This window comes from Pseudoalteromonas sp. DL2-H2.2 (assembly GCF_021532535.1).
Classification (GTDB): Bacteria; Pseudomonadota; Gammaproteobacteria; order Enterobacterales; family Alteromonadaceae; genus Pseudoalteromonas; species Pseudoalteromonas rubra_A.
This window is the reverse complement of the sequence record NZ_JAKGBD010000009.1, coordinates 115344-207670: the sequence shown is the minus strand read 5'-3', so window position 1 is coordinate 207670 and position 92327 is coordinate 115344. Positions and strand designations below refer to the sequence as shown.

Here is a 92327-nt window from a genome sequence, read left to right as displayed (position 1 = left end):
TCAAAGGTTTCGCAGACCAATTCAACAGGCTCAAACTCACTTAACTGGTCTACTATCGAGTATTGTTCATCTCGTCTGACATCAAGAGAGCTGTAGCCTTTTTTAGTATGGACTTTTCACGTTCCAAACGATTAATTCGCGCTTCAAGCTCCTGAATTTTCTGCAGCTCAGGCGTTAAAGCTTTGGACTGAGGTGTTTCACCACCACGTTCTTGCTTCAGCTGCTGGATCCAGCGCCTCAAAGCTGTTTCGCCAACATCCAGAGACCGACATGCTTCGGGCACTGAGTAACCTTCATCCAGCACCAATGCAGCGGCTTCCAATTTAAATTCTTGTGTAAAAGTACGACGTTTTCTGGTCATAGACACCTCTCATTGAGTGGTAATAATACCACCTAAAATAGTGTCCGGTTTTATTGAATCACAACACAGCAGTCTCAAGAAGTATAGCTAATATTTCCGCCTCGCATTTATTTCTAACAACAGCATCCATCGAGTGACTTTCGTCACCGAAATAGTAATGTACTTCCAACTTATCCGCTTGGTTCATAGTGTTTAACTACTCCTCATCCTTATTACCTTAACGCTTTAGTATTTGTCCGTATAATCGCTTGCTGAATTGAGCCACTACCTGCAGACCTTAGCTGACTGACGCGGTTTATAATACGGGGATTTGCTTTTGATGAGTGGTTTTTGTGTTGAATCATTCGTGACTCAAGCCGATAGAACCAGACTCATTCCCTGCCTGAACAAAGTATTTTTGGTTATTATTAGACCTATTTTTTACCCATTTGGCAAGATTCTGTTTATGCAATAACCAGCTCAGAGGTGACCTGGGTGAAAACGAATACTGCAAGTCTTGCATTTTGACGGAATCAGCTGTGCTGTATTTATGTGGTTCCCGGCTCGCAAGCGTCCGGGATGACGGCAGAGACTGTTAGTCTTGCTTTTAAACAAATCCAACTGTGCCGTATTACGTAGCTCCCGGCTCGCAAGCGTCCGGGATGACAACAGACGCCGCAGGCCTGATCAAAGTGCATCTATTTCTGAGCCAGGAGCCCGCCAAAGAACGCCCTCTCAAACAGGGTTAACCAAATTTGCTCCGCGCAGGTTTGGATTAACTGAGCCGTAATGCTCAAGCATGTAGTCAATAAATAAACGCAATCTGTGCGGCATATTATCGCGGTCGTGGTAGAGCATGGTTAACTGCCTTGGCTGACCTGTCCAGTCTTTGGCCAATTGGATCATCTGGCCCTGAGCTATCTGGTACTGTGCGATAAAGCGAGGAATAAAGCCAATACCCAGCCCGTCGGTGACGGCTTGTGAAACCAGATTCAGGTCGTCGGCTTCCAGGCGGACCATTGCGCCGGGTGTGTAACTAAATTGCTCGCCGCTCTGTTGATTGTGCAATTTCCAGGTTCGCACTGGGTTACTGAGGACAACAGGTAAATCAAGTAACTGTTCGGGATGCACTATATCACCCCTGAGCGGCATGCCCGGACTGGCACAAATGATGGATTCTATGGACCCCAGTGGCCGGGCTATCCAATCCTGGGGGAAATGCTCACTGGCCCGAAATGCAATGTCGATGTGCTCGCCCTCAATATCGATATTTCTGTTCGACAGCGATAACTCTATTTTAATTCCGGGATACGCGTGTAAGAAGGCGCTAAAGATATGGGCAAGCTGGTGCTGAGCGAGGTTGTTTGGGGCAGAGATGCGAATAGAGCCATGCGCTTCATGCCGCTGGGCCGATAAGGCATCGCTGATGTCTTGGAGCTCACTCAGCAAAGGTCCGCAGCGCTGGGCGTATTGTGCCCCGCTGCCTGTCAGTGTTACGCGGTGAGCATCGCGGTTGAGCAGCCTCAGTCCGAGGGTGTTTTCCAGCTGTTTGATCCGTCTGCTCAGAGTTGAAACAGGCATGTTCAGGCTCTGCGCCGCCTGACTAAAGCTGCCGTGCTGTGTCACAACCCAGAACAGCCGCATATCGTCCAGTGAATAGTTAGTTTTCATTAATGGAATTTAAAGTCTCAAAAAACGGCATTCTTTACCTTAAATGGAAAATATAAACTAGTGACTCAATAAGTCAATGAGAAGTAAGGACATATGAATACACCCATTCGGACCACAGTGATGATGCTGATCTGCGTATTTTGTTGGGGCAGTGTTTTCCCCGTTGCCAAGGACGTACTGCTGCACATGTCCGGGCTTTCGCTGTCAATTTGGCGCTTTGCTATCGCGCTGATCAGCCTGTTTATTTTTATTCGTCTGACCCGAATGCGCATGGTGTCTCTGTCTTTAAGCAGGTATCTCATACTAGGCATCATAGGTGTGATGGGCGTAGGCGGTCTGAATCTGGCGCTGTTTTCGGGGCTATCGCACACCTCAGCAACAAATGGCGCCTTGATCATGGCGCTCAGCCCTATTGTCACAACCGTTATGGCTGCGCTGCTAAGCAGAACATTGATAGCCAGGGTTCAGCTTTTGCAACTGGCAATCGCTTTTGGCGGTGTATTACTGGTTGTGGTCAACGGCGATCTGATGAGCCTTTTAAACTTGCAGCTTAACCAGGGCGACCTCACCATTATGCTCGGCATGCTTGCCTGGTCAGGTTATACCGTATGCGGTTCAAAGGTATCGGGCTGGCTGCCGCCGCTGGAGTTTTCTTTGCTGACCATGGCAGCCGGTCTGATTGGGCTGTCTGTCGCAAGTGTGTTTCAGGCAGAAGTGCACCCTGTACAGGAGCTGATCGCACTCCCCTGGCAGCTATTAATAAGCATGTTGTACATTGGTGTGTTTGGTACCGTTGTTGGTTATTTGTGTTGGAACAATGGGGTAAAAATACTGGGCTCCGCCAATGCCTCCTTGTACTTTAATTTGGTCCCGGTGTTCGCGGCACTGGTTTCTTTACTGATGGGACAAAGCGTAACCGTTATTCAACTGGCAGGTATGTTGATTGTACTCACGGGCCTGACACTACCTTTGTTGATAAAGCGAATAAAAAGAAACCGGACAGCCACTTTGCCTTCTAATGGTTGAGTGTGTAGAGAATACGCAAGTGTTCATTCACTTGCGTTTTCATTAAGAGTTATTTTATGTCTGTCTCATATCCGTTAGCGGCGTAGTAGCGCATTTAACTACCGGTTTGTTGGACAATTCTCAAAATTTTATTTTCACCATCATCTCTAATGTAGCTAATTTCCATACATCGCCCGTGTGTGATGAAGTTATTGGTGTGGTCATCTCCTGTGAAATACCTGCTTGGGGTGAAATTGCTAAACTCAAATTCAACATTTTTAATCGAAAATTTTTCCGTTCGATAGTTTGTTGGTGAAGTCTCTGAACTGTAATTCTCTATACACCCTGTGACCACCTCATATCGCGTCTCATCAAGGACTGCGCGTAAACTTGCTACTTTGAAGTAAGAAAACACGCTATTAAGCACTACCGCACAAGTTACAAGACTGAAGCCGCAAAGAACATTGCCAGTACTTGTTTTAAGCAGCCCTGCAACGTGTTTTGTGAATTCCGGAAATCTAAATAGCAGATATAAAATCAATGCTGCTGGAAACACAGGTATCAGCTGATCTACAGCAAAACCTACCTTAGTTTCAAAATATACATTTGAGTTCAATTTGGTCCTGTCCCTCGATTAACGGGTAAAAATTCGTGTGTCATAAATATGCAGAGCAAATGGCCCGCAAGCCTTACCCTTGTTGAATTGTTGGTTGTACCATAATTTACGAAGATGGCTCAGTAGGATAGCTATGTGTAACATCCCTACGGTTGCATTGTTCACAAACAGCCAAAATAACCAGTTTATAATTAATGAAATACCCCAGGACATTTAGTATTTTTGGCAAGCCCTTAACTAAAAAGCGTGCAAATATAAAATACAATGTAACTACAAACACTAAAGACTGTAAGACTGCAGGGTTTGCCCCCGCTCCTTCCAACATTGAGCCTGACACGCCAACGAACAATGCTGTTATTCCGTAAACTACCGCGAACAACATTGCAGCGAATGGGATGCAAAGAAATAACAGCCCGAAGCAATCCAACAGGCTAATTTTAAATTCTATTTTCCGTTTAGGTTTGTGTCCACAAACACTCGATTTCATTGAGTTGCCCTATTTTAGTACTCAAACGCACAATACGTATAATCGCTTGTTGAACTGAGCCGCAGTCCGCTATTCATATCGGTTGGTGTAGTTTAGACGGTGGAAATTATGTTCAGATGAGTGGCTTTGAACCACATGTGACTTAAACCATTACAACGTATTTCATTCCCCGCCCGAACAACGTATGTATAAGTGTAATTAGACCCACTTTTTTCCCTAATGGCAAATACATTAAAGTAATTCCCAGGTTGCGTTTAGTTAAGGGCGATGGGGCTGTTGGTCTTACGTTTAAACTGCATCAAGCATGCTGTATTTACGCAGTTCCTCGCACGCAAGCGTTAGGGGTGACGGTTGCTTGTGAGTATTGCCGCTACTTTGCACTACTGCGCTGTGTTTGAGTAACTTCTGGCCAGGCCTGTCTTCCCATTTCCAAAAATCGCAATTTCAATTCCACAAATCGCCACGCTAACCTCAGACTTAAAAACCACAAAAAATCATAAAATACAACAACTTAAAAAATGGCACGTGACTTGTAATGACTATCCCCAAATGCCTACAGAGGAAATGGTATGGACATACAGGTCGAACAGAAAAAGAGCATAAAAGTTAACTGGTTGTGGCTGGGTGGTATTGCTGTGCTTGTCATTGTGACTGGCTGGCTGCTTGCTCAGCCAGCGGCGCAGGCGTCTTTGGCAACGGGTGATACCTGGATCGGTGAGGTCAGACAGGGGGATTTAACGATTTCGGTGGCCGGGTTTGGTCAGCTCAAATCGCGTACGCCGCGTCTGATCAGTGCAGCGAGCGAGGCCACGGTTGAGGAGATAGTGCTGCGCCCGGGTGCTGAGGTCACACCCAGGAGTGTGATTATGCGCCTTCAGGATGCCAATCTGGCGCAGGCACTTAAAGATGCAAAACGGGCGCTACAACAGGCGAAAGATCAGTATTTACAGGCGGATATTAATCAGCAGCGGGAAATGCTGTCGCATCAGGCAAGCCTGGAGATCTTAAAGTCTGAGCTGGAAAGCGCTGAGTTGGAGGTCTCTGCCCAGGCGGGTTTAGTTGAAGATGGCGCGGTGTCTAAGCTGGATTTTCAGCGCACGGTTTTGGAACATCGTCAACTTAAGCGGCGTATTGAGATTGAGCAACGCAGAATTGCTCAGCTGCAAACACTGCATCAGGCCAATTTGCAGCTGGCAAGCTCGGATATCGACGCTGCCGAAGAGGCCTATGGGCTTATTCAGCACAGGGTCGAGCGCCTGACGGTACGCGCGGGGATCACCGGCGTAGTACAGCAATTACATGTAGAGCTGGGGCAAAGTGTACCGCTGGGTGCCCAATTGGCGCTGGTTGGCAGCACAAAAGACTTATATGCACAGCTGCAAATTCCGCAGGCGTATGCCGAGCAAATTAAGCTTGAGCAGTCGGTACAAGTGAATACCCGAACCGACCTGATAGCCGGCACCATTTCGCGCATTAACCCTATGGTGCAAAACGGCAATATTGAGGTGGAAGTGGCCCTGCCCGCTGCGCTGCCCGACAGCGCCCGGCCCGAGCTTAATATCGAAGGCACCATACACATTAATACACTCAAAGAGGCGCTTTATATCGACAAGCCCGTTGGCGCCAAAGCCTTCAGCACCACCACTTTATATCGCATAGAACCCAATACCCAACAAGCACAGGCCATTGAGGTACACTATGGCGCCCAGACCGCACAGCATATTCAGTTGCTCAGTGGCGCACAGCCAAAGCAGCGCTTTATTCTGTCGGATATGGCATCCTATCAGGGTGAGCCGGTCGTGTACCTGAGTAAATAAGGAAACAACAATGAACAACAAATGCGTTATTGAACTCAACGATATCACCAAACACTTCCTGCTCAGCGGTATGGAAACACAGGCTTTACGAGGCGTAAACCTAAACATTAACGAGGGCGAATATGTGTCTATCTCCGGCCCTTCCGGTTGTGGTAAGTCGACCTTGCTCAATATTTTGGGCCTGCTGGATACCCCCACCAGCGGCCGCTATCAGATAGCCGGTAACGATGTCAGCCAGCTCAGTGTTAATCAACGAGCAACGCTCAGGAACAAGCATATTGGCTTTGTCTTTCAGTCGTTTAACCTTATTGACGAGCTAAGCGTGTTCGACAACCTGGCGCTGCCAGTAAAATACAGTGAACAGCCTTTAGCTGGTGCGCAACTCAAAGAGCGGGTAATGCACTGCCTGGAGCTGGTGCAGATGACCCACCGGGTTGACCACCAGCCCAATCAGTTATCGGGTGGCCAGCAGCAGCGTATCGCCATTGCCCGGGCGCTGGTTAACCGCCCGGATATTCTGCTCATCGACGAGCCCACCGGTAACCTGGATTCCAAAAACGGGGATGCCGTCATGCAGATGCTGCACGACCTGAATGCGCAAGGCACCACTATGTGTATGGTGACGCACGACCCCAGATATGCCGATATGGCCGGGCGCAAACTCTTTCTGCTCGACGGTGTGATGGTCGACGAGGTGAACCTGGAGATGGCGGGATGATGAAAGAAGAACTCAAACTGGCCGCAGCCAACCTGAAAAAACTGCCCGGCTTCAGCATAACCGTGGTCCTCACACTGGCACTGACACTGGCGGCGCTGTGTGTGGTGATCAACATCAACCACCGGCTGCTGACCAAGCCCTTGCCCTACCCCAATGCCGATACCCTGTGGGTGACCGATCAAAGCGAAACCATAAATGGCGAAACCCAATATGGTTTTCAGATGCTACCCACTCAGCTGCTGATCTATCAGGATCAACAGTTTATAGAGCAAATGGCCATGCTGCACCATACCACGCCCCGACTAATGGATGTAGATAACCGCCCCACCGTGGATGTACTGCGCGTATCACCGGAGTTTTTCTCGTTACTGGGTGTGCCCATGCATCTGGGGCGAGCACTGAACGCCAACGAAGGTGTCAGCGATGAGCAAAAGGTGCTGGTGCTGAGCTATCAGGCCTGGCAAGACAACTTTAACGCCGACCCTAAGGTGGTAGGCTCTTTTACGCAGCTTAACCGTGTGGCCTATCAAATCATTGGCGTCACGGCCGCCGAGTTTGAAGTGCCGGAAATTTTTCGCAGCTTTGCCATTAGTGGATTCAGCAGTTTTCCCGAAGCGCTCAGCACCACCAATAACTGGAACAGAATCAGTAGCCAGTTTAATGGCATTGCCCGTCTCAAGCCGGGTGTGAACCCAGAGCAGGCCAATCACGCGCTGGGCGAGCAGATCAATGCGTTGTATCAGTCTCAGGAAAACGTGGCACCCGATACCGCGATCGGCGCACGCTTCACACCACTGCGCAGCAGGATCATCGCTGAAAGCGATAGTCTGGCCCTGAGCTTACTGTTTTCGGCTGCGGTACTGGTGCTCATTGCCCTGACCAATGTCACCAACCTGTTTTTATCGCGCGGCGCGCAAAAGCAACGCACTATGGCCATTCAGGCGGCGCTGGGTGCCAAGCCCCGGCACATCTTTGTCAGTATGTTTTGTGAATGCGCGTTACTGATTGGCGCAGCGACGGTATTAGGCTTACTTGCCGCGCAGTGGCTGAATGTGTTACTGGCTGAAGATCTCAGCTACCTGTTTACCCGCATGCAGGCCCTGTCGCTCGATGCCCCCACCATTGTGATTGCACTTGTGCTGGCTTTGCTGATCACTTTGCTGATTGCGGCCATCACCAGCAGCCAGGTTAACTATCAGGCCCTCACCGACGCCCTGCATGCGAGCGGCAAAGGTACAGGCGCGCAAATCTCTGCCAGAACCCGTCATATCCTGGTGGCACTGCAAGTGATGTTTGCCAGTTTACTGCTGTTTCTGGCCGCCAATAAACTGTTGCCCGCCTATCAGGAAATGACCCACCCAACCGGCTTTGATACTGAACATCTTTACTACGTGCGTGTCGATGGCAGCGCCACTGACATTGCGCCGTTTGAACTGGCCCGGCAGGTTAAAAATACCCTAAGCGCACAAGCAGGCATCAACTCAGTGGCCGCCAGTGCAACATCTCCCCTGGTGATGGGCTGGAAGAATTACCTGTACGACGAAAACATCGCTCTGCTTGGGATCATCAGTCTGGCATTTATAGATGAAGATGCCTTCACCACCTTAGCCTTGCCGCTCAGACAAGGACGCAGCTTTAGCCCCATTGCAGCATCCGGTGAAGACAACAACGAAATAGTGCTTTCCGAATCACTGGCAAAGCGCTTGTATGGCGAAACAAGCCCCCTAGGGCAGACGCTATACATTGACCAGCAAACGCCCAGAAAAGTGGTGGGTGTGGTCGGCGATGTGTACGTGCCCACCGGCCCGCTCGGCTATGAACTGGAGCGTTACTATGTGCCGCTAAATGAAGGCAGCAGCGCGTTTATTATTAAAGCCAGCGGGCCCCTGGCTCAGGCTCAGCTCAGTGAGGTACTTAAGGATATTCACCCCACCTTAAACTTCTCGGCTTTCAGGAAAGTGGATGATATGCTCAGTCAGCGACTCAGACAAACCTGGCTCCAGGCCATGCTCACCGTGGCTTTGTTAACCCTGACACTCAGTCTGGCCGGTGCGGGCATTTATGGGGTACTCAGCTACAGTGTGCAGATGCGCCGCTACGAACTGGGTATTCATTTGTCTTTGGGTGCACATACTCATAAACTGACCGCCATGATTGTAAAGCAAAGCTTTGTGCCTATTTTGACCGGGCTGGCGGTGAGCCTGCTGTTTGCCACGCTGGGCTATCTGTTGTGGTCACGCGTTGGCGAAGGACCAGTCGAGGTGAACTGGCTGGCCGTGCTGAGCAGTATTCCGGTTATGTTACTGGTTGCCTTTATCGCCAGCTATCTGCCGGTACAAAAGGTGATCCGTCAGGACCCCATTCGGGCCCTGAGAAATGAATAATAAATCAAACAATAATCAATGAGGAAATGCAGGCGCACGTCCGCGCCTGCCCGTTACACCATGCAAGGCACCCTACTTATCGTTGACGACAAGGCCGATATTCGCCTGAGTCTTCACCTGCTGCTAAAAAACAGCGGCTTTAACACGCTTCAGTGCAGCTCGCTCAGTGCAGCAGCGCAAACCCTTGCCCAACAACCCATCGACCTGGTACTGCTCGATATGAATTATGAGCTGGATACTACTTCAGGTCAGGAAGGGCTGAATTTTTTATCTGAGCATGCAGCACGCGGCCCATCGAGCCCGGCATTTATTGCCATGACCGCCTGGTCCAGCGTGACGCTTGCGGTCGAAGCTATGCAACGGGGCGCGGTGGACTTTTTTGCCAAACCCTGGGATAACCACGCGGTGCTGATGATGGTGAAAAAACACCTTGGCCTGCGGCACATGGCAAAGGCCAGGCACAACGCAGCACCTGCAAGCAAACCAACCCCCGATAAAGCACTGTTGTGGTTGAGCCCGCAAATGCAAACGCTGAAAAAACAGCTAGACAGGGTCGCGCCAACCGGCGCCAATATCTTGCTGCGCGGCGAAAATGGCACGGGTAAATCGCATATTGCACAGTACCTGCACCAGCAAAGCGCACGCGCTGGTGGGCTTGTCAGTGTTAACATGGCAGCCATCCCCGACAGCTTGTTCGAAAGCGAGCTGTTTGGCCATGTCAAAGGGGCATTCACCGATGCCAGACAAGACCGCGAAGGCCGTTTCAGCCAGGCCAGCGGCGGCACCCTGTTTTTAGATGAAATTGCGACCTTAAGTGAGTCGCAACAAGCCAAGCTGTTGCGGGTACTGGAAAGCGGCGAATATGAGCCGGTCGGCTCCGACAAAACACGCCACGCAGAGTGTCGGCTCATCAGCGCCACTAATGCCGATCTCGATACATTACAAACACAAGGGGTATTTCGTCAGGACCTGTATTTCAGGCTCAATACCATAGAGCTGACACTGCCACCACTGAGGCAGCGTAGCGACGAAATTATTCCGCTTGCCAGGCACTTTATCTCGGCGCATGCTAAGCGCTATGAACTACCCGAACCGGTTTTGTCTGCCTGCGCGTGCAGTGCTCTGCAAGCCTATCACTGGCCGGGCAATGTGCGGGAGCTCAGCCATATTATGGAGCGCGCAGTACTCATGTGCGACGAGCCAGAGATTACAGCTGCTCAGCTGCCAATCAAACCTGAAAATACTGCGCCTGATGGCCCTATCTCTGAGCTGGTAACACTGGAGCAGGCGGAGCAAAAACTCATAAAAATGGCACTGTCCCAGTGCCTCGACAACGTGGAGGAAGCCTCGGTTTTACTGGGAATAAGTAAAAGTGCGCTGTACCGGCGCATGGATAAGTTCAACATCAAAACCCGGCAGCCCTGAACCTGATGTCTCTGAACTACGAGCGATTCACAACGCTATTTTTAACGCTTGTCTGGCTGCTGCTGGCCTGTCTCAGCACCGGGTTACTGCTGAGCCTGGGCAGTGGCTGGCTGGGAGTTATTACCCTGTGGGTGCTGGTATTGTGCCCGGCGGCATTGCTGTTACAGAGCATCAAACAGCGCCTGGTGCAGCCCTTTTACCACCTGACCACCACAATCGAAGCCATGCGCCTTGAGGATTATGGCCAGCGTTTTTATAGCGCCGACCAAAGCGGGATCCTGGCACAATTACAAGCCGAAACCAGCCAGCTGTGCACGCACTTGCAGGCGTATAAATCAGCACGGGACCATCAGGCCATTTTATTGTTTCGGCTGATTGAGCAGCTGCCCAGTCCGATTGCCATTTTCGACCAAAGCAATGCGCTGGTGCATGCCAACGACGCTTTCTCCAACTGGACCGGCAAGCCCTGGCAAACGCAAAGGCTCACCAAAGCACATCATTTCAGCTTGGCTCAGTCCAGTGGCCAGTGGCAGTTCAGCCATCCTTCACTTGCGCAACAATGGCAGCTAAGGCAAAGCCGGATCCCCATTAATGACAGCCATGCCCATTTGTTGATCCTCACCGATGTGCAGTCGGTGGTCAGTCAGGCGCAGCGCGACGCCTGGCAAAAAATGATCCGTATTCTGAGCCATGAGATCCACAACTCGCTCTCCCCCATCAAGTCACTGGCACAAACGCTGCAAATGCTGCAACCCAACGCAGATACGCAGGCCGATTTTGATCAAGCGCTTGCTGTCATTGTGCAGCGCAGCGATGGGCTGATGTCGTTCGTTAACCGCTATGCAAGCGTGGCAAGGCAACATCAGTTGCATTTGGAGGAAGTCACCACAGATACCCTGCTGCGCCCAATGCTGGCGCTTTATGGCACGCAGCTCACCTGCTCTGCGACAGCGTCTTTTGCGCTGCATGTGGATGTCAGCCTGATGGAGCAAGTGCTGGTTAATCTGATCACCAATGCGCTGGAGGCCAGTAACGAACCTGCTAGTGTTGAGATTGCTATCAGCAAAACTACCCAGTATGCCTTTATCGACATTTTGGATCAGGGGCCTGGTGTCAGTAATCCAGACAACCTGTTTGTGCCTTTTTACACCACAAAAGAAAATGGCAAAGGCATTGGCCTGGTGCTGTGCAAAAACATTGTGGAACAGCACAACGGCCAGCTGACGCTGGTCAACCGTACTGATCAGCGCGGTGCCAGGGCCAGGATACAGTTGCCGCTCGGTTAGCGCCGAGCGTGCGATGTTACTGCGCTACAAAAGTTGCTGAGCTAAAAAAGTTACTGCGCGACAAAAATCAGTGAATCGGTATCAAAGCCGCGCTCGGCCGCCATACGCACAAACTTGTCGATAATAGCCTGGTCGACTTGCGGAGTTCTTGAAAGCAGCCACAAATAATCGGTGTCCGGGCCTGAGACAAAGGCATACTGGTAGTTGTCGTGGTCCAGTTCAAACACCACATAGGCACCATAAAACGGACCGAAGAAAGACACTTTCAGATAAGCCTCATCGTCCTGATTGACGAAAAATGCTTTGCCCTCGGCTTCGCGCCACTGGTTTTCCTCGGCATTAAAACCACGATTGATAACCTTTACGCCGCCATCATCGCGCATGCTGTACTGGGCCGTGACTTTGCTCAGCCCGCGCTCAAAAGAATGATCCAGCCGGGCAATTTCATACCATTTACCCAGATAGCGATTAAGCTCAAAATTCCCCACGGGCTTTACACCCTGCGGCATGCCCAGACAACTGTTAAGGACCAGCGTCATCATAATAATTAACAGTGTTTTCAATGTGTGCTCCTTCTAAACCAACAGGTTCTGGTACGGCTAAGAAAACGCGCCGGTTCACTATTTGGTTAATTTACCTTAATACAGATATATAGCAGCCATATCACTGCCCGCCAAACGCCGTCATCCCGGCCTGCAAACCGGGAACCATCGGGCGTAGCGTTAATGCCAAAGGGAACGAAAGTGGTGTCGGTAAGCAGATCCCGTGTCGGAGCACGGGATGACCGAGGGAGGCGTTGGAAATAGACTCGCTCTAAACGCCGTCGGCCCGGCCTGCGAGCCGGGAACCACCAAGCGTAGCATTAATGCCAAAGGAGACGAAAGTGTTGTCGGTAAGCAGATCCCGTGTCGGAGCACGGGATGACCGAGGGGACGTTCGGAGCAGAGTAGCTATAAACACCGTCATCCCGACCTGTGAGCCGGGAACCACCAAGCGTAGCATTAATGCCAAAGGAAACGAAAGTGTTGTCGGTAAGCAGATCCCGTGTAGGTGCGCGGGATGACCGAGGGGACGTTCGGAGCAGAGTAGCTATAAACACCGTCATCCCGGCCTGTGAGCCGGGTACCGCCAAGCGCAGCATTCATGTCAAAGGGAACGAAAGAGGTGTCAGTAAGCAGATCCCGTGTTGGTGCACGGGATGACCGAGGGAGGCGTTGGGATAGACTCGCTCTAAACGCCTTCATCCCAAGCCCAATGGAACAATCAGGCTTTTTTAACGAACTTGGCCGTGACCATCATTTCGCCCACACCATCGACCTTACAATCCAGTTCGTGGTCTTTTTTGTCCAGCACACGGCGGACCAGGGCTTTGGTGCCAATTTTGATCACCTGAGAGCTGCCTTTGATTTTCAGATCTTTGATAACCGTCACTTTGTCGCCGTCGGCCAGCAATGCGCCGTTGGCATCTTTTACCTGGATAAGATCATCTTCATTGACTTCATTTGGATTCCACTCATAGGCACACTCAGGACAAACCAGATTACTCTGATCCTGATAAACATATTCAGAGTTACATTTTGGGCAAGGAGGTAAAGACATAATTACTTACTACGTATTGATTCATTTGGTCTGCATAGTAATGGCTCAGCCACGGATGTGCCAGTACTAAGCCTATATTTATTGATTTAGTTCAGGTGAGAATAAACACGTCGCGATTATAGGCTGCTTTTGGCCTGCGCTATCACAGTATCGGATGATTTATATGGAAGACCCGTTTGGCAACATCGTTGAGATTTACAGCCACAGTTATGAGCTGATCTACAGCGCAGGCGCCTATCAGGAATAACATCGCACAGGGCTGGACCTACCGGCCCTGATCACTTGCTGGCTTGCTTGTTAGCCCCCCACAGTCCGACACCCAGGGCTATACCAGCCCCCGCACACGGAGCAATGGAAAAAGCCAGAATATCAAAGGTTACCCCAACCGTAATGCCAATGGCAGTCCCGATACCTGCACCAATTCCAATATACAGGCCCGGATTAGGCCCGGCTTCGACTTGTTTGTCTGTCATGTGTATTTCCTTATGTTCATCATGAATTGGCTTAATTTTATACACACGCGCAAAAAAAGCACAATACAAAATTGTATGCCAAAGCGGCGCAAAAATACGATATGCTTTAACACAGTGACGCTAACCTCAAGTTTGTATGCATATTTTATTAGTTGAAGATGACCCGGATACGGCCGAGTTTATCTGCGCCGGGCTGGCGCAGCACAATGCCCGCGTGCAGCATTGCAATAATGCTGAGCAGGCTATGCTAAGCGCCTCTGCCACTGCCTTTGATGTGATTATTTTTGACCGCTTGTTGCCCAACATGGACGGTCTGGACGCCGTCCGGGTGTTGCGCGCCAGTAAAGTCAGGACACCCATCATCATGCTCACCGCACTGAGTGATACCGCCGATCGGGTCGCCGGGCTTGAAGCCGGTGCCGACGATTATCTGGTCAAACCCTTTGCCTTTGCCGAGCTGTATGCCCGTTTAAAAGCCCTTGCCAGACGTCAGCCGCTCAGATCAGATACACTGGAGCTGGTGTACAGTGAGCTGCGGCTCAACCGCACGTCGCGCCGAGTATACAGAGCCGGAAAAGAAATTGAGCTGATGCCCAAGGAATATCAGATCCTGGAATACATGATGCAGAACCCCGAGCAGCTGATCACCAAAACCATGTTACTGGAACAAGTCTGGGGATTTAGTTTCGACCCTAAAACCAGCCTGGTGCAAACCCATGTCAGCCGCCTGCGCAATAAGCTGGATAAGCCCTTTGCCTTTGACATGATCAAAACCATTCGCGGCAGCGGTTACCTGCTGACGGGCAGCAATGATGATTAGCCGTTATCATCTTAAACACACAGCGCTGCTTGGCGGCGCGCTCTGGGCCACCCTGCTGTTGCTGTTGTGGCTCACAGGTCAGCTGTTGGTGTGGCAGGATAAACAAGCGCAACAGCATGAGTTTGAGGAATTTCTGGGCGAGATTGAGAGCGCGCTGGAAGAACATGGCCTGGAACACGTGTTACAGGAATTTGAGCTGGAGGAAGATGAAGTCTGGCCCGATAGCGAAGCGCAAACCCATTTGTTCGACGAAGGCTGGCTGGTTGCGCTGTTTAAGCAAGAACAGCTACTGTTGGGCGCCAATACTAAGCTGACCGTGACCAGGGCGCCGCAGTGGCAAAGCGTATCACTTGGCGAGGAAGGCAATGTAGAACTGCTGTCGGCTTCGGTGAACTTACCCGACAACCTGCAACTGCATTACTGGCAAAAGCGAGACGAACTGCACGCCCACAGAGCCGAATTTTATAGCCAAATAACACACTGGTTTGCGCTGTTCAGCCTGCCACTGATTTTGGCTGCCATTGCCTGGTTGCAGTACAAGCGCACCCGCACTTTGCAGGCACTCTCTGATCAACTTGCTCAGGTGGCCCACTCGCCGGATTCAAAGCGCACTCAAGTGAACACAGCCAACCCGGACATAGTTGCGCTCAGCCTTGCCATTAACCGCATGCTGGATGAAATCACCCGACTGCATGGCAATCTGAAAACCATGTCGGTGGGGATAGCCCACGACCTGAAAACGCCTTTATCGCGCATTTCAAATCGCCTGCAAAGTATGGTTCAGGACCGCGACAACCCGGCAATCCTCGAAGGCCATATCGACAAAGCCAACAATGAACTGGCACAGGTCATCAATACCTTTAACAACCTGGTGCGTCTCAATGCCATCGAATCGGGTAAGCATATTCAGGGCTTTAAAACCTTTGATTTATCCGCCCTGATCGACGAGCTGGCACAAAGCTATCAGCCGGTCTTTGAAGACAGCGGCCGACGCTTTGAGGTATCGATTGTACCCGCCGTGCATTGTCATGGTGACCGAGACTTGCTGGGTCAGTTGATCTGCAACTTACTGGAAAATGCACTAGAACACAGCCACAGCGATGCCCATGTCTGGCTGCGGCTACAAAGTCATACCGACAGCGCCCTGCTGCAAGTTGGTGATGATGGCCCCGGGATCCCTTTGGGCGACCAGCCAAAAGTCTTTGATAAGTTCTATCGTGCCGATATCAGCCGTGGCCGCCCTGGCAATGGCCTTGGACTCAGCATAGTGCGGGCCATTTGCGACGTACATAAGGCGCAGCTATGCCTGCTTGAACAACAGCCCGGTGCCGTGTTTAATATTGAGATCCCCACACGTCCTGCACGGAGTGATTAGTCATAGCTGGTGTGGGTCATTTATTTATCTCCTAAGCACACTTCTCGATTTCGACATCCCGGCCTGCGAGCCGGGAACCACCATGCGTAGCGTTCATGCCAAAGGGAACGAAAGAGGTGCCGGTAAGCAGATCCCGTGTCGGAGCACGGGATGACCGAAGGGGCGTTGGGAGCAGAGTCGCTCTAAACACCGTCATCCCGGCCTGTGAGCCGGGAACCACCATACGTAGCGTTCATGCCAAAGGGAACGAAAGAGGTGCCGGTAAGCAGATCCCGTGTCGGAGCACGGGATGACCGAAGGGGCGTTCGGAACAGAGTCGCTCTAAACACCGTCATCCCGGCCTGTGAGCCGTGAACCACCAAGCGTAGCGTTCATGCCAAAGGGAACGAAAGAGGTGCCGGTAAGCAGATCCCGTGTCGGAGCACGGGATGACCGAAGGGGCGTTGGGAGCAGAGTCGCTCTAAACACCGTCATCCCGGCCTGCGAGCCGGGAACCACCATGCGTAGCGTTCATGCCAAAGGGAACGAAAGAGATGCCGGTAAGCAGATCCCGTGTCGGAGCACGAGATGGCCCAGGGGGCGTTAGGAGCAGAGTCGCTCTAAACACCGTCATCCCGGTCTGCGAGCCGGGAGCCGGGAACCACCAAGCATACAATTTTGTATTAAAGCCGTATGGCAACTGTATAACCCTTTACAGCTGTTTCACTCTAGACTTAAAGCATCCCTAAGTAAGAGAGTGAAACCATGTTTAGACTAACCCCGCTTAACATACTTCTGCTCAGCGTTTTCCTGGGCCTGACAGGGTGTGGTGGCAGTGACACTAGCCAACCCACCTCGAATAGCCCAACACCGGTATCAACACCTTCGCCGGACACCGGAAGTTCGGGCAATGACAACAACAATGCCGGCACTGGCGATAACACCAATAACGGTGGAGACAATAACAATAACAATAACGCCAACGACAACACACCGGACGACAATACATCTAATACCGATCCGACTTTTACCACCGCCGTCAGTACCTCGCGCTTTTTGCAACAGGCCACCTTTGGGACCCGGCCACAGGACTTGGACACACTGACAGGAAAAAGCGCATCAAGCTGGTTTCAAGCACAACTTAAAGTACCGCCCAGCCTGATCATGCCGGTGGTGAGCGAGTTTACTCCACCGCCCACTGCAGAAGATGATTTTAATGCGCTGTACATCGAATCGACCAGTGTTGCCTTCTGGCGTCATGCCATTGCCGGGGAAGATCAGTTGCGTCAGCGTATGGCGTTTGCCCTCTCTGAGCTATTGGTGGTCTCCAATGCAGGTGGCGAAGAGCTGACCGACATACCAGAGGCCGTCGCCTCGTATCAGGATATCCTGATCCAGCATGCCTTTGGTAACTACCGGGAACTGCTCGAAGCGGTCACATACTCTCCCGCGATGGGCTTTTACCTCACCTACATGGGCAACCTAAAAGGTGATGAAGTTTCCGGCAGAATGCCGGACGAAAACTACGCCCGCGAGTTACTGCAACTGTTCACCATTGGCGTGGTTGCTCTGAACCCGGACGGCACCGAGCAAAAAGATGACAATGGCGCAACAAAAGAGCTTTACACCAATCAGGACATCACCGGACTGGCACGGGTATTTACCGGCCTGGATTTGGACTATGACACCTCAGATGCACAAGAAATCAACGAATTTGCACTGCCCATGGCCGTCTATCCGGAGAATCACAGTGAAAAAAGCAAGACCTTTTTGGGCACCACCATCGCCGCAGGCACAGGCCCTAAGGCGTCGGTAACACAGGCGCTGGATCATATTTTTGCTCACCCGAATGTACCGCCGTTTGTGTCAAAGCAGCTGATCCAGCGACTGGTCACATCTAACCCTTCACCCGCTTACGTCGCCCGTGTTTCCGGGGCGTTCAGCAGCGGTCAGGCCACTTTGCCCGATGGCAGTGCTGTGGGAGACGGCCGCCGTGGCGATTTAACCGCAACCCTGGCCGCCATTTTGTTTGACCCAGAAGCCAGAGCAACTGCCACTGAGCGTGGCGGCAAGATCCGCGAACCCATAGTGCGCTTTACCCAATGGGCACGGGCATTCTCAGTCAAAAATATCACCCCTGAATATCAGGAAATGCTCTGGGATACCCGAGACGCCAGCATGCTGGGCCAACACCCGTACCGCTCACCCAGTGTGTTCAACTTCTTCCGCCCAGGTTATACCGCACCGGGCAGCCTGAGTGCGGCCAGTGGCATGGTGGCGCCCGAGCTGCAGATCACCAACGCCAGCACCATTACCGGCTACGCCAACTTTATGACTTACTACATTACCGGGTTACAGCAGGAAGTGGATGTTGAAGACTTGCAGGCCAGCTATGACGAGGAAAACATTCCGCTCAATGCCGAAAACGCCGTAGAAAGCTTTCTGGCAAGCTACGATGCCGAGCAGGCACTGGCGGGCAATCCGGATGCCTTAATCGAGCGCCTTGATCTGCTGCTCTGCGCCGGACAGCTCAGCGCCACCAGCAAACAGGAGATTAAACAAATCCTGCAAACGGTGGCGCAAAACGACGAAGCCGAGCCACTGAGACTGGTGCACCTGGCCGTTTTACTGGTGATGACCTCACCTGATTATTTAGTCCAGAAATAGGAGCAAAGCCCATGAACAGACGTGATTTTATCAAACTCGGTGGTGCCTCCTTAATGGCGTCCTCTATGTTTCGGTTAGGTCAGGCACTGGCAAACAGTCCGGCTCAAAACAGTGATTACAAAGCCCTGGTATGCGTGTTTTTATACGGCGGCATGGACAACCACGACACCATTATTCCTTTCGATGAGCCCAGTTATACGCAGTGGGCCAATCACCGGCAAAGCTTGCTGGGCAAATATACGACACCGCGCACGCAGGCAAACCTGTTACCCATAGCAACGCCGGGTCGATTTGACTCTCGCCGCTTCGCTCTGCCCCCTGAGTTAGCCGGGTTAGCAGGCCTGTATCAGCAAAATAAAGTGGCTGTGGTGGGCAACGTTGGGCCCTTGTTGCGCCCGGTGACCGCCAGCATGATTGCCCAGGACACCGCCAGATTGCCGGCCCGCTTGTTCTCACACAACGATCAGCAGTCAACCTGGATGTCGGGTGCTGCCGAGGGCGCCCAGTTTGGCTGGGGAGGATTAATGAATGACGCCCTGATGACACAAGGCTTAACGGGCAATACGCCGTTTAATGCCATCACCACCGCCGATGGTGCCCTGTGGCTGACTGGCAAACAAACTGCTCCGTATCATGTCAGTGATGGCCAGGCTGCCACCATAGAGGCACTGGAAGAATTTGATCATCATCCTGAGCTGATTGCCCATTTCAGTAACCAGGCACAGAACTCGCAAAACCAGCTGCAACAGGACCTGACCAATGCCATCAACAACGCCTATGAGGCAAACAGTCAGTTTAATACCGCCCAGGCTAACACCACAGTGACCCTGCCAGAGTTCCCGGCCACGGGTCTAGGCAAACAGCTGCAAACGGTGGGCAAAAGCATTGCTGCGCGCCAGCAACTGGGCGCATCAAGGCAGGTTTATGTGGTCGCCATGGGCGGATTCGACACCCATTCGGGGCAGGCGCAAAACCTGCCTAAGTTGCAGGCCACGCTCGACAGCGCGCTGGTGGCCTTTAATAACGCGATGGAAAGTCTCGGCCTCAGTGAGCAGGTTACCCTGTTTACGGCGTCGGACTTTGGCCGTACACTGGCGATTAACGGCGATGGCACCGATCATGGCTGGGCCGGGCATCATTTTGTGATGGGTGGTGCAGTCAATGGCGGCACCATTTTTGGCGATATTCCAAAGTCGGAGCTCAACCATGAGCTGGACGCCGGTGGCGGACGCCTTATTCCGACCACCTCTGTGGATCAATATGCCGCCAGCCTGGGACAATGGATGGGCCTGGACACAGGCACGCTCAACGGTATCTTCGCCAACCTGGCCCACTTCAACGGCCCACTTTCTTTGTTTAAGTGACATCAAGACTAAACGTTCCTTGTCTATAGTTCGTAGAAGAAGCCTGACGCATTGTTCAGGCTTACGCTCATCATGTAACCTTGATGAGCGAATAATAAACTCAGATAAGGACACTCTATGTTAAAACACGCACTTTGTATTGGCGCCTTATTGGCCGCCGCGCTGCCACTGCAGGCGCAAACCGACGAACGGGGCGCGGCACGAGCCCAGTTAGAACCGAAAGGATTTTTATATGGCATCGGGCTCGGTGTCAGTGAAGAAATTTATCAGGGCTACGACAGACGTGTGATCCCGCTTCCCATCCTCGGCTATCGGGGCGACAAACTTTCCGTTTTGGGGCCTTTCATCAGCTATGAAGTACTGGAAGTCAACGACATTGAGATCCTGCTGCAAGCCGCCCCGCGTTTCCAGGGCTTTGACGAATCAGACAGCGATGTGTTTAAGGGCATGGCTGAGCGTGACTTTTCAATGGATGCGGGTATCGGCATTAAGTACGAGCGAAACAACTGGAAGCTCAATGTCTCTGCGGTCCACGATGTGCTGGATAAGTCGGACGGCTACGAGTTATCGGGCGGTGTTGCCAAGGTATTTAAATCAGGCCCTTTTTTCTATGAGCCCAGCCTCAAGGTAAGCTACCTCGATAGTAATCATGTAGACTATTATTACGGCGTCAGACAAACTGAAGTCACCAATACCCGCGCCTATTACCAGGGTGACAATGCCACCAATGTGGCATTGGGCTTTTCAGTCTCAACGCCCATGTTCTTTGGCGGCTTTACTCAGCTTGCGTTTGATTACACCTGGTTTGACGACAGTATCACCGACAGCCCCCTGGTAGATAGCGATGGCAGTTTTGCCGTGCGTCTGCTGTTCAGTAAGTTCTTTTAAACACAAAAAAGCCGCAGCTCAGACTGAGCGCTGCGGCTTTAACTATAGGTTAAGATTAAATTTGTCGGATCAGATGCTCGCAGGCATACCCATGCAGCTTGCATAGTAAGTAGTTGTGGCCGGCCAGTCAGAGAATACGCCCATCACACCCACATCTTTAGCCAGTACGTCCAGTAGCTTAAAGGTGTCGCCGTCGTTATTGATCATACTATCGCCACGGTGTGCGCCATTAACACTCTGATAGTACCAGCCACCCCCTTCGGTAAGGTGACCTGAGCGCTCCAGTGTCCAGGTGATGATCCCAAGCCCTGCCTCACGGGCAGCCTTGGCATAGGCCGACGGCACCATTTCACCGTTTTCTTCGGTGACCAGCACCCACATAGGAGGTGCAATGATCTTCACGCCATCGGCTGCTAACTCGGCCATGGTCGGTACAAGCAATTCAGGATTATTGACCAGCTGCTGCGCCGTCACGCCCTGCTCATTCTCCACGTTTTGCGCGTCATAGCGGTCATCCAGATACACGGCCTGCGCGCCAAACTCCGGATTTTGGGCAATCCAGTAGTTGATGTCGTCACGATTAAATGACTGCGCCCAGACATGCTTAGGTTCAACACCTGCAGCCTTATATTCGTCGATCATCTTCTGTGCATAGTCCTGCTGTGAGAAGCCATCGAACGGCATAGTCACGGAAGGCGACTTCAGCTCCGGCGTCATTTTTACACCCAGCGCTTTGAATAAATCAATACTTTCGGCATGGGTCATCAGCGTGCCGCGGCTGGCATACAGGTCGGTGCGCCAGTTAGACGTGCCATTCATGTACTCAGCAACGGTGGTCCCATTTGGGTTCGACGCATCCATTTTGCCTTCCAGCGTTTTAAATTCTGCCAGGGTAATGTCGCTGGTACAGCACTTAGCCTGCGCCACAACGCCATTGTCAGGGTCAGCGGGTACAAACGGGATTGAACATTTCTCGGCTAAGTCGGTTTCAAGAATGTTGGTGGTGGTGTGCAAGTCGCACTGAGAATGGCGGCACACCAGCTCTTTGTCCTTAGTGAAAGTCACGTCACATTCCAAAATACCCGCACCCATTTTGGCCGCTGCCAGGTAAGACTCTTTGGTGTGTTCAGGGAACTGCATCGGCGCACCTCGGTGGCCAATCGAGAAGTCAGTTTTGTAAAACGGGCCATTTGCACATTGGGCCAGTTTGTCTTTCAGCTCACCTTCATCCATATCCTGTACCAGAAAATCCGGACGAGTACCCACTTGCATGTTGTTGGCACCACCAGCCGGTACTTCAACAACCACCGGTACTTCTACTGTTTTGATTTCCGTCACTGTGTCGGTGACGACCACCGTTTTTTCGACTTCCACGACCTGAGTTTTGGTATCTGTGGTCACGACCGCTTTTTCTACTTCAACCACTTCGGTGTTGTCATCATCACAGCCAGTCAACAGCAAAGCCGCAATAACAGCCCAGAGATAAGTTATTTTTTTCATTGTTATTCCTAAGTTTACGCCAAAAGAAAACGTTTTTATTGTTAAGGAAAACAACCATAGAGGGGCTCTATTACCGAAGTGGGAACAGTGGATGATAGTTTTATTAATGTCCGCGTTAACCCAAGCTAGGGTTACTGATACTGTGCCGCCGTAATAAACTCGCCAAAGGCTTCGCACCAGACAATCACCGTATTGTAATCTGCCGGATTGATTTGCTCAGGTACTTCAACCACAAAGTTACTAAAGGTTTTAATGTCGCCCACCTCAACCATGCTGGCTTTGAGGCGGTTAAATTCGGCTTCTGTTTCAACAAATTGAGGTGACAGATACAAACGATAGTCGGGCCCCGGGGCCAGCTCACCGAGCAAGGTAATGTGATCTTTGCTAATGGACACCATGCCCTCGCCCCAGTGCAATGCATCGCTGTCTTGCAAAGATTTGCGAAATTGTGCTGAGAAGTCGGCCCCCAGAGAGGCCGCCATAACAGCCCCCTCATTCGGCGCTGGGGGCGCAGTTAAAATAGGCAGCATATAAACGCCGCCCGCAAAGCCGGCAAAGCCAACCAGGCCGTGAGTGATTATGAGAGTGAGCGCGCGTAATGTCATTATGTCTTTTCCTTAATGGCAGATGAGCTAAAGTGTAGTACAACTGAGCGCACTGCCGGATAATACACTCAGTGTTTTGACTGGAAGGCGTAACCGAGGTGAGCTAAGTGGCTTACATCCCTTTTGTTTTTGGCTCTGTGCAAACTGCCAATACAGGTGTTTGCTTAATTAAACTCGGTAATAGGCCAAAAAGAAGGACACGGTTTGCGCTGCGAGCGTGTCTATTTGGTCACTGCTCAGCACCGGCTGTTGATGCAAAATCTGCGGCCAGAACGCTTGCCCCTTCAGCAGGCTGATCAGCTGCGCATGCGCCACCTGAGGGTCGGCCTGACGCAGGCGGCCTTGCAACATGGCCTGTTTGATCCAGCGGATCAACGCCGTTTCCTGCTCGAAAAACTCGCTCATTTCAGCCGTAAAAATATCGGGGTTAAACAGACAATACCCAATCGCAACCCGGATCAGCTCCTGCAAATTTTGGTTACTCAGAAAGTCCAGCTCATTTTTAAGTAACGCTGTCAGCTGTGCGTCCAGTGCAATGTCAGCATCATATTCGATATCACATGTGAGAATGTTCTGCTGCCAGATCTCTTTAATGATATGCGTGACTAACTGCTCTTTGCTCTCAAAGTGATTGTAAACGGTGCGCTTTGAAACCTGGGCTGTTTCGGCAATTTTATCCATGCTGGTATCACTGACACCATATTGCTGAAAGGCGCTCAGGGCACCATCAATAATAGCCTGGCGTTTCAGCATGCTGCGGGTAACTTTAACGGTCATTGTGCGGGTTCATTTTATCTCACTGTCCTTTGGGTATTTTTGCACTAACCAGTTTACTTTTCAATAAAGCGCTGTTTTTGCTCAGGCTAAAACCATTAACAGCTAAGTTAACGTCATTTTGAGTACATTCAACACAAAAGCGCCCGGCACTATCATCAAATGGCAATAATCTTGATACACTATATCACTATTGCAATTTTATGAATTTAGACGCTTTATGACTCCCTCTATGCTAAAACCTGCTGCGGCGTTGTGTGCGCTGCTTTGTGCGGCACCCGCGCTATCTCATTCTCATCAGGAACAGACAACATCAAAGCAAACACTGCGCGTTGCAACCTGGAATATTGAACACCTTTCTGCATCAGACAACACGGGCTGTAAGCCTCGAAGTGCAAAAGACATTCAGGCCCTTAAACAGTATGCACAGTCGCTTAATGCCGATGTGATTGCACTCCAGGAAGTGGCCTCTGCCGCGGCAGTGCAACAGGTATTCAGTGAGCAGGACTGGCATGTTGTGATGTCAGACAGAGCCGACAGCAAGACATATACCTGTCGTAAAAGTGGTAATAAGTCGACACAGCAAAAAATCGCCTTTGTGGTCAAAAAGCCGCTGACCATTGATAAAATAGTGCAGCACAGCGCTTTTTCAGCCGTAAAGCCGGGCCTCAGAAACGGGCTTGAGATCCAGCTGACCCACCGGGGTGAAGCACTGCACCTGTTAAATGTACACCTCAAAAGCGGCTGTTTTGTCGATGACTACCAACGCTCCGACAAGGAAGCCTGTAAACTGCTGTCGAAACAGGCACCTATTTTAGATAACTGGGTAGAAGAAAAAGCCAAAGCGAAGGCCGACTTTATTGTTCTGGGCGACTTTAATCACCGCCTGACGGCCCCATACAACCGCCTCAGTCGGGATCTGTATTTTCCGCAGGGAGCGGCAAATGCACAGCCTAATAATGTAGACAAGGCGCCAGTATTTAACGCCAACCAGATGCTAACCGGTTGCCACCCCTACTACCCGGCGCCTATCGACCATATTCTTGTTGCCAAAACCATGCAAGACCACTATCAGTCGGGCAGTGCTCAGTTCCATTATTTTGCAGATATGGACCCGGACAAGATGTTGGCAGATCACTGCGCCTTGAGCATCGACCTAAAATAACACGTCATTGATGAGCCAGGTCCGCCTGGCTCAATAACCTACTTTTCCAGTTGTTCTATTAAATCAACCACAGACTGAAATACTCGCCTGTTTGCCAGTCCTATGTGTTGATTTACGGCCGAGCCATAGGCACCAAAACGAGCCACAACAAGTTGCTTTGAAGGTATGATCACCACATATTGCCCCCGGTGGCCGCGCAATGACACTGTGTCTTTGGGCAACTTTGGCATCAACCATCCCATATCATTGAGCCATAACTGACCACCATAGTGCTTGGCAACACCGGGAGACATCATTACGTCAACAACCCAATTGCGCGGCACGACTTGCTGGCCCTGCCAACTGCCCTGCTCAATAAACAACTGACCTATCTTAAGCCAGTCATGCACGCTAAGAAACATCCGAGCCCCGCCCCTTAAGTTCCCGGCTTCATCATACTCAGCAATGGCATTATTGATCCCCAGCGGCTTAAATAGCCCATCATGATAAAGATTGAGCAGAGACTGCAAGTCACCACCTGATGCTGTTTTTAGTGCATCACTTAACAGTTGAGTGGTCCCGGTAGAATATTCAAACCGACTCCCCGGCTCATACTCATTAGGCAATTGAGTAACATATTGAACTGAGTCAGGCGTGTGATACCACATAGGAGCCAAATCCTGATAGCCATGAATATCGGCCGTTTCAGACCATTTTATACCTGAACTCATATGCATCAGGTTTGCGATTGTCATAGAATGCGAACCAGCCACAACATCCTGATCTAAAGTCAGTTTACCCTGTTGAACCAAAATACCCGTCAACAGACCCGTCAGCGTCTTAGCCATTGACCAGCTCAGCATCCGAGTATCACCATCATGGTGTTCATCGTAGTGCTCAGCCACCAACTTCCCCTGGTACATGACAGCCACAGCAAACGTATTATCACTGTGTGCGTAATTATTCGTGTTGTGAGCGAAAAAAACATCCAAAGACACATCCTGACGAATAGCTTGTTCTAACGGGGTGCTGGGAGTAAGTACAGGTAAGTTAACATGCTTAATTTGTGCGTGTAGTTGCTCAGGGGTCATGTCAAACAAGAGGGTACAGCCTAAGCCCGGCCGAAAAACAGATGTTCTTTTCATTATGGAGCCATCTACCTGCGCACTTACACTCACCGTCTTTAGCTTTGTATCAACGCCAATCTCAGGCCTGTCAGGTAGTGCCGCCAACGCCTCCGGAATCACATTTTGAGTGACGAATTCAATGGGTTCATTAGAAATGAAATGTCTGGAGCACAGTTGATTGGCGCTGTAACCCAGTAACTCCTGAGGATCAGATTGACATCCTGATAACAATGCAGCAGATATAATGGCCGCAGCACTCATGGAAAGGTGTTTCATAGTTATCCTTACATAGTGTTTTTAATTACTGCTATGACGAATAACTAATCAATAAATAAACGGCTATGACATAGTGAGCACCTGTGGTCTGCGCTGCACATTCAGTGCCCTAAACAACAACCAGGCCCCCACCACAAAATTAGCCAGTGCCAGTGCCCAGACAATGCCCTGGAAACCATTGAGCTGAGCGCCGAGATAGGCACCGGGCAAGGACAGCACAAACAAGCGCACTAAGGTCACATTCAGCGCCAGAGCACTTCGGCCAATCGCGTTGCAGCAACTCACATACAGCATAACGCCTGCCAGTGCCGCATAGGACACAGGTAAAATGCACATCGCCAGCTCAATAGATTGGCTGACAAAAGACTGTTTACAGAACCCCACTCCCAGCATGTCAGCGCCCCAAAAGAGCACCAGCGCAATCACAGATTGCCAGACCAGACAAGCGGCCAGTGCCTGCTTGATCCCCCTGCGTACCCGCAGTGATTTATTCGCCGCCCAGTTTTGACCAACAAAGATAGGCAATGACGTGGTCAGCACCATGGGCAGTAACAAGGCAAGCGGCTCTATTCGCATCACCACGCCAAAGGCTGCAACGGCATCACTGCCTTGCGAGGCCACAATCATCATCAGCAGCGACTGGGCCAGTGGCGTAAGCAGCTGCATAGCCACAACAGGCACAAACAGCCTGAACAAACGGCGAAATGCCTGCCGACTGCGTTGTGATAGTAAGCGCACTTTGAGCGAAATATTTTCTTTAATACGCAATAAATAGAGCGCATATAAGCAGGCACTCACCGCCGCAATAAAGTGTGCAACCCCAAGGCGCTCCAAACCACTCAGTGGTAACGCAGAATGTGCCCAGGGCGTGAACAAACCAGCGCTAATAACAATTTGTAATCCGGCAAAAGTAACCAGCAACTGGGCCGCACCGCGCATATTGCCAAACGCCCGCAGCACCCCAAACACCACCATCACAATAAAGAAGAACACCACGGCGCCCAGGCGATACTGCATATAACGCTCAAGCGTCGGCCAGACTTGCTCCCGCGCAGCAAATTCAGCAAACCCAAGTAAAGTCAACAAAGGCTGTAAACCCAGCCAGATGACAGCCGCAAGCGTGGCGCCGACCAGTACCGTAAAAATCAGGCTAACCGCAGCCAGCTGCTCTACCTCTTTTGCCTGCGTCAATCGGGTTGCCACGACAATACCCAGGCCAATGGCAAAAGCGAACAAGGTCGCCTGAAAAGGCAAGGTAAAGCTCATCGCGGTCAGCTCTTCAACACCCAGACGCGAGGCAAAATAGAGTTCAATCAGATCGGCACTAAACAGCGCGAGGATGGCCCAGAGCATGGGCAGGGTCAGTGTCTTTAATACGGCGCTGGTGGAGCCGGTTAAGATCCAGCGTTTACGCACCGCACGCTTTCTTTGTTTATCACACACCTGAAGCGGTTCGCCCAGGCTCAATGCCGGTGAATTGTCTGATGCCATAATAGGTGGCTTGCTCCCTGAATAATGCAGTGTATTGCCTAAAATTTGGTGCTTCACCAGCTGCTAACCTGATAGTCACTGGCTACCAATAAACCTGACCCGGATCCAGGGCAATAGTTCACACAGTATGAGAGGGGATTCGATTAACGAACAAGATCGGGGGATGAATAACTTATGGGTGTCACAACCGTCTATTCTTGCTGGCAACAAGTCGGACAGAATTAACGAACAGATAGTGCTGAGCGAAACTGGGAACACAGCCCAGTTTCGCTCAATCTGGTTTTTACCGGCCTAAAATTGAGATTGATTCTATCGATTCAAGCCGTTTCAGTAAGTCTTCATCCACCTGAGTGTCGAAAAGATACAATGAGAGTGACTGTCCACTTTCTTCAAAAGCTTCCAGCCCATGAATCGCATTAAGCGTATTACCATTAAAGCTCATATAAACTAACTGTGAATTGTCAGGGATAGTAATTTCTGTCATCGGGACATTGGATGCTCTTAAGCTACTTAAGCTTGAAGGTAAAATTACCTGCGCAATATCAGTCTCAGATATATACAAATTGTCAAGGTGCTTCACTGCTGCCAAATCGAGCGAAGTTAATCTGGTATTATCAAGGTACAACCTATCGGCATCAAGCTGATTGGCAATAAACTCCGTCAGGGGATTGTTCATCAAATTCACGGTTGGAATATTGACCCCCTCTTCAGGCATGATAACGCTCGTTAATTGAGCGTCTGCTAGCCGAATTGTCGACAACTCAGAATTGAGTGATAAGTCGAGACTCGAGAGCATCGAGCGCGTCGCATCCAGTGAGCGTAATTTTTTCATAAACGCTGTATTTAGCTGCGATAGAGGGACATTATCAATTTCCAAACTTGTTATATTAGACTCTCCATTGAGTGTCAGAACACTCAGTGGCGTATCTGACGCTTTCAGCTCAGCCAGTTTTTGTGCAAAAGTGATATCCAGTGATGCAACCTGCGTCCTTCGAATATCCAATTTTTCAAGGTGTGTGAATTGACTTAAATCCAGGTAGTTTAACAGGGAACTAACAGCCGACAAGGACTTCAGGATGTGTGCTTGCGTCACACCAACCACTTCAAGCACCTGAGAATAAGATATGTCCAACATAGTTAACTGCGTATTGTGACTGATATCCAAACTGGTCGCGTTCATTCCCGATGCAAAGAGTGTTTGGAGGCCTGTTGCCTCAGTCACGTCAAGCTCGCTGACTTCAGACCCGGAAACATTTAGGCTTGTGACTGAGTGTGCATTGTGCAACGTAACCGAACCAAAGCTCCCGTAGCTCAGATTAATTGTTCGAAGAGACTGTTGATTAGCTAAATCCATCTCAAACACGCCATCATCCTTTTCACCATTTCGGATGGTCAGCTCTTCTAAGTTTGTCAGTTTTTCAATTGTGCGCAGCCCATCCGAACTCAATACGGTATTTTCTAAATAGAGCCGTTGCAGGTATGGCAGCTTCTCTAAGCCAGTTAAATCTGTTGGTTGTTTTTCTCGTTTGTTGCAAGACAACCCGGAACTATATTCAACATAGTTGCCTGATTGAGCATCAATACAATCGCGCAGGTAGTCATCCGTAATACCTAGCCTTTCAGCGTGCGACACCGGCTCTTGCGCCACGGTTATCCTGAAATCGCAGGACTCGGTGACAGAATCGACTCTGAAAGTTAACCTGTTGCCAGAAATATACTTGGGCTTTTCGATACCACAGCCTTCGAAAGACGACACAAACAAACCACTGTCCCAATCAAGAGAAACAGAGGCCTCCAAATGATCGCCATATTGGATATAAGGTAAAGTGAGGTTACTTGATAAGTTTACACTTTGTGGTGCAATAATAGCCACTTCAACCATGGCTGGCTGGTAGTATAATACAACATGCTCATCTGGGTCGCATTGACCATCCGTTAATCGACACAAGGTAATAGAGTCAACATCATTATCGATTACTTTATAGTGATCTACTAACTCGTTCCACTGATCCGTTAGCTCAATAATACCATTTTGATCTTGGAAGAAATAACTATGCCTCGCACGTCCATCCTCGATCCACAAAGTACCATGTGAATAGTTCCATGGATGATCAAAAGACCACTTTCGAAGTGAGGACCCTGTTTTCTGATAATACTGGCTGTTAGACCGCAAGGGTTGATCAAGCCCGTTAAGTTTGCCGTGGGCATCAATATCTACCTTTACCAGATTACCAACAGATCCCGATTTATTATGCTCGTAAACATACGCACGACCTGAGATCATAGCCAATACGGTGTATGAGCCAACTGTTTGCTGTTGGCATTCATCTCTGCCAGTACTACATAACGCATCATGTCTTCCCAAAACGCGATTGTAAAAAGCAGTCACTGTCAGTTGATGGTTGTCCAACTTGGCTGTAGCGGCGCCGCTAAAGCGACCCGAGCGCAATTCTCCACCCTTATACAATTCAAAACCATAGTCAACATGACCTATGCTGTACCGCCAGCTACCAACCAGGTCATCCATAGTCATGCCTGTAAACGGAACCAGCAAACCAGCCCCGTAACTCAACCAGGTTAGATCGGTATCATCTGATCTACCTCCAAGTTCAACCTGCTCGACAGCAAATGCATAGCCGCCTTCCCTTTGTTCAAATAGCTTCAATGTGGCTGAATCACCAGACTGTTCGCCATACAAACGGATCTCATTGTGCGCGGTCAACTCCCAGGTAAGCTGTGACGGTGTGCCCAAGCCAGTCTCAAATCTTGAGACTATTCCGGTATGGTCATCATTGAGAGTCAGTCGAATTGTTTTTCCTCGCTCAATAGAGGTGATTGCCCATTCACCGATCAAATTATCTCTGTCTATGTCAAGTGACGCCAGATAGCGACTGGGGTGTACCGAGCGCGGGTCCGTCATACTGGCTTGATCACCGTGCCAGTCAGACGCACTCCAGCGAATATCCACATCCTGGCCCTGATGAGTGAGTGTGAACCCACTCACCCACTTTAACTCGCTGTCGGTGAGTTGTACGGGGATTTTCGTCTCATCATCAAAGGTAAAGACAGAGAGCGCGCCAGTCTGTGCCACTGAAAAATTAGCAGTAGCGTCTGTACCATAAAAAACCCCACGGTTATCACCCGTCATTTCATAGTACCAGCCAGTTGGGATAGCCTCCGCGCTTTTATCGACCAGTAAAGTTGACTCTGTCGGCACAAAATCCTCAATAAAGCTGGCGCTGATCTCGCAATCTGCAACCGGGTTATTTACCCGATAATAGGTTTGTCCCAGACTTTCAGTAAGATAACCATTACACCCTTCAATACTTTCCAGGCGTGAACCTTCCTGCACATTCACAGCAACTAAGAACGCTTCACCATAATAATACTCATAGGTACTTGGCGATAACGCCCCCGGGCCTTCAATAGCAAAGCTAATGTTTAATGCTGGCTTGGTGTAGCTAAAGCGGAATGTATTATTGGCATCACAAGACTCTCCCTCGGCAACATGACATAAGACCACTTCAGATTCAGACTCGTCCTGGATCAACAAATAAGAACGCACTTCAGTTTCTAGGTGTTCCAGCTCTATGCGCGTACCATCCAGTCGTGCCTTGTACTCAACCCCATTGATAATCAAGGTGTCGGAACATAAGTGAGCTGGAGACGGCCTAGTCGGACAATGAAGGTCTCGCTCAATATGCGACACACCATTATCGGTTACATGATAAAGACCCAGACCATGATCCAGTGCTCGTCTAAAGTGATCATTCTTGTATAACGACTTATCAAACTGACCCAGTTTCCAGTCCCAGTCAGACAGGCGATAGAAATGTATACGCCTGGTGCTATCCGACCTATTTACTACACTTGTAGCAAATTCCACTGCAATTTTGTCCTCATGCATCGCTAGCAGCTTATAGCGGGTCGTTTTACTGATAGCGCATGCACTAAGGTTGGTATCACATTGCGCGACGTCCGCGCCTGCAAATTCATAGTCATACTGATACAAAGCACCGCTTGCTTTAATACCTTCAATGTCTCTGTGCCAGCGGTACTGGAAATTGTCGTTACTGTCTATTTTAAATTTGCTTTGTGAGCCTTTGTTACCTACCTGGCGCCACATTTTCTGGTAATCAATATCATCAAAACTAATGTCCTGATGTTTGATAAGAGTAGCCTGAATAAATCGCTTATCTTCGCGGTAGCCCTGAACCATCAAGCCCTGATAACCAAACTCAGTCTCTCTGACTGGCACAAAGCCAAAGTTGAATAAATACGCAGTATTAATTCTAACCTCTTCCCAGGGCCAGCTGTAATACCAGGTCCCAACATCAGCCCAGTCTTCTCTGCCTGGATTGAGGTTTGAACTATCTATGTAAACCTTACTCTGATTACCGGCATTCATATCAAAACGATAACGCCTTGGCTCACTGTGGTCATCACTGTATAGCAGCGACCATTGACCAATAAACGCATCGTCTGCTAGCTGAGTGATCTTGTTGCTATCAAACAACTGAGCATTAACTGAAACGGTGCCTTCTGGAGCCTGAGGCAATGCCTGGGTTGGCACAAAATCAATGGTGACAGCCTGAGCGTGCTCCGCACTGTCGAAAATAGTCAGGGTAAACTGGGTCGTCTTAAATCCCGTGCGGGTGCTAAATTGACTGGTATTGACATCAAGTTCATTCTCCAGATTTATTAGGATTTGCTGCCCTTGTTTTTCCCATGTGAAGTTGGACAGAGATCTCCCTGCGAGAGAACCTGTCTGGTCTTCATTAAACTCTATGCTGGCGCCAAAACCGTCAACCACTGAGGTTTCAAGTAAGTAATAAGTGCCTGAAGGCGAAAAACTGGAAACATCAACTAAGGTATCATCCTGTTTAATTGCCTCTTCAATTTGCGCCAGTAACGCGGGCTGCTCTGTGTCCAGAGAGTCCGTCAGCTGAGCGAGCAACTCGGCATTTTGTGCAAGCGCCAGTGTCGAAGCTGCTCCTTCTGGTAGAGCAACCCCGTGGTCAATCACTGCTTTTAATAACGATGCAATCGACAGTTTTTCGCCTGCGGCTATGTGTTTGCGCGCTTCTTTCAGCTCGTTCGCATTATTGAAACCGGCCGAATGCATACGCCGCAGTAAGGCGTACTCAGCTGTAGTCACGTTAGTGACGTTCACATCGAATAGCTCATCACTGTTAAGTGTGCTGTCTTCTCCCGCAGCCTCCTGAAGCTCTGACACGGCGCCCAGCTGCGATACCAGCTCTACACGCCCCTGGGTTGTGGTGTCAGTGGCGCGCAAAGTACCCAGCGCATTTACTTCACTCTCATCGACACTGAAGGTCAGCTGGTAATCGCCCTGTTCATCTGCCTGCGCGGTAAAGCTGCTCTGTGCGACGTCCAGCACGACATCGGCAAATGGGATCGGCGCATCCGTCACCTTACCCTGTATGGTGAGTTCAACCCTGTTGGGTTCAATGGTTACCAGGTGGATATAACTGGATTGCGCTTGCTGATTATCCGTCACGGTCAGGGTAAATGTAACCTCTTGCGCTTGCTGGATATCCGGGCTGATCACTGACAGGCTGGCACGCTCGCTACCATCCAATACCAGCGCCAAACCTGAATTATGCTGCCACTGATAAGCCACGATTTCGCCATCCGAGTCTTTCGCATCGCCAAGCAAAGAGAAAGCCGTGCGTTCACCGGCCTGTGCAGGGCCACTTATGCTCACCTGGGGTACAACATTTGGCAGCGCTTGTATCTCAATGTTATGTGCAACCTGGGTAACCGCGCCTTGATTATCGGTGACTTCAAGGTACACAGTGGCAGTACTGTCGGCCATAATATCGGGGGTGGAAAGGGTAAGCTGCCCCTCAACTGTGGTATCTAATACCAGATCTACAGATGCTGTATGACTCCAGCTATACTGCTCAATTTGGCCATCACTGTCACTGGCCTGTGCTGTGAGCATTAGCTGTTTCCCTTCAAGCAAAGTTGTCTCGCCCTGAATGACAGCCGTTGGCGCAACGTTAGGCAATGCCCGAACCACGACAGAATGCGAAGCCGTCGCCGTTGCCCCCTGATTGTCTTCCACTGTTACACTAAAGTGAGCGGTCTTGTCTGAGATTATATCGGGCGCAGTTACCTGTAAGGTTCGTTCTGTCACATCTGACACCACCAGTTGCAGCTCAGAGCTATATGACCAGGAGTAGCGCGCAATCTGACCATCGCTGTCAGATGCATCCGCTGCCAGCGTGAAGGTAACGCCCTCTGTCACTGCTTCATCCGCAGACACAGAAACCACCGGTGAGACATTCGGTAACGCCCGGATCTGTACCCAATGCGACTCAGATTGCACTCGACCATCAATGTGCTCAACATTGACCGTAAAATTCACACCCAGATTATCCGTCAGATCCGGGCCGCTAACGGTGAGTTCAGGCGTATCAGCTCCACTGAGCAGCAACTCAATCGCGGCATCGTGCGTCCAGGTGATCTGTGAGATTTGACTGGCATCTACAGTAGGTACAACGGTGAGTATAAAATCGGTTTGTTCTGCATATGCGCTTTCTCCGGTTACCTCAATCGAGAATGGCGCTAACACATTTTTGATAGTCACCGGATAAGTGGCTGTTGCCTGCGCGCCCTGGTTGTCAGTGACGCTCAGAGATACTGTTACCTGGGTATCTTCATTGATATCTTTAGTTATTATCTCAAGCGTCGGGCTGTCTTCACCACTTAGCAGCAATTGAGCATCAGACTGATATGACCACGCATAACGACTAATCTGGCCATCGGGATCATCGGCAACGGCAGTTAGAGTCAAGGTTTCATTTTCGTTTACACTTTGCGCTCCGGTGATTGACACAGTCGGTACTGTGTTTTTCGGAGAAACCGTAGACCCGCTATTGCTTGTTTGAGTGTTTGTTTGGGATCCAGTTGATGGCTCACCGCCACCTCCTCCACAAGCACTTAGCCCAAAACCCAGCAGCGCGATCACCAGGGACCTTCTCGCTACACCAATGATATTGTTTACCACTATGCAATGCCTCACTTTCAGCAACAGATATTCGAACAAAAAAGAGGCGATTTTAATTGAATCGCCGTGCAGGTCAAATAAAAACTATGCAATTTTACGCAATATTTTGTTGAGATAACTTACCAGGCTTCAAAATAGTGGTCATTTCTATATTAGATACAAGAAAGTGCGTATAAAATACAGTCGCCTGGTCTGTGCTCGACTCGCGAAGAATGTGTGTAGCATTATTTTCGCGATGCACTTAGGCATACCCGATTACAAACGATCAGTGTTAGCCCCCTCTCCAACGGGTCGTATCGAGTTACCCATGCCAGCTGAACGTCTGACAACGTCGGCAACTGGCTTTTCAATACAAACGAAAGACACAAACGCAATCGCCGTGCTCAATGCAAATGAAACGATAAGTTTAATTTCAACAGCCCAGTTAAATTGATGTATAAAAGTGATCACTGGCATGTGTAACAAGTACAGGGAATAAGAAATCTTGCCGAAGAAATCCCCAACCTTGTTAGCCAGCAGGATATTGTTGTCGGGAACCAGAAAAACCACACAAAAGAACACACTACTCATAACCAGCAGCACCTCGTAGCTGAGCCACATGCGGTTTTTGGCATCTGACGTAATGGGCGACAATTCAGGATACATCATGGGAATTAAACACAATACAAACACAAACCGGTGTTTTTTCAGATACGCGGGGATGGTCAGGGTTTTGTAATGTAACCCAAATATCACGCCAATAAAAAAATATGGCAGGCTGCGCAGCACAGTGAACTGGTTATACGGCACACCGTAAATGTCGCCATAGATACGAGGGAAGTTTGTAAAAAATAGCAGCAACAGACACCCGACAATCAGCAGGTAAATATAACCACGCCGGTTCGCGGCGAGCGCCCACAGCAGCACAAACACAAAATAAAACTGAACTTCGGGTGGAATAGACCAGAGCACGCTGTCGCCGTAAAGGAACAAAAGGTGCCCCATTAAGGCCTGATGATCGGGAATATGATAGAGCAGATCGCTGCCCACCTTTGTCAGCGCAAACGACGCGAAGACCACCAGCACATAGAGCGGCACAACACGAGCAAAGCGCGCCACCAGGTAGTGCTTTACACTGCGTGTAGCAAAGTCCTTATCCAGATAAAGATAAGACATCAAAAAGCCGCTCAGCAGGAAAAACAGCATCACGCCATATGCACCTGCCCCGCCCCCTAGCGCGCCATCCAGCCAATGTGTGATATCACTGAAATGCGTTAAAAAGACGATGAGGGCGGCCAGGCCTCTCAGCGTATTGAGTTTTCTGATCTCCATGATGAGGTCCTGTTATTATTGTTATTGTCCTCAAAGGGCACTTTATACCCAATTGAGACATTGTATTGGATCTACAGGATTAAACAACACAGACACTTTATACACAAATGCGCATCAGTCTATTACACGAGCAAGCCGGGAAAATTTATCAATATTACAGTTGTGAGGTACCCTGCCCCAGCCCTTTGACCTCGCTCACTTTTTATTCACCCCTGGATAGCTCAGAACCAGGAAAATACATAAATAAGGTACAAGCTGAAAGAAAAGTGCAGACAAATTAGTATAAAAGAACTAGAATAGGCGAATTTTTGACAAGGCAGCTGCACTTTAACACCCGTGCAGGCCTAACTCGTGGAGAACTTAATGAAGAAAAAGCTGTTCGCAAGCGCACTGGTTGCTTGTGCATTTTCGGTCAGTGCATCATCTGAGCACGACCTGGATAAAGGCTATGCCGCACTGGTTTTTGATGACTTTTATTCAACATCAGGAAATGCACTGGGTGCTGTGTTCGCAGGCGATGACGTCAGCCTCAATGGTTATTCTATTGGGTATGGCCATCAAAGTGCACTGAATGCCCATTACCTGGTTGCCGGCGGAGATATTCAGTACATCAATGGCAGACAGTATGTCGGTAACATCATTGCCGGTGGTCAGACCTCCCAAATCAGTGAAGCGGTGCGTTTAGGTCTGGAAGCCGGTGCTCAGGTCATTGCCAACGCCCCTGCCCTGCCTGTAGATTTTGCAGATGCTCAGTCTGATATGTTGGCACTTTCAACGAGCCTGGCAGCACTGCCACAAACAGGCGAAACCCTTAAACAATGGGGCGGCCTTTATCTGACAGGTGACAACACCAGCGAGCTGCAGGTATTTAACTTGTCTGGCCAGGACGTGCAGTCGAGCCACACATTCGATGTATCGAGTATTCCAGACAATGCCACCATCGTATTCAATATCTCGGGCAATGGAGATAATTTTGCGCCGCTGAACAACAAAAGCTACGCAACATTAAGTGCGCACAGACAACGCACCATTTTTAATTTCCCGGATGCAACAGCGCTAAACCTGGCAGGCCTGCAAACTGAAGGCGTGATATTAGCACCTAAAGCGGATATCACAGCGCCTCACGGTACGGCAACCATGCCGGTCGTAGCAAACAGCTTCACAGGCTCGATGGAACTACGTGGTGGAACGTTTATTGGTCAGCTTCCTAATGACAACGTTGTCTGCGAAGGCGGATTGTATGCCATCAACTATTACGGCGATGCTGAACAAGGTTATGTGCACCAGATTGACCCTCGCTCAGGTAAATCCGACAAAGTGATCAACCTGAACAACACGGCATCCAATATCGCTGCACATAACGGCAAACTGTATTTTATTGATCAGCAAAGCGCTAAGACTCGTGCGTCACACATTTACAGTTATGATCTGGCAACACAAACGCAAACGCTGGAGTCGGTCACTGATGGCTACAAAGTCATTCGTCTGGCTTATGATGTGTCGGGTGACGTATTGAAAGCCACCAGCCGTACTTATGCTTACGACTACGATGTAGCCACAGGTGAAAAACGCGTGCTGGGCAAAATGAAGGCCGCAAACGAAAACTTCAAAAACGGCGACCTTGCTTACTCGCCAGACGGCAACACGCTATACGTACTCACAGGCACCGCCCTGTATAGCGCCGATGCAAACCTGGAGCTGACACTGATCGGCAAACATGGCATTAACTGGGCGTCTGGTTTGGCTATTTCACCAGAAGGCACCTTGTATGTGTCGGGCCGTGAACCTAATGCCGATGCCGCTATCTTCACCATTGATCCGCAAACGGCACAAGCGACTAAGCTGTTTCACGTTCCGCACCGCGTGAATGACCTGACCTGGGTTAAGAACTTCTGTAACTAACCCTCAGTAACAGGTAGATTAAAAAGAAGCTGCGCAATGCGGCTTCTTTTTTGCCCCATACTCGCCTCAGTCTAAAGTTGCCCTGCACACCCGCTTTGCCTTACACTCAAGCCATTCGTTGTTTAGAACTACAGGGGACAAAGTGTCGTCGTCCAATAAGAAACAAAGCGGCTTTTTCAGCCAAATGATTTTTAACATTATTATTCCGGTGGTGATCCTGACTAAGTTTTCGGGTGAGCAACATCTGGGCCCGGCACTCGGTGTTGTCGTTGCACTGGTTTTTCCGCTCGGGTTTGGCCTGTGGGAGCGTAAAAACACCGGTAAATTCAGTTTTATCTCGGGCCTTGGGATTGTCTCGGTACTGCTCACCGGCGGGATCAGCCTACTCGAACTAGATGCCAAGTACATCGCGATTAAAGAAGCGCTGATCCCGGGCCTTATCGGCATTGGTATTATCGTCAGCCAGTATACTAAGTACCCTTTGCTGAAGACGCTGATGTTCAACGATACTGTGATGGACATTGAAGGGATTGAAAAAGCCTTAGCAGACAAGGGCAACAGCGATAAGTTAGCCAAAGTGCAGCTGGTCGCCTCTAAGATCCTCGCCAGCGCGTTTTTCTTATCTTCGGCTCTGAACTATATTCTGGCAAAAATGATTGTGGTCAGCCCCGCAGGCACAGAAGCCTATAATAACGAACTGGGCCGAATGACCGCACTGAGCTATCCGGTGATCATGGTTCCCACCATGATTGTCTTTTTTATCGCGCTCTACTATCTGCTTAACTCGTTGAAAAAGCTCACCGGGCTGAAACTTGAAGATCTGTTTCACGACCAGGAGTGATTGTACACTTGGCTACACAGAGCATGAATGCTCTGTGTAGCATCTAAATTAATACTCTCATCATCTCATGAAAAACCATAAGATACTGATTTTTATAAGTCTGGCGTAATCCTTATCCATTCGCCCTCATTGTATACGTAGCCATGCGGTGAAATTGCATAGCTATACTCTGTATAGACACCAAGTGCGATCATATGTGCCTTTTGCACCGCCGCAAGATCCGTTATATCTGCAATAATGACAATGTTTCTTGCAGGAACGAACACAATTGGCTCGCCTTTAAGTTTCAATTTGCTGTTCAAATGATCGAACGCAGTTAGCACAGAAGCTTCATAGTTATCGTCAGCCACAAATACATATACGTCACCGGCACCTTCCGTATCCAGTGTTTGAACTTCTGTCTCAAAGCTTGCAAAATAACGACGTAAGTTTTGACCTGCAATTGCCGAGATAGAGCTTTCAAGATCGAGCCGTTTAACATCATCTTGCGATACAAAGCGCATGCTATCTTTTGAGTCAAACGCAAACAGCATGATTAAGTCCTCAGTCAGTTGCTGATAAAAAAAGGGCAGCTCCTCTCCCTCATAACCAGCTTCTTTTAATTGCTTTTTGGTTGCTTCAAGGTAATTAATAGACTTAATCACAGGAAAAATGGTTCGAACTTCTGTATTGGCAAGTGCAGTTACTTGGTTTGTCAGCGCCGCAAAATAACTAGTGTAGACCTGCTCTAGGGTTTTGCTCCCTGAGCGATAAGTATCATAAGCATTCCCCATATAAACAATATGCTCACCTCCCTTATCATCTTTTGCTTTGATTTTTAGATCGCTTTCAAATTCATAGTTTTTATTATTGCCGCTCTTTTGTATATGTTTTATGAAGTTTTCAGTAAACTCGCGCTTATTCAAAATAGAGTCTTGTGAAAATGCACTCGTTGTCAGAAAAAGTGCTATTAGCACCATCAATACTTTGTTCATTACTACTCCATTCATCAAATTTTTCAATTAACCTAAAAGCCAAACCTATTGGCTCTATTTCCACTAAGTTTAGCCCTTGTATGTCTTTATATTTAAACTTTAATCGCATATCAAACAGGCCGCTTGCTAAGCCAATCAATGCGCCAATACAAAAGCGTTTATTCCGGCTTTGATAGGTAAAAGTGGCTGACAGAATAAACCACCTCAGTATTTTTAGAAATGCCGTAGTTAAGCTTGGTTTTCTCAATTAGCGCCTCTAACTTGGCTGCCATCGCCTTCTTTACACCGGCTAACTCTGTCAGCTTAAGGTTGGGGTTTTCAAGTACCGTTTGTATTGCTGGCTCACGCCACTGAATGCGTAAACGATCGATCAACTCTTCGTAGCTGTCGGTGTCATAGGGCTTTTTGTCGAAAGGTCGGGTCATAAACTCAACCCCTATCACTAAGTTATACAGTCCCTCATCCGCCAGTTTAACCGGCACTACGACACTGCCAGCAGCAGATGAGTTTGAGTATCTAAACCCGGCATAGGTATTAAAGGAGAGTAGTATTAACATTAAAGCGGTGAATATTTTCATCAGATTCCCTCTGTGAGATGTTAATGTTGTGGTCGGCTCAACCCGCCGCCCGTAGACCTGGCTTTGCTTATACCAGTTTTCTAAATAAAGCGTACCATTTTAAGGTAACCAACGCGATCATTACTATCAATTAAACACCTGGCATGTCAGAGTGCATATAGCGCAGGCCGTATAACTTTCGGTGCTGACAAGCATGATATTTAATTGACCTGTACAGCCCAGTCTTGCCAGGAAATGGCGCGACCGGGAAAGGCCACTTTGTGAAAAGGCCAGTCAGCCTCTAACCAGGTTTGAACACTCTGATACAAGACTTGGTCAAGTGTCTGGCTATCTGTTCGAATCCACAAGTAAACCTCGCAGTCGTACTGAGGTGAGCGGCTGGGGTCGATATACACAGAGCCGAGGCATCTGCTCTGTTGGGGATCAAAAACGCTGTAGGCAAATGCCGCGCGGGTATCAAACTCGTGCCTGTGAACTTTCAGGCTTTCAATGCTCTCATTCAGGGTCATATCCGCGCGCGGCCAGTCAAAATCAGGGCCGAAAATTCCCTGCAGGCTTTGCAGGCTCGACATCACCGCTTCATAGTCCAGCTCCGCCACACGGGTGTCCAGCACGGTGAAGTGAAAATGCTCGGTATCATGACGGACAGGCGGCTGAAATGATTGAGGGATAAACTGCTTATTCATTTATATTTCTTATACTTAATTTAGCAAACTCGCTGGGTGGCTAGCTATAACTCACTTTGCGGTTGTGGCGAGGAAGCATCCTGCCCCGATAAAGGTTGAGCCAAAGAGTTTTCCCAACCAGGAGCCGGAAACCAACTTCGGGGTTTTGTTTTTCACACTTTGCGCAGCCTGTGCATAACTGCACAAGCACAACACCGACAAAGACATAAAACTGAACACCAGCACGGAAAACTGAGCCAACAGAGGCTCTGATATAACAATAAACTGTGGGAAAAGCGCCGTGGTAAACACAATTGCCTTAGGGTTGGTAAGCGCAACCAGCACCCCCTGGCAATATAAACTGAGCACATTGCCACTGGTACTGGTAGATCCACTCACATCTACCTTCCCAAGCCCATGCCGCCACAGCTTTACCCCTAAATAAATCAGGTAGAGTGCGCCCAGCACTTTGATGACAGTAAAGGCCACAGCAGAATGCAGTACGATTGTACTCAAGCCAAGCACAGATAGCCCGGACATGATAAATAAGCCAGTGACATTGCCAAGCACCGTACATAACGACTTTCTAAAACCAAAAGTTAAGCTGTGTACAGATACCAGCAAAGCCGCCGGCCCTGGCGTTGCAGTCGCTAATAACGCGATTGAGCAAAAGGTTATCCAACTTTCTAACTGCACGTATCTCTCCTTATCACTGATAGTCCTGGTACTATTAAATACTAGCTCTGGCTAGGATAACACTGCATCGACTTCCGTTTCTACTAACCACTGTGGATCAATAAAACCTTTCACTTCAACGAAGGTACAGGCCGGGCGCTGTCCGGAAAATAACTCCCCATGCGCCTTAGCCGCTTGCTCCCAGGTGGAAATATCCGTGAGCATGATTCTGGTGCGAATGACATCCCTAAGGCTTCCCCCCGCCTCTTCAATGGCTCGAAGTGACAACGTCAGGCAATATTTTGTCTGCTCGTAAACATCTCCCACAAAAACCGTTTTACCATTGTCTATCGGCGCGGTGCCGGAAACCGCAATATAATTACCGATACGCGTTGCCCGGGAAAAGCCAATTGGCGCTTCGAGGTGAGAGCCTGAACTAATGAACTTTCGCATCTACTTTCCTTAGAGTTATAAAAACACATTGTTTAAATCAGTTATAAACGTCAATTCCTTACTATAAGCCACAGACAGGCATAATGAAATTATCCGTCAGCTTAATGACGACATTTCGGTTTTCTAATTAAGTTATGGGCTTTTCAGACTGAAAAATTGGCTTTTTCTGGAAGGTAACAAACGCCCTGCTTAGCGATAACTCATCACTATTTTGAGCACGCAGTGGATCATGTGTACACGAGCACGACGATTTTTAAACGCCGCGCTCTCTCTGTTCGTTACACTTCTACTTTGTGAAAATACTTGATGACCGGTGGAGCACTAAGGAATGCGCTCAGCGCTGCCAGTACACCGTTATCACTGATAAAACGCAAATACGCCTGATGGCATTGTGCCGTTAACCACTGCTCGTCTAGCAGCATTTCATTGTTGGTTTCGTCGAATAAAACGCTCACGCGCATATTTCCTTTAAACCCTCTGACATTGGGTAAGTTCTCTTGTAAAAATGGTAACAAGGCTGGGAATTGTTCTGGTTTTACCTGGCAGTTTAAGGTGACTCTGACACTCATGTGTTACTCCTTTAGGATAAAATATCTGCGTTCAGACTATCCAAACAGCCAAAGCCAAACTACTCAAAGGCTGTCAAAAGTAACGATTTCCGGTCATTTATGCGGTTTTATCTGTTTTGGGGTAACGCCATATTTAAGCTTAAAAGCCTTAATAAATGCAGACACATTGTCATAGCCCATCGCCATAGCAACTTGTGTCACAGACAGCTCATTGTCTGCCAGAAGGTCTTTTGCTCTAGATAACTTTTTCTCTTGTAACCACTTTTTTGGTGTCATCTGATAGCTTTCTTTGAAGTCTCTGTTAAAGCTTGAAAGGCTTCTTCCGCACAGATGGGCCAAATCGCTTACAGATAAGTGCAGCACATCGAGCGTTTGCAGCATGCGAGCAAGGTTTTGTTTGGCCGGAATGCGTTTCCTGGTCGCCAGCAAGGCGTTAAAAATGTGCTGCTTGTCGCGCCAGGCAATAAGATGAAGCAGCTCCTGGAGTTTAATGTTGAGGTAGGCAGGCGTGGTTATCTCTGCGCGAATTGATGCAAAGAAAGCCGCAAATTCGTCGTCACCATCCGGTATGAAAAAGGTTTCATTGCGCTCATCGCAAACAAAAGGCCCCTTAACTTTACTTAAGTAATCGTGGAGCACATCGTCATCAAAAAACACCAGGTAAGCCCGCAGCGCGTCGGTTTCTTTCACAAAATCAGATTGCAGATTTAATCCCTGAGGAAGAAAGACAGCAGCACCTGCACTTAACTCAAGCGTGCCGTTATTAGTATTTGTGATCACCTCTTTGCCATGCTCGATAAATATAAAACAAGGCGTGTTGGTATAAAACTCAATGTTTACCAGGTCCTGCTCAAGGCACTTATAAAAAATAGCTGAATTGCGATGATGGCAAAGCACCGCCACATCTTTCATCGCAAACAGCGCCTGTGGGATCACCAAAACATTTGACTGAGTATGTTCGTATATTGTTTTCATTTTTCTATGGCGCCATCCCTTTGCAGTCCAATCAACGGCTAGTTAGTGTTGTTTACCAAACACAGTATCGAAGCTTTCGCCTGAGTTTAATCTCTCTATGCCCTCATAGAGGGTTTTAGGGTCAATACGTTCAAATGCCACCCGCGATGCCTGATATGCCCAGGTATCTTTGGGTGAAAAATCTGACAAGCCCATCACCCGACTCACTTGTGCACGCTCAATATTGATGTTCTCCAGAAGCAAAGGAGCGCGGTAATCAACATAAGTACCAGAGCCTTCGAGCAACCAGGGCTTGATTTTGAAGTTTTTAGTAAAAAAACTGGCTCTGTGAAACACCTCAGCATGCGCGGTTTCATGTGCTATCACATCCACATTCATGCCTTTGGGACCAATAAAAACGCACTCTCTCATCAAAGCGCTGCGCGCCATTCCAGTGGGATTAAAGCCAGCTTGTTGATATGCGGGGTTTTTAGACACGATATACCTGGGACTGGACTGCATTTTACCAAAAGCCGCATCCACTCTGTTTTTTGCCTGGTGCACCTGTGCTATCAGGTTTTCTCGCTGCGCATTACTGAGCGACGCATCGACGTAAAGCTCGGCCTGAACGGCTTTAAAGCCGATGAAAGGTGCCATCTCGCAAGCCAGCGCTGCCTTGTTATAAAATAAAACAGCTGGAGGGACAGCCACACATAAAATGAGCAAAAAAAGTTTTAATATATTCACTTAACCTCTCAAAGGCGCTCGCCGACTGCAAAAGCACGAACTCAACGGGCATTGCACGCCGACTTGTTGAGCTTTTTACCATCTAAAATCGAGAAAAGAGCAAAATACCCAGTACGAATGCCATAAATAAAACAAAGTAAATGATATGGTGCCCATTCCCGGTCGCACTCGCCTTGTAGTGACTTATCATTTTTTCGACATCGTCATTCGAAAACTTGTGCTCACAACGATAGCACTCTACATCGCCTTTCTTAATATACGCACCACAATTTACACATTTATATTTGTAGCTGGGGCTATTCAGTGCAAAAAAAGAAAAACTGGGGTCTCGCTTTTTCATAGTACCCTGACTGTAAAGCTAACTTAGTAAAGTAAAACCTTTCGCCAGGGTTTTACAAACTAACAACACCTTAAGCAGAGGTATCAGCGTTGCTGGCATTCTAAACTTTGTGCGTTAAGTTCATTACATCTTATCGGCAAAGTAAGCCATGATCTCGTCCGTGGTCATTTCCTTAGTCTCGTTGGCAAAACAATAGTAGCCCGGGCGCATATCACTAAAATACTGCATGTCCATTTCCAGCCCCGCCAGGTTTGGAAATAAACCCACCGGCATATTGTAATCACCGGTTTCTGTGAACTTAAAAAACAGATGTGTGCCACATTCAGAACAAAAACCACGAGAAGCCCAGGAAGACGACTTGTACATTTTTACCTTGTCCTCTCCTTCCAGTGTCACGTCAGTACCACATTTCAAAGCAAAGAAAGGCGCACCACCCCAGGCTCTGCACGACTGACAATGGCAAATCGTAAACTTAGGGTTGATGTTTTTTGCCGTAATTTTAACGCCGCCACACAGGCAACTAGTCTCTGAACAAGACATTGGATAATTCCTTTTTTGTTGAAAAGATATGATGACAGAACTTGCTTTACTCAGTAGTTGGCTTAAGTATTTTACAATGCTCTAGCTCATTTTTTCGTAGTAACCTAACACTCAATTAAGGAGTGAAGAACACCTCCACCCAAACCTAAAACATTGTGCCATAAACACTTAACTTGATTGTTGAACGCTAACCAAAGATGCGTACCTTAGCTTCCACTATTTTGTGTGCGATTTTCATGTCATGCTGTAGAGATGCAGATAAACCCATGTTCTGTTCAATAGAAGAAGAAAGAGATCGAGCGATTTTTGATGCGTCTCGACCTTCTAACGCTAAACGAAATATATTAGGCACATAACTATCGTATTCGTCATCCCAGTCGTTTTCACCATCGTTAACACCGATCGGGTCCCAGTCATTCCATAATATGGAGGCGATTTCTTTGAACAGTCTTCTTTCTTCAGTTTTCACAGAAATACTCCTTACTTCGACATTGCGTATAACGCTCGATTCTGAGGCATCCCCAGATATTCATATTTGAAATCAATGTTATGAACACTCTCGACTTTGTTTTAGCCAATTTATTAAAAACACTTGGCTAGAATTGGCAGCAAATGCTGTTTTACACCCCGTAATTGGAGCACTTGCTATAAGTATGCATCGCTCCACTGTGTAATTAAATTCCAGTCTACTGCTGACTCAACAACTTTGCTATTCCCATGATAAGTTTTGTTATAAGTGAAAATGTTATTTTTCAGTTTAAAGCTATCGACAAAGCCTTTTTTCACAGTTGCTAATCGAGTTACAAGCTTATTCTCCAAGTCAAATATCGCTACTCGTGTAATTGGCCCCTTTTGATAATCAGTAGTAAGCCATTCTTCGATTGCTAAATAGCGTCCATCTTGTAACTCACTGCGTGTGAATCCATAAACAAAATTAGGCACTTTTTACCAGCAATTATCAGTGCGTAATAAGCTGGGCCAAATTTAATTTCACTCAAAAATTTAAGTTCATACTGCATATTATAATTTACTTATAGCGTTCACCGTGTGACCACAAAACATCAGTTTACATTTCATCAAAGAGCTTAATTTTTTGCTCGCTCTGATTAAAGCGTTTTTTATTTTTTTTGCTATAAACACTTATCACTACGTGTTCTGCGTACTTTGCGCCCTTCACTTGAGAGAAAAACAAATGAATTATCATCGATAGTGACGATTTTGTCTGTAACTACTATACCGATGGGAAAAGGGTTTTTACCGTTACTTTCTGTTACTGTGAGCATGAGCTGCCCGTCTTTAATTAACCAACTACCGTGCGTAATTGAGTCGATTGAATCACATTTTCCAGAAGTATATTGAATATGTTGTAAAGTTCCATCCTTCCTATATGTGCTAACATGGCCTTCTTGTCCATAATAAGTATCAGCTTTTGACACTGTCCATGATCCAACTAGGCTTTGCGAGAGTTGAAGATCTGTAATTGGTTGAGCAGTAATATCAGCAGATATAGACAACAGAAGCGCTGCTATTCCATATTTCAATTTAAGCACCATCTTAAAGCCCCCTAACAACATAATGACAAGAACGTAAAGCTAAACCGAGAACACAAAAAATCATCGCGTTCAAACATTTACTATAAAGAAAAATAGGCTACTGAATATACCAAGCTTAAAAAGCTCCTGACTTAAACGAGGTGGTCAAGCACGGAAGTGGATACCCTGCACTACCTTGAGTCATTAGCTGGCTAAGTTTCCTAACGCCTTAAGTTTATGATTTCATCTAAAGGGTACATTGCAAGCCACTCCATAATTGCTTGCGTTGTTTGTTGAAACTACGACATAAGAAAGCTTAACCTATTATCTGCTTTTTTCGGATCAATTTCTAAGATTTCAGCCGATACAATATCATGTTTTACAAAGGGATCTGCATTGAATAAAACCTCTAAATCTTCCTTCGATATATTATGAGCAATGACTGAGCCACCTAAACCAGGTTGAAGTGAGCCCACCAACAGAAAAACGCCATCCTCGAAGCCCTGTTTTATCCAATCATTATGGCTTGACATATATTCACTAGCTTGGGACTTATTATCTGAAAACTTAAGTAAAATAATAAACATTGAAATCTCCTTGTTAAAAACACTCGATATTAGATTAAAAAACCACTTAAGCGACAAGTGATTGTTGGCGATAATTTTTAACGAAGCGGAACCGAGCCAACGATTACGAACCAGAATTTAAGGCTTTGCTACTACTAAATTGATAGCAAAAGAACTTAAAAATCAGCTAGTTATACTTTAACGAGGCAAGGGCAAAAAGCCAACTGTTTTTATGTCCCAGCACTTTATAGGCTTGGTATGTGAGTCTACAGTGAACGCGCCTTTTGCCACAAATTGTCAGTGCCAGAGTCCTTGCTCCAATGCTCAAACTTATCACGGTAACTTTCCCATGGCTCGTCTAAAACTTCACGCTCATCAGTAAGCGAATAAGCCATACCTTCCATAAACCATTGAGGCGTATCAAACCAGACTTGCAAATTGCCAAGTTTTTCATGCTGTAAGTGGTGAACAAACTCGTGAGCAAGAAAACTCGATTCCCAGCCCCTGGGGCCAACTACAACGCCAAATGTACTGACCGTTACAGCTCTCATATCGTTGAGACCAAAAGAGTTAAAACAGGATTTGCTGGAACAAAAAATAACTCTGGGATGTGTATCAAACGGAGCCACATGCTTTTCAATGAAAGTATGCGCTGAAGAATAAAGCTGTGAAGCTGTATCAAGCTGAGAAATATCATCTATGCAAATAGTGGCGCTGGCGCAGTACAACCCATTGAGCTCAGGAGCCAATATGCGGATCGGTTTGTAACCAAACCACAGAGCCAAAGGGCTTAAGACTATAATAAGAAGTAGCAATCTCAATTTCATATCAATCCATTCATATAGTGCTTGCCGTAAACGGCACAAAATTGCAAGTTAAAATTGGCGACGAAGGTGGGCAAGCCAAGTGTTTTGCGTCCTCGGGTGAAGCACTTGTTATATATATTTTCAAAGTCCTTTTTGCCAGCGTTGCGGATATAAACTCTTAAATGCTATGTCTTTTAGCTCTGACTTAGTTATATAGCCTTTATTGTATTTATTTCGATAATAGAGTAATGCTGTAAGTGCACAAAATACGTAAAGACAAACTAGCAATGTGATGAAGTAACTCACAAAAAGTGCAACTATAACCGATTGCTCATATTGCCTCATCGGTACATCACTTTCTATGCCAAAATACGAGTTAATGACGAACATCAGATAGAATGCAAGACTGCCCCCAAGCAAACAACCAACACCACCTACTTTTGTAGACTCAGCATAAAAGTGTGGCTTTAGGTTTAATTGACTTCTAATACCCCGAATTAAAATACCAAATCTCCCAATCTTTATAACGCAGCACTTAGCCCGCATACAATAATGGCGCTGGTTTTGCGGTACGCAAAACGAGTGACAAGTTTGGCTGTCAGTTGCAGCGCTTTGTTAGCACTGTTATTTACACGGTATTGCAAAATCAACATGGTAGTGCTCATCATGCCTGACCCATGACCTTTTTTTAGAAAACTGGATGTTTTCTTTCAAATACTGTGCATATTTTGTTTTGTATAAATTTGGCTGTAATTTCGGGTCGAAAATTACTCGCCATAAATCATGTCCATGTTCCTTGGCTTGCTTGTGCAATGCTACAACATGCGCAGCAATCGCTTCATAATCTATGTACATACCATCATAATGGTCATTCACATCAAACTCGATGTTGTAACCCAGCTTATTTAAGAGGTTTGTGGGCAAATGAACAGATTTTCCATTCATATCCTTTACTGGAGTCATGAAATCAACTGACAGTCCGTTTCTATGAGTTTTATGAGGCTTGAATTGGCCCCCATCCTTGAACCCTGTTTCCGCATATTTATAGACCTTTGTTGGCTGTTCAATCTCTAAGTCTTTATATGCTGATACGACAATATCTCTCACTTCAGAATGAACATAGGTGCGGCCAGCCAATCTCGCCATTGTACTGTAGCCTACATAGTTTTTCCTTTGGATGGAAGTTTCGCTCCATTAGTAAGGCTGCCATGGGAAGTCGTCCCGAAGCATGTACTGGTTTCAGCCAAAGCTACCGGCGGAATCAAAAACGTAATAATTAGAAGATGCTTCATATTTAACATGGGTGCTAACGCCCTGTTAATTGGCAAATTTTGCTGGGTTGGTTTTTGCCCGCGGAGCGGAAATGCAAAAAGCGACACAGTAAAACTTGTCCGATTAATCAGCTTGTTATAAGAAATTTTCAAATATGTGCTGGCTTTTCGTGCTTTTAAAACCAGACTTTTTATAAAACTCATGTGTTTGTGCACGATTGATGTTGCACCGTACACGCCATTTTCCGGAATCAACTTCCAAGGCATGAGCTACCAATTTTTTACCGATTCCTAAGTTTCTTCTCGTTGGTTCCACAACCATACCACCAATTTCGTTGAAACCATCGGAAGCCAAGCGGTAAGCTTTAAAAGAGTGTAGCCAACCAACTATTTCACCCTCAATCTCAGCAACGTAAACATTGTCATTGTCTGATCTTAAAAGTCTCGACAATCGCTTTAAGGCAATATCATCGGCAACGATTTCGTAGCCTAAATACACTGACAACTTGTTAATTTGCTCTGAATCTGTAAGTTCTGCTTTTCGAATTTTCACCAAAACTCAAAGCTCCCGTTGCTTATAACGCCGCCCAGCAGCGGCCGACTGTAAGGAGGCCCAGCCAGCTTGCTGGCGTTGCTGCCTGGAATTGTTATGTATCATTCTCTTCGGTCCATGATGGGTTGAATATCTTTTGCCCCTTTAGAGCACCAAAAGAAGAGACTCTGATTGGACCATTTTCTTCAACGCACTTAATGGCAGACTCCAAGGTGGGCATTGCTCGGGTAAAATACACTTCATAGGTTTCCGACACCAGGTTGCTAACTTTGATGATTGAAACGTGAGCTTTATAAGCACCTCTGAATTTTTGAATAGCCGCGGAGCAATAGCAAGCCTCCCCATCAATTATGAAGCTTCCGGAATACCCTCTCTGTTTTCCGCCTTCTACTGCTGAAATGAACTCACTCATAGCTTAGATACATAACGCTTATTAGCGTGAATACCGGTTAGATCCAGTTCCTTAAACCTTACAGATCCACAGCCAAATTATTTTATTCATAATAAGAACAGTAACCTACCACCGTTGCTCTCATTGCTCAAGCCAAAATGGCTTTGTTGAAACCGAGCCTTGTTCATAGCGAGACTTGGGGTCTCGTTATGTAAAACTACTAACCTATTGAATCTATTTAAATTAAATAAAAGCTTCACTTAAACGAGACCTTCAAGGGCGGAGAAAGCGAGAAATTTGACATGGGAGCTGGCTACATTTACTTACAGCTGTATAAAAAACAGCACTTTCAGGTTGAGGCGCTTTTTACCATTTGGAGTAGTGTTCTGGCTAAGTTTACCCCGGCTCGCAAGCGTCCGGGATGACTGCGGGGTCTGTTAGGTGCACCAATATCGCGGCGCTGCTGCGTTTTGTTTTGGTAGATCCCGGCTCGCGCGCGTCCGGGATGACTGCGGGGCCTATTCAGCAGGTGTATAGCATTTATCTAAACTCAAAGTTTACCTGCACCGGGTAGTGATCAGATAACTCGTTGTAGTAGCCGTTATGGTAATTGCGGCCGCTGCTTAGGTTCCAGTTGCCGCGCAGGTAGCTCCAGTACCAGTTTTGCTCTGCTTTGGGATAAAGCGAATAGTAGACACCCATACAAAAACTTGTCTGTCAAACTCCCCCCGTCTATGCTGTTAATCTGCTCCAAGGATAAGGACGAAGCGAATGCCAGCGGCACGGAAAAGCCAGGTCAGCTTAGTTGACACGAAATACTATCATTGCATCTCTCGCTGTGTACGGCGTGCCTTTTTATGCGGTGAAGACCCGTTAACAGGCCAATCTTATGAACATCGTCGTGAGTGGGTTGAAGAAAAGCTACTTTTACTTGCATCCATTTTCTGCATTGACATCTGCGCTTACGCTGTGATGAGCAACCATACCCACATCGTTATGTATGTTGATGACACAAAAGCCAATCGACTGTCTGACAAAGCCATCGTTATCCGATGGCATAAGCTATTTAAGGGAAACTGGCTAACACACAAGTTCATTGTAGGTGACGAGCTTAATCCGTCTGAGCGTATTATGCTTGACGATATTATCGAGAAATATAGGGAGAGACTTGCGAGCATCAGCTGGTTTATGCGCGTACTCAACGAAGACATTGCCCGCCGAGCCAATAAAGAAGATGGCTGTACAGGTCGGTTCTGGGAGGGTCGATTTAAATCACAGGCATTGCTCGATGAAGCCGCACTGGCCGCTTGCATGGCCTACGTTGACCTCAACCCAATCCGGGCCAAAATGGCCACCACACCAGAAGCATCTGAGTTTACCAGTATCAAAAAACGCATTGAACACGCTCATGACGGTAAACAACCAAAGAGCCTTCTGCGCTTTGCTGGCAACCCCAGACAAAACATGCCCAAAGGATTACCCTTTGAGCTTGAATACTATATTGAACTGGTTGAGCTAACAGGCCGATGCATTCGTGCAGATAAGCGAGGCCACATCTGCGATGCTCAGCCTATTCTCGCCAGATCGCAAATAGAGCCCGAAAACTGGCTAAAGCTCACCACGCGATTTACCAAAGTATTCCACGGTGCAGTCGGCAGACAGCAAGCCGTGACTGAATTTTGTGAACACCTGCAAAAAAAACGACGACCTAATCTGGCTAATTGTGAACGCTTATTAGGATAGAGTTGTCATTATCCTAAATTCAAGTGGTGACTGTCTTACTCTGGCAGCGCTTAACTGTGCCAAGAATATCAAATAACTACTGCTTCAACTGAAAATGCTCATCCGCAAAGCCTGATTCCTGAAGCTTTTCGCTTATTTATTTGCAATAGCACGTGTGTTCATTGCTCAAGGACCCGTAATAAGAATAGGTAACGCTGGGTGTCTTCGCTTTTTCTTGAGGATAGAGTTGTCATTATCCTAAATTCAAGTGGTGACTGTCTTACTCTGGCAGCACTTAACTGTGCCAAGAATATCAAATAACTACTGCTTCAACTGAAAATGCTCATCCGCAAAGCCTGATTCCTTAAGCTTTTCGCTTATTTATTTGCAGTAGCACGTTTGTTCATTGCTCAAGGACCCGTAATAAGAATAGGTAACGCTGGGTGTCTTCGTTTTTTCCGCAGAAAATGCTCATCCGCAAAGCCTGATTCCTTAAGCTTTTCGCTTATTTATTTGCAGTAGCACGTTTGTTAATTGCTCAAGGACCCGTAATAAGAATAGGTAACGCTGGGTGTCTTCGTTTTTTCCGCAAAGCCTGATTCCTGAAGCTTTTCGCTTATTTATTTGCAATAGCACGTGTGTTCATTGCTCAAGGACCCGTAATAAGAATAGGTAACGCTGGGTGTCTTCGCTTTTCTCTTCTGGGTGTCTTCGCTTTTCTCTTTTTTTTGGGGCTTTTTTGCGTTTGCTTTTTTGCGAATAACAACAAGATACTCGCCGGGAAACACACAGGCATAAAGGCCGCAAATGTATGACGTTTAGTCATATATAAACCTTATTTCAATTGTTGAATCTCAAAAAACTACCTAGGGTTATAAGGCGATTAGCGGTAATACGTTAAGTCATTCTTCGAAGGATACGGTCTTTCAACCAGAATTGGTGATATACAACCGCCGCCAAATGCAAGGCAATGAAGAAAATCAAAGCATAGCTTGCGTAGATATGGACGGATGTCATCACGACAGCAAGGTCCGGATACGTACCAAAAATCGGTGGGATAGTGATGACAGAAAAGTAGCTGAATGCCACTCCATCTAAAGCCGAGCCAAGCCACCCGCTGATAGGGGTGATAAGCGCCAGGGCATACAAAGAGAAATGCGCAGCAAAAGCAACTTTTTTGAGGTGCACTGTACTATCAGCGCTTGCTGTGGGACTATTTAATGCTCGCCAGATAAGCCGTGGAAGCATTAATATTATGACTGTTAGGCCAAAGTTGGCGTGCCAGCCAATAAGTTGTTCGAACTGTTCCCATCCTGAGTCGGTATCAAGATCAACCCATATCCACCAGATACCAATAACCATCGCTGGAATAATGAAAAATACACTTGCCCAGTGAAACACTTTCGCTACTTGCCCGTAGCCCTGATTATCATTTTTCAATGTTGTTCGCCTTGTTAATTAGGTTGATAACCAGTCGGCGGCTGAACTTAGTGTTGTCGGCTAAGTAACCACGTTATTCTGTTCATCAACGGTCGTATCACAAATTCCGCGAGCATGACTGCATAAAGCAGGCTTTGCATCGAGAACAATATGTCATTCAGGGACATTGAATTGTTGGAAGTTTGGCTTCCGTAAAAGCCAGCCTCGACTACTTCAGTCAATGTCCAAATAACGCCAGCGGTGTAGCAATAAACAAGTGCACGTCTTAATACTGGCAAATGCGCCTGTACCAGCAGTTGGTCTTGTGGCTGTTTGAATATCCAAATAATCGTACCAAACGCATTCACTGTTGCTTTAAAACCACTGCTCATCATAGACAACCCAAAAACCGTCAAACCGATGAATAATGCATTCATCGGATTGATAAAAATCTCCGGGTTATTCCATTCCCATGCAACAAGCAAACTGCACAAACCCACAATACTTAATAAACCGACCATTCCGCCGTAGTTAAGCGTGCCATCACCCACTGTCTCAGGATAATCATGCAATAATTCGGATGGCGTCATGTTTAAGGCTGCCGCAATAGCCAGCTTTGACTCCACTGAACACCGCCCGTCTTTTTCAATGCGCTGAATGGTCCTCAGACTTAAACCTGTTACGGACGCTAGTTTTTCTTGCGACCAACCATTTTCAACACGCATTGATTTGAGCTTGGTTGGCGACACCATCGATTTAACTGCTTCTTGCATTATAGTTACCTCACTGACCTAATTTTTATAGCTAAAAAGGGTATGACAGCGTTACGACAAACATACGTCATTGGCCGCCAAACAGCGCACTCGAGACACTAAATAGGAGTAAATGTTGATTTGTCACCCCACCCAACCTAGTACAGCTCATTAGTAGAATTATGCAGCCTCAAGGTAGACAACTAGGGCCATGTCTTCCAGTGCATCGTAAGGCATTTAATAATTATAAATTTCTAACCACTCTGATAAGGACTATCTGGCTGAATAAACTCTAGCTTTATGTTTTGTTTTGCGCCCAACTTCCCTACAAGCAGGATGTAAATTCAGGTCCATTATTAATCCTTATTTACGGGTAGCTTTCCTCGCCGGGCAATCACTCGTTCAAGCGTTCTGATAACCCGCTCTGTGGTCAAACAGGGATCTACTTCGGTGGCCAGGGCTTGTCGATTACAATCATCAAAAATATTTTATATTCTGATTCGATATCAAAGGCTTAAAGCAGTGCTCATGAAATCCCTGGACCAAGAATCATGGTGCTTTTCCGGCGTACTCAATGGCGCTGGGCTACATGTTGGAATACAGCACTTTCCTTTTCTTTGACATATTGTAAGCACGTTCAACACGCTGCTTGTTCCATGTTTTGCCCAGATGCTGCAGCCGTTTAAACAGCTTAGGCACACCCCTAACAGGGTGACGCTCCACAAGCAATAACAACACTTCGATTACCTCATCATCTGTTGGCTGCTTGTGCGTGTAGTAATAAACACTTTGATTTAGTCCTGCACCTCGCAAACAAGTGCCACACTTACCTTATACTGCTCCAGGAGGTGTTTAACCCTCGCTCTACGCCTGATTGGACTCAAAGCTTTTTCTTTGCAACGATTTCATTAGCATAGTGTGTTTCAGATTCAGTGTTGCAAACATGTCATTGAGCTTACGATTCTCTTCTTCAAGCTCTTTCAGACGCTTTGCATCCGACGCTTTCACGTCGCCATATTTGAAGCGCCACTTATAAAATGTGCTTTATCCAATGTTTGTGTTTTCGGAAAAGATCTAGAGCCAATATACCCGGTTCAGCCTCTTTGATCATAGCAACAATTTGTGACTCGGTGAACTTGCTTGTTCTCATCGTAAAACTCCCTTCTTTTGTTAATGGAAATTCTACTCAAGAACTGTTGCAGTTTAAGAGGGAGTTACAGATGCTCATATGAGCAGCCTGTTAAGCAGCCTTCACGGCATAAAATTCCCGACGAACACTCCGGGAAATACAGTGATAGTATTTGGTATCGGCTAAACTAACCTGCTTCTTCCTTGCAGCTTGCATAGCCCATTATCCTCAACCCTTTGAGCGTGTGCTAAGCGCTAACGCCACATCAAAAGTGCGCCATTTTTAGATGGGTGATTGAGATGGACGCTCCTAAATCGGCGTCAATGCGCCAAACTGAGAGTGATATTTACAGTTAACAGGAGCATCCATCATGAATCAAGTTAGCACATTATCCATTGACTTGGCTAAAAACGTTTTTCAGTTACTTGCTGTGGATAAAAACGGCAAGCCCTGTTTTTCACGCCGGATTAATCGTCAGAAGCTGAAAGAAACCATTCAGAATATGCCGCCTTGTAAAGTCGTTATGGAGGCCTGTGGCTGCGCCCACTACTGGGGAAGAATGTGTATTAAAGCAGGTCATAAAGCACATCTGGTGCCTGCGCAACATGTCACCCCTTTTGTCAGAGGGAATAAAAACGATAAGAATGATTGTCTTGCCATTTATGAAGCCAGTCAGCGGCCTTACATTCGCTTTGTGCCTGTGAAATCAGAATCACAGCAAGCCGTCTTATTACTGCACCGGATGAGAGAAAGGTTGGTTAAGGCACGTACCGCATGCCTGAATCAGACCCGGAGCTTTTTGCTTGAATTTGGCATTGAAACACCTAAAAGTTATCGCGCTTTTTACAGCCACATTCAGACTTTGCTCGACCAACAATTGCAACCGGTTATTCTGTTGCTTATACACGAAACTTGCGCCGAGCTGAGAGCCTTTGAACGCCAGTTAAGACAACTCGATTCTTTGTTTCGAGATACAAACCAACGTAGTCAGGCTGCTGAAATCATGCAATCCCTGCCAGGTGTAGGCCCTATCATCGCGTCTGCTTTTAGTGCCAGCATAGACAAAGGCCAGGCATTTAATAGTGCCAAAGAGTTCGGTGTTTGGCTAGGGCTCACGCCCAGACAATATGCTTCCGCCGATAAAAGTGTTCTGAGCCATATCACCAAACGAGGGGACAGATACCTGCGCAAGCAATTAATCCACGGTGCTCGTACTGTGGTCACAAACGCACATAAAAAAGACGACGATTTAAATCGCTGGGTCAGCGCTTTGCGAGAGCGAATTGGTATAAATAAAACCATTGTGGCCACTGCCCACCGGCTGGCCAGGTTGATGTGGATATTACTACAGAAAAATGAACCGTATCAGCCACAATATACACAATCGGGGGCGGCACAATGCATCAAAGTTTAGGTTGTCAGGTGAGCTCGGCATGGACAAGGGTCGTTGAACCCGTGTGGGTGTAGTGAGCCACTGACAACCGCTTATCTGTTTGCCAAAATACGATGAAAAAAGGTCCAACCCTGCCTGCGCAAAACCCGACGAAGGCACGGTCGTTACAGACCGAGTGGGTGTATTAATTTTAGGGTGTGCAGGCTCGGAACTCATTTGGGGCGCTGAACAATCAGTTAAGCCCGGATATATGTCAGAGCAACACATTTATAGCGGACTGGACCAAACATCAGGCATGGCAAAGCGGATAAAATAACGAACGAGATAACGAAAATTCGCTATCTCGCTGGCCTACTCGGCTTGACATCGCTGGAGCATCCATATATGTCTTTGAACCCTAACCCACTAAAGACCCATAAAAGGAACGTATAACACTGGGTGTCTGCGTATTTATGTCTGCGTATTTATGTCTCTGGGTGTCTGCGTATTTATGTCTGCGTATTTATGTCTGCGTATTTATGTGCGATATCACGGAGTTTTGTACAAACATTGAAGGCGCGGATCGCTGAACGGACGCACTCTGAGGACTGAATCACACAGATTTAAAGGACAAAATAGCCATCCCGAATGACGCCTTCGGGATGGCTGATGTGGTTTAGGTAAAATGCGTCCCCACGAAGAGCCGCAGGCTGCATACTTTGGTCGTTGTTCTTTTGGATTAACCAGCCGAATCTGGCTATCACATTGCCTAAATTACAGCAATTTTGACAAAATGGCGCCCCACTTGACTCCTAAAGTGCCAAGTGTAGATAGAGATCCCTGGCAATCACCATCTGAGTCTGAAAAGTCCGAACCATTGTAGGTTCTAATTTTAACTGCCAGATTATCACTGACGATAAACTCTGTTGAGCCATCCCCGGGCGTTCGACACTCCTTGTAAGGGGTAACAGTTGTCACGCCCGTTAACACATAATGCGTGTCATCATCTTCAAACTGAACGATTAGTCCCCAATAGTCCCCTAGCTTGCCTACTTGTACCTCTACTTCTTTAGATGATTTCTGCTTGCCTATCGCCTTAAACTCGCCCACAACCATTGGTGTATCAGGCACTGCGGGCAAACTAGAGTTATATGACAACAAGGCGGACGTAATGGCTTTAGATGATTTGTTGGTTACTTTGACCTGATTTGGAGAACTCAGGATATCTGCACTGCACGCAGCAGAAAAGGCAATAGACATAGTTAAGAGCGTGAACTTATTCATTGTATACCTCGTTAGATTGAGTATTTAAAATATGGCTTTTGACTTCAACGATATCCTGACAAACAGATCAAAACTCAAAGTTAACTTGTACCGGGTAGTGATCTGATAATTCGTTATAGTAGCCATTGTGATAGTAACGGCCGTCACTTAAACGCCAGTTGCCACGCAGGTAGCTCCAGTACCAGTTTTGCTCTGCTTTCGGGTAACGTACCGCCATGCTTGGTGCGTTAGTTGGCTGCTTGTGGTCGCGGTGCCAGAAAACGTAGTCCAGCGTATCGTTGTAATCCAGACTGTAATCAAAGTAGTACGCGTTGGCTTTGGTAAACCAATTGTATTTTGCCGGGAATGAGCCAATCTCAGGCGTCTCAAAATTTAACTCAGCACGTGAGGTTGCAAGCATATCGGCCACTTCATCTTGCTTGCTCCATTCTACGTTCATATCGCCACCAATAATCACCGGCTCGCTGGCAGGTATATTTTCAGCGCTAATAAACGACTGAATTTCACTTAGCTGGCCCATGCGCACACGGTGCTCCTGAGCGGTGTCGCCGTCGTGAGTTGCCTGTAAATGCGTGCCTATCAGGTGATAACGTTGATTGTCTTTTTCTATCTCTACGTAGGCAAACCCTTTGTTTGACAGATAATCCCAGCTGCCGCTCAGGCTGTTTTTAAACACGTGGGCTTTTTGGGTGATGATTGGGTATTGAGACAAAATAACCACGCCACCACGGATCACAAAAGGACTGTTCGAGCAGTTGCCCGTTAATCCATCCCAGCCGCTGCCACTACAGTCCTGGCCAACGTTAGGCGTCTGATAAGGATATATTGCCGAAAGCGCATCCAGCGCCTGCTCGGCATCGCTGTTGAAGGCTTCACTGATCAGGATCACATCCGGGCGGTCGCTCATAGACGCCAGCACCGAGGGCAAACGTTCAGCCCGGTTCTCCTGATCCCAATCCTGTACGTTAAGTTGCATAATATTGTATGCCATCACCTTCAGCGAATCGGCCATACTGTGGGTGCTCATCAGCATTAGTGCACAAAGCAGCGCGTGCTTAGCTTTCATTTTACGTCTCCGAAATCTCATTGTTATTCTTGCGTTGTTAATAATTTTTTACACCTGAGTTCTGCTCGGCAGTACCTGTGAGTAAAAAATTTCGCAGCACACATTAGTCACAAAAAGTGACACTCAGATTTCTACAAGCCTCTATTTTTATTAAACTTTAACTTTATCGGCATGACGTTTTTAAGGCTTTTCAGTGACTACAAGAGAAAACGCCGAGGCCTGGCAGGAGATCGACTAACTTTACACTTAAACCCCAATTAACTTTGCATTTACTCAGACGCTTGGATTGATCCTCACAGATAAACACAATACAATAATGATTCTCATTTGCATAAAAGGAAACATTACAAAATGAAAATACTCTCTGTCCTGCTGCTTTTGCTGTGCTCACTGCCGGCTTTTGCTAAAAAACCCATCCGTGTTGTTGATGTTGGTGTCATGGGGCTCGCCTCGCACGATTTGTTCCAGTGGAATACCCAAGCCCGCGAAAATGAAGAAAACGGTCGTTTTGACCTGAGTACAATTTTTGACTACGCCGATGGCACCCGAATTCACCAAGGCGGTAACCCTAAAAACTCATCAAATGCTGCGGTTTACTCAATCACCCAGAACCTGGTAAGCTTTTATGCCGGTAAAAAAGCCGCATTGTTGATGTCCAGAACGGTTACTGAAGAGCAGGCTCACATCATCGCACGCCAGCAAACGGTTGCCTTCTTTATGGGTATGGTTAAAGAGTCTTATGAGCGCTTTACCAATGCCAGATTCCCAGATTATGCGCTGGCGCAAACCGTCACGGACGATGAGCAAGGCGTTATGCGCGCACTGCATGACATTCTGCCTGGCAAAATCTACGTGAACCGTAACCTGACGCGCGAAGTGTTTGAAGTCACCGACTTCAGACTGGCCATGACTCAGCTGTCACCAACCGAAATGATGAAGCCAGTGAAGTTTTACGACGGTAAATACGATGAAGAATACCTGCATGTAGTCGTCCCCGGCTTCCCGAATCCAACCATCATCAACCTGCAGGCCATTGACCAAAGCTTTATTGCAGAGCAAACGAATTATAACCTCGACGACATGCTCGCCGAGCTACAATTCTATGGCCAGTTCCCTTTCTTCGGCAACCTGGTGCACTTCACCAGCTTCGGTTACCACCTGGAAAACCTGTTTGCCAAAGGCATTTGTAATAAATACGTCGATGGCAGCCAGAATACCTGGAATACCGTTGCAGTTGAGTGTTATTGATCCAATTGATTGATATGCTCTATTGATGGAGTAAAAAGCGCACTTGTCTTTAAGGAGCAAGTGCGTTTTTTTGAGTTTGGTGCCTAGTCCGAAAAGTTAACCTTGAGTAATTTATATTTTAAAAGCAAAATCAGGGTATTGCTTTGCTTGCTAGAGAACTGAGCCTCTAAAAGCACATTTGTAAAATGTGTATGATATGAAAATTAGGCACACCTGTCAGTTTCTTATAAGGAAAATGTAGTGATTTCAAGTCTAGGGCATTATGTAGAGGTAATTTCTGAGCTGGGCGCAGATCTCTGGTTTCGGGGTGTTGGAAGTATTGATTTTCGATTAATTCCGCAAGCTCGGTGGATGCAATTAGATGAAGAAACAGAAGGGACTATTGCTTACCGATTTCTCCGGGACTATGGTAAGTATGTCGAATCTAACGAATCAAACCCATGGAAAGTGTATGCTTTGATGCAACATCATGGTCTTCCAACGCGACTATTAGACTGGTCTCGCTCTCCTCTTGTTGCTCTATATTTCGCGCTAACACAAGATACCAGTACAACCGATAATCCGCAGCAAGGCGTATGGGTCCTTGACCCTCATTTAATGAATAAGTTCTTTATAGGCACTGACTTAGTATATTGCCCATCTCAAATGGGCCAACGACTAGTATACAACCACAGCAAATTGAAAAATTCCCCTTACATTTCAGATGGAGCAGGAAAAGTATGGGAAAGTATGCAATCGGGCGAAAATCCGGATAGCAACCTAACTTCCAAGCCACTAGATGAATATTTACCTTACCCTTTATACATACTTGATCCCAGGAATACGATAAAAGAAGCAGATTGGGCTATCCCCCTGGCAATCGAGGCCACTTCCTCAGTTGGTAGAATGGACTCTCAACATAGTGCATTTACCATCCATGATGGATCTTCACAACCTCTAGAAGTGTTATTCAAAGATCACAACGACATTCTAAGCTTCATTGAAATTGATCATAATAAAACACATGAAATGTTGGAGCAATTACGTCGCGCTGGAATCCATCAAGAAAGTATCTTCCGTGACCTTGATTCTTTATGTAAAAGGATTAAAGATGAGTTATTATTGGCTAAATAAACCACTCTCTGTAAAGTCTTTTTGAAGGAATAGACGTATGACTACAAGACCGTTTTTAACTGATTACTCCACACAAAGAGAAGCTGCTGAGCAGTCAAAAGGTTATTATTGTCACAAAAAGCAAATGTGGATGGATGCTGATAACAATAGACCTGCGATTGAAATGACTGATTCAGTTGAATTGACAACAAAAACAAAGGTAAATGCAGAAGAAGACGATGAGTCAGTATATCGGTTGGAGCTTGTTACAAAAACCCATGTAGATGTTGAACGAGATGATACTAGTTCAAACCGTATGTTTTTCATTTAGTCAGCCGTAATGATCTTACTCGTCACCAATAAGCGTGATCTTACAATGGATTACGTGGTAAGAGAATTAACTGAACAATGTATCCCCTTCATTAGACTCAATACTGAAGATCTTCCCAAAGCTGAGGTTATATTTGGTATTCAGAGCCCTGATGACTGGGAAATTAATATTAATGGTCATAAATTTACTGGCGCATCAATCAAAGCAGCTTACTTTAGAAGGCCAGAGGTTCCACAAGTTACTCATGGAGCTCTTACTGACAGTGAAAATGAATATATACAAAATGAATGGCTATCTATCCTAAAAAACCTTTACTGGCGCTTAGAAGGTAAGTGGCTAAATTCCCCCACGCATATTTTTTTGGCAGAAGACAAACCGAAACAACTCGTATTCGCCAACAAGCTCGGGTTTAATATTCCAGAAACAAATATTACCAATATGTATGCTCTTGTATCGAAAATGCAAGAGCAAAAACAAGTGGTCGCAAAACCATTGAAACATGCCCTCTTGTCTAATGATGAAGTTATATTTACGAGTAGAATACAAGCTGTAAGGCCGAGTCAAAGTGACTCCATACAACTAGCCCCTGTTATCTTTCAAGAAGAAGTGAAAAAGCTCTACGATATTCGTGTAACTGTTGTTGGGAGCAGTATTTTTAGCGTTTGTATTAAAACAGTATGTAAAGTGACCGGAGCTGTAGATTGGAGAAGTACGGAACATGCCAACCTAGTACATGAGGTTATTGCGTTGCCAAAGGAGCTACAAGAAAAGTGCCTATCACTCGTGAAATGTCTTGGACTAAAGTTCGGAGCCATTGATTTTGTTTGCGACACAAACAAAAAGTATTGGTTCTTGGAAATCAACCCTAATGGTCAATGGGCTTGGATTGAAAACCAAACAAAACTACCTATCGCAAAGACTATTGTTGAAGAGCTGATCTCGATAAGTAAAAGGGAACACATATGAACTGGGATCTCTTCTGGCCGCGCCTCAACACTGGAGGTAGTTTAAATCAGAATGAGCTAAGAGCTAAAGATCTAGATAAAATCAGAAATTTAGCGCTCCAAGGGAAACGAACCTCTATAGGACACTGTTCCAAATCTACAAACTTGCTTCTAGATGAAGCAAGAAGATTATATGACCACGAACTGGGCCGAAAAACAACAGCGGACAACAAAGCGGGAATATATATAGCCACCGTGACCGCATTGTTTTCACTCTTGGCTTCTGTTACACCTATTATCTTTAAAGAGGCAACTGCCTCCGCAACTGTTACGCTAAGTGTCCTATGCATGATCGTGGGTTTGCTGAACCTAATGCGTGCTGCTCTATGGGCACAAAAGGTATTGCAAGTAAACGCATTCCACTTATTAGGGTGGCAGGACCTTATCCAATGTAGTAAAAGTAAAGACGCTCCACTGAAGTTAACTAAAGAAATTTTAACGGCTCTTCGCATAAACTATGACCTTACAAATGAGAAGGTCACTTACATCAAAATGACACATACTTTGATGATAAGTGCGTCTTTTTGGTTGATTTTGTTGTTGGGTATTCAGCTAACTGGATTCACATTGCCACACCTGTTGATGATTTACGAAAATTTCAATTTCTGTGACTTAGTAGACAAAATCTTAACTTTCGCAAACACCCATTCGATATAGCTAAAAGTTATGAGTTGAAATCTATACCCTCAAAATATGCTTCTATGAAGAATGGGAATAGCTTTAGATGACACCCATTTGATATAGCTAAGCGTCACAGGGCGATATCGACATCCTTGAAATAAGGTTGCTCTGAAGAACGGAGTTAATTACCGGATAGGAATAAAAGACAGGCATTAAAAAATTTAAGAGCGTGACTAGAAAATATTTTTTAGCTTTATAAGAATTTTGATTTTGAAGTGAAATCTGACACCGCAAACTTTGGAGTTTGGGTGGCAGTCTTACCAGCCACATCCCGGCACACGAGTCATTCGCTGTGGCTGCTTCCTTCCGGACCTGACCAGGTTCACGAACTATCGTTGCGAGAGGACCAATAAGACTACCATTGAGGGCCTTGTTTGGCGCGGGAGGGATTATCGCGAGTTTCGCGTCTGGTTGCAAGGGGAAATGTTAAAAAGCCCGGCTAACTGCATAGTGAATATACAATTAGACGAGCTTTGCTGTTTTGGTTGGTTTTTTCTTCGGTTTTAGCTTACTTTGCCAGCGCGACTTTTAGGTCTTGCAGACGTTTCTTCATCTTTTTCATATTTTCCGGGCCCATGCGCAGGAAAAGTTTTTGCGCATCGGATAATTGCTCCCATTCTGCATAGGCATATTTGTAGGTCACAGACTCTTGCAACAACGGCAGGCTGGTTTCCGGGATTGGGGTTTCCAGCAGCTCGCCCAGGGCTTCTTGTAGCGTCAGGTCGAATTCGCCGCCGTCGTAGCCTATTTCTTCATAGGCTTCACCAATCAGTGGTCTGAATTTGTTGTACGTACGCACCAGTTGCGCAGTACTCATGGCATTCAGCATATTCACATAAGGGGTGTAACGCTCGAAGCTGTTTGGATCGGTGATGATGATGTCATCTTCAATAACCATAAAGCTGTCTTTGGGCTTGCTGACCGGGAAGTGCTTTTTAGCCACTTTACCCTGTGCCAGGTTATCAACAAACACCACGCTGCGGCGGATCATATCGTCAGTGACCACCAGATCCATGGCCGTGTCGTTCAGATAGTTGCTAATCTGCTCGCTCAGGGCCACGTCGCTTTCATCCAGTGACGGAAGCGGCGCAGCTACTGGTTGCTCCGGTTCACGCTGTGGCAGTGGCTCTGGTTCCAATGCAGGCTCTGGCTCTACAATGGGTTCAGGCACAGCGGGCTCTTCTACCTCAGGGGCTGACTCCGGGCGCGCGGTATTAACCACTTCTGTCGGCGTTTTCTCCGGTACGACGACATCCTGTTTAAATTTGGTGTTTTCCTGCTGATTATCCCGGTTTGAAAGCACAAATATGGCCACGATAACGAGGGCTATAACCACGCTCACGGCAAGCAATAAGTGGCTGTTAGACGGCTTGCTTTTCCTTGGTTCTGCTGAGTTGTGCTCTGACATGGAAGCTCCATTAATTTTTCTAAACGAATAAGTTGCACATACGGTGATTAAAATGCCATCAAGGCGTATCGCCGCATAGTGAGGCAACAAAAATAATCTATAATATACAAAAGATTATAGCTTATTGCTGGTCGTTATTACGACCTTTGCAGCTGCAACCTATGGCATTTTTAGTCTCTTTAAACGCGTATACTCACAAATACATCCAATATTGGTGAGTATCCATTAAAAGATATCGCATCCGTGACAAGGTGCAATACCAATTCGTGCTTAGTGAGCATATGGACTCAATATGAATCGCCTATGAATTTGCTCACAAGCCGCGATGTATTGCTATTTTACTAAGTTAAACAAATCGTTATAGTAACACTATCCAGTCAGTAGTGACTGGCAAATAATTCTCAAATCAACCCAAACCCTGTAAGCGGTTAAGGAAGCATATGAGTAAGCATCACAGTTCGCGTTCATGTCCTCGTTCGGCACTGCTGCTAACCGGTGGTGGGGCCCGTGCAGCCTACCAGGTTGGGGTGTTGAAAGCGCTGGCACACAGCCTGCCCAGAACCGCCCCGCTGCCCTTTCGCATTATTAATGGCACATCGGCGGGCGCCATTAATTCCGCTGGCCTCGCCTGCTATGCCTCGAATATGCATCTGGCGATACGCAAAATTGAGTCAATCTGGAAGAACTTTCATACCGATATGGTGTACGAGAGCGGCTTTGTGGGGGCATTTGGTCATATTCTCGGCAATATGATGCGCAGCTTTCAGGCTGAATATATCAACCAGCCCCCCGCGAGCCTGCTGGACAACACGCCACTGCGCCAGCTGCTGAATGATGTGCTTGATCTATCCCGTATCGACCGCCACATTCAGCGTGGCTACCTGGATGCGCTGTCGGTGACGGTATCCAGTTACTCAACCGGCCGATCGGTGGCATTTTATCAGGCGAAAGATGCGCGCCCCTGGCAACGCGCCAAGCGCATTGGTGTGCCCGATCACATTACGCTGGACCACCTGATGGCCTCCAGTGCCATTCCCATGGTATTTCCCAGTGTGCGGGTCCGGCACCATTATTACGGCGATGGCTCTATCCACCAGCTGTCACCACTAAGCCCTTCAATCCACCTAGGCGCCGAGAAAATTTTTGTCATTGGTGTTGAGCAGCCCAAGATTCCTACGCCCATTGGCTATGAGCCACACTTTCCGGGTATGTCGGTGGTTGCGGGTCATTTACTCGATAGCGTGTTCAGCGATACGTTACAGTCAGATCTGGAGCGCATGGAGCGGGTTAACCGCACCGTGGGATTACTGCCCGCCAGAGACAAGCACAAAGAACTTAAACACATCCAGACCCTGGTGGTTAACCCCACACATAATTTCAATGAACTAGCGCTGCATTATTACGACGAACTGCCGCTGGCCATTAAGCTCTTACTGCGCTCTATCGGGGTTAAACGGCATTCTCCGTCGAGTTTAACCAGTTATCTGTTGTTCGAAAAAGCCTATACCCGTGAGCTGATAGAGTATGGTTATCAGGATGGACTGGCCCGGCTGGATGAGATCCGGGCATTTCTGGAGCTCGATTAACTGTGGGCCTGCGTTATGGCAGGCCGTCTAGCAGGAATTGCTCGGCCCGCTCTACCCGCCGTGGCTTGCCCTTAAGCAGCAATACATCGCTGGCACATAAGGTGATCTCTTCATCCGGCATAGAGATTTCTTCGCCGTTGCGCCGCAGTGCTTTTACCACCACCTTATGACGTGCCAAGTCCAGCTCAGCAATCGACTTATCGACCGCAAAGGCATCGTCCGGCAGCGCAATAGCATGCAAATACTCCAGCCTGTCTGAGCTGTAGCTGGCACCGTCTGCGCCCGCGTATTCTTTCATTTCCTGGCTGTCGCCCGTGAAAAAGCCGTGTAAATATTCGTAGCGGTTTTGTCTTTCAATGCTTACCCGCTTGAGGATCCGGCGCATCGGCACGCCAGACATATACAAAACATGCGATACCATCATCAGGCTGGCCTCCAGCGATTCGGGCACAACTTCTGTGGCACCGAGCTCTTTGAGTGCCTCCAGGTGGGTATCGTCCTTCATTCGCACCAGAATTTTTACTTCAGGCGCAAAGCGCTTCACAGCATCTATCACGGCCTGGGCTTTGTCGAAGTCATTGAGCGACACAATTACCAGGCGGGCTTCACTGACATTGGCGGATTTCAGCACTTCCTGCTGGGTTGGATCGCCAAACACCACGGGCTCTCCTGCGGTTATCGCTTCCTGAACAATGGCCGGGTTACGCTCTACGGCAATATAGGGAATGGCTTCCGGGCGCAAAAACCGCGCAATGGTCTGCCCCACCCGCGCATAACCAAAGATCACCACGTGGTTTTTAACCTTGCTGGAGTCTATAAAGCCCTGCTCGTGCGGCTCTGGGCGCCCTTCGCTGTCGATACCAAACAGCTTGATCAGCCTGTCTGTTTCGCTGATCAAATACGGGGTTAATGCCATAGACAACACCCCCAGCGCTATCAGGAACGAGGCCACTTCGGCACTGAGCAACTGGTGTTTGCCGGCCAGCGCCACCAGTACAAAGCCAAATTCGCCCATTTGCCACAGCAACACACCGGCTGCAAAGGCGTCTTTACGGCGCTCGCCCATCAGCTGGGCCAGCAGGAAAATAATGGCCAGCTTTAGCACAATCAGCAGCGCCAGAACCAGCACAATATAGATAAATGACTGGATCACATACGACACATCGAGCTGTGTGCCCACAGTCACAAAGAACAGCCCCATCAGAATATCGCGAAAGGGCCGTATCTCAGCTTCGAGCTGGTGCCTGAACTGGCTTTCGCCGAGCATCATTCCGGCCAGAAATGCGCCCAGCGCCATGGAAAGGCCAAACGCATAGGTCAGCGCTCCGGCACACAGCGCCACCACCAGAGTGGTCAGTACAAATAGCTCATCGGTGCGGGCCATCGCCACTTCGTTAAAGACTTTGGGCAACACCCACTTGCCAATGGCCCACAACAACATACAAACAAACGCACCTTTGGCGAGCGCAAGAATAAGCGCGCCGACTAATACCTGGTTGTCAGACTGGCTTAATAAAGGAATGGTGATCAGCAGCGGGACCACGGCAATGTCCTGGAACAGCAAAACCCCCACCGCCAGCTGACCACGGCGAATATTCAATATGCCCCGCTCTTTGAGCTCTTTCACCACAACGGCTGTGGAAGACAAGGCTATCAGGCTGGCAATGATAAGGGCTTCAATCCAGTTAAAACCCAGGTACTTTAAGATCACCGCCAGTACAACGGTGGTGACCAGCACCTGTAAGCTGCCGAGCCCAAATACCACGCTACGCATTGCCATCAGTTTGGGAATCGAAAACTCCAACCCCAGGCTAAACAGTAAAAACACAATGCCCAGCTCGGCTATCAGTTGGATCTCATGGCTATTGTTGATCCAGCCAAAGCCATAGCTGCCAGCCAGCAGGCCGGTTAACAAGTAAGCCAGAATAGGCGGCAACCCAACCCGCTTAAACGACCACACCAGCGCCACGGCACAGAGCAATAAGGCTATCAACCCGGCAAACTGGCCCTCCAGGGCGGCAACTAGCGTACTGGTGACATCCTCACCTAAAAACCCGGCAAAATTTTGCTGCAAAGCGCCTCCCAAGCGTCAATAAAATAGTGGTGAGCATTTTTTATTCACTACTAAATATAGCAAGCAGCTGTTTTTCAGCCAGTTTAAATTTTTGGCATGAAACTCGCTTAGAACAGACTGAATGTTGTACTTTAGGGGAATACTAGATGGAAAATGTCCATATTTTGACTCAGCGGGCACCGACGCGCGGGGATTTTTTGCCGTTTAACGCGCAAATGCAAATGTCGCACGTCCCCGAAAACCCAATGAGCCTGACTGAAAAATTACAAACAACGCTCGATGTAAATGGACTGCTCGACATCTTTGCTGGCTATATTAAGCGCATTATCAACCTCGCCGGATTGCAGTTTCACTCCAGTGAAGGCGTGTTTCAGATGCAGCAAAGTAACAACCAGCTGAGCCCGTATACTTTTGATCTGGAGTTAAACAACCAGCATCTGGGTCAGATTGTGTATTTTAGTAAATATCGCCTGAGTGAGGCGTTGCAGGCACGGCTTATCCAGCTGCATACCTGCTTATTGTATCCACTCAGAAATGCCTTGATGTATCAGCGGGTACTCAAGCTGGCCACCAAAGATTCGCTGACCGGCTTGTCTAATCGCAGCCAGTTTAATGAATTTTTGGCCAAAAAGCTGGAACGCAGCCGCCGTCATCACTGCAATTTTAGCCTGATGCTGCTGGACTTGGATAACTTTAAGCAAGTGAACGACCTGTATGGCCATAAAATGGGTGACGACGTTTTAATTGAATTTGCGCGTATTCTGGAGTCATCCGTGCGGGCAACAGACACTGTGTTCCGTTTTGGCGGCGATGAGTTTGCGATCCTGATTGACGATCCGGCCTTTACCACCAATAAAGTGATTGCGGAGCGCATCATGGCGTCTGTCAGGTGCTGTACCATCATGAAGAGCCATGATGTTACCACCAGCATTGGCTTTACGCTGGCAACCAGCCAGGATTGCCCGAACGAAATTTTCTCGCGGGCAGATAAGGGGCTTTATCGCGCTAAGGACGCCGGCAGAGACTGCGCCCGGACAATCTAAACGACAAACTGCCTGACCATATTGCGTCCCCTAACGCGATATGGTCCTTATTTACGCAGAAAAACCAGCTTATACAGCAACAGTAGCAGTGCAAAACCCGCGAAGAAGCTGTTGATCACCCATGCCAGTGACAAAAAGTCTGGCAGTTCGCTGAAAATAATGGCAAGCATAGGTGCACCCAGGCCAAAAATAAAGAAGCTCCCGCCCTTGCCGTGCCAGTAAGCCAGTAACAGCGCCGCACTCAGCCCGCCCACACTCAGGCTAAGCACAACATTACCGATATTCAGGCCACCATTCATTGCCAGAATAAAAAACAAAGCACCGCAGCCAAGCACTGCCCAGAGTGCTTTATTCGCCAGCGATTCACCGATCTTGTGTGTTTCTTGCATCTTCTAACTTCCAATTGAGTCCCTGAGACGATGCATACGCCTCATTGACGAAAAACCCCACCACCTGCACTAATTCATTGTTGTAATAAATCAGCGGCACACGACCGCGCTCCCAGGTGGGGACACCATAATCTTTTAGCCAGTGCTTGAGGGTATTACGGCCACTACGCCCAAGCGGTTTAACTTTTTCGTTCAGGCAGTTAAAGCGCACCGACACCTGTTCATCTTGCATTGGAGGGCGAACCCCTTTGCCCTCAATAACACATAATGTTGTGCTTTCATCCAGCATCACAGGCGTCAGAGCGATATTGCTGTGCGACTGCCTGGCTGCCTGCTCACAGACCCAGTATAAGTTGTCTCTGAAGCGCCTAACCTGCCCGGCAGGCAAAGTAACAGCCATTTGTGCGTCCGCTTTGGCAGTCAATGCCTGTGTCAGGATCTGATCCAGCTGTTTTTGCGACGGCATCTGAACGCTCTGCTCAGCCAGCCAGGCACGCACCAGGTTTTGCTGGCGTAATGGCGCAAACTCTGCAAGGCGAGTAACAGACAAGCTTTGCTCATCCAGACAGTGCATAAGATCGGCCCGGGTGATTTCATCCAGCAATGCCTGCTGCCCCTGTAACAGCTCAATGGTACGCATAACGCTGGGAACAAAGCCGGTAAAACGGGATTTTAACAAGGGCAATATCTGGTTACGCAAAAAATTGCGGTCAAAGCGGTCGCTGAGGTTAGATTCATCTTCTATGTGTGAAATGCCGAATGTCTTGGCAAACGCTTCTATGTCTGCGCGCTGGGATGTGAGCAAGGGTCTCAGGCATACCCGCCCGGATGGCAACTTGGTACGTGCCTGCATAGCGCCCAGCCCTTTAAGGCCAGAGCCTCGCTTGAGGCGCAGCAGAAAGGTTTCAACCTGATCGTCCGCGTGCTGCCCCAGCACCAGTGCATGATGCGGATAAGCCTGCTTGTCCAGTGCCTCGTAACGTGCTGCACGGGCCTGAGCTTCAAGGCTCTGACGATTTTGTGCCACCACCTTAACCGAAACCGGGGTAAAGTCGATGGCCAGCGCCTCACATTGTGCCTGGCAAAACGCCTGCCACTTTGGTGAATTAGGCGACAAACCATGATCAACATAAATCGCCTGTAACGCCAGCCGGGAACTGTGCTGAACGTAATGGCGGCACAGGTGCAGCAGCACCACAGAGTCTACCCCACCGGAGAGCGCCACTGTGAGGCCACGCGTTACCGTATGCGTTACCGTACGCGTTACCGCCTGCGTTTTAGCGTGCGCTAGCTCATCAACCAGTAAGTTATCCAGGCTGGCAGCAAAGCGTTTATAAAGCGGGGTCTGAGTCATAATCTCGGATGTTGTCGGTACTTAGACCGTATTATCCCGATTTCGCAGGTACAAAAAAAGCCGCAATGCGGCTTTTTTCAGTCTTGCTGTGTCACAGTAGCTTAGCAATAGCCAAATGACATCAGACGCTGGTAACGTTGCTCCAGCATTTCTTCTGTGCTCAGTGCTTCCAGTTCGCCCAGATCGCGCTTAAGCTGAGCTTTAAGGTTTTTCGCCATCGTGTCGTAGTTACGATGTGCGCCACCCATAGGCTCATCAATAATGGTATTGATGAGATCCAGCTCTTTAACTCGTGCTGCTGATACACCCATGGCTTCTGCGGCCAGAGGGGCTTTTTCTGCACTCTTCCACAGGATAGAGGCACACCCTTCCGGTGAGATAACAGAGTAGGTGCTGTACTGAAGCATGTTAACGCGGTCGCCCACACCAATGGCCAGTGCACCACCAGAACCACCCTCACCAATCACGGTACAGATGGTCGGCACTTTCAGTGCAGCCATTACTTTAAGGTTACGAGCAATTGCTTCACTCTGACCACGCTCTTCAGCGCCTACGCCCGGATAAGCTCCCGGCGTGTCGATGAAGGTGATGATTGGCATTTTAAAACGCTCAGCCATTTCCATCAGACGCAAGGCTTTACGATAGCCTTCAGGCTTTGGCATACCAAAGTTGCGTTTGATTTTTTCGGCTGTGTCGCGGCCTTTTTGCTGGCCGATAACCATGACTGGTTTGTCGTCAAGTCGTGCAACACCGCCCAAAATAGCCGGGTCGTTTGCGAATGTACGGTCGCCCGCAAACTCGTCAAATTCAGTGAAAATACGCTCGATGTAATCGCGTGTATAAGGACGAAGCGGATGACGCGCCAACTGAGATACCTGCCAGGCACCGAGGTTGTCGAAGATCTTTTTCGTTTGTTCTACGCTTTTTTCCTTGAGGCGGCTGATCTCATCTTCAAGGCTGAGATCAAGACTGCCAGAGCGGCTTACGTTTTGTAATTCATTGATTTTTGCTTCTAATTCTGCAATTGGAAGCTCAAATTCAAGATAATTGAGGCTCATGCTCTAAACTACCTGTTTAATTAAATTCTAGTTCTATTTCCTGCGCCGCCATCTTGGATAATCGTCTGAGGAGATCATCACTGGGCGTCACACACCATTGCATACCTAATGTAACTTCCGCTATCGCGTCCGGGCGCTGATATTGGATTTTTACCGGACACGTACCAAATTTGTACGGTTCCAGTACTTTTTTCAGATTATCTATGAAGTTCGTGTCAATTTGCACCATATTCAAGGTCATTTTTATCGCACTGATCCGCTTTTCACGGGCCTGAGATATGGTACAGACTTCTCTGGCGGTCATTGTAATGCCGCCGGAGAAGTTATCAAAGCTGACCTGTCCGGATATTACCAAGATTTGGTTCATTTGCAGCATATCTTGGTACATTTCGAACTGTTCAGGAAATAAGCGTACATCAATTCGTGCGCTCTTGTCATCTAAAGTTATCAGGCCCCAGCGTTTGCCTTTTTTGTTGACCAGCACTCTTGCATTGATAACCAACCCGGCAGCCGTCGATTGCACATCGCGATTTGTCGGCTGTAATTCTACTAGACGACCCGAAGTGTAATTTTTTAATTCTTTTCTGTACTGATTTATCGGGTGACCGGTCAGATATAAGCCCAGAGTGTCTTTTTCACCCTGTAACCATTCATCATCCGACAGCGGGATTGCTTTAACAAATGCCTGCTCAACTTCGTCTGGCTCAACGGCCAGCAAGCCAAACAAATCACTTTGCCCCAGTGACTCGGCCTTGTGGTGCTGCTCGGCAGACTTCATGGCATCTTTCAGGCTGGCCAATAAGGTGGCACGCCCGGGCTGGTTTTTTTCCGGACCCAGCTGGTCCAGCGCCCCTGCGTAAATCAGTTTCTCAATCACCCGGCGGTTCAGGCGTTTAAGGTCAACCCGGGCACAAAAATCGAATAAGTCTTTAAACGGACCGCCCTGCTCACGCGCTTCAAGAATGGCTTCAACCGGGCCTTCACCCACGCCTTTGATGGCGCCGATACCATAGACGATTTCGCCCTGGCGGTTTACCGCAAACTTATATACGCCCGCGTTGACGTCCGGTGGCAACAGCCTCAACTTCATGTTTTCGCATTCGTCCACCAGGGTCACGATTTTGTCGGTGTTATCCATATCCGCCGACATAACCGCCGCCATAAACTCGGCCGGATAATGGGTTTTCATCCACAGCGTCTGATACGATACCAGTGCATAAGCAGCAGAGTGTGACTTGTTAAAGCCATAACCCGCGAACTTCTCTACCAGATCGAAGATCTTCATTGCCAGTTCGCCGTCAACGCCGTTGTCTCTGGCACCGTCTTCAAAGGTACTACGCTGCTTGGCCATTTCCTCGGGCTTTTTCTTACCCATGGCCCGACGCAGCAAGTCTGCGCCACCCAGGCTGTATCCCGCCAGGACCTGGGCTATCTGCATTACCTGCTCCTGGTATAGGATGATCCCGTAAGTGGGCTCCAGGATTGGTTGCAGGCTGTCGTGCTGGTATTGCGCATCCGGATATGAGATCTCTTCGCGACCATGCTTACGGTCGATAAAGTTATCTACCATCCCCGATTGCAGCGGACCCGGACGGAACAAAGCAACCAGTGCGATCATATCTTCGAAGCAGTCCGGCTTAAGACGACGGATCAAATCTTTCATCCCGCGCGATTCCAGCTGGAATACAGCGGTGGTTTCGGCTCTGAGCAGCACTTCGAAGCTGGCCGGATCGTCTAGTGGGATGGCCGCTATATCGACCGGCTCAATGCCATCACGCGCCAGTCGCTCGTTGGTCATATCGAGCGCCCACTGCAAGATGGTCAGTGTACGCAGACCCAGGAAGTCGAATTTAACCAGACCGGCTGTTTCAACGTCGTTTTTATCAAACTGGGTAACCGGAAACTTACCTTCTTCATCGCAATATAGCGCGGCAAAGTCGGTAATGCTGGTAGGCGAGATAACCACGCCCCCGGCGTGCTTACCGGCGTTACGGTTACAGCCTTCGAGAATACGACACTTATCTATCAGCTCTCGGACTTCTTCGTCGCCGTCGTACACTTCAGGCAGACGCGGCTCAACCTCAAAGGCTTTGGCCAGGGTCATACCCGGATCGCCCGGGACGAGCTTAGAAATGCGGTCGACAAAACCATAAGGGTGACCAAGCACCCGGCCTACATCCCGGATTACCGCCTTAGCCGCCATGGTACCAAAGGTGATGATCTGGGATACCGCCTGACGACCATACAGTTTAGATACGTGGTCGATTACTTCATCCCGGCGGTCCATACAGAAGTCGACGTCGAAGTCGGGCATCGAGACACGTTCCGGGTTAAGGAAACGTTCGAATAGCAGGTCAAATTCCAGCGGGTCCAGATCGGTGATCTTTAACGCATATGCCACCAGTGAGCCCGCACCGGAACCCCGGCCCGGTCCTACCGGAATATCGTTATCCTTACTCCACTGGATGAACTCCATTACGATCAAAAAGTAGCCCGGGAATCCCATCTGGTTGATTACGTCGAGCTCAATTTGCAGACGCTCATCATACGGACCGCGTTTCTCTGCACGCTCAGCATCGTCCGGGAATAGGAACTGTAAACGCTCTTCCAGACCATCACGGGACACCTTCACCAGGAAGTCTTCGATTTTTAAATCGCCGGTCGGATAATCTGGCAGGAAGTACGTGCCTAGCTGAACGGTGACGTTACAGCGCTTGGCAATCTCGACCGTGTTTTGCAGCGCTTCCGGAATATCACTGAATAACTCCTGCATTTGTTCAGGGGTTTTCAGGTACTGCTCTTTGGAGAAGCGTCTGGGACGGTTTTTATCTTCCAGCGTGTAGCCGTCGTGGATGGCCACACGAATTTCGTGGGGTTCGAAGTCATGTTCATGGAGGAACACCACTTCGTTAGTTGCCACAACCGGCAAGCCTCTTTCTGTCGCCAGCGCGACCGCCGCATGCAGGTATTCCTCTTCCTGCTCACGCCCGGTGCGGTGTAGTTCAAGATAATAATGATCGGCAAAGTGGGTTTCGTAGAACTCCACCGTGTCTGTAATCAGTTGCGGATTGCCCTTTAAAAGCGCTTTGCCCACGTCGCCGTCTTTGGCACCGGACAATAAGATCAGGCCTTCTTTGTATTTGGCCAGCCACGCTCTGTCTATCACGGGACGATGAAATACGTGACCCCGTAAATAGGCCTCGGAGATCAGTAAGGTAAGGTTTTTATACCCTTCGTTGTTTTTGGCCAGCACCACTATGCGGCTGGGCTCGTCCGGAAACTGATCGCTCTTAAGCCAGAAATCGGCCCCGACCAGAGGTTTAATACCCGCGCCGTGGGCCGCGCCGTAAAAGCGCACCAGGCCACATAAGTTCATCTGATCGGTGATGGCAAATGCGGGCATGCCCAGCTCGGCGGCGCGCGCCACGATGGGCTTGGTTTTTGCCAGCCCGTCGACCATAGAAAAGTCGCTGTGTACTCTTAAATGAACAAACTCAGGTGCTGCCATAACTAAGGTTTCTCCGCCAGAATACGCTGTACCGGTTTGAAACTGGTTCTGTGATGCGGGGTTGCGCCGTGTTCGCTGAGCGCTGCAAAATGTGCTTTGGTCGGGTAGCCTTTGTGGCCCGCAAAACCATATTGTGGATACTGCTTATCCAGCTCCAGCATTTCCTGATCGCGGGTCACTTTTGCCAGGATAGAGGCAGCACTGATCTCAGCGACCAGGCTGTCGCCTTTAACCACCGCCTGAGCAGGCACGCTCAGTTCGGGCAAGCGATTGCCGTCAACAAATACAAACTCGGCTTTCACTGCCAAGCCTTCTACCGCGCGCGTCATGGCCAGCATAGTGGCATGCAGGATATTCAGCTCATCAATTTCGCTCACCGTAGCACGTGCCACGTGGTAGCACAGTGCTTTTTGTTTGATCTCTTCAGCCAGCAGTAAGCGCTTTTTCTCGGTAAGTTTTTTGGAATCCGTCAGCCCTTCTATCGGGTTGGCCGGATCCAGGATCACCGCCGCTGTGACCACGTCGCCCACTAAAGGGCCACGGCCTACTTCATCTACGCCTGCAATATACTGCACATCAGGACGTTCAATTTGCATCTATTAACTCCACTACAGCCTGTGCCGCCTGTTTGCTGGCGTCACGGCGAATATTCTGGTGAATATCATAAAAACGTTGGATAAGCGCTGAGTTGTCTCCTTTCAGCAAAGGTAGCAATGCATCTGTGAGTGCATCGGGGTTACAATCCTGTTGTAAAAACTCTTCAACCAGGGCTTCATCTGCCAACAGATTTGGCAAAGAAAAGTGCTTAATGTTGAAGGTAAAAAAGGTATTGAAAATCCAATAACTGAGTGGCTTGAGCTTATAACCGACCACCATTGGCTTTTTATACAGCATGGCCTCCAGTGTTGCGGTGCCCGAGGCGAGCAAAACGGCTGTTGCCGCCGTCATCGCCAGCGAGGACTGGCCATCGAGTAAAATGGTTCTCAGCTCAGGGGCAACCTGGGCCTGGATAGCCTGAAATTGCGCTTTGCGCTTTTCATTCACCAGAGGCACAAGAATTTTCAGGTTGGGGATCTTATCGGCCAGCGCTTTGGCCGTCAGTAAATAGGTTTCACTAAGCTGGCTTACTTCGGAGCCGCGACTGCCTGGCAACAAAGCCAGCACAATATCTGAGTCTTTCAGGCCCAATTGCGCGCGTGCGGCTGACACATCCACATCCAGCGGGATTTCATCCGCCAGTGTATGACCGACAAAGGTGCACGGCACTTCGTGTTTATCGTAAAAAGCTTTTTCGAATGGCAGCAGGGATAACACCAGGTTGGTGGCTTCTGCGATTTTAAAAATGCGTTTTTGTCGCCAGGCCCAGACTGACGGACTGACATACTGGACGGTTTTAATGCCGGCCGCTTTAAGTGGTTTTTCTACGCGCAGGTTGAAGTCGGGCGCATCAATACCGATGTAAATATCCGGTTTATGCGCGATAAAATGCTCGACCAGTTGTTTGCGGATCTTCAGTAGGCGCGGCAGCCGTCCAAATACTTCTACCAGGCCCATCACAGCCAGCTCTTCCATATCGAATAAGGTTTCGCATCCGGCGGCCAGCATCTTTGGACCGGCAATACCGATAAATCGGGCATTAGGATAATGTTCGCGCAGTGCATGGATAAGCCCTGCACCTAAGATGTCGCCAGACAGCTCGCCGGCAACAATCCCTATCGTAATTTCTTTTTCGTTGGCCATGTGATTCATTTTAGAATAAAAAAACGCCATACAGGCTGTATGGCGTTAGTATATCAGATACAGATATGCGATGTAGAAAGGTTATCGGCCGTTATCAAAAATTAACGTACCAGTCCTCTTTCTGAGGTCGCAATAAAGTCAATCATGTCCTGAACACCGGCAAACTTTGCGGCATCTTCGCGCATGACTTCCAGCGCTTCATCCAGCTTCAGACCTTTACGGAACAAAGTCTTATAAGCTCGACGAATGGCCATGATCTCATCCGATTCATAGCCACGGCGCTTTAACCCTTCTGTGTTTATCGCAGCAGGTCGCGCAGGCGTACCAGTGGTTGTTACAAATGGCGGTACGTCCTGATTCACACCGCTGTACATGCCAACAAAGGCATGAGCACCGATTTTACAGAACTGATGGACACCCGAATTACCGGCTAAAATCACAAAGTCGCCGACATGTACATGCCCGGCCACACTCGCATTGTTAGCGAAAATCACGTTGTTGCCGATGACAGCATCGTGCGCAACATGGGTGTACGCCATAAACAAGTTATTGCTGCCGATCTGAGTGATGCCTTTATCCTGAATGGTACCACGGTGGATGGTGGCGCATTCGCGGATAATATTGTTGTCACCAATTACCAGCTTGGTTGGTTCATCCTTGTACTTTTTATCTTGGCAGGCTTCGCCGACTGATGCGAACTGAAAAATATGGTTACCAGAACCAATCACGCTGGGTCCTTTGATCACGACGTGAGATTCTATTTTACAGTTGTCTCCAATAACAACATCATTGCCGATATAGCTATAGGGACCAACTGATACGTTTTCGCCCAGTTGAGCACCTGACTCAATAATTGCAGTAGGATGGATCACGCTTAAAACTCTCTTCTTGCACACATTAGTTCAGCGCTACACACGACCTTGCCGTCGACCTTTGCAACACCGGAAAATTTCCAGATATTGCGGCGCTCTTTCACAAATTCAACATGTAAATGCATAGTATCGCCCGGCACGACCGGCTGTTTGAAGCGCGCATTATCTATCGCTGCAAACAAGTATAGTTCATTATCACCGCGATTCTCGACGGTCTTAAAGCCAAGCAGGCCAGTCGCCTGAGCCATGGCTTCTAAAATCATCACGCCAGGGAAAATAGGCTGATCAGGAAAGTGGCCTGTAAAAATAGGCTCGTTGGCAGTCACATTTTTGACTGCATGTAAGTATTCGCCAGGCTTATAATCAATGACCTTGTCTACCAGCAGCATCGGGTAACGATGTGGCAGTAGCTTGAGGATTTCTTGAATATCAAAGCTATTTAATTCGTTGGCCAAAATAACATCCTTTAGTTATCAGTATGTTTAAGCTGTTCAGTGAGGCTTTCCAGCGCTTTCAATCGCGCTTTAAAATCCGAAAGATTACGCAGATGAGCAATGTTTTTACGCCACTCTTTGTTTGTGGTGTGTGGCATACCTGATGAGTAAATCCCCGGCTCGGAGATCCCTTTGGTCACCATGCTCATGCCTGTAATGACGACTCCGTCACACACTTCATTGTGTCCGTTGACAGCCACCATACCGCCAATTTGGCAATATTTGCCGATTTTTACACTACCGGCCATTACGCTACACCCGGCGATGGCGGTACCGTAACCAATCTCAACATTGTGTGCGATTTGAATCTGGTTATCCAAAATCACATTATCGTGGATCACCGTGTCATCCAGCGCACCACGATCTATCGTCGTGCTTGCCCCGACTTCTACGCGGTTACCAATAATGACGCTACCAAGCTGAGGAATTTTAACCCATTCTCCGCCTTCGTTTGCATAGCCAAAGCCATCGCTACCGATCACGGCGCCGGACTGAAATAAACACGACTCGCCGATAACCACTTCATGGTAAATGGTCACATTGGCCCAGAGCTTAGTTTTAGCGCCAATACGGGTATGTTTACCAACAAAACAACCTGGCCCTATCTGCACATCATCGCCAAGCTCTACGCCTGCTTCTATCACAGCATTCGCGCCAATGCTGACATTGTCACCGAGTTTCACCGACTCATGGACTGAAGCACGCTCGTGAATTCCCTGCGCTGAATCAGGCGTGGTATCCATATATTGTGCAAGCTTGGCGTACGCGACGTAAGGGTTGTCACAGATTAGCTTGTTACCCGGGAAGTGTTCAGCCTCTGAGGGGGCCAGTATTACTGCCCCTGCTTGCGTGGCGGCAAGCTGGCTGCGGTATTTTTTGTTTGCCAGGAACGCGATGTCCTGGCCACCTGCATTAAGCAAGGTGGCAATTTTCTCAATTGGCTGAGCCGGATCGCCCTGTAAATCGGCGCCCACAGCGTCAGCCAACTGCGACAAAGTGTAGTGTTTGGTCATTACTTTTTACTGACTACTTCAACAATTTTATCAGACAGGTCAGAAACTTTATCAGGGTTGAAGTAAATTGTCGTTTCTTTTACACGAACTTCGTCGTATTTTCCTTTTTTGGCAACTTCTTCAATGGCATCAACGATCAGTTTCTGTACTTTTGCCAGTTCCTGATTTTGACGCGTTTTGATTTCTTGCTCTAAAGGACGACCCTTTTCAGCCAGCTCTTGCTGCATGCCCTGAATTTTCTTACGCAATGCAGTTTGTTGCTCTTCGCTCATAGTTGCGCTCTCACGCTTAAACTTTTCAGCTTCGAAACGAATGTCACCTTGTAGTTTTTCTAATTCTTGACGACGTTCTGCGAACTCTGACTTTAGCGTTTGCTCAATTTTAGCCATTTGTGGCAATTGTGAGTAAATGCTTTGCATGTCGATTAGACCAACTTTGTGTGCAAAAGCAGACGCAGAAGCCCCCATCATGAGTGTTGCCATCAGCGCCATGGCCGAAGTTTTGAATAGTTTTTTCACAATTAGCTCCTTAGAAAGTATTACTTATGTTAAAGCTGATGAAGTCTGTTTCATCATCTTCTTCTTTTTTCAGTGGGTAGGCAAAGCTGATCAGCATAGGTCCCATTGGCGAGATCCATTGCACAGATAAGCCAGTAGACACTCTGAATCGGCTTGGATCTGAGTAGTCTGACAATGTTTTATATACATCTGGTGACAAGTTCGTATAGCGGTCGGCATCGAACTCGGTATCCCAGACGTTCGCAGCATCAACGAAGAAGCTGGTACGCACCGAACTGGTATTTTCCTCATCCAGGAATGGCGTCGGAACAATCATTTCAACACCTGCCAGCGCTTTTGCGTTACCACCGATACGACCACCCTGGATCAGGTTATCAAACTGCGGATCACCACCTATCGAACCTGGTATTGTGCCATCCGGCAGCGGCGTGCCGCCGATTGAAGCAGGTGAACGCTGCAATGCTCGTGGCAAAATGGTATTACGGTCAAAGCCACGCAATTCCATCTCGGTAATGCGATAGAACTCCTGGAATGGCAAGGTTTGTTCAAAGCCGTTGATTTCGCCGTAGCCATTACCATAAGCAAGTCCCGCGCGGGCTGAGAACACCCAGCGGTGATCGTTACTCACAGGCCAGTAGAAACGTGAATCGTAGTTTACTTTGAAGAAGTTCAAGTCTGAGTTTGGCGTTGTCACTCTGAAAGTCGCGCTCTGACGAGAACCGTCTGTCGGGAACATACCACGGTTAACCGTGATCCGTGACCAGCCTACGCTCAGCTCGTACTTGGTGAAGTCGAACCCTGCATCCGGGTTATCCGGATCGGTAAAGGCCAAGCGCATCACCCGAGATTGCTCGTAATCCGGGATACGATCAAGCTCTTCTTCAATCCAGCGTACACCAAAGTTAATGCGGTTAACCGCATCGATTGGGAAACCGAAATTGGTGCCAATACCATAGTTGGTCTGGTCGTAATCGATCAGGCCCAGCTTGCTGCCGTCAAAGTCGCTGTAGAAGATGCTGCTACCCTGTGACACGCCATCCGGCGTGAAATAAGGGTTGGTATAAGATACCGTGTAGCGCTTCGAGCCGCGACCCGTATTAATGTTAAACGCCAGCTGGTTACCGGTACCCAGGAAGTTAGACTCACTGACCCCAACGTTAAATTGCAGGCCGCCGTAAGAGCCATAGGCGACACCGGCCTGGAAGCTTCCCGCAGGCTGCTCTTTCACCTTGAAGTCAACATCAACCTGGTCGTCAACGCCAGGAATAGGCTTCACTTCAAAATCAACGGTTTCCATATACGGCAGACGCTGGATCTGGAGTTTAGAGCGCTCCAGGCTCTGGTTAGACAACCAGGCACCTTCGAGCTGCGTCATTTCACGACGCACTACGTGGTCGGCAGTAACCTGGTTACCATTAACCGCAATACGGCGCACGTAAACACGCTTGCCCGGGTCAACTGCCAGGGTGAGTTTTACCTCTTTGTTTTCGTCATCAATGTCAGGCACGGTGCGCACCTCTGCATTGGCATAACCAAAACGTGCGAGGTAGCTTTTGATGAATTCTTCGGTGGCCGTGACGATTGAGCCATTGTATAGCTCGCCGCTTTTCAGTGGCACCACGCTGCGGATCAGTTCTTCACGACCAAGCAGGTCGCCAATGAATTCGAAGTCTTTCACCATATACTGCTCGCCTTCTGTCAGGTTGGCAGTAACATAGACAGACTCACGCTCCGGGCTCACTGACACCTGAGTTGAATCTATGTTGAAGCGCAGGTAGCCACGGTCAAGGTAGTAACTGCGGATCTTTTCCAGATCGCCCTCAATAGTTTGCTTCTGATAACGGTCGCTCGACAGGAACTTCCACCAGGGTAAGTCTTGTTGCGACTCAACCAGCTTCAATAATTCTTCATCGGAGAATAGCTCGTTACCAACCAGGTTAATTTGCCTGACCGATGCCGCATCACCCTCTTTAAAGTCCAGCTTTAAGCGAACCCGGTTACGCGGTAACTCAACAATGCTCATCTCAATTTTGGCATTGTATTTACCGATACTATGAAAGAACTCGATCAGGCCTTTTTCGACACTGTCAATAACCGTTCTGTCGAGCGTTTCACCAGTACGGATATTTTGCTGATCTAAGCTTTCCTGTAACTGCTCATCTTTGATGTCTTTGTTACCATCAAATTCGATTGAGGCAATGGTCGGACGCTCTTTAACTTTGAATATAACCTGATTGCCATCACGGTATGCAGCGATATCGTCGAAGTGACCAGACGCAAACAGCGCCTTAATTGTCTTTGACACCGTGTAGTCATCAACTTGATCACCCACGTTGATAGGAATATGTGTTAACGCCGCGCCCAGCGCAACGCGCTGCAGGCCTTCAACTTTCAAATCTTCTACGATAAAGGAGTTTTGCCCCAGAGCAGCAAAGCTCGCGCCCAGTAAACTCGTTACAGCTAAATGTTTTTTTATAGGCATTTTATTATCTTTATCCTTTACAGCTTACGGCGAACAGTGCGCCTCAATTGCTATCGCACCTTGCGGCCTAAAGCCTCGATACATCGTTAAGTAGTGCAAAACAAGTTAGCGCCAGGAGCACAACTGCACCCACCTTGTAGCCTAACTCTTGTGTCTTTTCAGAGACCGGTTTTTTGCGAATAAGTTCAATAAAGTAATACATTAAGTGCCCGCCATCTAAGACCGGCAGGGGTAAAAGGTTAAAAACCCCCAGGTTGACGCTGATTAAAGCCAAAAAGCCTAAAAATGCGACAAACCCGTAACTGACACTATTTCCGGCCCCAACGGCAATACCAACCGGCCCACTGAGATTTTTGACCGATACCTGACCGGTCAATAAATTACCAATCATCTCAAAACTGAGCGCCGTTAAGTCGTAGGTCTTTTTAATGCCCAGCACGATACTATCGAACACCCCGTATTGTCTAGTTTCAATATACCCTTCTGGCCAGGGCTCAAGCACCGGTACCACGCCCAGATAGCCGATAAGAATGCCGTTATTATCTTCACGGCCCTGAGGCGTCGGGTAAAGATCAACCTCTTCGCCCGCTCTTTGCACCACTAAATGACTGCGTTGTTGCGCTGAGGTTTGTACCAGCTGAACGAATTGCTCCCAGGAGTGCAGTGCTTCATTGTTATAACGCAGCAGCTTGTCGCCGTTGGCCAACCCAGCCTCTTCAGCGGCAGAGCCTTTAGCGACCTGCGCAATTTCCAGTTTAAGGTCCGGACGGTAGGGTTGAACGCCAACCGAGGTCAACGGCGGGACGTCCTGCTCGTCCAGTCGCCACTGTCGAGTGTCGAGCTGGCGCAGTGCCAGTTGCCCTTTGCTGTCTTGTACTTTGAGTATGATTTCAGATTCACCCAGGCCGCTCATCAGCGCAAAGGTGACCTCCTGCCAGGACTGCACAAGCTGCTCATCAACACTGATAATGTGATCGCCCGGCTGCACCTGCGCCTGAGCAGCGATGCTGTTTTCGGCTACACCGCCGACGATCGGCTTGGCATTTTGCACCCCAACCATGTACATCACCGCGAGCACCAAAATAGCGAATAAGAAGTTAGCAAGGGGTCCGGCTGCTGCAATGGCGATTCTGGACAGTACAGGCTTGTTGTTAAACGAGAGGTGTTGCTCTGAAGCGGGTACGCCGTCGACACGTTCATCTAACATGCGAACATACCCACCCAGCGGAATGGCGGCAATGACGTATTCAGTGCCCAGCTTGTCATACCAACGGAACAGGGGTTTACCAAACCCGATGGAAAAACGCAGCACTTTAACGCCGGCTTTTCTGGCAACCCAAAAATGGCCATATTCATGTACGGCCACCAAGATCCCCAGCGCGACGATGAAAGAACCCAGGTTCCAGAAAAATTCCAACATAATGACTCCTACTTAGTGATCAGTTCCCTGGCCAGTCTGCGGGCTTGCGCATCCTGTGCCATAATCGCGTCCACAGAGTGTAAAGGCTCCAGGTGGCAACGTTCAAGCACTTCGGCGTTTATGCGGTAAATGTCGCAAAAACCGATTTGCTCGTTTAAAAAGGCCGCGACCGCAATTTCGTTTGCCGCATTCAATGTGGTTGTTGCAGATTGACCACTACGGCAGGCATCAATTGCCAGCTTTAAGTTGGGATAACGGTTGAAATCAGGCTTGGTAAAGGTGAAGTCAACAATATCGGCAAAGTCGAGCGGCCTTACGCCCGCTTCAATGCGCTCAGGGTAAGCCAGACCATAGGCAATGGGTGTGCGCATATCGGGTTGGCCCATTTGCGCTATCACCGAACCATCGATGTACTGCACCATAGAATGGATCATACTTTGCGGATGGATGACCACGTCTATGTCGTCGGCCTGGCAATGAAACAGCCACTTTGCTTCGACAAATTCCAACCCTTTGTTCATCATGGTGGCAGAATCCACCGAAATTTTCTGGCCCATCGACCAGTTAGGGTGTGCGACAGCCTCAGCCACTGTCACATCCGCCAGCGTATCAATATCGCGGTTTAAAAAGGGTCCACCGGAGCCGGTTAGCAGGATTTTACGTATCCCTTGTGCATCAAGGGCCGTGCTAGTGCCCTTTTGCAAAGCATCAGGTAAACACTGAAAGATGGCATTGTGTTCGCTGTCTATGGGCAGCAAAGTGGCACCGTGGCGCTTTACTTTATCCATAAATAGCTGACCTGACATGACCAGAGATTCTTTATTAGCAAGCAAGACCTTTTTGCCCTGCTCGACCGCCGCCAATGTTGGCAACAATCCCGCTGCACCGACAATGGCCGACATCACAATGTCGACGTCGGGGTGAGCCGCCATATCACACATGGCCTGAGTGCCGCTGAGCACTTCAGTCTGTTGGCTGTTGAGTGCTTCGCTTACTTCTTTGGCAGCGTCCTCAGCTCCCATAACAACATAACGAGGCTGGTGCTTTAGCGCCTGCTCAACAACCCGCGCCACGTTGCGCCCGGCAACCAGCGCAAAAACCTGATATCGCGTTTGATTTCGCTTAACAACGTCCAGCGTTGATGTACCAATAGAGCCTGTAGACCCTAAAATAACCAGGTTTTGTTTGTCACTCATAAGGTTACCGTCCAGGCGTACAGCAGAGCAAAAATCGGCGCGGCAGCCGTTAAGCTGTCGATACGGTCGAGAATGCCGCCATGTCCTGGCAGGCATTTACCGGAATCTTTTAAACCGGCTTCGCGCTTGAACATGCTTTCGAGCAGATCGCCAATCGCAGAAAATAAGGCAATCACAACAGTCAGCCCGGCATACAGGAGCCACTGGTGCTGATCCACATCGCTGCAATAACAAAAGATGACCACAAACACGACAGACGTCAGTAAACCGCCAATCAAGCCTTCAATGGTTTTATTGGGGCTAACATTGGGCATTAATTTGTGTTTGCCAAAATTCTTACCAGCAAAGTACGCGCCGATGTCTGCACTCCAGACAATACCCAGCACCACCATGATTAACACTGAGCCATATTGCTCTGCCTGATGATACTCTGCACTGCGCAGCACATTGAGTGCCAGCCAAAGTGGAATAAGCGTGAGAAATCCGGCGATAGTACGCATGATCATTCCGTCGTTCCAAGCTCTGGCCATACGCGGGTAATTCATAACCAGGATGGTTGCAACCAGCCACCAGGCGGCGGCCAGTGTAAAGACATAATTTGCATCAGCGACCAGGCGGCCCTGGTGCCATAACTCAGTGATCGGCCAGTGCATGTGCAGACCAGCCAGAACGGCGGCCATCATGGCAACGTACACGCCTTTGTGCACGCGGTCAGTCAAACCAATAAATGCGGCCCATTCCCAGGCGCCCAGTAAGATAATGCCGCCTGCGATCACGCTAAACAGATTCAGCGGTGTAAAAAACACCAATAGTAAAGCCAGTGGCGCCAGCACCACCGACGTCATAACACGTTGTTTTAACAAATTTTATACCTTCAACTTGTTGTTTTGCGCTCGGCGAGTAATTGTTTTATTTGTTCGCCGGTACAACCGAAACGTCGTTCTCTGGACACATAACAGGCCAGCGCCTCTGAAAACGCTTCTTCATTAAAATCGGGCCATAATGTTTCGGTAAAGTAGAGCTCAGCATACGCTGCCTGCCACAGTAGGAAATTACTAATGCGGTAATCTCCACCGGTACGGATCAATAGATCAAGCGGGCTTTGATCCGCCATGGTTAGCTGCGATGAAATCGCTTCTTCAGTAATGTCGCTCGCCGCAATGGCGCCATCAGCCACCTGTTCAGCCAGAGACTGGGCTGCCTGCATGATGTCCCAGCGACCGCCATAATTGGCCGCGATGTTCAACCTTAGCCCCGAGTTATGCTCGGTCAATTGTTCTGCATCGGCAACTTTTTGCTGTAACCCGGCAGGAAAACGCGAGATGTCACCAATGATTGTCAGCTTCACATTATTCTTGTGGAGCTTTTTAACTTCTTTACTCAATACAAACAGGAATAACTCCATCAAAGTGCTGACTTCGTCCTCAGGACGACGCCAGTTTTCACTACTGAAAGCGAACAACGTCAATGACTCTATCCCTAGCTTAGAGCAAAACTGCACAGCACTGCGAACTGAATCTACCCCTTTTTTATGTCCGTATGCGCGGGGACGCTTGCGCGCCTGGGCCCAGCGGCCATTTCCATCCATAATGATAGCGACATGTTTGGGCAGAGATTGCTGTGAAATTGCGTCAGCGGTTAAAATCATAATGCCTATTTAAGTAAAAAAAAACGCCGTCTAGTATACCTTAGACGGCGCTGCAAACCTAATAAATTTGTGGTTGCTTAGATTTCCATCAGCTCGGCTTCTTTAGCGCTCAGCTGAGTGTCCATCTCTTTGATAAACTTATCAGTTAGCTTCTGGATCTCGTCTTCTGCCTGACGTGCTTCGTCCTCAGAAATCTCTTTATCCTTCAGCAGTGATTTTACGTCACCGTTGGCGTCACGACGAATGTTACGAACCGCAACACGGCCGCTTTCAACTTCGCCACGTACGATCTTGATAAGGTCTTTACGACGCTCTTCCGTTAGCGGAGGAAGTGGTACACGGATAACCGTGCCCGCAGACATTGGGTTAAGGCCCAAATCAGATGCCATGATGGCCTTTTCTACCGCTTGTGCCAGAGACTTGTCGAATACGCTGATTGCCAGAGTACGAGAGTCTTCTACAGTCACGTTAGCAACCTGGTTCAGAGGCGTATCAGCACCGTAGTAAGATACTGAAATACCGTCAAGTAATGCCGGGTGTGCACGGCCAGTACGGATTTTAGACAGCTGGCTTGCCAGCGCAGCTACACTTTTTGTCATGCGCTCTTGCGCATCTTTTTTAATATCATCAATCACAGTGCTATCCTATTCTTTACTGTATTAATCGGACTCAGCTGGCGAGTTTAATTACTGTTTTGCCAAGGCTGTTAGCCTAGGCCCTTACTCCGCAGCTGGTTGTGTACTGATTAAAGTGCCTTCTTCTTCACCCATGATAACACGCTTTAGCGCGCCTGGTTTGTTCATGTTGAATACGCTCAAAGGCATGTTGTGGTCACGAGCCAGGGTAAATGCCGCCAGGTCCATAACCTTTAATTCTCTTTCAATCACTTCATTGTACGTCAGGTGACGGTGTAATTCTGCATCTGGATTTTTCACCGGATCATCACTAAATACGCCATCTACTTTAGTGGCCTTGATCACCGTATCGGCTTCAATTTCAATACCGCGCAGACACGCTGCTGAATCTGTGGTGAAGAACGGATTACCAGTACCTGCTGAGAAGATCACAACGCGACCTGATTTCAGCAAGCTAATTGCTTCTGCCCAGTTGTATGCATCACATACGCCATTGAGTGGAATGGCAGACATCAGGCGGGCATTCACAAACGCTCTGTGCAGTGCATCACGCATCGCCAGACCATTCATCACAGTTGCCAGCATCCCCATGTGGTCACCCACTACGCGGTTCATACCGGCTTCGGCCAAAGAGCCGCCACGTAAGAAGTTACCGCCGCCGATAACCAAACCCACTTCTACGTCGAGTTCTACAAGTTCTTTTATTTCTTGGGCCATACGATCCAATACTTTAGGATCGATTCCAAAGCCTTCATCTCCCATCAAAGCTTCGCCGCTAAGTTTAAGAAGAACGCGTCTAAAAACAGGTTTTCGATTGATAGTCATAATTTCCGGGCCAAATTAAAAGTGAGATACAAAATAACCGCGCTTATGAAAGACATAAATGCGCGGTTATTTTAGAGAATTTTGTGCAGTGACGCAAAAGCAAATCTCATCTCGAGGGGGCTTTTGCATCACTTAATCACCTAAGCGTGATTATTCGCCTTTCGCAGCTGCGATTTGAGCAGCAACTTCAGCAGCGAAGTCTTCTTCTTTCTTCTCGATACCTTCACCAACTTCAAGGCGAATGAATGAAGAAACAGAAGCACCTTTCTCTTTCAGGTACTCGCCAACAGACTTCTTAGGCTCCATGATGAAAGCTTGACCAGTAAGAGAGATCTCACCAGTGAACTTCTTCATGCGGCCAACAACCATTTTCTCAGCGATTTCAGCAGGCTTGCCTTCGTTCATAGCGATTTCAACCTGAACCGCTTTTTCTTTCTCTACAACCTCAGCAGGTACGTCTTCTGGGTTTAGATAGTCAGGCTTAGAAGCAGCAACGTGCATTGCAACGTGCTTCAGAGTCTCTTCGTCAGCATCACCAGTTACAACAACACCGATACGGTCGCCGTGACGGTATGCAGAGATGTTTGCGCCGTCGATGTACTCAACGCGACGAACGTTGATGTTTTCACCGATTTTAGCAACTAGTGCAACACGCGTTTCTTCGAACTTAGCTTTCAAAGTTTCGATGTCTGTCTTAGCTTCAGCAGCAGCGTCAAGAACAGTGTTAGCGAAACCCAGGAAGTTTTCGTCTTTAGCAACGAAGTCAGTTTGACAGTTAACTTCAAGAAGTGCAGCGAAACCTTCACCTTGCTTGATCAGGATTGTACCTTCAGCAGCAATGTTACCAGCTTTTTTAGCAGCTTTAGCAGCACCGCTCTTACGCATGTTCTCGATCGCCAGATCGATGTCACCGTTAGTTTCAGTCAGTGCTTTTTTACAATCCATCATGCCAGCGCCAGTACGCTCGCGAAGTTCTTTAACTAGGGCAGCAGTTACAGCCATTAGAATATCCTCAATTCTGAATTCGGTTTTTTGATAAGCGAATTACCGCTTGTAAAGAATATCAAGTCTTCACAAAAATAAGATGAAGACTTGATGACAGCTTAGTGCGTTACAACCGGCCACCCGCATACCTGTGTTGCCAGTGGCACGGTTTGTAATCTATTACTCAGCTTCTACGAAGTCGTCGCTTTCAGCTTGAGCAACGATGTTGCTTTCACGACCTTCAGTGATAGCTGTTGCAACAGCACCAGTGTAAAGCTGGATAGCGCGGATCGCGTCATCGTTACCTGGGATGATGTAGTCAACGCCGTCTGGGTTAGAGTTAGTATCAACAACAGATACTACTGGAATGCCCAGGTTGTTTGCTTCACGGATAGCGATGTGCTCATGGTCAGCATCGATGATGAAGATAGCGTCTGGAAGACCGCCCATATCTTTGATACCACCAAGGCTCTTCTCAAGCTTTTCCATTTCACGAGTTTTCATCAAAGCTTCTTTTTTAGTCAGCTTCTCGAAAGTACCGTCTTGGCTTTGAGCTTCAAGGTCTTTAAGACGCTTGATTGACTGACGAACTGTTTTCCAGTTAGTCAGCATACCACCTAACCAACGGTGATTTACGTAGAACTGCTCGCTTTGAATCGCTGCTTCTTTAACTGCTTCGCTTGCAGCGCGCTTAGTACCTACGAAAAGGATTTTACCTTTGTTAGATGCAACGTTCGAAAGGAACTTAAGTGCATCGTTGAACATAGGAACAGTCTTTTCCAGGTTGATGATATGTACACGGTTACGAGCGCCGAAGATGAAAGGCTTCATCTTAGGGTTCCAGTAACGAGCCTGGTGACCGAAGTGAACACCAGCTTGAAGCATATCGCGCATTGAAACGTTTGCCATTTGTATTTTCCTCTAATTTAGTTAGGGTTAGGCCTCCACATATCCCATAACACCAACAAGTTCGAAAATTCGGTTACCCGATAATTTGTTCCGAGCTTGCACCCAAGTGTATGTGTCGATATGTGTGTGTGTTAAAATTAAATTTCGTGTTGTCTTCGTTACAAACAACCTAAGAGCCAAATCGCCCTGAAAGATTTATTTGTAAAAAGACGGCGCGCTTTATACCATATAAAAGAAATTAACTCAACGTTTGGGCTAAAAATCGTTCATAAACTAGCCTGGCGTTGTTGCGTCGAAACTATGACTTGGAGTCTCAATGAGTGCAGTGATCAAAACCCCTGAAGAAATCGAAAAAATGCGTGTTGCCGGTAAGTTAGCCGCTGAAGTATTAGAAATGATTGAACCTTATGTCAAACCAGGGGTGACAACTGATGAGCTGAATACCATTTGTCATAATTATATTGTGGATGTGCAGCAAGCTGTGCCGGCACCACTTAACTATCATGGTTTCCCTAAGTCTATTTGTACCTCAGTGAACCACGTAATTTGCCACGGTATTCCTAACGACAAACCGCTTAAAGAAGGTGACATCGTCAACATTGACGTGACAGTGATCAAAGACGGTTACCATGGCGATACTTCTAAAATGTTCTTTGTAGGTACGCCCAGTATTCAGGGTAAGCGTCTGAGTGAAGTGACGCAGGAAGCCCTGTATATCGGTATCCGCATGGTGAAACCGGGCGTACGCATTGGCGACATTGGCGCTGCGATTCAAAAATATGCCGAGGGCTTTAACTACTCTATCGTGCGCGAATATTGCGGCCACGGCATTGGCGCCGAATTCCACGAAGAGCCGCAAATTGTCCATTATGGCAAGCCGGGTACAGGTGAGGCCCTGCAAGCGGGCATGTGTCTGACCATTGAACCTATGGTCAATGCCGGTAAACGTCATTGTAAGCTGCTCAAAGACGACTGGACTGTAGTAACAAAAGATCGCAGCCTTTCAGCCCAGTGGGAACACACTCTGCTGGTGACTGAAAACGGCGTAGAAGTGCTGACGCTGCGCAGCGACGATACCATTGAACGAGTGATTGAGCACACAGCTTAACCCGCACTCTGTGACGCCACCAGCCGGTGGCGTTTTGCTTTACCGACTTGTATGCTGGCTTTTCATCCAGTTAACCCCTCTCCCTCTATCACTTTCTCGCATTTTTTTGCCACTTAGTGTAAAACTGAGCTGTGAGTTTTGCGCGCAATATAGGGAGCCCAGGTGGCATTACCAAACAAAGTAAAAACGCTTCTCGACGAAGCGCAAACCTTGAATGACTATAAAGACTGCCAGGCGTATTTTTATAAATGGTTGAATAATCAGTTTTCCAAACAACCCGTCAGACAATTGATCAACGCCCGAGCCGAGTTTATTGATAGGCTGCTGATCAAGCTCTATAACGAAACCGGACTGGCGCAGTTCCCGGATCTGGCGCTGATTGGTGTGGGAGGCTATGGCCGTGGCGAGTTGCACCCGTATTCAGACAT

80 protein-coding genes, 1 other RNA gene and 4 pseudogenes (1 of these 85 only partly in view) are annotated in these 92327 nt (G+C 48.0%); 26 read left to right on the top strand and 59 right to left on the bottom strand.

Annotated elements, in window-relative coordinates; all coding sequences use genetic code 11:
• Positions 1-361, bottom strand: a pseudogene (locus L1285_RS16280) (transposase); the annotation flags it as partial.
• 714 nt (positions 362-1075) lie between these two features.
• A complete protein-coding gene (locus L1285_RS16275) occupies positions 1076-2011 on the bottom strand; it encodes a LysR family transcriptional regulator (protein WP_235413220.1) in 936 nt (311 codons plus the stop codon).
• A gap of 93 nt (positions 2012-2104) precedes the next feature.
• On the opposite strand from L1285_RS16275, the gene L1285_RS16270 reads away from it, so the two are divergent.
• A complete protein-coding gene (locus tag L1285_RS16270) occupies positions 2105-3037 on the top strand; it encodes a DMT family transporter (RefSeq protein ID WP_235413219.1) in 933 nt (310 codons plus the stop codon).
• 94 nt (positions 3038-3131) lie between these two features.
• Here the strand turns inward: L1285_RS16270 and L1285_RS16265 are convergent, their stop codons facing one another.
• Positions 3132-3632, bottom strand: a complete 501-nt coding sequence (locus tag L1285_RS16265) for a hypothetical protein (RefSeq protein WP_235413218.1) — start codon at positions 3630-3632, stop codon at positions 3132-3134.
• Between the two features lie 1056 nt (positions 3633-4688).
• On the opposite strand from L1285_RS16265, the gene L1285_RS16260 reads away from it, so the two are divergent.
• Genes L1285_RS16260 through L1285_RS16240 form a run of 5 tightly spaced genes read left to right on the top strand, consistent with a single transcriptional unit; the run spans position 4689 to position 11749 of the window.
• Complete coding sequence (locus L1285_RS16260) at positions 4689-5936, top strand: HlyD family secretion protein (RefSeq protein WP_235413217.1); 1248 nt, start codon at positions 4689-4691, stop codon at positions 5934-5936.
• A gap of 10 nt (positions 5937-5946) precedes the next feature.
• Positions 5947-6654 carry an ABC transporter ATP-binding protein gene (locus tag L1285_RS16255; protein ID WP_235413216.1) on the top strand — a complete coding sequence of 236 codons (708 nt, stop codon included), beginning with the start codon at positions 5947-5949 and terminating at the stop codon, positions 6652-6654.
• Positions 6651-9038, top strand: a complete 2388-nt coding sequence (locus tag L1285_RS16250) for an ABC transporter permease (RefSeq protein ID WP_235413215.1) — start codon at positions 6651-6653, stop codon at positions 9036-9038. Before L1285_RS16255 ends, L1285_RS16250 begins: the two co-directional genes overlap by 4 nt.
• A gap of 18 nt (positions 9039-9056) precedes the next feature.
• A complete protein-coding gene (locus L1285_RS16245) occupies positions 9057-10463 on the top strand; it encodes a sigma-54-dependent transcriptional regulator (RefSeq protein WP_235413214.1) in 1407 nt (468 codons plus the stop codon).
• A gap of 5 nt (positions 10464-10468) precedes the next feature.
• On the top strand, positions 10469-11749 hold the full coding sequence (locus L1285_RS16240; protein WP_235413213.1) for a sensor histidine kinase: 1281 nt from the start codon (positions 10469-10471) through the stop codon (positions 11747-11749).
• 50 nt (positions 11750-11799) lie between these two features.
• Here the strand turns inward: L1285_RS16240 and L1285_RS16235 are convergent, their stop codons facing one another.
• On the bottom strand, positions 11800-12291 hold the full coding sequence (locus tag L1285_RS16235; protein WP_235413226.1) for a lipocalin family protein: 492 nt from the start codon (positions 12289-12291) through the stop codon (positions 11800-11802).
• Positions 12292-13012: 721 nt separating this feature from the next.
• Positions 13013-13348 (bottom strand): zinc ribbon domain-containing protein YjdM, encoded by a 336-nt coding sequence (locus L1285_RS16230; RefSeq protein ID WP_046006033.1) that lies wholly within the window; start codon positions 13346-13348, stop codon positions 13013-13015.
• Between the two features lie 142 nt (positions 13349-13490).
• Here L1285_RS16230 and L1285_RS16225 point away from each other — a divergent pair.
• Positions 13491-13595 (top strand): annotated as a pseudogene (locus L1285_RS16225) (glyoxalase); the annotation flags it as partial.
• A gap of 31 nt (positions 13596-13626) precedes the next feature.
• Here L1285_RS16225 and L1285_RS16220 read toward each other — a convergent pair.
• Complete coding sequence (locus L1285_RS16220; protein WP_235413212.1) at positions 13627-13821, bottom strand: hypothetical protein; 195 nt, start codon at positions 13819-13821, stop codon at positions 13627-13629.
• Between the two features lie 136 nt (positions 13822-13957).
• Between L1285_RS16220 and L1285_RS16215 the strand changes: the two genes are divergently transcribed.
• The 5 genes from L1285_RS16215 to L1285_RS16195 all read left to right on the top strand — a co-directional run bounded on the left by L1285_RS16215 (position 13958) and on the right by L1285_RS16195 (position 20914).
• The gene (locus L1285_RS16215; protein WP_235413211.1) at positions 13958-14641 is read left to right on the top strand and encodes a response regulator transcription factor; all 684 of its coding nucleotides are present in this window, start codon (positions 13958-13960) and stop codon (positions 14639-14641) included.
• Positions 14631-16016: a sensor histidine kinase gene (locus tag L1285_RS16210; RefSeq protein WP_235413210.1), complete on the top strand. Its 1386-nt coding sequence runs from the start codon at positions 14631-14633 to the stop codon at positions 16014-16016. Before L1285_RS16215 ends, L1285_RS16210 begins: the two co-directional genes overlap by 11 nt.
• 744 nt (positions 16017-16760) lie before the next feature.
• Entirely contained in the window at positions 16761-18662 is a 1902-nt protein-coding gene (locus tag L1285_RS16205) for a DUF1800 domain-containing protein (RefSeq protein ID WP_235413209.1), read from the top strand.
• An 11-nt stretch (positions 18663-18673) separates the two neighbouring features.
• Positions 18674-20026, top strand: a complete 1353-nt coding sequence (locus tag L1285_RS16200; RefSeq protein ID WP_235413208.1) for a DUF1501 domain-containing protein — start codon at positions 18674-18676, stop codon at positions 20024-20026.
• 117 nt (positions 20027-20143) lie between these two features.
• The gene (locus L1285_RS16195) at positions 20144-20914 is read left to right on the top strand and encodes a MipA/OmpV family protein (RefSeq protein ID WP_235413207.1); all 771 of its coding nucleotides are present in this window, start codon (positions 20144-20146) and stop codon (positions 20912-20914) included.
• Positions 20915-20983: 69 nt separating this feature from the next.
• On the opposite strand, the gene L1285_RS16190 is transcribed toward L1285_RS16195, so the two are convergent.
• The 3 genes from L1285_RS16190 to L1285_RS16180 all read right to left on the bottom strand — a co-directional run bounded on the left by L1285_RS16190 (position 20984) and on the right by L1285_RS16180 (position 23796).
• The gene (locus L1285_RS16190) at positions 20984-22414 is read right to left on the bottom strand and encodes a glycerophosphodiester phosphodiesterase family protein (RefSeq protein WP_235413206.1); all 1431 of its coding nucleotides are present in this window, start codon (positions 22412-22414) and stop codon (positions 20984-20986) included.
• 131 nt (positions 22415-22545) lie between these two features.
• Positions 22546-23019 (bottom strand): DM13 domain-containing protein, encoded by a 474-nt coding sequence (locus tag L1285_RS16185; protein ID WP_235413205.1) that lies wholly within the window; start codon positions 23017-23019, stop codon positions 22546-22548.
• A gap of 168 nt (positions 23020-23187) precedes the next feature.
• A complete protein-coding gene (locus L1285_RS16180) occupies positions 23188-23796 on the bottom strand; it encodes a TetR/AcrR family transcriptional regulator (protein ID WP_235413204.1) in 609 nt (202 codons plus the stop codon).
• A gap of 229 nt (positions 23797-24025) precedes the next feature.
• Here L1285_RS16180 and L1285_RS16175 point away from each other — a divergent pair, with 229 nt between their 5' ends.
• Positions 24026-24958 carry an endonuclease/exonuclease/phosphatase family protein gene (locus tag L1285_RS16175; protein ID WP_235413203.1) on the top strand — a complete coding sequence of 311 codons (933 nt, stop codon included), beginning with the start codon at positions 24026-24028 and terminating at the stop codon, positions 24956-24958.
• 38 nt (positions 24959-24996) lie between these two features.
• On the opposite strand, the gene L1285_RS16170 is transcribed toward L1285_RS16175, so the two are convergent.
• From L1285_RS16170 to L1285_RS16155, 4 genes are all read right to left on the bottom strand, one after another.
• On the bottom strand, positions 24997-26340 hold the full coding sequence (locus L1285_RS16170; protein ID WP_235413202.1) for a serine hydrolase domain-containing protein: 1344 nt from the start codon (positions 26338-26340) through the stop codon (positions 24997-24999).
• Between the two features lie 63 nt (positions 26341-26403).
• Positions 26404-27831 carry an MATE family efflux transporter gene (locus L1285_RS16165; RefSeq protein ID WP_235413201.1) on the bottom strand — a complete coding sequence of 476 codons (1428 nt, stop codon included), beginning with the start codon at positions 27829-27831 and terminating at the stop codon, positions 26404-26406.
• Positions 27832-28114: 283 nt separating this feature from the next.
• On the bottom strand, positions 28115-34696 hold the full coding sequence (locus tag L1285_RS16160; protein WP_235413200.1) for a PKD domain-containing protein: 6582 nt from the start codon (positions 34694-34696) through the stop codon (positions 28115-28117).
• A gap of 426 nt (positions 34697-35122) precedes the next feature.
• Complete coding sequence (locus L1285_RS16155; protein ID WP_235413199.1) at positions 35123-36178, bottom strand: acyltransferase family protein; 1056 nt, start codon at positions 36176-36178, stop codon at positions 35123-35125.
• A 363-nt stretch (positions 36179-36541) separates the two neighbouring features.
• On the opposite strand from L1285_RS16155, the gene L1285_RS16150 reads away from it, so the two are divergent.
• Entirely contained in the window at positions 36542-38080 is a 1539-nt protein-coding gene (locus L1285_RS16150) for a choice-of-anchor A family protein (RefSeq protein WP_235413198.1), read from the top strand.
• A 184-nt stretch (positions 38081-38264) separates the two neighbouring features.
• Entirely contained in the window at positions 38265-38921 is a 657-nt protein-coding gene (locus tag L1285_RS16145) for a VC0807 family protein (RefSeq protein WP_235413225.1), read from the top strand.
• A 92-nt stretch (positions 38922-39013) separates the two neighbouring features.
• Here the strand turns inward: L1285_RS16145 and L1285_RS16140 are convergent, their stop codons facing one another.
• The 18 genes from L1285_RS16140 to L1285_RS16055 form a co-directional block, all read right to left on the bottom strand.
• Positions 39014-39895, bottom strand: coding sequence for a DUF1444 family protein (locus L1285_RS16140; protein ID WP_235413197.1), 882 nt, complete (start codon positions 39893-39895; stop codon positions 39014-39016).
• 158 nt (positions 39896-40053) lie between these two features.
• A complete protein-coding gene (locus L1285_RS16135) occupies positions 40054-40473 on the bottom strand; it encodes a hypothetical protein (RefSeq protein WP_235413196.1) in 420 nt (139 codons plus the stop codon).
• A gap of 200 nt (positions 40474-40673) precedes the next feature.
• Entirely contained in the window at positions 40674-41159 is a 486-nt protein-coding gene (locus L1285_RS16130) for a hypothetical protein (protein WP_235413195.1), read from the bottom strand.
• 51 nt (positions 41160-41210) lie between these two features.
• A complete protein-coding gene (locus tag L1285_RS16125; protein ID WP_235413194.1) occupies positions 41211-41834 on the bottom strand; it encodes a LysE family translocator in 624 nt (207 codons plus the stop codon).
• Between the two features lie 51 nt (positions 41835-41885).
• Positions 41886-42266: a RidA family protein gene (locus L1285_RS16120; RefSeq protein ID WP_235413193.1), complete on the bottom strand. Its 381-nt coding sequence runs from the start codon at positions 42264-42266 to the stop codon at positions 41886-41888.
• 278 nt (positions 42267-42544) lie between these two features.
• Positions 42545-42835: a putative quinol monooxygenase gene (locus L1285_RS16115; RefSeq protein ID WP_235413192.1), complete on the bottom strand. Its 291-nt coding sequence runs from the start codon at positions 42833-42835 to the stop codon at positions 42545-42547.
• 93 nt (positions 42836-42928) lie between these two features.
• Positions 42929-43810, bottom strand: coding sequence for a helix-turn-helix domain-containing protein (locus L1285_RS16110; RefSeq protein ID WP_235413191.1), 882 nt, complete (start codon positions 43808-43810; stop codon positions 42929-42931).
• Between the two features lie 42 nt (positions 43811-43852).
• Entirely contained in the window at positions 43853-44446 is a 594-nt protein-coding gene (locus L1285_RS16105; RefSeq protein ID WP_235413190.1) for a hypothetical protein, read from the bottom strand.
• Between the two features lie 553 nt (positions 44447-44999).
• Complete coding sequence (locus L1285_RS16100; protein WP_235413189.1) at positions 45000-45416, bottom strand: GFA family protein; 417 nt, start codon at positions 45414-45416, stop codon at positions 45000-45002.
• Between the two features lie 187 nt (positions 45417-45603).
• Positions 45604-45885, bottom strand: a complete 282-nt coding sequence (locus L1285_RS16095; protein ID WP_125719007.1) for a hypothetical protein — start codon at positions 45883-45885, stop codon at positions 45604-45606.
• Between the two features lie 176 nt (positions 45886-46061).
• Positions 46062-46358, bottom strand: coding sequence for a hypothetical protein (locus tag L1285_RS16090; RefSeq protein ID WP_235413188.1), 297 nt, complete (start codon positions 46356-46358; stop codon positions 46062-46064).
• A gap of 188 nt (positions 46359-46546) precedes the next feature.
• Positions 46547-46969 (bottom strand): hypothetical protein, encoded by a 423-nt coding sequence (locus L1285_RS16085; protein ID WP_235413187.1) that lies wholly within the window; start codon positions 46967-46969, stop codon positions 46547-46549.
• A gap of 278 nt (positions 46970-47247) precedes the next feature.
• Positions 47248-47535: a YciI family protein gene (locus tag L1285_RS16080; RefSeq protein WP_235413186.1), complete on the bottom strand. Its 288-nt coding sequence runs from the start codon at positions 47533-47535 to the stop codon at positions 47248-47250.
• 245 nt (positions 47536-47780) lie between these two features.
• Positions 47781-48341 (bottom strand): hypothetical protein, encoded by a 561-nt coding sequence (locus L1285_RS16075; RefSeq protein ID WP_235413185.1) that lies wholly within the window; start codon positions 48339-48341, stop codon positions 47781-47783.
• Positions 48342-48944: 603 nt separating this feature from the next.
• Positions 48945-49466, bottom strand: coding sequence for a penicillin-insensitive murein endopeptidase (locus L1285_RS16070; RefSeq protein ID WP_235413184.1), 522 nt, complete (start codon positions 49464-49466; stop codon positions 48945-48947).
• 261 nt (positions 49467-49727) lie between these two features.
• Positions 49728-50144: a GNAT family N-acetyltransferase gene (locus L1285_RS16065; RefSeq protein WP_235413183.1), complete on the bottom strand. Its 417-nt coding sequence runs from the start codon at positions 50142-50144 to the stop codon at positions 49728-49730.
• Between the two features lie 94 nt (positions 50145-50238).
• A complete protein-coding gene (locus tag L1285_RS16060) occupies positions 50239-50556 on the bottom strand; it encodes a hypothetical protein (protein ID WP_235413182.1) in 318 nt (105 codons plus the stop codon).
• A gap of 519 nt (positions 50557-51075) precedes the next feature.
• On the bottom strand, positions 51076-51237 hold the full coding sequence (locus L1285_RS16055; protein ID WP_235413181.1) for a hypothetical protein: 162 nt from the start codon (positions 51235-51237) through the stop codon (positions 51076-51078).
• Positions 51238-51306: 69 nt separating this feature from the next.
• On the opposite strand from L1285_RS16055, the gene L1285_RS16050 reads away from it, so the two are divergent.
• Positions 51307-52278, top strand: coding sequence for a transposase (locus L1285_RS16050; protein ID WP_235413180.1), 972 nt, complete (start codon positions 51307-51309; stop codon positions 52276-52278).
• A gap of 876 nt (positions 52279-53154) precedes the next feature.
• On the opposite strand, the gene L1285_RS16045 is transcribed toward L1285_RS16050, so the two are convergent.
• The 4 genes and pseudogenes from L1285_RS16045 to L1285_RS16030 form a co-directional block, all read right to left on the bottom strand.
• The gene (locus L1285_RS16045; protein WP_235413179.1) at positions 53155-53697 is read right to left on the bottom strand and encodes a cytochrome b; all 543 of its coding nucleotides are present in this window, start codon (positions 53695-53697) and stop codon (positions 53155-53157) included.
• A 47-nt stretch (positions 53698-53744) separates the two neighbouring features.
• Entirely contained in the window at positions 53745-54449 is a 705-nt protein-coding gene (locus L1285_RS16040) for a helix-turn-helix domain-containing protein (RefSeq protein WP_235413178.1), read from the bottom strand.
• Between the two features lie 843 nt (positions 54450-55292).
• Positions 55293-55457 (bottom strand): annotated as a pseudogene (locus tag L1285_RS16035) (IS3 family transposase); the annotation flags it as partial.
• 191 nt (positions 55458-55648) lie between these two features.
• Positions 55649-55773: pseudogene (locus L1285_RS16030) on the bottom strand (transposase); the annotation flags it as partial.
• Between the two features lie 154 nt (positions 55774-55927).
• Between L1285_RS16030 and L1285_RS16025 the strand changes: the two are divergent.
• Entirely contained in the window at positions 55928-56971 is a 1044-nt protein-coding gene (locus L1285_RS16025; RefSeq protein WP_235413176.1) for an IS110 family transposase, read from the top strand.
• A gap of 732 nt (positions 56972-57703) precedes the next feature.
• Here the strand turns inward: L1285_RS16025 and L1285_RS16020 are convergent.
• Together L1285_RS16020 and L1285_RS16015 are read right to left on the bottom strand one after the other, a co-directional pair.
• Positions 57704-58213, bottom strand: coding sequence for a hypothetical protein (locus L1285_RS16020; protein ID WP_235413175.1), 510 nt, complete (start codon positions 58211-58213; stop codon positions 57704-57706).
• Positions 58214-58280: 67 nt separating this feature from the next.
• Positions 58281-59279, bottom strand: coding sequence for a sphingomyelin phosphodiesterase (locus L1285_RS16015; protein WP_235413174.1), 999 nt, complete (start codon positions 59277-59279; stop codon positions 58281-58283).
• 351 nt (positions 59280-59630) lie between these two features.
• Between L1285_RS16015 and L1285_RS16010 the strand changes: the two genes are divergently transcribed.
• The 5 genes from L1285_RS16010 to L1285_RS15990 all read left to right on the top strand — a co-directional run bounded on the left by L1285_RS16010 (position 59631) and on the right by L1285_RS15990 (position 63611).
• Complete coding sequence (locus L1285_RS16010; protein WP_235413173.1) at positions 59631-60527, top strand: hypothetical protein; 897 nt, start codon at positions 59631-59633, stop codon at positions 60525-60527.
• Positions 60528-60767: 240 nt separating this feature from the next.
• On the top strand, positions 60768-61640 hold the full coding sequence (locus tag L1285_RS16005) for an FRG domain-containing protein (protein WP_235413172.1): 873 nt from the start codon (positions 60768-60770) through the stop codon (positions 61638-61640).
• 37 nt (positions 61641-61677) lie between these two features.
• Positions 61678-61950 carry a hypothetical protein gene (locus L1285_RS16000; RefSeq protein WP_235413171.1) on the top strand — a complete coding sequence of 91 codons (273 nt, stop codon included), beginning with the start codon at positions 61678-61680 and terminating at the stop codon, positions 61948-61950.
• A 45-nt stretch (positions 61951-61995) separates the two neighbouring features.
• Positions 61996-62916, top strand: a complete 921-nt coding sequence (locus L1285_RS15995; RefSeq protein ID WP_235413170.1) for a hypothetical protein — start codon at positions 61996-61998, stop codon at positions 62914-62916.
• A complete protein-coding gene (locus L1285_RS15990) occupies positions 62913-63611 on the top strand; it encodes a hypothetical protein (protein WP_235413169.1) in 699 nt (232 codons plus the stop codon). The genes L1285_RS15995 and L1285_RS15990 overlap by 4 nt, the downstream gene beginning before the upstream one ends.
• 279 nt (positions 63612-63890) lie before the next feature.
• On the opposite strand, the gene ffs is transcribed toward L1285_RS15990, so the two are convergent.
• Together ffs and L1285_RS15980 are read right to left on the bottom strand one after the other, a co-directional pair.
• Positions 63891-63987, bottom strand: an RNA gene (ffs, locus tag L1285_RS15985) — signal recognition particle sRNA small type.
• A gap of 156 nt (positions 63988-64143) precedes the next feature.
• Entirely contained in the window at positions 64144-65043 is a 900-nt protein-coding gene (locus L1285_RS15980; RefSeq protein ID WP_235413168.1) for a DUF3014 domain-containing protein, read from the bottom strand.
• A gap of 440 nt (positions 65044-65483) precedes the next feature.
• Here L1285_RS15980 and L1285_RS15975 point away from each other — a divergent pair, with 440 nt between their 5' ends.
• Positions 65484-66629 (top strand): patatin-like phospholipase family protein, encoded by a 1146-nt coding sequence (locus L1285_RS15975; RefSeq protein ID WP_235413167.1) that lies wholly within the window; start codon positions 65484-65486, stop codon positions 66627-66629.
• Positions 66630-66642: 13 nt separating this feature from the next.
• On the opposite strand, the gene L1285_RS15970 is transcribed toward L1285_RS15975, so the two are convergent.
• Positions 66643-68643, bottom strand: coding sequence for a monovalent cation:proton antiporter family protein (locus L1285_RS15970; RefSeq protein WP_125783379.1), 2001 nt, complete (start codon positions 68641-68643; stop codon positions 66643-66645).
• A 206-nt stretch (positions 68644-68849) separates the two neighbouring features.
• Between L1285_RS15970 and L1285_RS15965 the strand changes: the two genes are divergently transcribed.
• A complete protein-coding gene (locus tag L1285_RS15965) occupies positions 68850-69746 on the top strand; it encodes a GGDEF domain-containing protein (RefSeq protein WP_235413166.1) in 897 nt (298 codons plus the stop codon).
• A gap of 47 nt (positions 69747-69793) precedes the next feature.
• On the opposite strand, the gene L1285_RS15960 is transcribed toward L1285_RS15965, so the two are convergent.
• The 19 genes from L1285_RS15960 to rpsB all read right to left on the bottom strand — a co-directional run bounded on the left by L1285_RS15960 (position 69794) and on the right by rpsB (position 90791).
• Positions 69794-70135: a hypothetical protein gene (locus L1285_RS15960; RefSeq protein ID WP_235413165.1), complete on the bottom strand. Its 342-nt coding sequence runs from the start codon at positions 70133-70135 to the stop codon at positions 69794-69796.
• Positions 70110-71489 carry a tRNA lysidine(34) synthetase TilS gene (tilS, locus tag L1285_RS15955; protein WP_235413164.1) on the bottom strand — a complete coding sequence of 460 codons (1380 nt, stop codon included), beginning with the start codon at positions 71487-71489 and terminating at the stop codon, positions 70110-70112. Before tilS ends, L1285_RS15960 begins: the two co-directional genes overlap by 26 nt.
• 101 nt (positions 71490-71590) lie before the next feature.
• Positions 71591-72547 carry an acetyl-CoA carboxylase carboxyl transferase subunit alpha gene (accA, locus tag L1285_RS15950; RefSeq protein ID WP_235413163.1) on the bottom strand — a complete coding sequence of 319 codons (957 nt, stop codon included), beginning with the start codon at positions 72545-72547 and terminating at the stop codon, positions 71591-71593.
• Between the two features lie 16 nt (positions 72548-72563).
• Positions 72564-76055, bottom strand: coding sequence for a DNA polymerase III subunit alpha (gene dnaE, locus L1285_RS15945; protein ID WP_235413162.1), 3492 nt, complete (start codon positions 76053-76055; stop codon positions 72564-72566).
• A 2-nt stretch (positions 76056-76057) separates the two neighbouring features.
• Positions 76058-76651 (bottom strand): ribonuclease HII, encoded by a 594-nt coding sequence (gene rnhB / locus L1285_RS15940; RefSeq protein ID WP_235413161.1) that lies wholly within the window; start codon positions 76649-76651, stop codon positions 76058-76060.
• The gene (gene lpxB, locus L1285_RS15935; protein WP_442960510.1) at positions 76641-77795 is read right to left on the bottom strand and encodes a lipid-A-disaccharide synthase; all 1155 of its coding nucleotides are present in this window, start codon (positions 77793-77795) and stop codon (positions 76641-76643) included. Before lpxB ends, rnhB begins: the two co-directional genes overlap by 11 nt.
• 101 nt (positions 77796-77896) lie before the next feature.
• A complete protein-coding gene (gene lpxA / locus L1285_RS15930; protein ID WP_046003862.1) occupies positions 77897-78667 on the bottom strand; it encodes an acyl-ACP--UDP-N-acetylglucosamine O-acyltransferase in 771 nt (256 codons plus the stop codon).
• A 2-nt stretch (positions 78668-78669) separates the two neighbouring features.
• Positions 78670-79122, bottom strand: a complete 453-nt coding sequence (gene fabZ / locus L1285_RS15925) for a 3-hydroxyacyl-ACP dehydratase FabZ (protein ID WP_046003863.1) — start codon at positions 79120-79122, stop codon at positions 78670-78672.
• A gap of 11 nt (positions 79123-79133) precedes the next feature.
• Positions 79134-80174 carry a UDP-3-O-(3-hydroxymyristoyl)glucosamine N-acyltransferase gene (gene lpxD, locus L1285_RS15920; protein WP_235413160.1) on the bottom strand — a complete coding sequence of 347 codons (1041 nt, stop codon included), beginning with the start codon at positions 80172-80174 and terminating at the stop codon, positions 79134-79136.
• Positions 80174-80692: an OmpH family outer membrane protein gene (locus tag L1285_RS15915; RefSeq protein WP_046003865.1), complete on the bottom strand. Its 519-nt coding sequence runs from the start codon at positions 80690-80692 to the stop codon at positions 80174-80176. The genes lpxD and L1285_RS15915 overlap by 1 nt, the downstream gene beginning before the upstream one ends.
• Before the next feature lie 10 nt (positions 80693-80702).
• Complete coding sequence (gene bamA, locus L1285_RS15910; protein ID WP_235413159.1) at positions 80703-83174, bottom strand: outer membrane protein assembly factor BamA; 2472 nt, start codon at positions 83172-83174, stop codon at positions 80703-80705.
• 67 nt (positions 83175-83241) lie between these two features.
• Positions 83242-84594, bottom strand: a complete 1353-nt coding sequence (gene rseP, locus L1285_RS15905; RefSeq protein WP_235413158.1) for a sigma E protease regulator RseP — start codon at positions 84592-84594, stop codon at positions 83242-83244.
• Positions 84595-84602: 8 nt separating this feature from the next.
• Positions 84603-85790: a 1-deoxy-D-xylulose-5-phosphate reductoisomerase gene (ispC, locus tag L1285_RS15900; RefSeq protein ID WP_235413157.1), complete on the bottom strand. Its 1188-nt coding sequence runs from the start codon at positions 85788-85790 to the stop codon at positions 84603-84605.
• Positions 85787-86653 (bottom strand): phosphatidate cytidylyltransferase, encoded by an 867-nt coding sequence (locus L1285_RS15895; RefSeq protein ID WP_235413156.1) that lies wholly within the window; start codon positions 86651-86653, stop codon positions 85787-85789. Before L1285_RS15895 ends, ispC begins: the two co-directional genes overlap by 4 nt.
• Before the next feature lie 11 nt (positions 86654-86664).
• Positions 86665-87438, bottom strand: coding sequence for an isoprenyl transferase (locus L1285_RS15890; protein WP_046003870.1), 774 nt, complete (start codon positions 87436-87438; stop codon positions 86665-86667).
• A 77-nt stretch (positions 87439-87515) separates the two neighbouring features.
• The gene (frr, locus tag L1285_RS15885; RefSeq protein ID WP_235413155.1) at positions 87516-88073 is read right to left on the bottom strand and encodes a ribosome recycling factor; all 558 of its coding nucleotides are present in this window, start codon (positions 88071-88073) and stop codon (positions 87516-87518) included.
• Positions 88074-88157: 84 nt separating this feature from the next.
• The gene (gene pyrH, locus L1285_RS15880; protein ID WP_010385750.1) at positions 88158-88898 is read right to left on the bottom strand and encodes a UMP kinase; all 741 of its coding nucleotides are present in this window, start codon (positions 88896-88898) and stop codon (positions 88158-88160) included.
• Positions 88899-89048: 150 nt separating this feature from the next.
• Positions 89049-89900 (bottom strand): translation elongation factor Ts, encoded by an 852-nt coding sequence (gene tsf / locus L1285_RS15875; RefSeq protein ID WP_235413154.1) that lies wholly within the window; start codon positions 89898-89900, stop codon positions 89049-89051.
• 162 nt (positions 89901-90062) lie between these two features.
• On the bottom strand, positions 90063-90791 hold the full coding sequence (gene rpsB, locus L1285_RS15870) for a 30S ribosomal protein S2 (RefSeq protein WP_046003872.1): 729 nt from the start codon (positions 90789-90791) through the stop codon (positions 90063-90065).
• A 316-nt stretch (positions 90792-91107) separates the two neighbouring features.
• Between rpsB and map the strand changes: the two genes are divergently transcribed.
• Positions 91108-91899 (top strand): type I methionyl aminopeptidase, encoded by a 792-nt coding sequence (gene map, locus L1285_RS15865; RefSeq protein WP_046003873.1) that lies wholly within the window; start codon positions 91108-91110, stop codon positions 91897-91899.
• A gap of 162 nt (positions 91900-92061) precedes the next feature.
• Positions 92062-92327, top strand: partial view of a [protein-PII] uridylyltransferase gene (gene glnD / locus L1285_RS15860; protein WP_235413153.1) — the 5' portion only. Its footprint extends 2353 nt past the window's final position; only the first 266 of its 2619 coding nucleotides appear in the window; its start codon is at positions 92062-92064; the stop codon falls past the right edge of the window.

Coding starts and splice junctions, on each gene's coding strand:
- L1285_RS16155 (WP_235413199.1), bottom strand. CDS start 36,178: ATGGAGATCAGAAAACTCAATACGCTGAGAGGCCTGGCCGCCCTCATC.
- L1285_RS16020 (WP_235413175.1), bottom strand. CDS start 58,213: ATGAATAAGTTCACGCTCTTAACTATGTCTATTGCCTTTTCTGCTGCG.
- L1285_RS16250 (WP_235413215.1), top strand. CDS start 6,651: ATGATGAAAGAAGAACTCAAACTGGCCGCAGCCAACCTGAAAAAACTG.
- L1285_RS16190 (WP_235413206.1), bottom strand. CDS start 22,414: ATGAAAAAAATAACTTATCTCTGGGCTGTTATTGCGGCTTTGCTGTTG.
- L1285_RS16000 (WP_235413171.1), top strand. CDS start 61,678: ATGACTACAAGACCGTTTTTAACTGATTACTCCACACAAAGAGAAGCT.
- lpxB (WP_442960510.1), bottom strand. CDS start 77,795: ATGGCCAACGAAAAAGAAATTACGATAGGGATTGTTGCCGGCGAGCTG.
- rnhB (WP_235413161.1), bottom strand. CDS start 76,651: ATGCAAATTGAACGTCCTGATGTGCAGTATATTGCAGGCGTAGATGAA.
- L1285_RS16110 (WP_235413191.1), bottom strand. CDS start 43,810: ATGAAAACAATATACGAACATACTCAGTCAAATGTTTTGGTGATCCCA.
- L1285_RS15995 (WP_235413170.1), top strand. CDS start 61,996: ATGGATTACGTGGTAAGAGAATTAACTGAACAATGTATCCCCTTCATT.
- bamA (WP_235413159.1), bottom strand. CDS start 83,174: ATGCCTATAAAAAAACATTTAGCTGTAACGAGTTTACTGGGCGCGAGC.
- L1285_RS16220 (WP_235413212.1), bottom strand. CDS start 13,821: ATGACAGACAAACAAGTCGAAGCCGGGCCTAATCCGGGCCTGTATATT.
- L1285_RS16260 (WP_235413217.1), top strand. CDS start 4,689: ATGGACATACAGGTCGAACAGAAAAAGAGCATAAAAGTTAACTGGTTG.
- L1285_RS16175 (WP_235413203.1), top strand. CDS start 24,026: ATGCTAAAACCTGCTGCGGCGTTGTGTGCGCTGCTTTGTGCGGCACCC.
- rpsB (WP_046003872.1), bottom strand. CDS start 90,791: ATGGCAAACGTTTCAATGCGCGATATGCTTCAAGCTGGTGTTCACTTC.
- L1285_RS16215 (WP_235413211.1), top strand. CDS start 13,958: ATGCATATTTTATTAGTTGAAGATGACCCGGATACGGCCGAGTTTATC.
- L1285_RS16120 (WP_235413193.1), bottom strand. CDS start 42,266: ATGCGAAAGTTCATTAGTTCAGGCTCTCACCTCGAAGCGCCAATTGGC.
- L1285_RS16015 (WP_235413174.1), bottom strand. CDS start 59,279: ATGAAAGCTAAGCACGCGCTGCTTTGTGCACTAATGCTGATGAGCACC.
- L1285_RS16275 (WP_235413220.1), bottom strand. CDS start 2,011: ATGAAAACTAACTATTCACTGGACGATATGCGGCTGTTCTGGGTTGTG.
- L1285_RS16135 (WP_235413196.1), bottom strand. CDS start 40,473: ATGAAAATATTCACCGCTTTAATGTTAATACTACTCTCCTTTAATACC.
- L1285_RS15975 (WP_235413167.1), top strand. CDS start 65,484: ATGAGTAAGCATCACAGTTCGCGTTCATGTCCTCGTTCGGCACTGCTG.
- L1285_RS16060 (WP_235413182.1), bottom strand. CDS start 50,556: ATGAGTGAGTTCATTTCAGCAGTAGAAGGCGGAAAACAGAGAGGGTAT.
- pyrH (WP_010385750.1), bottom strand. CDS start 88,898: ATGACTATCAATCGAAAACCTGTTTTTAGACGCGTTCTTCTTAAACTT.
- L1285_RS16270 (WP_235413219.1), top strand. CDS start 2,105: ATGAATACACCCATTCGGACCACAGTGATGATGCTGATCTGCGTATTT.
- L1285_RS16080 (WP_235413186.1), bottom strand. CDS start 47,535: ATGTTTATTATTTTACTTAAGTTTTCAGATAATAAGTCCCAAGCTAGT.
- L1285_RS16025 (WP_235413176.1), top strand. CDS start 55,928: ATGAATCAAGTTAGCACATTATCCATTGACTTGGCTAAAAACGTTTTT.
- L1285_RS16150 (WP_235413198.1), top strand. CDS start 36,542: ATGAAGAAAAAGCTGTTCGCAAGCGCACTGGTTGCTTGTGCATTTTCG.
- L1285_RS16200 (WP_235413208.1), top strand. CDS start 18,674: ATGAACAGACGTGATTTTATCAAACTCGGTGGTGCCTCCTTAATGGCG.
- L1285_RS16140 (WP_235413197.1), bottom strand. CDS start 39,895: ATGAACAAAGTATTGATGGTGCTAATAGCACTTTTTCTGACAACGAGT.
- L1285_RS16180 (WP_235413204.1), bottom strand. CDS start 23,796: ATGACCGTTAAAGTTACCCGCAGCATGCTGAAACGCCAGGCTATTATT.
- L1285_RS16115 (WP_235413192.1), bottom strand. CDS start 42,835: ATGAGTGTCAGAGTCACCTTAAACTGCCAGGTAAAACCAGAACAATTC.
- L1285_RS16205 (WP_235413209.1), top strand. CDS start 16,761: ATGTTTAGACTAACCCCGCTTAACATACTTCTGCTCAGCGTTTTCCTG.
- L1285_RS16185 (WP_235413205.1), bottom strand. CDS start 23,019: ATGACATTACGCGCGCTCACTCTCATAATCACTCACGGCCTGGTTGGC.
- L1285_RS16010 (WP_235413173.1), top strand. CDS start 59,631: ATGAAAATACTCTCTGTCCTGCTGCTTTTGCTGTGCTCACTGCCGGCT.
- tsf (WP_235413154.1), bottom strand. CDS start 89,900: ATGGCTGTAACTGCTGCCCTAGTTAAAGAACTTCGCGAGCGTACTGGC.
- L1285_RS16195 (WP_235413207.1), top strand. CDS start 20,144: ATGTTAAAACACGCACTTTGTATTGGCGCCTTATTGGCCGCCGCGCTG.
- L1285_RS15890 (WP_046003870.1), bottom strand. CDS start 87,438: ATGATTTTAACCGCTGACGCAATTTCACAGCAATCTCTGCCCAAACAT.
- L1285_RS16055 (WP_235413181.1), bottom strand. CDS start 51,237: ATGGGTGTCTACTATTCGCTTTATCCCAAAGCAGAGCAAAACTGGTAC.
- rseP (WP_235413158.1), bottom strand. CDS start 84,594: ATGTTGGAATTTTTCTGGAACCTGGGTTCTTTCATCGTCGCGCTGGGG.
- dnaE (WP_235413162.1), bottom strand. CDS start 76,055: ATGGCAGCACCTGAGTTTGTTCATTTAAGAGTACACAGCGACTTTTCT.
- L1285_RS16130 (WP_235413195.1), bottom strand. CDS start 41,159: ATGAATAAGCAGTTTATCCCTCAATCATTTCAGCCGCCTGTCCGTCAT.
- L1285_RS16075 (WP_235413185.1), bottom strand. CDS start 48,341: ATGAAATTGAGATTGCTACTTCTTATTATAGTCTTAAGCCCTTTGGCT.
- L1285_RS16070 (WP_235413184.1), bottom strand. CDS start 49,466: ATGGCGAGATTGGCTGGCCGCACCTATGTTCATTCTGAAGTGAGAGAT.
- L1285_RS16040 (WP_235413178.1), bottom strand. CDS start 54,449: ATGCAAGAAGCAGTTAAATCGATGGTGTCGCCAACCAAGCTCAAATCA.
- L1285_RS16245 (WP_235413214.1), top strand. CDS start 9,057: ATGAGGAAATGCAGGCGCACGTCCGCGCCTGCCCGTTACACCATGCAA.
- accA (WP_235413163.1), bottom strand. CDS start 72,547: ATGAGCCTCAATTATCTTGAATTTGAGCTTCCAATTGCAGAATTAGAA.
- tilS (WP_235413164.1), bottom strand. CDS start 71,489: ATGACTCAGACCCCGCTTTATAAACGCTTTGCTGCCAGCCTGGATAAC.
- L1285_RS16255 (WP_235413216.1), top strand. CDS start 5,947: ATGAACAACAAATGCGTTATTGAACTCAACGATATCACCAAACACTTC.
- map (WP_046003873.1), top strand. CDS start 91,108: ATGAGTGCAGTGATCAAAACCCCTGAAGAAATCGAAAAAATGCGTGTT.
- L1285_RS16170 (WP_235413202.1), bottom strand. CDS start 26,340: ATGAAACACCTTTCCATGAGTGCTGCGGCCATTATATCTGCTGCATTG.
- L1285_RS16050 (WP_235413180.1), top strand. CDS start 51,307: ATGCCAGCGGCACGGAAAAGCCAGGTCAGCTTAGTTGACACGAAATAC.
- L1285_RS16100 (WP_235413189.1), bottom strand. CDS start 45,416: ATGTCTTGTTCAGAGACTAGTTGCCTGTGTGGCGGCGTTAAAATTACG.
- L1285_RS16105 (WP_235413190.1), bottom strand. CDS start 44,446: ATGGCACCTTTCATCGGCTTTAAAGCCGTTCAGGCCGAGCTTTACGTC.
- L1285_RS16085 (WP_235413187.1), bottom strand. CDS start 46,969: ATGGTGCTTAAATTGAAATATGGAATAGCAGCGCTTCTGTTGTCTATA.
- L1285_RS15965 (WP_235413166.1), top strand. CDS start 68,850: ATGGAAAATGTCCATATTTTGACTCAGCGGGCACCGACGCGCGGGGAT.
- lpxD (WP_235413160.1), bottom strand. CDS start 80,174: ATGACCAAACACTACACTTTGTCGCAGTTGGCTGACGCTGTGGGCGCC.
- L1285_RS16145 (WP_235413225.1), top strand. CDS start 38,265: ATGATTTTTAACATTATTATTCCGGTGGTGATCCTGACTAAGTTTTCG.
- L1285_RS16235 (WP_235413226.1), bottom strand. CDS start 12,291: ATGATGACGCTGGTCCTTAACAGTTGTCTGGGCATGCCGCAGGGTGTA.
- L1285_RS16240 (WP_235413213.1), top strand. CDS start 10,469: ATGTCTCTGAACTACGAGCGATTCACAACGCTATTTTTAACGCTTGTC.
- L1285_RS15990 (WP_235413169.1), top strand. CDS start 62,913: ATGAACTGGGATCTCTTCTGGCCGCGCCTCAACACTGGAGGTAGTTTA.
- L1285_RS15960 (WP_235413165.1), bottom strand. CDS start 70,135: ATGCAAGAAACACACAAGATCGGTGAATCGCTGGCGAATAAAGCACTC.
- L1285_RS15980 (WP_235413168.1), bottom strand. CDS start 65,043: ATGTCAGAGCACAACTCAGCAGAACCAAGGAAAAGCAAGCCGTCTAAC.
- L1285_RS16210 (WP_235413210.1), top strand. CDS start 14,631: ATGATGATTAGCCGTTATCATCTTAAACACACAGCGCTGCTTGGCGGC.
- ispC (WP_235413157.1), bottom strand. CDS start 85,790: ATGAGTGACAAACAAAACCTGGTTATTTTAGGGTCTACAGGCTCTATT.
- L1285_RS16230 (WP_046006033.1), bottom strand. CDS start 13,348: ATGTCTTTACCTCCTTGCCCAAAATGTAACTCTGAATATGTTTATCAG.
- L1285_RS16165 (WP_235413201.1), bottom strand. CDS start 27,831: ATGGCATCAGACAATTCACCGGCATTGAGCCTGGGCGAACCGCTTCAG.